This is a genomic window from Candidatus Acidulodesulfobacterium ferriphilum (assembly GCA_004195035.1).
In the GTDB taxonomy this organism is placed as follows: domain Bacteria; phylum SZUA-79; class SZUA-79; order Acidulodesulfobacterales; family Acidulodesulfobacteraceae; genus Acidulodesulfobacterium; species Acidulodesulfobacterium ferriphilum.
The window spans coordinates 115,343-230,685 of the sequence record SGBD01000002.1; the positions used below are offsets into that span (position 1 = coordinate 115,343).

114 protein-coding genes, 3 tRNA genes, 1 pseudogene and 1 riboswitch (2 of these 119 running past the window's edge) are annotated in these 115,343 nt (G+C 36.9%); of the genes and pseudogenes, 50 read left to right on the forward strand and 68 right to left on the reverse strand.

Annotated elements, in window-relative coordinates; genetic code table 11:
- The 14 genes in view from EVJ47_04950 to EVJ47_05015 are tightly spaced (at most 46 nt apart) and all read left to right on the forward strand, a layout consistent with a single transcriptional unit that may run on beyond the window.
- Nucleotides 1-529, forward strand: the 3' portion of a protein-coding gene (locus EVJ47_04950) for a MinD/ParA family protein (protein ID RZD14519.1). Its footprint begins 320 nt before the window's first position; the window shows 529 of its 849 coding nt (coding positions 321-849); its start codon lies off the left edge, out of view; its stop codon occupies nucleotides 527-529.
- A gap of 10 nt (nucleotides 530-539) precedes the next feature.
- The gene (locus EVJ47_04955; GenBank protein RZD14520.1) at nucleotides 540-1,250 is read left to right on the forward strand and encodes a FliA/WhiG family RNA polymerase sigma factor; all 711 of its coding nucleotides are present in this window, start codon (nucleotides 540-542) and stop codon (nucleotides 1,248-1,250) included.
- The gene (locus tag EVJ47_04960; GenBank protein ID RZD14521.1) at nucleotides 1,243-3,255 is read left to right on the forward strand and encodes a HEAT repeat domain-containing protein; all 2,013 of its coding nucleotides are present in this window, start codon (nucleotides 1,243-1,245) and stop codon (nucleotides 3,253-3,255) included. Before EVJ47_04955 ends, EVJ47_04960 begins: the two co-directional genes overlap by 8 nt.
- Nucleotides 3,256-3,292: 37 nt before the next feature.
- Nucleotides 3,293-4,135, forward strand: a complete 843-nt coding sequence (locus EVJ47_04965) for a protein-glutamate O-methyltransferase CheR (protein ID RZD14522.1) — start codon at nucleotides 3,293-3,295, stop codon at nucleotides 4,133-4,135.
- The gene (locus tag EVJ47_04970; protein ID RZD14523.1) at nucleotides 4,136-4,510 is read left to right on the forward strand and encodes a response regulator; all 375 of its coding nucleotides are present in this window, start codon (nucleotides 4,136-4,138) and stop codon (nucleotides 4,508-4,510) included.
- A 46-nt stretch (nucleotides 4,511-4,556) separates the two neighbouring features.
- Nucleotides 4,557-4,940, forward strand: coding sequence for a response regulator (locus tag EVJ47_04975; protein ID RZD14524.1), 384 nt, complete (start codon nucleotides 4,557-4,559; stop codon nucleotides 4,938-4,940).
- Nucleotides 4,941-4,968: 28 nt separating this feature from the next.
- Nucleotides 4,969-6,987, forward strand: coding sequence for a chemotaxis protein CheA (locus EVJ47_04980; GenBank protein ID RZD14525.1), 2,019 nt, complete (start codon nucleotides 4,969-4,971; stop codon nucleotides 6,985-6,987).
- A 23-nt stretch (nucleotides 6,988-7,010) separates the two neighbouring features.
- Nucleotides 7,011-8,066 (forward strand): chemotaxis response regulator protein-glutamate methylesterase, encoded by a 1,056-nt coding sequence (locus tag EVJ47_04985; GenBank protein RZD14526.1) that lies wholly within the window; start codon nucleotides 7,011-7,013, stop codon nucleotides 8,064-8,066.
- A 39-nt stretch (nucleotides 8,067-8,105) separates the two neighbouring features.
- Complete coding sequence (locus tag EVJ47_04990) at nucleotides 8,106-8,630, forward strand: chemotaxis protein CheW (GenBank protein RZD14527.1); 525 nt, start codon at nucleotides 8,106-8,108, stop codon at nucleotides 8,628-8,630.
- 3 nt (nucleotides 8,631-8,633) lie between these two features.
- A complete protein-coding gene (locus tag EVJ47_04995) occupies nucleotides 8,634-9,443 on the forward strand; it encodes a ParA family protein (GenBank protein ID RZD14528.1) in 810 nt (269 codons plus the stop codon).
- Nucleotides 9,436-10,146, forward strand: a complete 711-nt coding sequence (locus tag EVJ47_05000) for a chemotaxis protein CheW (GenBank protein RZD14529.1) — start codon at nucleotides 9,436-9,438, stop codon at nucleotides 10,144-10,146. Before EVJ47_04995 ends, EVJ47_05000 begins: the two co-directional genes overlap by 8 nt.
- Entirely contained in the window at nucleotides 10,143-10,433 is a 291-nt protein-coding gene (locus EVJ47_05005; protein RZD14530.1) for a hypothetical protein, read from the forward strand. Before EVJ47_05000 ends, EVJ47_05005 begins: the two co-directional genes overlap by 4 nt.
- Before the next feature lie 7 nt (nucleotides 10,434-10,440).
- Nucleotides 10,441-11,313 carry a hypothetical protein gene (locus tag EVJ47_05010; protein RZD14531.1) on the forward strand — a complete coding sequence of 291 codons (873 nt, stop codon included), beginning with the start codon at nucleotides 10,441-10,443 and terminating at the stop codon, nucleotides 11,311-11,313.
- A complete protein-coding gene (locus tag EVJ47_05015; GenBank protein RZD14532.1) occupies nucleotides 11,300-11,605 on the forward strand; it encodes a flagellar biosynthesis protein FlhB in 306 nt (101 codons plus the stop codon). The genes EVJ47_05010 and EVJ47_05015 overlap by 14 nt, the downstream gene beginning before the upstream one ends.
- Here EVJ47_05015 and EVJ47_05020 read toward each other — a convergent pair.
- Nucleotides 11,589-12,347 carry a hypothetical protein gene (locus EVJ47_05020; GenBank protein ID RZD14533.1) on the reverse strand — a complete coding sequence of 253 codons (759 nt, stop codon included), beginning with the start codon at nucleotides 12,345-12,347 and terminating at the stop codon, nucleotides 11,589-11,591. The genes EVJ47_05015 and EVJ47_05020 overlap by 17 nt on opposite strands.
- Nucleotides 12,348-12,583: 236 nt before the next feature.
- Here EVJ47_05020 and flgF point away from each other — a divergent pair, with 236 nt between their 5' ends.
- From flgF to EVJ47_05075, 11 genes are all read left to right on the forward strand, one after another.
- Nucleotides 12,584-13,360, forward strand: a complete 777-nt coding sequence (gene flgF, locus EVJ47_05025) for a flagellar basal-body rod protein FlgF (protein ID RZD14534.1) — start codon at nucleotides 12,584-12,586, stop codon at nucleotides 13,358-13,360.
- A 99-nt stretch (nucleotides 13,361-13,459) separates the two neighbouring features.
- Nucleotides 13,460-14,245, forward strand: a complete 786-nt coding sequence (gene flgG / locus EVJ47_05030) for a flagellar basal-body rod protein FlgG (protein ID RZD14535.1) — start codon at nucleotides 13,460-13,462, stop codon at nucleotides 14,243-14,245.
- A gap of 4 nt (nucleotides 14,246-14,249) precedes the next feature.
- A complete protein-coding gene (gene flgA, locus EVJ47_05035) occupies nucleotides 14,250-14,984 on the forward strand; it encodes a flagellar basal body P-ring formation protein FlgA (GenBank protein RZD14536.1) in 735 nt (244 codons plus the stop codon).
- 6 nt (nucleotides 14,985-14,990) lie between these two features.
- Nucleotides 14,991-15,686: a flagellar basal body L-ring protein FlgH gene (locus EVJ47_05040; GenBank protein RZD14537.1), complete on the forward strand. Its 696-nt coding sequence runs from the start codon at nucleotides 14,991-14,993 to the stop codon at nucleotides 15,684-15,686.
- Between the two features lie 69 nt (nucleotides 15,687-15,755).
- Nucleotides 15,756-16,820, forward strand: a complete 1,065-nt coding sequence (locus EVJ47_05045) for a flagellar basal body P-ring protein FlgI (protein RZD14538.1) — start codon at nucleotides 15,756-15,758, stop codon at nucleotides 16,818-16,820.
- A gap of 115 nt (nucleotides 16,821-16,935) precedes the next feature.
- On the forward strand, nucleotides 16,936-17,226 hold the full coding sequence (gene flgM, locus EVJ47_05050) for a flagellar biosynthesis anti-sigma factor FlgM (protein ID RZD14539.1): 291 nt from the start codon (nucleotides 16,936-16,938) through the stop codon (nucleotides 17,224-17,226).
- A 21-nt stretch (nucleotides 17,227-17,247) separates the two neighbouring features.
- Entirely contained in the window at nucleotides 17,248-17,691 is a 444-nt protein-coding gene (locus EVJ47_05055) for a hypothetical protein (protein RZD14540.1), read from the forward strand.
- Nucleotides 17,692-17,787: 96 nt separating this feature from the next.
- Nucleotides 17,788-19,845 carry a flagellar hook-associated protein FlgK gene (gene flgK, locus EVJ47_05060; GenBank protein RZD14541.1) on the forward strand — a complete coding sequence of 686 codons (2,058 nt, stop codon included), beginning with the start codon at nucleotides 17,788-17,790 and terminating at the stop codon, nucleotides 19,843-19,845.
- A gap of 22 nt (nucleotides 19,846-19,867) precedes the next feature.
- Nucleotides 19,868-20,845: a hypothetical protein gene (locus tag EVJ47_05065; GenBank protein RZD14542.1), complete on the forward strand. Its 978-nt coding sequence runs from the start codon at nucleotides 19,868-19,870 to the stop codon at nucleotides 20,843-20,845.
- A 23-nt stretch (nucleotides 20,846-20,868) separates the two neighbouring features.
- Complete coding sequence (gene csrA, locus EVJ47_05070; protein ID RZD14543.1) at nucleotides 20,869-21,111, forward strand: carbon storage regulator; 243 nt, start codon at nucleotides 20,869-20,871, stop codon at nucleotides 21,109-21,111.
- Between the two features lie 32 nt (nucleotides 21,112-21,143).
- Nucleotides 21,144-21,620 carry a flagellar assembly protein FliW gene (locus EVJ47_05075; protein RZD14544.1) on the forward strand — a complete coding sequence of 159 codons (477 nt, stop codon included), beginning with the start codon at nucleotides 21,144-21,146 and terminating at the stop codon, nucleotides 21,618-21,620.
- On the opposite strand, the gene EVJ47_05080 is transcribed toward EVJ47_05075, so the two are convergent.
- From EVJ47_05080 to EVJ47_05090, 3 genes are read right to left on the reverse strand one after another with little or no spacing between them, the layout of a single operon-like run.
- Nucleotides 21,617-22,642: a GGDEF domain-containing protein gene (locus EVJ47_05080; protein RZD14545.1), complete on the reverse strand. Its 1,026-nt coding sequence runs from the start codon at nucleotides 22,640-22,642 to the stop codon at nucleotides 21,617-21,619. The genes EVJ47_05075 and EVJ47_05080 overlap by 4 nt on opposite strands.
- Before the next feature lie 26 nt (nucleotides 22,643-22,668).
- Nucleotides 22,669-23,562 (reverse strand): HDOD domain-containing protein, encoded by an 894-nt coding sequence (locus EVJ47_05085; GenBank protein ID RZD14546.1) that lies wholly within the window; start codon nucleotides 23,560-23,562, stop codon nucleotides 22,669-22,671.
- 8 nt (nucleotides 23,563-23,570) lie between these two features.
- Nucleotides 23,571-23,933 (reverse strand): hypothetical protein, encoded by a 363-nt coding sequence (locus EVJ47_05090; protein ID RZD14547.1) that lies wholly within the window; start codon nucleotides 23,931-23,933, stop codon nucleotides 23,571-23,573.
- Nucleotides 23,934-24,097: 164 nt separating this feature from the next.
- Here EVJ47_05090 and EVJ47_05095 point away from each other — a divergent pair, with 164 nt between their 5' ends.
- Complete coding sequence (locus tag EVJ47_05095; GenBank protein ID RZD14548.1) at nucleotides 24,098-24,442, forward strand: hypothetical protein; 345 nt, start codon at nucleotides 24,098-24,100, stop codon at nucleotides 24,440-24,442.
- An 8-nt stretch (nucleotides 24,443-24,450) separates the two neighbouring features.
- Complete coding sequence (locus EVJ47_05100) at nucleotides 24,451-25,368, forward strand: hypothetical protein (GenBank protein ID RZD14549.1); 918 nt, start codon at nucleotides 24,451-24,453, stop codon at nucleotides 25,366-25,368.
- Between the two features lie 48 nt (nucleotides 25,369-25,416).
- On the opposite strand, the gene EVJ47_05105 is transcribed toward EVJ47_05100, so the two are convergent.
- Both EVJ47_05105 and EVJ47_05110 read right to left on the reverse strand, forming a co-directional pair.
- The gene (locus EVJ47_05105) at nucleotides 25,417-26,211 is read right to left on the reverse strand and encodes a hypothetical protein (GenBank protein ID RZD14550.1); all 795 of its coding nucleotides are present in this window, start codon (nucleotides 26,209-26,211) and stop codon (nucleotides 25,417-25,419) included.
- 1 nt (nucleotide 26,212) lies between these two features.
- Entirely contained in the window at nucleotides 26,213-26,995 is a 783-nt protein-coding gene (locus tag EVJ47_05110; GenBank protein RZD14551.1) for a flagellar motor protein, read from the reverse strand.
- A gap of 235 nt (nucleotides 26,996-27,230) precedes the next feature.
- Here EVJ47_05110 and EVJ47_05115 point away from each other — a divergent pair, with 235 nt between their 5' ends.
- From EVJ47_05115 to EVJ47_05160, 10 genes are all read left to right on the forward strand, one after another.
- Nucleotides 27,231-28,130 (forward strand): hypothetical protein, encoded by a 900-nt coding sequence (locus tag EVJ47_05115; GenBank protein ID RZD14552.1) that lies wholly within the window; start codon nucleotides 27,231-27,233, stop codon nucleotides 28,128-28,130.
- A gap of 9 nt (nucleotides 28,131-28,139) precedes the next feature.
- Nucleotides 28,140-29,462: a FliI/YscN family ATPase gene (locus EVJ47_05120; GenBank protein ID RZD14553.1), complete on the forward strand. Its 1,323-nt coding sequence runs from the start codon at nucleotides 28,140-28,142 to the stop codon at nucleotides 29,460-29,462.
- 29 nt (nucleotides 29,463-29,491) lie between these two features.
- Nucleotides 29,492-30,556, forward strand: a complete 1,065-nt coding sequence (mqnC, locus tag EVJ47_05125; GenBank protein ID RZD14554.1) for a dehypoxanthine futalosine cyclase — start codon at nucleotides 29,492-29,494, stop codon at nucleotides 30,554-30,556.
- Nucleotides 30,557-30,684: 128 nt separating this feature from the next.
- Nucleotides 30,685-31,050, forward strand: coding sequence for an RNA polymerase-binding protein DksA (gene dksA / locus EVJ47_05130; GenBank protein RZD14555.1), 366 nt, complete (start codon nucleotides 30,685-30,687; stop codon nucleotides 31,048-31,050).
- A 93-nt stretch (nucleotides 31,051-31,143) separates the two neighbouring features.
- Nucleotides 31,144-32,640 (forward strand): glycogen synthase, encoded by a 1,497-nt coding sequence (locus EVJ47_05135; protein ID RZD14556.1) that lies wholly within the window; start codon nucleotides 31,144-31,146, stop codon nucleotides 32,638-32,640.
- Between the two features lie 13 nt (nucleotides 32,641-32,653).
- Complete coding sequence (locus tag EVJ47_05140; GenBank protein ID RZD14557.1) at nucleotides 32,654-33,229, forward strand: response regulator; 576 nt, start codon at nucleotides 32,654-32,656, stop codon at nucleotides 33,227-33,229.
- A gap of 60 nt (nucleotides 33,230-33,289) precedes the next feature.
- Nucleotides 33,290-36,220, forward strand: a complete 2,931-nt coding sequence (locus tag EVJ47_05145) for a response regulator (GenBank protein ID RZD14558.1) — start codon at nucleotides 33,290-33,292, stop codon at nucleotides 36,218-36,220.
- Nucleotides 36,221-36,247: 27 nt separating this feature from the next.
- Complete coding sequence (locus tag EVJ47_05150) at nucleotides 36,248-36,637, forward strand: response regulator (protein ID RZD14559.1); 390 nt, start codon at nucleotides 36,248-36,250, stop codon at nucleotides 36,635-36,637.
- Nucleotides 36,638-36,640: 3 nt separating this feature from the next.
- Entirely contained in the window at nucleotides 36,641-37,093 is a 453-nt protein-coding gene (locus EVJ47_05155; GenBank protein ID RZD14560.1) for an acyl-CoA thioesterase, read from the forward strand.
- An 8-nt stretch (nucleotides 37,094-37,101) separates the two neighbouring features.
- Nucleotides 37,102-37,899, forward strand: a complete 798-nt coding sequence (locus tag EVJ47_05160) for a hypothetical protein (protein RZD14561.1) — start codon at nucleotides 37,102-37,104, stop codon at nucleotides 37,897-37,899.
- 31 nt (nucleotides 37,900-37,930) lie between these two features.
- Here the strand turns inward: EVJ47_05160 and cobD are convergent, their stop codons facing one another.
- Complete coding sequence (gene cobD / locus EVJ47_05165; GenBank protein ID RZD14562.1) at nucleotides 37,931-38,980, reverse strand: cobalamin biosynthesis protein CobD; 1,050 nt, start codon at nucleotides 38,978-38,980, stop codon at nucleotides 37,931-37,933.
- 87 nt (nucleotides 38,981-39,067) lie between these two features.
- Nucleotides 39,068-39,766: a Bax inhibitor-1/YccA family protein gene (locus EVJ47_05170; protein ID RZD14563.1), complete on the reverse strand. Its 699-nt coding sequence runs from the start codon at nucleotides 39,764-39,766 to the stop codon at nucleotides 39,068-39,070.
- Nucleotides 39,767-40,054: 288 nt separating this feature from the next.
- On the opposite strand from EVJ47_05170, the gene EVJ47_05175 reads away from it, so the two are divergent.
- Nucleotides 40,055-41,047, forward strand: coding sequence for a potassium channel protein (locus EVJ47_05175; protein RZD14564.1), 993 nt, complete (start codon nucleotides 40,055-40,057; stop codon nucleotides 41,045-41,047).
- Between the two features lie 105 nt (nucleotides 41,048-41,152).
- Here EVJ47_05175 and EVJ47_05180 read toward each other — a convergent pair whose 3' ends face one another.
- The 9 genes from EVJ47_05180 to EVJ47_05220 form a co-directional block, all read right to left on the reverse strand.
- Complete coding sequence (locus EVJ47_05180; GenBank protein RZD14565.1) at nucleotides 41,153-43,552, reverse strand: hypothetical protein; 2,400 nt, start codon at nucleotides 43,550-43,552, stop codon at nucleotides 41,153-41,155.
- A gap of 10 nt (nucleotides 43,553-43,562) precedes the next feature.
- Nucleotides 43,563-44,198, reverse strand: coding sequence for a tetratricopeptide repeat protein (locus tag EVJ47_05185; GenBank protein RZD14566.1), 636 nt, complete (start codon nucleotides 44,196-44,198; stop codon nucleotides 43,563-43,565).
- A 211-nt stretch (nucleotides 44,199-44,409) separates the two neighbouring features.
- Complete coding sequence (locus tag EVJ47_05190; GenBank protein ID RZD14701.1) at nucleotides 44,410-45,072, reverse strand: histidinol phosphate phosphatase domain-containing protein; 663 nt, start codon at nucleotides 45,070-45,072, stop codon at nucleotides 44,410-44,412.
- 11 nt (nucleotides 45,073-45,083) lie between these two features.
- Nucleotides 45,084-46,556, reverse strand: a complete 1,473-nt coding sequence (gene miaB / locus EVJ47_05195) for a tRNA (N6-isopentenyl adenosine(37)-C2)-methylthiotransferase MiaB (protein ID RZD14567.1) — start codon at nucleotides 46,554-46,556, stop codon at nucleotides 45,084-45,086.
- Nucleotides 46,557-46,606: 50 nt separating this feature from the next.
- Nucleotides 46,607-46,891: an integration host factor subunit beta gene (locus tag EVJ47_05200; GenBank protein ID RZD14568.1), complete on the reverse strand. Its 285-nt coding sequence runs from the start codon at nucleotides 46,889-46,891 to the stop codon at nucleotides 46,607-46,609.
- Between the two features lie 95 nt (nucleotides 46,892-46,986).
- Nucleotides 46,987-49,119 carry a primosomal protein N' gene (gene priA, locus EVJ47_05205; protein ID RZD14569.1) on the reverse strand — a complete coding sequence of 711 codons (2,133 nt, stop codon included), beginning with the start codon at nucleotides 49,117-49,119 and terminating at the stop codon, nucleotides 46,987-46,989.
- A 138-nt stretch (nucleotides 49,120-49,257) separates the two neighbouring features.
- The gene (locus EVJ47_05210) at nucleotides 49,258-50,715 is read right to left on the reverse strand and encodes a radical SAM protein (protein RZD14570.1); all 1,458 of its coding nucleotides are present in this window, start codon (nucleotides 50,713-50,715) and stop codon (nucleotides 49,258-49,260) included.
- A 138-nt stretch (nucleotides 50,716-50,853) separates the two neighbouring features.
- Nucleotides 50,854-51,888, reverse strand: coding sequence for a hypothetical protein (locus EVJ47_05215; GenBank protein RZD14571.1), 1,035 nt, complete (start codon nucleotides 51,886-51,888; stop codon nucleotides 50,854-50,856).
- 23 nt (nucleotides 51,889-51,911) lie between these two features.
- Nucleotides 51,912-53,159 (reverse strand): MFS transporter, encoded by a 1,248-nt coding sequence (locus EVJ47_05220; GenBank protein RZD14572.1) that lies wholly within the window; start codon nucleotides 53,157-53,159, stop codon nucleotides 51,912-51,914.
- Nucleotides 53,160-53,355: 196 nt separating this feature from the next.
- On the opposite strand from EVJ47_05220, the gene EVJ47_05225 reads away from it, so the two are divergent.
- The 3 genes from EVJ47_05225 to EVJ47_05235 all read left to right on the forward strand — a co-directional run bounded on the left by EVJ47_05225 (nucleotide 53,356) and on the right by EVJ47_05235 (nucleotide 54,679).
- Nucleotides 53,356-53,431: transfer RNA gene (locus EVJ47_05225), tRNA-Ala, on the forward strand.
- Nucleotides 53,432-53,503: 72 nt separating this feature from the next.
- Nucleotides 53,504-53,959, forward strand: coding sequence for a DUF3617 family protein (locus EVJ47_05230; protein RZD14573.1), 456 nt, complete (start codon nucleotides 53,504-53,506; stop codon nucleotides 53,957-53,959).
- Nucleotides 53,960-53,998: 39 nt separating this feature from the next.
- Nucleotides 53,999-54,679, forward strand: a complete 681-nt coding sequence (locus EVJ47_05235) for a hypothetical protein (protein RZD14574.1) — start codon at nucleotides 53,999-54,001, stop codon at nucleotides 54,677-54,679.
- 212 nt (nucleotides 54,680-54,891) lie between these two features.
- On the opposite strand, the gene EVJ47_05240 is transcribed toward EVJ47_05235, so the two are convergent.
- Complete coding sequence (locus EVJ47_05240) at nucleotides 54,892-55,671, reverse strand: DUF1311 domain-containing protein (GenBank protein RZD14575.1); 780 nt, start codon at nucleotides 55,669-55,671, stop codon at nucleotides 54,892-54,894.
- Nucleotides 55,672-55,715: 44 nt separating this feature from the next.
- The gene (locus EVJ47_05245) at nucleotides 55,716-56,105 is read right to left on the reverse strand and encodes a DUF1311 domain-containing protein (GenBank protein ID RZD14576.1); all 390 of its coding nucleotides are present in this window, start codon (nucleotides 56,103-56,105) and stop codon (nucleotides 55,716-55,718) included.
- Between the two features lie 603 nt (nucleotides 56,106-56,708).
- On the opposite strand from EVJ47_05245, the gene EVJ47_05250 reads away from it, so the two are divergent.
- Complete coding sequence (locus EVJ47_05250; GenBank protein RZD14577.1) at nucleotides 56,709-57,842, forward strand: hypothetical protein; 1,134 nt, start codon at nucleotides 56,709-56,711, stop codon at nucleotides 57,840-57,842.
- A gap of 242 nt (nucleotides 57,843-58,084) precedes the next feature.
- Here the strand turns inward: EVJ47_05250 and EVJ47_05255 are convergent, their stop codons facing one another.
- The 5 genes from EVJ47_05255 to EVJ47_05275 form a co-directional block, all read right to left on the reverse strand.
- Nucleotides 58,085-59,095, reverse strand: a complete 1,011-nt coding sequence (locus EVJ47_05255) for a sel1 repeat family protein (protein RZD14578.1) — start codon at nucleotides 59,093-59,095, stop codon at nucleotides 58,085-58,087.
- A 52-nt stretch (nucleotides 59,096-59,147) separates the two neighbouring features.
- Nucleotides 59,148-60,452 carry a glutamate-1-semialdehyde-2,1-aminomutase gene (gene hemL, locus EVJ47_05260; protein RZD14579.1) on the reverse strand — a complete coding sequence of 435 codons (1,305 nt, stop codon included), beginning with the start codon at nucleotides 60,450-60,452 and terminating at the stop codon, nucleotides 59,148-59,150.
- A gap of 79 nt (nucleotides 60,453-60,531) precedes the next feature.
- Nucleotides 60,532-61,626: an alpha/beta fold hydrolase gene (locus EVJ47_05265; GenBank protein RZD14580.1), complete on the reverse strand. Its 1,095-nt coding sequence runs from the start codon at nucleotides 61,624-61,626 to the stop codon at nucleotides 60,532-60,534.
- 89 nt (nucleotides 61,627-61,715) lie between these two features.
- On the reverse strand, nucleotides 61,716-62,024 hold the full coding sequence (locus EVJ47_05270) for a c-type cytochrome (GenBank protein RZD14702.1): 309 nt from the start codon (nucleotides 62,022-62,024) through the stop codon (nucleotides 61,716-61,718).
- A gap of 260 nt (nucleotides 62,025-62,284) precedes the next feature.
- Entirely contained in the window at nucleotides 62,285-64,627 is a 2,343-nt protein-coding gene (locus EVJ47_05275; GenBank protein ID RZD14581.1) for a TIGR03960 family B12-binding radical SAM protein, read from the reverse strand.
- Nucleotides 64,628-64,673: 46 nt separating this feature from the next.
- On the opposite strand from EVJ47_05275, the gene EVJ47_05280 reads away from it, so the two are divergent.
- Both EVJ47_05280 and EVJ47_05285 read left to right on the forward strand, forming a co-directional pair.
- Complete coding sequence (locus EVJ47_05280; protein RZD14582.1) at nucleotides 64,674-65,384, forward strand: site-2 protease family protein; 711 nt, start codon at nucleotides 64,674-64,676, stop codon at nucleotides 65,382-65,384.
- A 40-nt stretch (nucleotides 65,385-65,424) separates the two neighbouring features.
- Complete coding sequence (locus tag EVJ47_05285) at nucleotides 65,425-66,276, forward strand: segregation/condensation protein A (GenBank protein RZD14583.1); 852 nt, start codon at nucleotides 65,425-65,427, stop codon at nucleotides 66,274-66,276.
- A 151-nt stretch (nucleotides 66,277-66,427) separates the two neighbouring features.
- On the opposite strand, the gene EVJ47_05290 is transcribed toward EVJ47_05285, so the two are convergent.
- The 19 genes from EVJ47_05290 to EVJ47_05380 form a co-directional block, all read right to left on the reverse strand.
- A complete protein-coding gene (locus EVJ47_05290; protein ID RZD14584.1) occupies nucleotides 66,428-67,210 on the reverse strand; it encodes an rRNA pseudouridine synthase in 783 nt (260 codons plus the stop codon).
- On the reverse strand, nucleotides 67,207-67,986 hold the full coding sequence (locus EVJ47_05295) for a thiazole synthase (protein RZD14703.1): 780 nt from the start codon (nucleotides 67,984-67,986) through the stop codon (nucleotides 67,207-67,209). The genes EVJ47_05290 and EVJ47_05295 overlap by 4 nt, the downstream gene beginning before the upstream one ends.
- Nucleotides 67,987-68,118: 132 nt before the next feature.
- Nucleotides 68,119-68,331 (reverse strand): sulfur carrier protein ThiS, encoded by a 213-nt coding sequence (gene thiS / locus EVJ47_05300; protein ID RZD14585.1) that lies wholly within the window; start codon nucleotides 68,329-68,331, stop codon nucleotides 68,119-68,121.
- Complete coding sequence (gene cofH / locus EVJ47_05305; protein RZD14586.1) at nucleotides 68,303-69,427, reverse strand: 7,8-didemethyl-8-hydroxy-5-deazariboflavin synthase subunit CofH; 1,125 nt, start codon at nucleotides 69,425-69,427, stop codon at nucleotides 68,303-68,305. The genes thiS and cofH overlap by 29 nt, the downstream gene beginning before the upstream one ends.
- 127 nt (nucleotides 69,428-69,554) lie before the next feature.
- Nucleotides 69,555-69,703: riboswitch (TPP riboswitch) on the reverse strand.
- Between the two features lie 55 nt (nucleotides 69,704-69,758).
- Nucleotides 69,759-70,517, reverse strand: a complete 759-nt coding sequence (locus EVJ47_05310) for a DUF4852 domain-containing protein (protein RZD14587.1) — start codon at nucleotides 70,515-70,517, stop codon at nucleotides 69,759-69,761.
- A gap of 195 nt (nucleotides 70,518-70,712) precedes the next feature.
- Nucleotides 70,713-70,871 (reverse strand): hypothetical protein, encoded by a 159-nt coding sequence (locus EVJ47_05315; protein RZD14704.1) that lies wholly within the window; start codon nucleotides 70,869-70,871, stop codon nucleotides 70,713-70,715.
- A 191-nt stretch (nucleotides 70,872-71,062) separates the two neighbouring features.
- Entirely contained in the window at nucleotides 71,063-71,623 is a 561-nt protein-coding gene (locus tag EVJ47_05320) for a lytic transglycosylase domain-containing protein (GenBank protein RZD14588.1), read from the reverse strand.
- 18 nt (nucleotides 71,624-71,641) lie between these two features.
- Nucleotides 71,642-72,331, reverse strand: coding sequence for a hypothetical protein (locus EVJ47_05325; GenBank protein ID RZD14589.1), 690 nt, complete (start codon nucleotides 72,329-72,331; stop codon nucleotides 71,642-71,644).
- A 28-nt stretch (nucleotides 72,332-72,359) separates the two neighbouring features.
- Nucleotides 72,360-73,352, reverse strand: a complete 993-nt coding sequence (locus EVJ47_05330) for a hypothetical protein (GenBank protein ID RZD14590.1) — start codon at nucleotides 73,350-73,352, stop codon at nucleotides 72,360-72,362.
- Between the two features lie 66 nt (nucleotides 73,353-73,418).
- Nucleotides 73,419-73,757, reverse strand: a complete 339-nt coding sequence (locus tag EVJ47_05335) for a hypothetical protein (protein RZD14591.1) — start codon at nucleotides 73,755-73,757, stop codon at nucleotides 73,419-73,421.
- A 30-nt stretch (nucleotides 73,758-73,787) separates the two neighbouring features.
- Nucleotides 73,788-75,638 (reverse strand): hypothetical protein, encoded by a 1,851-nt coding sequence (locus EVJ47_05340; GenBank protein ID RZD14592.1) that lies wholly within the window; start codon nucleotides 75,636-75,638, stop codon nucleotides 73,788-73,790.
- Nucleotides 75,622-76,530 (reverse strand): MoxR family ATPase, encoded by a 909-nt coding sequence (locus EVJ47_05345; GenBank protein RZD14593.1) that lies wholly within the window; start codon nucleotides 76,528-76,530, stop codon nucleotides 75,622-75,624. The genes EVJ47_05340 and EVJ47_05345 overlap by 17 nt, the downstream gene beginning before the upstream one ends.
- Nucleotides 76,531-76,552: 22 nt before the next feature.
- Nucleotides 76,553-77,767, reverse strand: a complete 1,215-nt coding sequence (locus EVJ47_05350; protein ID RZD14594.1) for a hypothetical protein — start codon at nucleotides 77,765-77,767, stop codon at nucleotides 76,553-76,555.
- Nucleotides 77,768-77,773: 6 nt separating this feature from the next.
- Nucleotides 77,774-78,436 (reverse strand): hypothetical protein, encoded by a 663-nt coding sequence (locus tag EVJ47_05355; protein RZD14595.1) that lies wholly within the window; start codon nucleotides 78,434-78,436, stop codon nucleotides 77,774-77,776.
- A gap of 50 nt (nucleotides 78,437-78,486) precedes the next feature.
- Nucleotides 78,487-79,644, reverse strand: a complete 1,158-nt coding sequence (locus EVJ47_05360; protein ID RZD14596.1) for a hypothetical protein — start codon at nucleotides 79,642-79,644, stop codon at nucleotides 78,487-78,489.
- Nucleotides 79,645-79,968: 324 nt separating this feature from the next.
- Nucleotides 79,969-81,078: a hypothetical protein gene (locus tag EVJ47_05365; protein ID RZD14597.1), complete on the reverse strand. Its 1,110-nt coding sequence runs from the start codon at nucleotides 81,076-81,078 to the stop codon at nucleotides 79,969-79,971.
- A gap of 39 nt (nucleotides 81,079-81,117) precedes the next feature.
- A complete protein-coding gene (locus EVJ47_05370; protein RZD14598.1) occupies nucleotides 81,118-83,754 on the reverse strand; it encodes a hypothetical protein in 2,637 nt (878 codons plus the stop codon).
- Nucleotides 83,714-84,085, reverse strand: coding sequence for a hypothetical protein (locus EVJ47_05375; protein RZD14599.1), 372 nt, complete (start codon nucleotides 84,083-84,085; stop codon nucleotides 83,714-83,716). Before EVJ47_05375 ends, EVJ47_05370 begins: the two co-directional genes overlap by 41 nt.
- A 40-nt stretch (nucleotides 84,086-84,125) precedes the next feature.
- Nucleotides 84,126-84,653, reverse strand: a complete 528-nt coding sequence (locus tag EVJ47_05380) for a hypothetical protein (GenBank protein ID RZD14600.1) — start codon at nucleotides 84,651-84,653, stop codon at nucleotides 84,126-84,128.
- A 378-nt stretch (nucleotides 84,654-85,031) separates the two neighbouring features.
- Between EVJ47_05380 and EVJ47_05385 the strand changes: the two genes are divergently transcribed.
- Nucleotides 85,032-85,283 carry a hypothetical protein gene (locus EVJ47_05385; protein ID RZD14601.1) on the forward strand — a complete coding sequence of 84 codons (252 nt, stop codon included), beginning with the start codon at nucleotides 85,032-85,034 and terminating at the stop codon, nucleotides 85,281-85,283.
- Complete coding sequence (locus EVJ47_05390; protein ID RZD14602.1) at nucleotides 85,252-85,647, forward strand: hypothetical protein; 396 nt, start codon at nucleotides 85,252-85,254, stop codon at nucleotides 85,645-85,647. The genes EVJ47_05385 and EVJ47_05390 overlap by 32 nt, the downstream gene beginning before the upstream one ends.
- A gap of 53 nt (nucleotides 85,648-85,700) precedes the next feature.
- On the opposite strand, the gene pyk is transcribed toward EVJ47_05390, so the two are convergent.
- The 3 genes from pyk to rfaE2 all read right to left on the reverse strand — a co-directional run bounded on the left by pyk (nucleotide 85,701) and on the right by rfaE2 (nucleotide 88,546).
- On the reverse strand, nucleotides 85,701-87,263 hold the full coding sequence (pyk, locus tag EVJ47_05395) for a pyruvate kinase (protein ID RZD14603.1): 1,563 nt from the start codon (nucleotides 87,261-87,263) through the stop codon (nucleotides 85,701-85,703).
- Nucleotides 87,264-87,414: 151 nt separating this feature from the next.
- Nucleotides 87,415-87,873, reverse strand: a complete 459-nt coding sequence (locus tag EVJ47_05400) for a DUF4149 domain-containing protein (protein RZD14604.1) — start codon at nucleotides 87,871-87,873, stop codon at nucleotides 87,415-87,417.
- 187 nt (nucleotides 87,874-88,060) lie between these two features.
- Entirely contained in the window at nucleotides 88,061-88,546 is a 486-nt protein-coding gene (gene rfaE2 / locus EVJ47_05405) for a D-glycero-beta-D-manno-heptose 1-phosphate adenylyltransferase (protein RZD14605.1), read from the reverse strand.
- A 418-nt stretch (nucleotides 88,547-88,964) separates the two neighbouring features.
- On the opposite strand from rfaE2, the gene EVJ47_05410 reads away from it, so the two are divergent.
- Nucleotides 88,965-89,054 (forward strand) — tRNA-Ser (locus tag EVJ47_05410).
- 208 nt (nucleotides 89,055-89,262) lie between these two features.
- On the forward strand, nucleotides 89,263-89,526 hold the full coding sequence (gene tatA / locus EVJ47_05415; GenBank protein RZD14606.1) for a twin-arginine translocase TatA/TatE family subunit: 264 nt from the start codon (nucleotides 89,263-89,265) through the stop codon (nucleotides 89,524-89,526).
- A gap of 9 nt (nucleotides 89,527-89,535) precedes the next feature.
- Here the strand turns inward: tatA and EVJ47_05420 are convergent, their stop codons facing one another.
- Complete coding sequence (locus EVJ47_05420) at nucleotides 89,536-90,234, reverse strand: DUF3426 domain-containing protein (protein ID RZD14607.1); 699 nt, start codon at nucleotides 90,232-90,234, stop codon at nucleotides 89,536-89,538.
- A 209-nt stretch (nucleotides 90,235-90,443) separates the two neighbouring features.
- Between EVJ47_05420 and EVJ47_05425 the strand changes: the two genes are divergently transcribed.
- Nucleotides 90,444-90,539 (forward strand) — tRNA-Sec (locus tag EVJ47_05425).
- A gap of 99 nt (nucleotides 90,540-90,638) precedes the next feature.
- On the opposite strand, the gene EVJ47_05430 is transcribed toward EVJ47_05425, so the two are convergent.
- Complete coding sequence (locus EVJ47_05430; protein ID RZD14608.1) at nucleotides 90,639-92,546, reverse strand: sensor domain-containing diguanylate cyclase; 1,908 nt, start codon at nucleotides 92,544-92,546, stop codon at nucleotides 90,639-90,641.
- A gap of 381 nt (nucleotides 92,547-92,927) precedes the next feature.
- On the opposite strand from EVJ47_05430, the gene fba reads away from it, so the two are divergent.
- Nucleotides 92,928-93,854 (forward strand): class II fructose-1,6-bisphosphate aldolase, encoded by a 927-nt coding sequence (fba, locus tag EVJ47_05435; protein RZD14609.1) that lies wholly within the window; start codon nucleotides 92,928-92,930, stop codon nucleotides 93,852-93,854.
- A gap of 57 nt (nucleotides 93,855-93,911) precedes the next feature.
- On the opposite strand, the gene EVJ47_05440 is transcribed toward fba, so the two are convergent.
- The 20 genes and pseudogenes from EVJ47_05440 to EVJ47_05535 all read right to left on the reverse strand — a co-directional run.
- Nucleotides 93,912-94,550, reverse strand: coding sequence for a hypothetical protein (locus tag EVJ47_05440; protein RZD14610.1), 639 nt, complete (start codon nucleotides 94,548-94,550; stop codon nucleotides 93,912-93,914).
- 27 nt (nucleotides 94,551-94,577) lie between these two features.
- The gene (locus EVJ47_05445; GenBank protein ID RZD14611.1) at nucleotides 94,578-96,248 is read right to left on the reverse strand and encodes a citramalate synthase; all 1,671 of its coding nucleotides are present in this window, start codon (nucleotides 96,246-96,248) and stop codon (nucleotides 94,578-94,580) included.
- Nucleotides 96,249-96,263: 15 nt separating this feature from the next.
- Nucleotides 96,264-97,517 carry an aspartate kinase gene (locus EVJ47_05450; GenBank protein ID RZD14612.1) on the reverse strand — a complete coding sequence of 418 codons (1,254 nt, stop codon included), beginning with the start codon at nucleotides 97,515-97,517 and terminating at the stop codon, nucleotides 96,264-96,266.
- Between the two features lie 4 nt (nucleotides 97,518-97,521).
- Nucleotides 97,522-99,003 carry a dihydrolipoyl dehydrogenase gene (lpdA, locus tag EVJ47_05455; protein ID RZD14613.1) on the reverse strand — a complete coding sequence of 494 codons (1,482 nt, stop codon included), beginning with the start codon at nucleotides 99,001-99,003 and terminating at the stop codon, nucleotides 97,522-97,524.
- Nucleotides 99,004-99,021: 18 nt separating this feature from the next.
- Nucleotides 99,022-99,480: a tRNA (adenosine(37)-N6)-threonylcarbamoyltransferase complex ATPase subunit type 1 TsaE gene (gene tsaE, locus EVJ47_05460; protein RZD14614.1), complete on the reverse strand. Its 459-nt coding sequence runs from the start codon at nucleotides 99,478-99,480 to the stop codon at nucleotides 99,022-99,024.
- Between the two features lie 2 nt (nucleotides 99,481-99,482).
- The gene (locus EVJ47_05465) at nucleotides 99,483-99,950 is read right to left on the reverse strand and encodes a CBS domain-containing protein (protein RZD14615.1); all 468 of its coding nucleotides are present in this window, start codon (nucleotides 99,948-99,950) and stop codon (nucleotides 99,483-99,485) included.
- Between the two features lie 39 nt (nucleotides 99,951-99,989).
- Nucleotides 99,990-101,585 (reverse strand): NAD(P)H-hydrate dehydratase, encoded by a 1,596-nt coding sequence (locus tag EVJ47_05470; GenBank protein RZD14616.1) that lies wholly within the window; start codon nucleotides 101,583-101,585, stop codon nucleotides 99,990-99,992.
- Nucleotides 101,586-101,604: 19 nt separating this feature from the next.
- Complete coding sequence (gene acpS, locus EVJ47_05475) at nucleotides 101,605-102,006, reverse strand: holo-[acyl-carrier-protein] synthase (GenBank protein ID RZD14617.1); 402 nt, start codon at nucleotides 102,004-102,006, stop codon at nucleotides 101,605-101,607.
- A gap of 3 nt (nucleotides 102,007-102,009) precedes the next feature.
- Nucleotides 102,010-102,771 (reverse strand): pyridoxine 5'-phosphate synthase, encoded by a 762-nt coding sequence (locus EVJ47_05480; GenBank protein RZD14618.1) that lies wholly within the window; start codon nucleotides 102,769-102,771, stop codon nucleotides 102,010-102,012.
- Nucleotides 102,772-102,991: 220 nt separating this feature from the next.
- The gene (locus EVJ47_05485) at nucleotides 102,992-104,362 is read right to left on the reverse strand and encodes a phosphoglucosamine mutase (GenBank protein RZD14619.1); all 1,371 of its coding nucleotides are present in this window, start codon (nucleotides 104,360-104,362) and stop codon (nucleotides 102,992-102,994) included.
- Between the two features lie 42 nt (nucleotides 104,363-104,404).
- The gene (locus EVJ47_05490) at nucleotides 104,405-105,061 is read right to left on the reverse strand and encodes a YbbR-like domain-containing protein (protein ID RZD14620.1); all 657 of its coding nucleotides are present in this window, start codon (nucleotides 105,059-105,061) and stop codon (nucleotides 104,405-104,407) included.
- 23 nt (nucleotides 105,062-105,084) lie between these two features.
- Complete coding sequence (locus EVJ47_05495) at nucleotides 105,085-105,906, reverse strand: TIGR00159 family protein (GenBank protein RZD14621.1); 822 nt, start codon at nucleotides 105,904-105,906, stop codon at nucleotides 105,085-105,087.
- A gap of 18 nt (nucleotides 105,907-105,924) precedes the next feature.
- Nucleotides 105,925-107,136, reverse strand: coding sequence for a dihydropteroate synthase (gene folP, locus EVJ47_05500; GenBank protein RZD14622.1), 1,212 nt, complete (start codon nucleotides 107,134-107,136; stop codon nucleotides 105,925-105,927).
- Nucleotides 107,137-107,244: 108 nt separating this feature from the next.
- A complete protein-coding gene (locus tag EVJ47_05505; GenBank protein RZD14623.1) occupies nucleotides 107,245-109,116 on the reverse strand; it encodes an ATP-dependent metallopeptidase FtsH/Yme1/Tma family protein in 1,872 nt (623 codons plus the stop codon).
- Between the two features lie 158 nt (nucleotides 109,117-109,274).
- Nucleotides 109,275-110,837, reverse strand: a complete 1,563-nt coding sequence (tilS, locus tag EVJ47_05510) for a tRNA lysidine(34) synthetase TilS (protein ID RZD14624.1) — start codon at nucleotides 110,835-110,837, stop codon at nucleotides 109,275-109,277.
- 40 nt (nucleotides 110,838-110,877) lie between these two features.
- Nucleotides 110,878-111,498 (reverse strand): class I SAM-dependent methyltransferase, encoded by a 621-nt coding sequence (locus EVJ47_05515; GenBank protein RZD14625.1) that lies wholly within the window; start codon nucleotides 111,496-111,498, stop codon nucleotides 110,878-110,880.
- A gap of 51 nt (nucleotides 111,499-111,549) precedes the next feature.
- Nucleotides 111,550-112,020: an OsmC family peroxiredoxin gene (locus EVJ47_05520; GenBank protein ID RZD14626.1), complete on the reverse strand. Its 471-nt coding sequence runs from the start codon at nucleotides 112,018-112,020 to the stop codon at nucleotides 111,550-111,552.
- 52 nt (nucleotides 112,021-112,072) lie between these two features.
- Nucleotides 112,073-113,098: pseudogene (locus tag EVJ47_05525) on the reverse strand (radical SAM protein).
- A gap of 313 nt (nucleotides 113,099-113,411) precedes the next feature.
- On the reverse strand, nucleotides 113,412-114,950 hold the full coding sequence (locus EVJ47_05530) for a DUF116 domain-containing protein (protein ID RZD14627.1): 1,539 nt from the start codon (nucleotides 114,948-114,950) through the stop codon (nucleotides 113,412-113,414).
- 63 nt (nucleotides 114,951-115,013) lie between these two features.
- Nucleotides 115,014-115,343: the end of a radical SAM protein gene (locus EVJ47_05535; protein RZD14628.1), read on the reverse strand. It continues 672 nt past the right edge of the window; 330 of the gene's 1,002 nt are visible here — the last part of the coding sequence; the start codon falls outside the window, past its right edge; it ends in the stop codon at nucleotides 115,014-115,016.

Below are 115,343 nucleotides of genomic sequence, written 5' to 3' on the forward strand. Positions count from 1 at the left end.
AAAAATTGCTTTAATGTCAAGGTTCGATGAATTTGCCGGAGATATGGAGGGTTCGGGAGAGCCTATAGACATTCTTTTAATAGATACCGGAGCGGGAATTTCGTCGAATGTTTTATATTTTAATCTTGCCGCAAGCGAAATATATGTTGTCGTGACCCCGGAACCTACATCGATAACTGATGCTTATGCGCTGATTAAGGTTTTAAGTTTGAAATACGGAGAAAAATATTTTCGGATTATAGTCAATAACGTTAAAAGCGAAAGGGAAGCTAAGGAGGTTTATAAACACTTAAGCCTTGTTTCCGATAAATTTCTTAATGTAACCTTAAATTATTTAGGACATGTTTTGAATGACGAGAATATTCCAAGGTCGGTTATTATGCAGAAACCGGCGTTAAGCCTTTTTCCAGATTCTAAATCGTCCGAATGTATTAAAAAATTGGCTTATAATATACTTTCTCAAAAAGATAATAAAATATCCAACGGCAATATCCAATTTTTTCTGAATAAACTTTTAAGGGCATTTTAATCTTTGTCAAATGGAAAAAATAAATTTTAAATCAAAAAGGCTGATCGAAGAAAATTTTAACCTCGTAAACACGGTTGCAAACTTTATGATGATAAGATTTAACGGAATCATAAACAGAGATGACCTTGTGGAATTTGGCATAGGGGGACTGATAGATGCCGCTATTAAGTTCGATCCGTCAAAAAATGATAACTTTAGGGTATATGCGATAACGAGGATAAAAGGTTCCATTTTAGACGGCATAAGAAAACTTGACTATATGCCGAGAAATGTCCGCGAGCTAGCGGGGAGGATAGAAAAGACATACTCCAAATTGGAACAAAAATTAGGAGAAATGCCCTCAGATGAAGAGGTGGCTCAGGAACTCGGTGTTAATTCGGAAGAATTTAGCGAAATGCTATATAAGATAAGAGGAGCATCATTTCTATCAGATAAAGATTTTATCGGTTTTGACAAAGGACGCGCCGAATCTATAGAAACAATGGAGAGCAAGGAACCGCAGGTTATAGACAACCTTTTGATAAATGAAAGAAAAAATATTTTAAAGACATACATCGATATGCTTAGCGAGGTTGAAAAAAATGTACTGATGATGTATTATTATGACGAATTAACCTTAAAAGAAATCGGAAGACTGCTGGATCTAACCGAATCCAGAATTTGCCAGATCCATTCTAAGGCAATAATAAAATTGAGATCAAAATTAAAATCATATGAATAAACAAGATAAACAAAGGGATCTGCTTTTTGCGGATAATGTCGATGTCGTTAGAAATGCAATAGATAACATAGCAAAATACGGAACCATAAAAGATAAAAAACTCATAGTCGATTTATTGGGATCGAGCAGCCCGGGCATTGTTGAATTTGCCGAAAATACCATTATTAAACTGCAGGAAAAGGGGCTTATAAAAAAGCTGTTCGAAATTTCTGCCTCAAGCGGCAGCGGCATTAAAATCAGGTCTAATTCATTTGATGTTATAAAGCAAATTGCCATGAAGAACGGAAATTTTTTAACCGAATATTTTAATAAAAGCAAAGGTAAATATAACAGGATAATTTCAGAGCTGATAAGATACGGCAATTTTATCCCTAACGATTATCCAAAAAGGATTTTGGTCAAGCTTTCAAAAGATAAAGACGAAATAACAAGGGCTAACGCGGTTGAATCGATAGGAATATTAAAACTTAAGCTTGACGGCGTACTGATAAAGGCGCTGGATGATACATTCTTTGTTTCGTCATCGGCTATTTTTTCCATAGGGGAAATAAGATTAAAAAGAGCGTTTCCAAGATTGAAAGAGTTATTTTTAAAATCCCGCGACAGGGTTGTCAGAAATATAATAGTCGATTCTTTGGCGAAAATAGGCGGAAACGAAATATTAGATTTTTTGTTAAATCTTCTCGGTAAAAATAATAGATATACGATAGATAAGATTTATATACTTAAAAGTTTATATAAAATATATACGGCGGATAATCGCAAAAAAAGCGGGACAAAAGAGTCGCTGCTCCAAAAAATATCCAATTTAAATCTTAGAATTTCTATATCGTCTATAGAAGAGTATGAGGAAAAAGAGGCAATAGATTCTATCCTTTGTTATTTTTCTTTGTTGAATCATAAAAAGTCGGAAAAAATGTTTAAATTTTTATTTGAATATTATGTTAAAACCGAGAATATCGATGAATTAGAATATCTGTACATAAAAAATATTCTTAAAAAGATCGCAAGACCCAAGTACATAATGAATTACATAAAATCGTTAAAACCGTCGTCCGATTTTAATAAATATGATTTACTGATAAATGTTTTATCCGAGATTTCACCAAGGGATATAATAAATCTTTTAGATTTTTTTAAGGATAAAAAATTATTTTTAGAGGCAAAAATATCTTCTTTAATTTACGCGTGTTCGGTATTCTCGGATAAAAATTTTAGTTACAAAACCGCTTTTTACGATATTATTCTTTATTATTTAAGCGATGGAAACGGTAATGTTAGAAAATCCGCAATTAATTTATCGAGATGCTCGAAAAGCGGCATTTACATAGATAAACTTTTTACTTTTCTTCTTAAGGAAAATCTCCCTGATGTAACCTCTGCGTTTATAAATACCATATCTAATCTTTTAAGCTTTAAGCGGAATAAAAAATATTTTTATTTTTTTGCGGATAATCTGTCGTTAAAAAACGATAAAATAATAGAATATTCGTTAAAAATACTTGAAGAGGCGAAATTATCGCTAACCGATAATGATATTTCGGATTTATATTCTAAATTTGCTAATTTTAAATATGTTAAATCCATACCGTTAAAAAGACTGCTGGCGCGCGTTTTAAGAAAATACGACCTGGCAAAATATAAAGAAGCTATGTCTTTTTTACTTGACGAAAGCGATGAAGAGATTAAATTTAATTATCTGAATTCTCTTTTTATATCAGGGGTTAAGGACCTGAAACTATATTTGGATGTTCTTAGCTCCGCCGGAAATTTTTCGGATGAATTTAAATATAAAATAGTGGAATTAATCGAAAAATTAGGCGACCCGAAGAGCTTTGACTTTCTTGTTTTTATGCTTAATAAAGAAAAGAGTAAAATGGTAAAAATCGCCATACTGAGCGCCATTCATATTATCGATAAGGAAAAGGCGGCAAATATAATAAAAAAATATAATTCATCTAAAGATAAAGACTTAAGAAGCTATTCTTTAGAATTAATACAGTAAATAATTAATACGGTAAAAATTTTTAAAATAAAACCGAATGGAATATCCAAACATTAATTTATCTGATGAAATATTCTATAAATTAAAGAACTTAATATATGATATCTCAGGTATTTATTTTAATGAGCAAAAAAAATATCTCCTTGAAACGAGGTTATCCAGAAGGCTTTCTATTTTAGATCTACCCAATTTTGAAGACTATTATAATTATTTAAGATATTCGCCAAAAAGAAAACCGGAAATAAAGGAGCTTTTAAATAGCGTAACGACGAATGAAACCAGTTTTTTCAGGGACTTGCCTCAGCTCGAGGTTTTTATCGATATTTTAAAACAGGTTGTTTCGGAACCGAGCATTAATCCAAACAAAAAGATTAGAATATGGAGCGCTGGATGCTCCACCGGTGAAGAACCATATACTATTGCCATTATGATAAAAGAGAATTTCCCTTTTTCCAATGTAAAGTTTGATATAATCGGCTCCGATATCAGCGAAAAGGTTTTGGATTCGGCAAACAGGGGGGTATATCATAGTTATACTTTGCGCAACGCGAGCGAAACCATTATCGCTAAATATTTTAATAAAATAGACGACGATTCCTTTGCTCTAAAGGACGAAATTAAAAATATGACCGGTTTTCACAATGTCAATCTTGTAGATGCGAAAGAAGTAAAAAACTTAGACATTTTTGATATCGTTCTTTGCAGAAATGTTATAATATACTTCGATAACGAGTCAAAGAAAATGGCCATTACAAACATATACGAAAGTTTAAAAATAGGCGGGTATCTTTTTTTGGGACATTCGGAATCTTTACATTTTATATCTACATCGTTCAAATTGGTCGGTTTCGGAAAAACACCCCTATACAGGAAAGAATAAATGAAAACGCTATATACGGTATTAATTGTCGAGGACTCGTTAGTTGTAGTTAAGTTTTTATCGATTGCCTTTAAAAACGCGGGTTTTAAGGTGAAAACGGCTTCCGACGGTTATGAGGCTCTGGAAAAAGCCATTAAAGACGATATAAACCTGATTGTAACGGATTTAAATATGCCCGAGATGGATGGGATTACTCTGTTAAGCAGTCTTAAGGATAATTTATCGACCAAAAATATACCCGTTATTCTTATGTCCTCAAATATGCCAAGCGAAAACGAAATATCTAAAAGTTATGCTTTTTTGCAAAAGCCGTTTAATGATGAAAAAATAATAAGCATTGCAAAAAAAGCAATAAAAGAGGTTTACGGCGGCTAACCCGTTATTAATGTTGTAATAATTTATAATTTAAAAGGTGCTGAATATGGCTTTGGATCTGTCGATGAAAATTCTTGTGGTAGATGATTTTTCCACGATGCGAAGGATTATTAAGAATATTTTAAAACAGATAGGTTTTGCGAATGTGGACGAAGCCGAAAATGGGCAGGTCGCCCTTTCAAAAATTGCGGACGGAAATTACGATTTTGTCATTTCGGATTGGAATATGCCGGAAATGAACGGAATAGAATTATTAAAGAGCGTCAGGGCAAATGAAACAACAAAAGATTTACCGTTTTTAATGGTTACTGCCGAGGCAAAAAAAGAAAATGTGGTCGAAGCCGTTAAAGCAGGGGTTAACAATTATATCGTAAAGCCTTTTACGGCGGAAACCCTTCAGGAAAAGATTTCAAAAATATTCCCAGATTAGCCTGAACATATTGTGGAGGAAATCGTTAATGATAGATGACTCGATGAAAGAAATAGTCAATGATTTTGTTCAAGAGGCGCTGGAGCTCCTTGAAAGCCTTAATGAAAACTTTGTCGAGCTTGAGAAAGACCCCGGGAATAAAGACCTGTTAAATACTATTTTCAGAGCGGCGCATACAATCAAGGGTTCTGCCGGTTTTTTGGGTTTTCAAAGCATTGTCGAGCTGGCGCATAGCGCGGAAAATATTTTAAATAAGCTCAGACAGGGCGAAATTTTCCTTACCTCAGGCATGATGGATTGTTTACTCGAGGCTATGGACATATTGAAGGCTATGATAATATCCGTATCCAAAACCGGAATTGAAGGGCTTACGCCTGTGGATAACGCGGAACTTATCAAAAGGCTTGATGACATGGCAGAGGGAATAATTGGACTACGGGAAGAAGAGTCAAAACAGCCGGAGGCTAAAGGGACGCAAGCCGTCCGGCAGAACTTGCCTCATAGCGCGGCTGAAAACGGTAAAGTCTTAGCGGAGAAAGAAGAGGCGGCCGGAGAAATTATCAATGAAGAAAAGCATAAAGAAAATCGCGCTAAAACGGATAAAAGAAAGGTAAGAAACCTTGGAGATATCCTTCTGGAAGACAACCTTATTTCCAAAGAGGAACTGGAGCAGATTTATAAAGAGAAAGAGGAAGAGATAAAGCAACCCGAAACCGGAACCTTCGAGCAAAAACAGGAGCGGAACAGGCAGGCTGTGCCGATACAGGAAGTCCCTAAACCTCCGCAGACGGAGGCGGCATTACCCGGTCCAAAACCATCGCCCGCCCGGACACCCGAGATCAAAGAGACTACAATAAGGGTTGATATCGACAGGCTTGATAATGTTATGAATCTCGTAGGCGAACTTGTTCTTGCAAGAAACAGGTTATTTAATATCTCCTCTAAATTAGAGATGAAATATGCAGGCGACGATCTTTCTTCCGCGCTGGCGCAGGTTGTATCCAATTTAAATCTTGTTACCACCGACCTTCAGCTGGCGGTGATGAAGACAAGGATGCAGCCGGTTAAAAAGGTGTTTAGCAAATTCCCCAGAATGGTTAGAGACCTTTCAAGAGAACTCGGCAAAGAGATTGAACTTCAAATATCGGGTGAAGAAACGGAGTTAGATAAATCGGTTATCGAAGAGATAGGAGATCCCCTTGTCCATTTAATAAGAAATAGCGTTGACCACGGGGTAGAAACAAAAGAGATGAGAAAACGTCTGGGCAAACCTGAAATCGGAACTATTAAATTAAGCGCCGAACACGAGGGAAATTACATCGTTATAAGCGTTTCGGACGATGGAAAGGGAATGGATCCCGACATCTTAAAAAAGAAGGCCGTGGAAAAAGGGGTGATAGATGAAAAAACGGCTTTTGGTCTTTCCGATAAGGATGCTTTAAGTTTGATTTTTACGCCGGGATTTAGCACCAAAGAGAAAGCGACCGAAATTTCGGGAAGAGGGGTCGGAATGGATGTCGTTAAAACAAATATACAGAAAATAAACGGCATTATAGATATAGAATCCCAAATCGGGCATGGTTCGAAGATAGTATTAAAACTTCCGCTGACCGTTGCCATAATTCAAACCCTTATTGTCGGGGCGGGAGAAGATATTTTTGCCATTCCTCTTAATTCCGTCGTCGAAACCTTAAGAATATCGGAGTCGTCTATCCAAACAATCGATAAACATGAGGTTATAAATTTAAGAAAATCGGTTTTATCCCTGCTAAGATTAGGAGAAGAATTTGGTATAAAAGAATCAAACATCGTTGACCTTGATATCTCTTTAAAAAAAGAGATTTATGTAGTCGTCGTTGCACTGGCCGAAAAAAAGATTGGTATAGCGGTTGATAATCTGTACGGACAGGAAGAGGTTGTGATTAAGTCTTTGGGAGATTATCAATTAGGATATAAAGGCATATCAGGCGCAACAATCACCGGCGACGGAAAGGTTGTCCTCATTATAGATATAGCCTCTATGATAGAATCTGCCGCAATAAGATAAATTTTACAAGGAGTATTTGATTTATGGGAGAGCCTGTGAGGGTTTTAATTGTCGATGATTCCGCCTTTATGAGGAGGGCGATAGGTTCCCTTTTAGAAGGAGAAAACGATATCAAAGTTGCGGGATTTGCAAAGGATGGAGAGGATGCCGTCAGGCAGATTCAAGATTTCAAACCCGATATCGTAACGATGGACATAGAAATGCCTAAGATGGATGGGCTGACGGCGCTTAAAATTATTATGGAAAAATTTCCGCTGCCCGTAATAATGGTTAGTTCGCTTACGGAGGAAGGGGCAAAGGCTACTTTAGACGCCCTTGATTTAGGGGCGGTCGATTATATTCCCAAAAATCTTTCGAATGTATCATTGAATATATTAAAAATAAAAGACGACCTGCTTTCTAAAATAAGGGCTGTTACGGCAAAAAGATATGTTTTTCACCCGCCCTCCGAAAATATTGCAATTTCTTCAACAAAATTACTTACAAATGGTTCATGGAATAAAAGAATCAATATTGTCGCAATAGGTTCGTCAACAGGCGGTCCAAAAGCGCTTCAAGATGTTATACCTAAAATTCCGGGTAATTTTCCGGTTCCTATAATTTTAGTTCAACATATGCCTAAAGCTTTTACGGGGCCTTTTGCCGAAAGATTGTCGCAGATATCTCATATCAAGGTTATAGAGGCTTCCGGAAGCGAGATTATTAAGCCGGGAACGGCTTATTTGTCACCCGGCGATAAACACCTTACCGTTAAAAAAACAGGAGGGGGCAAAACATTAATATCTCTTTCAAACGAACCGGCTGATTTGATAAATAAACCGTCGGTCAGCGTTATGATGGAATCGGTGGCGAATGAATATCCAGGAAGCGCATTGGGCGTCATATTGACGGGCATGGGTTCGGACGGGCTGTCGGGTATGAAAAGTATTAAGAAGTCAGGCGGAAAAACTATCGCTCAGGATGAAGCTACCTGCGTCGTATATGGCATGCCAAAAGCCGTTGTTGACGCGGGACTTGCCGATGTCGTTCTTCCTATATACAAGATAGGCGATGAAATTATCAAGGAAACTTTATATTGATATTAATCAAATTTAATTTTCATGTTTGGAGGAAAATTTATGGAAGCCGTTAAGGAATCAAATAATCAAATTAATAGAACAGGTAAAGCAGAAAGCGATCCGAGGTTAGAGGAAATAGTTCAACTCGTTACATTTCGTCTCGGGAATGAAGAGTTCGCCCTCGATATTTTAAAGGTTCAGGAGATAAATAGAATTGTCGAAATAACTAAGGTTCCAAAGGCCCCTGATTTTGTCGAAGGCGTTATTAATTTGCGGGGCAGGGTTATTCCGATAGTCGATATCAGGAAAAAATTTCATTTGAAGACAAAAGAAGTTACAAAAGAGACAAGAATTATTGTGGTAAATATAATGAATAAAACCATAGGCCTTATTGTCGATTCCGTTTCAGAAGTTTTAAGGATCGATTCAAGCACTATTCAGCCCCCGCCGCCATTAATTGCAGGTCTCGATTCCGATTACATCGAAGGGGTGGGCAAATTAGACGACAGGCTTATAATATTGTTAGATATCGATAAGATATTTACAACCGGGGAGCACAGGCTTATCGATGGCATGACGAGATAATTTATGAAGACCCCGTATATTTTTGCAACCGCAAATCAAAAAGGGGGCGTAGGAAAAACAACAACGGCGATTACGCTGGGGAGTTCCTTATCGCTTTTCGGACACAGGGTGCTTTTGATAGATCTTGACCCTCAGGCAAGCCTTACCAATCATTTAGCGGTTGAGCCGGAGAAACTTGAATATTCCGTCAGTAATGTTATAATTTCCGAATCTTTTCACCCAGACGAGGTGATTATAAACAAATACAGATTAAAAACAGGCGGATGCATCGATCTGATACCGTCAAATATAAACCTTGCAAGGATTGAAGCGGAGCTTTCGGTTTCAAAGGGCGGGGGGTTAAGACTTAAGGAAAGATTAAAGTTTTTACCGAATAATTACGATTACATAATAATAGATTCATCGCCTGCGTTAAGCGTTCTTCTTATCAGCGCTATCGCGGCAAGCGATGAGGTTATTATTCCAGTTATGTCCGATTTTTTATCGGCAAGGGGCGTTGAATTATTACTCTCAACCATCGGCAAGATCGAAACGGCGATAAATATTAAATGTAATTATAAGCTTTTAATCACCATGTTTGATAGAAGGACAAATTCGTCATGGAAATCTTTGGACTATTTTAAAAATAAGTATCAAAGCTGCCATTTTAATAGTATAATAAATATAGATACAAGATTCAGGGATGCAAGCTTAATAAGAAAGCCTTTAACATATCTCGATGTTAATGCGAGGGGAACCTTAGATTATATTAATGTTGCGAAAGAGATAATAAACCGCCTTCATAACGGGATTAAGGGGGTAAACGATGAATGAGAGCGCAGAATTATACGATATGAATGGTTTTAAATTCAAAGATTCGGATCTGGTGTCTTCATGGATAGGCAGTCTTTTAGATGAAGTTGAAAATCAGCAAAGCTCAAAAAATTCGGACTATCTAAAAGAACCCGCCCGAATTATTGCTTATCCTGTTGAAAGAATATTAACCCCTCGAAACGAAGCGGCAGTTGTTTTAGATCAGGGAGATTTTTATTTAGAAGAGGTCAAAAAGCCGGAAATTTCTCCAAGTGTAAAAATAAATCCCGAAAAAGAGATGCCTTATTTTACCTTTACTTCGGGCAATTCTCTTTACGGCATACCCGCCTTTCATATAAACGAAATAATAAAATACAAAGAACCCGTAAATATCCCTTCAAAAAAGATTGGACTGCTGGGACTGATTCCTTACAGGGCAAAGATAATACCCGTTTATAATTTTTCTTCATTAGTCCTACTTTCGGCGGATGTGAAAACTATTTGCAAATATATCGTCATTTGCGTCTATGAAGGCAAATTATTCGGCCTATGCATAGAAGATATTAAGAATATAATTAAGGTTAAAAATAAAAATCTTATTTCATCCGCCACATTTAGGTTTTGGGGTTCCAATAAAATATGTTCCGATGTTTTTGAAGGTGAAAGCGGAAAATTTTATTCGTCGGTTGACATAAAAAGCATTTATAATTATTTAAAATCATGATAGATTTAGTCGAAATTCAACAAATTATTTCAAACATGCCTTCGGTTGAAAAAATTACCTCCACGCCTCAGGTTCTGGCGGTTAATTCAAGCAACATTATCCAAAAAGAGATGGAAAATGTGAATATGGAAAAACTGAGCACGGTTGTTGAATTAAGCGAGGTTCTGGAGCCTATTAACGATAAAAATAAAAATTCGAAAGAGGAAAAGAAGTTTTCATCCGAATCTGAAGAAGAAGAAAAAGAAACCGATAAAAAGAATACACCCCATATTAACATAATTGCATGAGTATGCAATGACCTTCGATGCCGCCGTTTTTTTTAATAATATTCAATTTCAAGCATTACAGGGTGATATAACCTCTCTTGACAAAAATTTAGCTTCGTTTTTAGAACTTACAAATTCCGGAAAAATTTTAGATGTAAAATTAATAGACACCCTTAATAATTTAACAGGCATATTCAGTTTTAACGGTAAACTGTTTAATGCCCAGATTCCGGAAGATTTATATAATGAGTTTGCCTTAAGTTCGCCTGTCGGCGCTAATGTCGGCATGAAGGTAAAATTACAGCTAAGCAAGATTGATAATAACGAGGTAACTTTTCGGATTGTTAACGATTTAAATAAAGGGAATATCCAAAAAGCCGTAGAATTATACGGCAAGGTATATTCCAATGATATTGCGGGTAATTTTAAAACCGTCTTAAACGAAGAGTTAAACCTTAATACTGGAAATATCGGCGTCTCGGTTAAAGGTAATTTTTTATTTATTCACTTCAATTTTAATTCAGGGTTGGGAAGCGGTACCGTTATCCTGACAACTAATCAGGCTTACGGTAAAGAACTTAACGCTCAAAATGACGGCAAAAAAAAATTAAACAAAATGCCTGCCGGGTATTCGTTTATGCTGGAAATAAACATTGAGCCTCTTGGATACATTAAGGTATTTTCCTACTATTTTAACAGGACATTAACCGTTAATTTTAAAGATTATTCTGAAATTGCGCATAACGCCATAACTAAGAACATGAAGGTATTTAAAGATATGCTGTCATTGGAGGGAATTGCGCTTAAAGAAATCTCGTTTTATAATAAGAATAACGATAAAAATACAGGCATGCCGAATGATGTTTTACTGAATCATAACATTATAAATGAAAGAATATAAAAATTATAAGAATATTAAGGCTTCGGCTCTAAGGTACGATAAAGGAAAGGAAAACGCCCCAATTTTGATTGCTAAGGGTAAGGGTAAAGTCGCAGAAAAAATAATAGAAATTGCAAACAAAGAAAATATCCCGGTGGTAGAAAATAAAGCGCTTGCCGATATCTTAGACAAGCTTGACATATATGACGAGATTCCACCCGAACTTTATAAGGTTGTTGCGCAGCTATTTGCGTTTATTTATAAATTAAACGAAAAAGTCGCAGGTGATTTAAAATTTAAATCCCTTTCATAGCCGCCACAATCTCCCTTTGTCTTTTAAATATGTATTTAAACATTATATCCTGTTCTTTCGGTCCCAGGTTTATCAGTTGCGCGCCGGTTTTATATTTAAGATTGTCAAGCCTCGTTGCCGCCCTTATTTCCATTCTAACGGTTATCGCCGGAATATTTCCCGGGAATTCTATTTTTACCCCCTCCAATACCGTATGCTTTTCTATGGGAAAATCTAATAAGAACGAAATCCCTTCTCCTCCAATGTCGTAAATGTTTGCGTTAAAATACTTATTATTCAGGAAAAAACTTAATCCCACAGGCTCCTTCAAAGACGGTTCTATTCTGAAATATTTTCTTTTTTCTAAAGACAGTATTTCTAGAGGCTTGTAAATATTAAATGTAAAATAATCATTATTTTTCCTGAAGTCGTAAAGCTTCGATACAAAAAAGTGTTCGTTATTTTTAAATTTAAAATTAAGCTTAAGATATGATGACTCCAAAAGGCTTATATTGCCGTTTTGCGGCATGAGGGAGTCTATGGTAATGTAATCCTCGGCTATTTTTATTATGCTGCTCGAATATGAGGTTTGCCCCGCCATGCCTGCCGCCCTGCCGAACTTCGTTTCGTTATTAAACGGAACAGGGGTAACTATAAGGCTTTTTTTTAAGTTGAGAAACCCTTTTAAAATACTGTCTATTTCCGGCCTTCTGGAATAAATATTTACATTAGGGTCTTCTTTTAATTTTTTAATATCGAACATAATAGGCGTATTATATTTTAAATATTCTATAGTATAAATCAAGTTTTTAAATAATATCAATATTTTTTATTTTTGCGGTATATTTTTCCTTTATTTTAAAAAATAGGGAAATTTTTTCCTAAAAACTTTATCATCCTTTTCAAGAAGCGATAATGAAAGGGTAATATTTTTGGCATATTTTTTGCAAACTATTTAATAAATTTTAGAATATTAATAAAATCTAAGAGGTCGTTATTATGAACGGCGGTTCGTATGTTGCCTTAAGCGGAATAATCGCCGAGGGGCAAAAGCTTAATATGATTACGAATAATCTGGCTAACGCAAATACCGTCGGATATAAAAGCAGCGGTTCTCTTTTTGGCGAATTTTTATCGCGTAAAGCTATCCAAACTTTAGATTCGAAAAGCTTTAAACCGTTTGTCGATAAGGCTTATCCTGTAACTCTTAACAGTTATATAAATAACTCTCAGGGACCCCTTAAAAAAACAGGCAACAGGCTTGACCTTGCAATAAACGGGGATGGGTTTTTTGTTTTACAAACGCCGGATGGAATTAAATTTACAAGAAACGGGGTGTTTTCTCTAAACAGCGCGGGAGAGCTTGTAAATCAGAATGGTTTTCCTGTCCTAAACATTCGCAAAAGACCTATTTTTTTAAATGAAAGGGGTTCAAATATTACTATTACAAAGAACGGCATAATAAATCTGACAGACCCCCTGACAAACAATGAAATGTATTACGGACAAATTCTTACGGTAAATTTTAACGGTCCGAAATATTTGTCGAAATACGGCGACACCATGTTTTCGGCAACCAAAAATTCGGGAGCGCCGGCCTTAAATAAAAACCCTGACATCTTGCAGGGTTATGTCGAGGAATCCAATGTAAACGAAATTAGGGACATGGCGGAAATGATAAATGTTTCTCAGGTTCACAACAATATGGTAGAAGTGTTAAAGTCATATTCAAATGTAAATAATACTACGATTAACACTATCGGCGCGGCGGTTTAACATGATTAAATCACCGTTAGATATCCTCTTCCTTTATTGGGAGGAGGGTTGGGGGAGGGTGATTATCCCCTTCAAATTGTAATATATGGAGGTTAATAAATGAGGGCGCTATGGACGGCTTCCACCGGTATGGAGGCGCAGCAATTGGAAATAGACAACATTGCAAACAATCTTGCCAATACCAATACGACAGGCTATAAAGAATCGAGAGTTAACTTCGAGGATCTTTTTTATCAAACCATTAAGTCTCCGGGGGCGTACTCTTCCGAATATACTCAGGTGCCGACGGGCATTCAAATCGGCTTAGGAACCAAGGTGTCTTCTATAGAAAAAGAATTTACGCAGGGCGATCTCCAGCAAACATCCAATCCCTTGGATGTTGCAATATCGGGGCAGGGTTTTTTTCAGATACAGATGCCGGATGGCGAGGCTGCATATACAAGAGACGGTACTTTTCAAACAAATTCCCAGGGTCAGCTTGTCGATGCAAACGGTTATCAACTTGTGCCGCCTATTACTATACCGCCAAACGCTACCTCCGTTACCATTTCGCAAAACGGTACGGTATCGGCGGTTGTTTCCGGTCAGACAAATCCTGCTCAGATTGGTACGATAACGCTTGCTAATTTTATTAATCCCGCAGGCCTTAACAGCATCGGACATAATCTTTATCTCCAAACTTCGGCTTCAGGCGTCCCACAGATTGGAACCCCGGGACAGAACGGCATTGGAACGGTTCAGCAGGGTTTTCTGGAAATGTCCAATGTAAATTTGGTGGGTCAGATGGTATCTATGATAACAGCCCAAAATGCTTATACCATCGATTCAAAAGCGATAACCATCGCAAATCAGATGTTGCAAACGGCGGCTGGATTGATACCGTAAGCTTATGTTAAATAAAAACTTTTATAAAAATACGATTTTTATTTTCATTTTTTTAGGGTTTATTATTGCGTGTCCGTGGAAAAATTCCTATGCGACAGGTTATAGAAGAAACCCAGTAAAATTAAAACAAATTATAATAAATTCTTATTTAAAAGAGATACCGCTAAAATTCAAAAAATATTTTCACTTTAGCCACTTCAGGTTTACAGGCCCGCTTAAAAATGTTTTTAGATATTCTATAAAACCGATAACTTATAATCCAGGATTTGCAGGGTATCATACGGCTATAATCAAATTAACGGATAAGAACAAAGGTTTACTTAGAGGAATTGCCTATGCCGCTTTTAAAGTAAGAATTTATGCGCCTGTTGCGGTTGCCGCCCAAACTATTGGAAAATTTCAAATATTAAAGGCAAACGATGTCGAAATTGATTATAAAAACATTCCTGACATATATTCAGGGTATTATCTAAATAAAAAAGGCATTATCGGCAAAGAAGCCAAATTCGTTATTATTCAAAACTCTATCCTGTCAAAAATAAATACGGAAAGGAAAAGGATAATAAATTTTGGAAATATGGTTTATATTGTTTACAAAAGATACGGATTAAATTTAAAAACTAGGGGAATGGCGCTTCAAGCCGGTCCTTATAATTCTACCATAAGGGTAAAAAATATCGAATCGGGTGTCGTCGTGGATGGGATTGTCAAGTCAAATAAAATAGTGATAGTCAGGTAAGTATGTATGAAAAAATTTAAAAAACTGCTCTTTTTATTAGCTGTATTTTCCTTTTTAGCCTTGTCTTTAAGCGGGTGCGGTACAGGTTTTGTCACTCCGCCAAAATCTATGGTGCCCCCAACTTACGTCAAGCCCACGGCAAAAAACGGCGGAATCAAGAGCAGGCCGATTTTAGGTTCTTTATGGAACGGTTCGCAAAACGGGACGAATCTATATTCGGATAATGTCGCATATCAGCTTAACGACATAGTTACCATAATCGTAAACGATCAGACGCAGGCGCAGGATTCTTCGGGAACAACCCTGTCCAAGAATTCTTCGGGGCAGGGGAGCATTGCCTTCGGCAGCCTTTCGACCGCAAAACCTACCGGTTATCAGGGGTCAAATGTCGAAAGTTTTAACGGGGGGGGCGGGGTGGCCGAAAGCGGGCAAATATCCACCATGATAGAGGCGCAGGTTGTGCGTGTTTTTCCAAACGGAAATTTGGAAGTTAAAGGCGAAAGAGAGGTCTCTATTAACGGTGAAACAAGATATATCTTAATTAAAGGCATCGTCAGGCCCATAGACATTGCTCCGGGCAACACCGTTCTTTCAAGCCAGATTGCCGACCCGAGGATATGGATAAACGGAGAGGGTCCCGTAAAATGGCAGCAAAGACCGGGGTGGCTGTATCATATATTGAACTTTATATGGCCATTTTAATATAACATATATTACCGCTCACCCGTCTTTATTTCGCGGCCGGGTATAGCGAGGATATGAGGATACGAAATGAGTAAGATTAAAAATATATTTTTAACGATGCTGTTATTTTTAGCAGCCGCGATTATTACCGGTATAAACCCTAATTTTTCCTATGCGGCTAAAATCGGCAACATTACATCTATTTACGGCGCAATGAGCAACCCAATCGTCGGTTACGGTCTTGTCGTAGGACTCGACGGAACGGGAGACCAGTGGGGCGTCAATGTTACGCAGCAAAGCATTGTTACTATGCTGTCCAAATTAGGCATTAATACCGACCAGGCTTCTCTTTATGAAATAAGAGACACGGCTGCGGTTATGGTTACAGCGGAGCTTCCGCCGTTTGCTATTCCCGGTCAAAAAATAACCGTTACGGTGGGTTCTATCGGAAACGCGCAAAGCTTACAGGGAGGAGTTTTATTAATGACGCCGTTAAAAGGACCAAACGGCGCTGTTTACGCGCTGGCGCAGGGGAGCGTGTCAACCGGCGGAAATGTCTCGACCGATAATGTGTTGCCGCTCCCGGGTTATATTCCCGTGTCTCAAAATTTTCAAACATCCGGCATAATAGATAACGGCGGGATAATAGAAAAAGGGGTTTCAATAGGGTTAAATTCATTTAATTCCATAAGATTAATTCTTAAAAATCCAAGTTTTACTACGGCGTCAAGGATAGCCTCGGCTATAAACGCGAAATTCGGAAAAGGTATTTCTAAATCGTTAAATTCCACTCAAGTATTGGTTGATGTTCCCGCCTCATACAAAGGCAATGTTGCAGATTATGTTTCCATTATTAATGCCGTTAGCGTGAAAACGCATTCAAGGGCGATTATAGTCATTAATGAACGCTCCGGGACTGTCGTAATGGGGGGCAATATCGAGATAAATCCGGTGGCAATATCTAATAGAAACATAATGCTTAAAATAAATAAAAAAAGAATACCAAACGCATTTTTTTTAAAAAATGGCTTAACGGTGGACCAGCTTGTTAAAGCCTTAAATGCGGTTGGGGCATCGACTTCAAGTATTATATCTATATTAGAATCTATTAAAGCCGCCGGAGCTCTTTCGGCGCAAATTAAGATAATGTAAAGGGGAGCGGAAAATATTAAAGATTTTATTTAAAAATGACGATTGCTATATGCGTAATTAAATCCTCGTTTAATTAATTACCGAATAATACAAAAATAAAAAGAAGGATAAACATATGACAATCCAGATTTCAAATGTTCCGCCTGTTATTAACGAAGTACCCGAAAGTAACGGCAATAAAACAAGGGGGGCAAATTTGCAAACCGGTCAAACGGCCGGGGATGAGGTGAATATATCCGACAGCGCAAGTTTCGCCGGCAATTTGAAAAGCTCCATCGATTCGGCTTCGGCAGCGGGTCCTGCAAAGCTCAACGGCATTAAACAACAAGTAGCTTCCGGGAATTATGCCGATAGCTCTAAAATAGCCGAAGGATTACTTAAGAATTTAGCTATAACTAATGAATAATATAGACTAATTTTATAATTTATGGAAAATTTGACTGAAAATAAAAAACATTTTGGTGAGCTGCTCGAAATTGTTTTAAGATTAAAAAAAGAACTTAACGAATCTTATTTAATCTTAAAGTCCGATTTTAATCCTCTCGAAAATATCGATGCTTTTAACGATAAGAGAAAAATATTAAATGAACTAACCTTAAAGTTAAGAGAATTTGTTTTGGTAGAACAGGATAAAAAAGGTGAAGAATTAGCCGATATTAAAAACAGGATAAGGGCTGAAATCTTTGAAATAATAAATATAAACGGGGCATTTTCGGGATTGATTAAAAAAAACATATATTATAATCAACTTACAATATCTTTCATTACCGATATATTTCATAAAAATTCTATTTATAACAAAGTTGGCGAAACTAATTCAAACTTTTCTCCATTAAAAAACGTTTTAATGGGGTCGGGTCTTAAAATTTAACCTCAACTTGTCATTGGAGATGGCGAAGCGGTAATCCAGTGTTTGAAACAGTTTTAAAAATTTCTATCGGTAACTTTATAATAAAGGTAATTTAAAATGCTTACGATAAATAATATATTCGATATTGCCAATTCGGCTATGACGACCAATCAGGCGGCCATGAATACGGTGAGCCAGAATGTCGCGAATGTCAACACCCCATTTTACAATAATGAAACCCCTATTCTAAGCGAGGCTCCCGCCGTTGTCGGCGCGCCGTACACTTACGGAACGGGAGTTAATTTAACGCAGGTTCAAAGAAGCACAAACGCTTTCGTTCAGTCCGAGGTTAATAACGAAACAACCCAAAATAGCTATTATACTAATCTGTATCAGGGTTTAAATCAGATTCAAAACCTCTTTAATGACCAGTCCGGTTCTGGTTTTAGCTCGGCTATTTCGGCATTTTTCAACGACTTTCAAAATGTCGCCAATAATCCGTCCAATACGGCTCAAAGGACGGCTCTTTTATCCGACGCGAAATCTCTTGCGGGAGATATTAATAATGCCTATACGACCATAATGAATTCCGTGTCCTCGACTAATACATCGATTAACGGAATTATTCCGGAAATAAACAGCCTGTCGTCGCAGATAGCCTCTTTAAATCAGCAGGTTACATACGCGCAAAATACAGGAAGCAATGCCAACGAATTGCGAGACGAGAGGATGAATGCAATAAATCAACTCTCTAAATTAGTCAATATTTCTTATTATGAAAATAATAACGGTAAAATTAACATTTCGATCGGCGGCACGCCCCTTGTTTTAAGCGATTCATCGTTTAATCTTTCAACCAAAATTAATAGCGGAAATGTCAGCTCTTTAGATATAATGTGGAATGGGCCTGCCGGTTCCCAGCAGGATATTACTCAAAATGTTACGGGGGGCAGTCTTGGCGCCTATGTTAATTTCGAACAGGCTGCGGCGCCTTCTTATATAAAGCAGCTCAACTCGCTGTCTGCCGCGATAACCGACAATGTCAACTCTTTGCAATATAACGGCTATGGTCTCGACGGTTCGACGGGCAGCTACTTTTTTAATCCTAATCTTACGACTTCTGCCGGCAGCGGTGTTACGGATGCAACTATCAATACAGGATATGTTGCCGACCCGTCTAAACTTACGGGGGATAAATATACGATTTCGACGACCGGCGGCGGTGTTTTTACGGTTACGGACAATACAACCGGCCAAACTCCTATAAGTAATCAAACAATAACCCCGACAGTAAATAAATACGGCCAAAGTGTATATACGCTTAACTTTGACGGGGTTTCCGTTAATATTACCGGAACGTCCACATCTGGAACCGCTCCGGCAAGCGGCGATACATTTACCGTAAATCAGCTGACGACCAATCCGGCTTTTACTATGGCGGTTAATCCAAATCTTACGGCATCTCAGGTAGCGGCGGCATCCGCCGTTTCCACCGCGGTTAACCCCACAAATACCGGCAATGCGACTATAAGTGCCGGCTCGATTGTAAATCCTTATGGCGATACTAATGCGGGAGGACAATATTCTATAACATACAATACCGGAGGCACCTTTACCGTTACCAACCAAACATCTAATTATTCGGAAACTATTACTCCTACGGTTACGACTAATTCATCCGGACAGAATGTTTACTCTGTTTTTTTTGGGAATAACGGAAGCAGTACTAATTCTGCACCGCCACAATATTTTCATGTTAATATTACGGGAACTCCTTCAAACGGCGATTCCTTTACGGCAAATGTTTTAACATCAGGACTAAGCCTTACGCAGATGAATAATATCGGTCTTAGCGGCAATAATGAAAACGCGTTAAATCTTGCGGCGCTGCAAAACAATAATGTGCCTATTAACGGGACTGACACGACTATTTCAACCTATTATTCGGGTATTGTTTCAAATATCGGCACTCAGGCTCAAAGCGCAAACACCAATTATACAAATTCAAGTTCGGTTCTGACTAATTTGCAAAATCAATTGTCATCATCCGTCGGGGTAAATATGAATCAGCAGATGACCGACCTTGTTAATTACCAAAATTCTTATCAGGCGGCGGCGGCTATAACGCATTCCGCGGAGGCGATTATGACGGCGCTTTTAAGTATTGTTCCGTAAAGCGATAAAGGAGGCACGAAAAATGATACAGATAACGGACAACATGATATACAACAACATTAATAACGAGCTGTTAAATCAGTCGGCGCAGATTTATAACCTTCAGGATCAAATATCCAGCGGCTTGCAAATAAACTATCCGCAGGATAATCCCGCAGGAATGGTTAATGTCCTGTCTTACAAAAATAGCACTTCGCTTATTAACCAGTATAATTCTAATGTTAATCTTGCCAATGAGATTTCGTCTTTAGCCTCATCCACCCTCAATAATGCCATCGGGGTCGTAAATCAGGCTAAAACCCTTGCAATAGAAGTGGCAAACGGCGGAACATCGGCGACTAACCAATCCGGTGCGGCACAGGAGGTTAAACAAATCATAAACGAACTTTTGCAATCCTCCGATACCTCTTATAACGGTCAAAATATTTTTACCGGAGAAAATTTATCGCAAACTCAGGCTTACACATCCTCTCAAGCCTTTTACAATGTTACTTCGCCTAACGGAACCGTAACGCAGGTTAAATATAATGTTTATACTTATGCGGGAACGGATGTCAACCAGAGATACCAAATTACCCAGAACGAAACGATTGCTCCGTCGCTTACTGCCGATGCCGTATTCGGAAATGATCCCGCAAATCAAACTGCTTCATATAATCCGTCCGGATTAATATCGGTTCTTTCGCTTTTCCAATCGGAGCTTTCGTCGGGGGTCTATCAAAGCGATTCGCAAAATATAATAAACGGTATAAGTAACGGTTTAAATCAAATATTATCCGCGCAGTCAACTCTTGGGACAAAAGTGCAAAGATTAAACGAGCAATCTACAAGTTATCAAACGGTATTATCTAATATTTCCCAACTGTTAGGGCAGACGGAAAATGTCAACATTCCTCAAGCTATGACAAGCCTTACACAGGCGCAGGATTCATATCAGGCTACGCTCGAAGCGGCGGCAGGCATTACTCAATTGACCCCTATGCTGCTCAAATATTTATAGTAAATAAATTCCCACATCAATATATGCTTATTTTGTCCCGAAAAGAGGGTGAAAGTATAAAAATCGGCGATAATATTACCGTCGAAATTATTTCTATTAGAGGCGGAACAGTCAAGATAGGAATAAACGCGCCTGAGGATGCCCTGATTTTAAGAAAAGAATTGTATGATTCGATAAAGGAGGAAAATATAAATGCCTCCAATTTAAATTCGGGTATTATATCCAACTTGAACGATATATTTAATAAGGAAAAAAACAAAAAATAATAATTAATAACAAAAATAAGGGGTTTTGATAAGTGGATGACGGAGGAGCAGTTATTTTAGTAAAGAGCATATATTACCCGCAAGGGTTGGCGGTAGAGAAGTCAAAAATCATAGAATTCGTTAAACCCATACTCGGGTTTAACGCTTTTAAAAAGTTCTGTATTTTGAATATCGATAAAGAAAAAAATGTTCCGTTTTTTATTTTGCAAAGCATAGAAAACGAGAATTTATGTTTTATTATCACCGATCCAAACCTGTTTTTTAAAGATTATAGCGTTCAGGTTACGGACGAGGAAAAAAACTTATTAAGCCTTGATAATAAAGCTGATGCAATAATATTCGCAATAGCCACGCTGTCTTCCGATTTTTCCTCTTCGACGGTAAATTTAAAAGGCCCTATCGTTATAAATATAAAAAATAATAAGGCTCTGCAAGCGGTTTTAAGTAATGATATGTATTCCGTGAGGCAGAAACTTCCCATTATAAAAGGTGAAGCAACATCAGGTTAAGGCGTTGTTTCCCTTTTATCGATAACCACTTTAGACCCGATACTTTCTTTGGCGGAAGACTTAAGAGCCGATGTTATTTCGCTGATTTGCCCGTAATGCGTGATCTTTTTGTTTGCATTTGGAATTATTGAAATAGACAGGCTCATTATCGGAAACCGCCTCAATATTTTTTGCCTGTCATAAGCCTCTATATAGCCTCTTTCTTTGTCGGTATTATCATAAAAGGAGAGTATTATCTTATCAAAGTTATATATAATGGTGTTTGCTATATCCAGCGCATCACCCGCATGAGAAACCACGGTAAAGTCGTCTCCGCCGATATGTCCGACAAGCACATATTTTTCGATATCCCTTTTGCGTGTTTTGGATATGTCATAGACTGTTGTCGCAATAAGCCTCGAGGTCATCATAATCACTTCATCGCCCCTGACAAACCCATATTTGTCGTTATACGATTTAAAATTATCGATATCTATATAAGAAAAAGAAAAATCTATATTTTCATCTATTTTATTTTTAATTGACCCCATTATCGACGAGTTTCCGGGCAATTTTGTGAGCGGATTGGCATCGAGGGCAGATTTAGAAGAACACAAAATACTGTTAATTTTATATGAAATTTCACCTGTTGATAATGGTTCTTTAATGTAATCCTTTAAATAATACTTTGAACTTTGCCGGTCTATCTGCCCGTCTTTAATGGTTTCAAAATTAAAATTCGCCGGTAATACAAAAAGTATCGGAATATTGCTAAGCATATTGTCAAGCTGCATATCGTTTATCAATTTAAGCTGGGTCATGCATGAGCCGTTAGACTCTTGAAAGCTGCCATCCCCGCAAGGAAGGTTTTCTATGCCGATTACGATTAACTGCGGCGGCGAAGCATATACGGAATAGTAGGCTTGATTAAAAGACTCGAATATTTTAAAGCTATACTCCTTAAGTTCACCGGGAATAATTTCTTTATATTTAGAGTCTTTGTTTGAAACGAGAAAAATTTTTATGTTTGTCTTTTTCAGCATTATATTTACGGATTAAAAGTTTTTAACTAATCGAAGATATAAAGCTCTTCCTTGAAGGAATATATTTCTTCTATTATGTTTCTTATGAAATCTATATCTATGCCGAGTATTTTGATGACCTCCCCGTTTAACTTTTCAATATAAGGACTTCCAGAAAATCCTATGCCTATCGACTTTGTTAAAAAATCGGCGAGATTTATTATTGCGGTTTCTATCTTAAATTCATCCGCCAATACTAAATTGTGATGATACTTTATCGGAAAATATATGGACGGCGGCAGATGCCATTCTTTAATGAGGACATAACCAAGATAATCGTGAGAGGTATTAAAATTTTTATATTCGATATCTATTAACGGTATATTATTATGTTTGGCGGTTTCTATAATATTTTTAAAATCATTTTTAAATGTGGTCGCTATTATAACCTTTCCAATGTCGTGGAGAAGAGCCGCCGAAAATACCAAATCCTCGTCTATCATATACTTTTTCTTATTTCCGTTTGAAATAAGTCTCTTTTTATCTTTATTTAATGTTCTGGCGACACACTTGGCCGTGAAGGCGCAAAAAAGACTGTGCTCCCACAGCCCTTCCATCGATTCCTTCATTGCGGTAAATACCGATGTGGAAATTACTATGCTTTTTAAAACATTAGCGCCAAGTAAAACGATGGCATGGTTTAAATTGTATATTCTTTGAGAAAATCCATAAAAAGGGGAATTGACTATTTTTAAGATTCGAGCCGAAAGGCTTAAATCCTTTGTCATCAATTCCCCGATATATTTTACGGAAAAAGTGTCGTCATCCATCAAATCCGTAATTTTGTTAATAATCTTCGGTAATGTAGGAATATTATCGGTTTTTTGGATAGTTGACATTAATTCATCTAACCTATCGACATTTTTTCGCCCGTATTCCATATGTATATTTAAAATGTTTGTTTTAGAATAACATCCTTTATGATTTCTTTGATTTCATCCATTAATGCGTCGCCTTTAACCTTTTCGAATCTTTTTTCTAATAAAGCAACCGAGCTTTGCCTGAACTGCATCTCTTTTTTGATATAATCTTTATTTTGCGCAACGGTTTTATCGTTGTTTTCCATGTTTTTTTCTATAAATACAAAGTTTTCCTCGATTTCTTCGGCGGCAAACTTTGTATTTTTAATCTTATTTATAAATTTCTCATTTAAAACCGTTCCCTTTTTAAGTATTAACATGCCGTTGCCTGAGACAATATCTCTCCCTAAAACATCCCCGATTTTTAATTCGGAGGCTAAGACCTTTTCCATGGCAGCCCCTAAACTTTTTATTAAGATTATCGCCCCGCAACCGTTTTCGGACGGGATAAAATTAATTATAATCGATAATTACTTGAATTAAGCAAGTTTTTATTATAATATATAACAAAGAAAAAGTTCAAATCATTTTTTGATAATCTTTGCAGACTTTTTGTATGAAAAATTCTATCGATTTAAAAATTAAAATTGCAAATAAAATTCTTATAATAAATAAATACATACTCATTGCCCTCCTTGAAAAGAGAGAAAAAATTAGCGATATTTCGCAGTTATTTGACAGAAAACTTTTTTTTACTAAGATTTTTTCAAAGACGCCTGCCGTCTCTAACGATAGCAAAATACCTATTCTGAAAAACAAACTTATCGAAATAACGGAGCTTGAAAAGGCTATTTTAGATGTTTTAATGGCAAGGAAAGAGGAAGCGGGCGAGAAAATTAAATTTTTTCAAAAGATTACCGTTGCAATTAAAGCATATAAATTGAACAATATAATAAAATAATAAAATATATGGATAATTTAGAAAACTATTTTTATAACAATCAGGAAATAGTTTTTCGAATACCTCAAAAAACTTATAAAGGATTTGTCTCTAATATCGAAGAAGGTTATTTATATATTATTCTTTACGCATCCTTTACTTCAAGCCGGGTTTACGAGTTTAATGAAGCGGATTACGATATTAATGCCGATATAAATTTAATTAATAGTTCTAAAGATAATACTTTAATATATCAGGACATCGATTCGGCATATTTATTTAAACTTTTGGTTAACAGCGTGATCAAGAGCGCCGGCAATATTGCAGTGAAAGTTCAGATGCCCGAATTATTATCTAAAAGAGAAGGAAGAGAATTTTTAAGAATATCGACGCACCTTCAATTTATTTATGAAGAAATACAGGTTAAAGAGTTTCTTGATATCAAAGATGAGTACATATCTAAACCCTCGTTTTCGACATCCGTTTACGGAATTTATAATTTAGCCGCTCCTAAAGTTTATCAGCTATCCGCCCTTGCGGAGGGCGAAGTACCTGTTAATCCCCGTCTCGAAAAGATTTTAATTGCCATAAACAGCAAATTAGATGTTATATTATCGCTGCTTAACCCTGAGGCATCTATTTTTGCCGATATCAAGGAAAAGAAGGTTTCTATCAGCGGGTCAGGAATTATGTTTAACGAGCCGCAAGACCGGCGCGGTTCAAATGCGGAAGGTTTAAAACAGGGGAGCATTATTAAAATTACGATGTTATTTCCGACCGTTCCCCAGTTTATGATAAAGGCTATAGCTCAGGTTGTGAAGGTTGAGGAAAATGACGGATATAATATCGCCTGCAAATTTATCGCGATAAATGAATCCGACAGGGACGAGATAATAAAATTTACATTAGACAAACAAAGGCAGCAGATTAAAACCCCCGCTCCTTGATTGAAGCCGGCATAAGCCGCCCGTGCGTTTTTCTTGAAAGGAAAAGGTTTACGATTTTGGGAGTTCATTATTCAAAAAGGTGGAGAGAACGACGATGTTAACCCTTCTATTAAGCGCCCTTCCTTGAGCCGTTTTATTCGTTGCCGCAGGCCTGTACTTTCCGTATCCGGCGGCTGAAAGCCTTGTCGGCGGGAAATGTACATTCTTAATAAAAAACCTTAAAACACTGACCGCCCTTGCCGTGGAAAGCATCCAGTTATTAGGGTATTTAACCGTGTGAATAGGGGTCGAATCGGTATAGCCTTCTATGGCAATATTATTTTTTTCTTTCAATAATTCGGATGCGATATGCAATAGAAGAGGGTGAAATTCTTTTAGTATTCGTGCGCTGCCCGACTTAAAAAAGCTTGAACCTTTAAGGGATATAACCAATCCCCTCGTCGATTTATAAATTCTTAAGCTTGATTTGTAGGCGCTGTTGCTGGAAACAAAGGCTTTTATCTTTCCTTCTATACTATTAAAGACTTTAACCTCGTGTCTTTCCGCTTTAATTAATTTTTTGTTGGATTGCGAAACCTTAAAGGTGGAGGGGGCGACTCTGGTAACGATAAGTTTTGGCGTGGATGCTATATTGGGTTTCGATTTTGAAACGGTAATAAATTTATTTGCTCCAAAAGCCTGTTGAATAGATACGGCAAGCTCTTTAAGCCTGACATTGTTAACCTTCGATATGGCAAACATTACTATGAAAAAAGATAAAAGCGTGGTTAAAAAATCCCCGTAACTTATCATCCATCTTTCTTTGTTTGTACCTTCCTCAGACTTTTTCTTTTTTTTTCTCAACTTACTTCCCCTTGCTTCTTTCTTCGTACATCCTTTTTTGACTCTCGTTTAAAAACGATTTCAGCTTTTCTTCTATTAACCTTGGGTTTTCACCGTTTTGAATGGATTCTATACCCATTAGTATCAGTTCGTTTCTCATAACTTTTGCTCTTAAATTAATCTTAAGCTTGCTCGATATGGGAAATAAAATTGTGTTAGCAAAAGCAAGACCGTAAAGGGTTGCGGTAAAAGCCACGGCGATGCCTGCCCCAAGCCTGTTGGGATTATTTAGATGCTGCATAACATGTATAAGTCCGAGGACGGCTCCGATTATACCGAGGGTTGGAGAATATCCCCCCGCCTGTTCGAAAATTTTTACGCTTTCATCCCCGACATCTTCTATATTAGACAGCTCGGTTTCCATAATTTCCGTTACGACATGCGGGTCTATCCCATCCACTACTAATGATAACGCCTTTTTTATAAATAGGTCGGATGAGGCTTCTATATCAGATTCTAAGGCAAGCACGCCGTTTTTTCTTGCTTTTGCAGCATAATTGATTAATTCCGAAATAGTATTTTCATAATCGACTTTTTTAAAAAAAATTACTTCTTTAGCGGATATCATAGCCCGTTTTAAGTTTTCCATAGGATTTCCGGCGATTGTTGCGCCGGCGGTTCCCAATATGACTATGACAAAACCAATCGGATCTATCAGCTGCATTAAATTGGAACCCTGCAGGAAATTCCCGAATATTATGCCGCCAACCCCAAGAATAAAGCCTATGATAGATGCTAAATCCATACTTTATACTTATTTATGTTTTTTTTGAAATATTTTTTTATTATAACACAAGATTTAAATAATTATTATCCTTTTTATATTTTTTTATGTGATGAATTGTATATAATTAACGCAATTATATACTAATTATTCTTTAAAATCATTTATTTTATTCATTAAATATGGAACTAATAATTTGATTATGATATAATTTCACTGTATTAAATTTAGATTAATATCAAACGAAAAAAAGTTTATGAATAATTTTAAAGCCATTACGGATGCCGTTAATTCCAATAATGCCGCCCCCGATAAGGCGGCGCGGCAAAAAGATAAAATAACGCCTTCGGATTTAAATAAAATCAAACTTGTAGCCACAAAATTCGAAGCACTATTTTTGGATATGATTTTTAATTCCATGGCTAAAGAGGTTGATAAAGGTTCTTTTATAAACCGCGGGGAAGGGTATAAAATATTCAATTCGCTTTTTTACGAAGCCATCGCAAATAATGAAACCTATGGAAATGGAATAGGCATAGCAAAAATGATAGTGGATTATTTTAAGGAGCATCCGTCTTTAATAAATAATATCGGGGCAAAAGGCATAACACCCTCTTTAGATAAACTTTCCAACACAAATGATATATTTCAGGCATATAAACTTTTATCCAAACCTTCCAGCGGCTTTAACCCGCCCCCCTTTCAAAATAAAACAGGTAATGCCGCCTATAATGGCAATAATTATCAGAATTACGGGAATGGATATGTTACCGTAAGCGAACTGGCAAAAAAAGCCTCGGAAATTTACGATGTCCCTTGCAATCTTATAAAAGCCGTTATAAAAACGGAATCGGATTTTAATCCTTATGCTGTTTCGAATAAAGGCGCAATAGGACTTATGCAGCTTATGCCGGGGACGGCAAACGACCTTGGAGTTGACCCGTATAACCCTGCTTACAATGTTTTGGGCGGAACATTGTACTTAAAAAAGCTATTAAACCTTTATAATGGAAATGTCGGGTTTGCCCTTGCCGCTTATAACGCGGGGATTGAAAATGTCAACAAATATAACGGGATACCTCCGTTCGAAGAAACCAAAAATTATGTTAAAACCGTTTTAAGTTATTACGACGAATATAATAACTCCAAATCATAATGGCGGCGTATGGGCAAAATTATTAATTTAAAAGAATATAACTGCCTTCTTAAAAGCGTTGACAGGTTTATTATTAAAGGCAAATTAACAAAGGCCGTGGGACTTATTCTCGAAGCCAAACACCCCGCTCTTTCCATAGGAAAGATTTGTAAAATTCAAAGTAAAAATCAGGCTAAAAGAGAATGCGTTCTGGCGGAGGTTATAGGTTTTAATAACGATAAGGCGATACTCATGCCGTACGGGGATATTAGCGGAATAAATTTAGAAAGTGAAGTGATTCTGCTTGACGAAGAAGAGAAATTTCCGGCAGGACCGGAACTTAAGGGCAGGGTTTTGGATCCGTTTGGCAATCCTTTAGATGATAAGGGTAAAATAACCTGCAGGGACTTTGCAAAAATATTCAACGACCCGCCGCCGCCGCTTTCAAGAAAAAGAATACAGGAGGTTATGGATGTTGGGGTGAGGGCGATAAATTCTTTCCTTACAATTTGCAAAGGGCAGAGGATTGGAATTTTTGCAGGCTCAGGCGTGGGCAAAAGCACTCTTCTTGGAATGATTACAAAAAATTCAAACGCTGATATTAATGTAGTCGCTTTAATCGGCGAAAGAGGGAGAGAGGTCAAAGAGTTTGTCGAAAAAAACCTTGGAGAAGAGGGATTAAAAAAATCGGTTGTTATCGTTGCGACATCCGATAAATCTCCCCTGATAAGATTACGGGGGGCGTTTGCCGCTACGGCAATCGCCGAATATTTTAGGGATGCAGGATTAGATGTTTTATTTTTAATGGATTCGATAACAAGGTTTGCAATGGCTTCACGGGAAGTAGGCTTGTCCGCCGGCGAACCGCCGACGGTCAGGGGCTATACCCCGTCGGTTTTTGCTGTTTTGCCGAAGCTTCTAGAACGGGCGGCTAATTCCGATACGGGCAGTATTACAGGTATTTATACGGTTTTAGTGGAAGGCGACGATATGAACGAACCTATTTCCGATACGGCGAGGTCGATATTGGACGGACACATAGTGCTTTCGAGGAAAATTGCGGAAAACGGCATTTTTCCCGCAATAGATATACTTAACAGCATATCCAGAGTGATGCCGGATGTAATTTCGGAAAGCCATTTGCTTAAGACGAGAGAAGTATTAAAAGTGGCGTCGGAATACAGGGTAAATGAGGACCTTATTAATATCGGCGCTTACTCTAAGGGTACGAACGAGAAAATAGATTTTGCAATCGACCATATGGAAAGTATAGAAAATTATATAAGGCAGACGCCGGATGAAACATATTCTTTCGAGGAAAGTTTAGAAGGGCTTAATACCCTGTTAAATTAACAAAAACGGACAAAACAGGATTTTTATTTATGAATAATACTTTAACGGCGGCTTCTTATCCAAGCTCAAGAATAAACAAAGAACAGGCTGTCAATCTTTTCAGGAAGAAAAATATTCTCGAACTTGGAAGGATGGCGAATGAAATAAGAAAAGATAAACATCCGCGAAACATAGTTACTTTTATTATCGACAGGAATATCAACTATACCAATATCTGTACATCCAGGTGTAAATTTTGCGCTTTCTATAAAGAGCCGCAGGATAAGGACGCTTATGTTTTAAACGATGACGATATTTTTAAAAAAATTAAAGAAACGGCGGATTTAGGCGGGACTCAAATTTTACTGCAGGGAGGATTAAATCCGGATATCGGTTTTGATTATTATTTAAATCTTTTATCCGCAATTAAGGAAAAATTTAATATTCACATACATGCCTTTTCTCCGCCCGAAATTTTTTACTTAGCGGATGCAAATAATATTACCGTCAAGGAAACGATTCTTCTTTTAAAAGATGCGGGGCTGGATTCTATTCCCGGCGGCGGAGCGGAAATATTAGTCGATAGAGTGAGAAAAAAAATAAGCCCGAATAAAATAGGCAGCGACAAATGGCTTAAAGTGATGGAAGAAGCTCACAGCGCAGGTTTGCGTTCATCTGCCACAATGATGTTCGGAACTATAGAAACGGATGAAGAGATTATAGAGCATCTTTTTAAACTTCGCAATCTTCAGGATAAAACAGGCGGCTTCAGGGCATTTATCCCGTGGAGTTTTCAAAGCAAACATACAAAATTAAACCCCAAAGGCGTATATGGACACTATTATCTTAAAGTGCTGGCAATTTCCAGGATAGTCCTCGATAATTTTGACAACATTCAATCCTCATGGGTCACGCAGGGAGTAAAAATGGGCCAGGCCGCGTTAAGTTTTGGCGCAAACGATATGGGTTCGACAATGATAGAAGAAAATGTCGTTAAAGCGGCAGGGACTCAAAATGTCATGGCTGACGAAAAAATTATGGTAAAGCTTATTAAAGATGCAGGATTTATTCCCGCCCAGAGATTTAATAGTTATGATATAGTAAAATTTTATTAAATTATATTACTTATTATTGAATAATTTTATAAAAAAGTATGTTATAATAAACGCTTTAATCCATTATTTAAGTTAACTTAAAATTAAACAATTTATTCAATATCCCCAAAAAAAAGGAGTTGTTGCCTTTGAATGAAGAGAAACTATTATATTTTAAAAACATCCTTAGTAAAAAATTAGAGATGCTGCTTGACGAAGCCCTTAAGACCGTGGGTACCATGTCAAAAGAAGATGATAATTTTCCGGATCCGACCGATAGGGCCACTTTAGAATCCGATAGAAATTTTGAACTTCGCATCAGGGATAGGGAAAGGAAACTTATATCAAAAATACAAGAGGCATTAGAAAGAATAGAAAACGGAACTTACGGCATTTGCACGGAATGCGGGGAAGAAATATCGGAAAAAAGATTAGGATCGCGGCCCGAAACCACAATGTGTATTACATGTAAGACAAAAGAAGAAGAACTTGAAAAAAAATCCAATATTTCATAAATGTTGAAGCGGGCTGCCTTTTCAACAGAGTTGCAAAGGACGGTAGTCCGTTTCCATAAACCTTGCTAATTTCTTGAAAGGAGAGAATGATTTATGAATGTCCTGTTTATGAGTTCGGAATTTTTTCCTTTCGCCAAGACAGGCGGTCTTGCCGATGTTTCCGAGGCTATTGCCGTAAATTTAGTTAAAAAGGGGATAAATGTTACTGCATGTCTTCCTTACTATAATCAGGTTCAAAAACAAAATTTAAGAATGACGGGGAAAATTCTTAAAATGGAAATAGAAATTTCCCGTGAGTGCGTTAAAATATTTGAAGATAAAAAGAATATAGCAAAGGAATTAAAATTTTTTGACATCATTCCTTACAAATATAAAGGCGTAAATATATATTTCTTAAAAAACGATTATCTTTTTAATAGAGAATTTATATATGGATTTGCAGGTAAAGATTACGAGGATAATCTTTTAAGATTTTCCCTGTTTTGCCATGTCAGCCTTGCCTTTTTTAAAGATAATAACATAAAATTCGATATTATCCATGCTAATGACTGGCAAACCTCTTTAATCCCGATTTTTTCAAAATTTAAATTTAAATTTCCTTCTAAAATTTTACTCACAATCCATAATCTTGGCTATCAGGGAATATTTCCAAAAGAACAATTTCCTTGCACGGGCATTAATAGTATCTTATTTAATCCCGAAGGCATGGAATATTTCGACAAGATTAACCTGCTTAAAGGCGGCATAGAATTCAGCGATACGGTTAACACCGTAAGCAAAAAATATTCTGCGGAAATTCAAACGGAAGAGTTTGGTTTCGGTTTATCGGGGGTTCTTAAAAATAAAGGGAATATATACGGGATATTAAACGGTATAGATTATGACGAATGGAACCCTGAAACGGATAAATATATTAATAAAAACTATAGCGCCGAAAATTTTAAAACAGGTAAAAAGTCGTGTAAAAGGGATTTGCTTAATTTGTTTTTCGGCAAAGAAAAGTCAAAGCCGCTTCTTGACAGACCTTTATTGGGCGTAGTTTCAAGGCTGGAAGACCAAAAAGGCCTTGATATTTTTATAAAAATCATCGGCCGTTTGGTTGAAAAAGGGTGTATAATTGCCGTTCTTGGAGAGGGGGAAAGGGAGATTGAGGGTGAATTTAAAAAAATTGCGGAAACATATCCTGGAAATGTTTCCGTTAAAATTATTTACGACAATCCAACAGCCCACAAAATGGAAGCCGGGAGCGATTTTTTAATTATGCCTTCAAAATACGAACCTTGCGGCCAGAGCCAGATGTACGGCATGAAATACGGAACTATTCCGATAGTCCGCGCTACAGGCGGTTTAGATGATACTATAATAAGCTATGACGGTTCAAACATTAATATTGCGACGGGATTTAAGTTTTATAAATTTGACGCGTCCGAACTGGAAAAAACTATTTTAAACGCGGTCGATATTTATTATAATGATAAAAAAACATTACGCAACATTATAGCAAACGCTATGAATTTAAATCTTTCATGGGATAAAAGAATCGGCGATTATATATCCCTTTATAATGATATGCTGAACATTAAACATTAAATACAGGATATATATGCTATTAAGTTCTATTTTAAAAAACGGCGACATGCCCCTTTTAACCGATACGGGCAATAACGCCGGTCAAGGCGTTAACCCGCCCGTGACCGTGAGCTTTGTCGTTAGCGGCGCGGTTTCCTATTCTAATATACTTATTGCGGATGATAACTCGGTAAATGCCAATCTAATGAAAGCAATTTTGGAATCTACGGGAGAAAGGTACAATATTACCATTGTAAACGACGGCAAAGAGGCGCTCGACATGATTTCGTCAAATATAAATTTTGATTTAATTATACTGGATATTATGATGCCGAAGGTTAACGGTCTTGAAGTTCTAAAAGAATTGCGCAGGGAAGATAACAACATAGAGCCTGCGCAAACCCGCCTTTGTTGCAATTTTCCCGTTATGATTGTGAGCGCTTTAACGGATCCCCTGACGGTTGCCAGGGGAATTGAAATGGGAGCGAACGATTATATGGTAAAACCGATTTCCAAAGATGTCTTTAAAGCTAAAGTTGTTTTTTTGATAAATCAAAAAAAGATGTACGACGCACTAATTAACCTAAACCCGCAGAATAACGGCGAATAAAAATTTTAATATTAAAGGAGATTTTGTTTTCTGAAGAAAAATAATTTTATAAATGGTGTCATGGCAAAAATCCTGATTTACGGCGGGGGGAATGCCGCCAAGACAATGATCGACATGTTTGAAGGCGATAAAAATATCGATATTACCGCCTTGGTTGCCAGGGATTTAAATAAAGAGGGCGCAGTTTTTGCGAAGGAAAGGGGTATTAAATGCTTTTCAAGCATTAAAGAGGCGCTTAACGGCGGGCTTGACTTTAATATCATATTTAATTTAACAGGAAACCCGCGGTCATCTCTTCCAGAGCTTAAAGAGCTTGCGGACAACGGCGTAGAGATTATAAATTCCGTCAGCTCTAAGTTAATTTACGACCTTCTTTACGATAGACATAAAAGCCACATCGATAAAGAAATCATAATTAAGCAGTTAAGGGAGCAAAAAGCATATTTTCAAAATATTCTCGACGATTCTTTCGATATGATTATCGTTACCGATAAACACGGCAAGATTACCGAGTTTAATAAAGGCGGCGAAAAGATACTTGGATACTCCAAAAAGGAGATAATAGGCGGGAAGGCGAAGGATTTATATGTAAATCCGGAAGAAAGGGACGATATTCTTTCAAAGCTAAAAAAAGACCATTTCGTTGCAAATTATGAAACCGTCTTGCAAAGAAAAGATAAAAGTCTTGCGGATATATCCCTTACAATATCGCGCATTTTAAATAAAGACGGCGATATAATCGGAACAATCGGCATTTCTAAAGATATTACGGAAAAAAAGCTATACGAAGGGGAGCTTAAAGAACTTAACGAAAGCCTTGAAAACAAGGTTATGGAGAGGACAAAACAGATTGAGGAGAGCAATAAGGAGCTTGCCAGGGCAAACGAGCTTAAATCAAAATTTATCGCAAATATGTCGCACGAACTCAGAACCCCGCTCAATGCTATCATAGGCTATTCCGACCTTCTGGTGGAGTCGAAAGAGATTACCGATAAACATAAGCAATATATAAATAATATTCTTATTTCGGGAAAACATTTGCTTCAGCTTATAAACAACATATTAGATATAGCAAAAATCGAGGCGGGAAGATTTTCGTTGGAATACTCCATATTTTCATTAAAGAATGCGCTTGATGAAGTTATATCTGTTTTAAAATCCCTTGCAGACAAAAAGAGCATATCTCTTAATGTGAATTATGACTGTAGTTATGATTATAAAATATATGCCGATAGAATAAAATTCAAACAAATAATTTATAACTTATTAAGTAATGCAATCAAATTTTCTTTTGAAAATACCGAAATTAATGTTGCCTGCAAGAATATTCCGGGGACTTTCGACATTGATGCAGCCGCCAATTTTAAGCCTCGCAACAATAGCGGGTCAGCCGGAGATAAAATATTCGAATATTTCCAGATGGATGTTATAAATCACGGTATCGGCATTCCCGACAGCTTTAGAAAAAATATTTTTGAGGAATTTATTCAGGCCGACAACAATTATTCAAGGCAATATGAAGGCACCGGCCTCGGGCTTTCTTTGACAAAAAAAATAATTGAACTTCACGGCGGACATATACATTTTGAATCCACCCCGAATGAAACCACTAATTTTACATTTATAATTCCAAATATATTCGATGTTGAAGTAATACCGCTAAAACCTGCCGAACAGGAAGAAGCTCTAATAACAATAGATTCTAAGTCCTTTTTTAGGGATAACAATATTAAAAGAAACAAACCGCTGGTTCTTGTTGTGGAAGACGACAGGGCAACTTCGGAACTGTTCACAATCAATCTTGTAAATTCGGGGTATTCCGTTGCACATGCGTATGACGGCGTCGAGGCTGTCGAAAAAACTAAATCTTTAAAGCCGTTTGCCGTCCTTCTCGATATAATGATACCGAAAAAAGATGGGTGGGAGATTCTAAGCGAATTAAAATCGGATAGGGATACAAAAAACATACCTGTAATTATAACAAGCGTAATCGACAATAAAGATCTCGGATTTGCTCTGGGAGCTACCGACTACCTCATAAAGCCTATCGACAAAGAAACCTTGATTTATACGCTATCCCAGTTTACTCTTACTTCGAAAAGAAAAAGAAGGCAGGTAAATATTTTATTGATAGACGATGACCCCATCGTCCATAAAATGATAGAAAAAATCCTTGTCCCCGAAGGCTTTAATTTGCTTCACGCTTACAACGGCGAAGAGGGGCTTAAAATGGCGATAGAACTTAAACCGGATTTAATCCTCTTAGATTTAATTATGCCGGATATTGACGGATTTGAAGTTGCCGAGAACATTAAAAAGCACCCTATCTCTGCTCAAATTCCTATTTTTATTATAACTTCAAAGGATCTGTCCGTCGAGGAAAGATTAAGGCTTTCCGGCAACATCGAAAGAATAATCGGCAAAAAAGCCTTTTCAGCCGAGGAACTCAGCCGTTCGATAAGGGAACTGGAACTTATATATCCGCAAAAGGCGGGACTTTTTGATGAAATTACGGGACTGTTAGACCGTAACTACTTTAATATAAGGCTTGCTCAGGAGATTAGCAGGGCTAAAAGGTATAATATAGCATTCAGCGTGGTCTTTTTCGATATCGATAATTTTAAAGAGTATGCGGGGATAGTCGGTAATTTTCATTCCGATATAGCCCTTAAAAAGATTGCGGACACTCTAAAAAAATATTTAAGGGGTTCCGATGTAGTGGCGAGATTCGGATATGATGAATTTGCCCTTATACTTAACAATACTTTGAAAGAACCGGCAGCTTATGTTGCAAATCGATTTTGCTCCATTATCAGAGACTACCCGTTTTATAAAGAAGAGGAACTTAAGTCGAAAAAATTGACGGCTTCGTTTGTTGTTGCCTCGTTTCCGAAAGACGGAGATTCTCCTGAGGAACTTATTTCTAAAATCTACAATAGATTGTGCGATGTTAAAAATTCCGGCGGCGGCGCGGTAATCGAGGTAAGCTAATTTAAATAGTTTTACTAATTATGAATTATGGCTTCAAAAAATAACAGGCAACGCAACAAGATTCTTATTGTCGAAGACAATAGGATTAATATGGATCTTTTAATAGCGCTTCTTGAGCCTTTTAATTTTAACATAATAACGGCGCTCGATGGATACGAGGCTATAAAAAAAGCCGATGAAAATCCCGGACTGTCTTTAATTTTACTTGACATAGGTCTTCCGGGAATAGACGGCATCGAAGTATTTAAAAGGCTTAAATGTACGGACGCAGCGAAAAATGTGCCGGTTATTGCCGTTACGGCGCACGCTATGGCAGGCAACCGGGAACACCTTTTGTCGTTAGGTTTTAACGATTTTGTCGAAAAACCGATCGACAAAAACATACTTTATGAAAAAATTAGAGGTTATATAAAATAAAATTTGACTGACGATTTTAAATTTTACACAGAATTAGTAGTCCGATATGAAGAAACGGATGCGATGTCGGTTGTCTATTACGGCAATTACTTCATTTTCTTTGAAGTGGCGAGAACGGAATATCTTAAAAATATCGGCTATAACTATGTAAGCATAGAAAAGGACGGATTTTATTTTGTCGTTGCGGAATCTAACTGCAAATATTTTAGTCCGGCAAGATACGACGACGATTTAAAAGTTTTTGCAAAAATAGAATATGTTAAAAATTCGAGCTTTAATTTTTTATATAATATTGTTAAAAAAGGTAAAAATGAAAATGAAAATTCAAGCGAACAGGATGTAAATATAGCAAAAGGCAATACCGTTTTGGTCTGCGTGGACAATGTCGATTTCAGGCCGCGCAGAATTCCCGATTATCTTAGAAAAGCGATACAAAACTTTGAGGGTTTTGAATAGGGTTTTATATGAAGGACTACTATTCGATTTTAGAAATTCAGGAAAATGCCGGCGAAACATTAATTAAAAGCCAGTATAAAAGACTTGCATCCGTGTATCATCCGGATAAAAACCCAAATAACGCCGATAAATTTTTGGATTTGAACGAGGCTTACAGGACATTGATGAACCGTGCGCTCAGAGAATCCTACGATAAGGATTTTAAAGAATTTAATAATTTAAAAAAATACCGATCAGGGGATAAAATTATTCCTTATAGGACAAGGTTAAGGGATGGCGGAAATGTCAATATAGAGATAGATTTCACGGGCGATGTTATAAACTCAAAGGATGTGCAATTTATTACTAAAACTATACAATTGCAAAGGTATGTAAAATGTCCCGACTGCGGCGGAGAAGGCAGGGAAAGAGGCACGCTGAAGGCGGTATGTCCCCAATGTAACGGTTCCGGTACCGCTAAAAACCATAGTACAAAGATTAACGAGGTTTGTCAAAATTGCAATGGATACGGCGATATATTTTTATATAAATGCAAAATATGCAACGGTATGGGCAGAATAAAGGCATCCGAAGAAATTACGCTGGAATTTAAAAAGGATGATATATTAAATAGCGGCGCCGCGAACGGTAACGATAACGGCAATAAAATTATAATATTTAGCGGCAGGGGAGACGACGGAGTTTTTGGCGGAAAAAACGGGGACATGACGGTTTCGGTTAAGATTGACGATGATATTTTAAATAAGATAAATAACCGCGGTAATGGTTTTTTTATCAAGAGGTTATTTTCAAAAAAAATTAAATAATGTGCACAAATATTATCTATAGCATAAAATTCTAATGCAAGATTAATAACGACGCAGATGTCGAAATGTAAAAGATGAGAATAATAAGCGAAGCAAGTTCCATAATCCTTATCCCCCTTAAAATATCTTCCTTGCCCGCCCTGCCGTAATATTCGAATCCGATAACGGGTCTTTTGCTTATTTTTCCGCCGTAATAATTTATGCCGCCTAATTTTATCCTTAAAGAGCCTGCCATAACAGATTCAAGCTGGCCTGCATTTGGGCTTGGGTGTAAATTTTTAAATTTTTTCCACGACTTTAACGCATTTTTAATGTCATAATTTTTGCTAAAAACTCTCAAAATAACAACGGATAAAATCATAAAAAACGCCGTCAATCGAAACGGAATATAATTTAACATATCGTCAAGTTTAGCAGAAAACTTCCCAAACCGCATATACCTTTCATTTTTATAACCGACCAGCGAGTCCATAAGATTGGCAGTCTTATAAATTACCGCAGAGGTCAACGCAAAAACTAACGGGAAGCTCGCGCTCCAATTTCCTTCGCCGCTTTTAATCCACTGCCCAATCAAAAATCCGGCTGCTATATAAAAAAACACCGATCCGATGCCGTCCCCTGTATTTTCGGCAATGGATTCTATGGCAGCCCTTGAAATTTCGGACACATCGAGTGTCTCGCCGTCCCTTCCCGCAAGCGATATTAAATTTTTCCTTGCATCCGTTATGTTATTATCTTTCAGCTTATTATACACTTCCATAGCAGCGTGTTTTAAGCCACCGGTCGAGATAAAAGACGAAACGGCATAGATGAAAAAAGCATAAAACAGGTATATCGAGATTTTTACGATTATAAAACTTAAAATCATAAAAATGCCGGAAATTATTAAAAGAGTGGAAACATTAAAAATGAGTCCGGATAAAAAGTTCCCCGAAATTCCGTAAAAAACCCTTTCCGTTAAGCCGCTAATATATCCCATTAAGTTTACTATATGATAACGGTATTGTATTCCGCCGACAATTAAATATTCTAACAAAAAGGCGATAACGGGAAGCGATATAAAGATATAATAATTATACATAAATAACCTTTTTTAGTTTTAACGGAGGAGAACTTCGGGCAGGGGAGCATCTTAATAATAATGAATAATAATGAAGAGGATAAGAGGTTAATCCCTTCTTTGGCCGAACAGATTTAAAAGCATTAAAAAAAGGTTAATAAAGTCTAAATATAAAGTTAAAGCGCCCATAACGGTTTCCTTTCTTTCATCGAAAGAGCCGCTTAAATATAGCTGTTTAAGTTTTTGCATATCGTAGGCGGTTAAACCTAAAAATATAACAACTCCAAGTATTGATATAACATACATTAACATGGAACTATGAAGGAAAAAATTTACGAACATTGCGATTATAATTGCAAATAATCCCACCATCATAAAATTGCCCATTTCGGTTAAGTCTCTTTTGGTAGTATAACCTAAAAACGCCAGTAAGCCGAATGATGCGGCCGCAATAAAAAATACCTCGCCTATAGATTGATTTGTGTAAACCAAGAAAATAAAAGAAAATGTAATGCCGGTTAAGGCGGAATATAATAAAAATATTGCCTCGCTGACGGCGGCGGGAAGCTTGTTTATTCCAAACGATAATCCTAATACGGCGGCAAGTTGAAGCCCGATTAATAAATAAAACACTAAAACATGGGTATAAAGATAAAGGACTACGGGCTTGTCCATAGCAATAAGGTAAGAAATTACGCCTGTTATTGCAAGCCCTGAAGTCATCCATGTAAAAACGCCCCTGAAAAAATCGGACAAGCCTTCGGCCGCGTTTTCCCGCGTTCCCGTAATATCGTAATCGTAATTCATTTATTTTCTTTCCCCTTATTTATTATTTTATATGGTTATATTTTTCGCACATTTTTGTTTTAAAACGGCTTTAGTATAAATATTGTAAAATAAAAATGCGTCAAAATCAAGAAAATTTAATGTCATGTCATGCCGGCGGTCAGTCTGAAATGAAACTCGTTATGTGGTATAATAAATTGCATAATAATATATAAATTGTGCTTACCGCTTCTTGCAAATTAAATTAAACTGAATTAAATTAATGCAGATTAACTTTTTAAATTTAAAGAATGGTCCGGGTCTACAAGAATGTTTAATGTCCTTTTAAATTTTTTTCGTAAATTTAATATAATAACCTCAAAACATAAATCCGACATCTTGCGAATTCTTTTTATACTTGCAATTATTCTTTTAGCATTTGCATATCTTTTTAGTTACTATGAAAAGATTTCGTTTTTTAAATCCTTTTATTGGGCAGTCACCACTGCCACAACGGTAGGTTATGGAGATGTAACGCCGACTAATAATGCAGGCAGGGTTATTGCCATGGGGCTTATGATTGCGGGGATTGGCACTTTAGGACTGTTTTTAGCTACAATTTCGTCGATTATGTTTGATTTTAAAATCGGGAGGATATTTGGAACAATGGAAAGCCACTTTTTTAAAAATCATATAGTAATTCTGGGGTACAGCGATTTAATTAAATCCTCGTTAGACGGTATATTAAAAGAAGGCGAGAATGTAACATTAGTTGCAGAGATTGAAAAAGCCCCTACCGACAATACTAATTTAGTATTTATTAAAGGGAATATTACCGATGAAAATATTATAAAAAAAGCAAACCTTAAAAATGCAAAGATATGTATTATTTCCGATGAAGACGATTCAAAATCGTTAATAGCAGGGGTAGCGGTCAGGGCAGATGCCGGCTATAAAGATTTATATATAATCGCCCTGATTCATAAAAAAGAAATTGCAAAGGCACTAAAAGAAATAGGCGTAAACGAGGTGTTCGCATCCGGTTCATTTTCAAGTAAAGTCCTTACAAAGTCTATTAAATTTAGGGGCGCTTCTAAGTTCTTCGATCAGCTTCTGGATGAAAATTTTAAAGAAGGATTATTAGAAAGACCAGTCCCGCAAAATATTGCAGGCAAAGGTTTTTATGAAGCCATAAAATATTTTAAGGAAAAAAAGGGTGAAATAATCGTAGGGATAAAAAGAGAAAATAATATAATCATTAACCCTGACAACGCTTTTAGCCTTAAAATAGATGATAAAATTATTTTAATAGGTAAAAAATAAAAAACTTTCGTTTCATTCATCATTTTCAGTTTACATAATGTTCCTTATGGGACATAAACTAAAATAAACATAGTGCCAGAATTCAATTCTGGCACTATCACAAAATTACACGAGCCAGTTTATAATTTCGAAGTTTTTATCGGGAACCGTTGCCTCAAAATAACCGTTGACGGGAAAACGTTCTATTTCCTCGAGAAGATTGTTTTTATAAGTTAGAGTTACATAAAAATCGATTGGATTAAGCGGACTTACATTAAGGACCGAGATTGGGACCGACATCTCGAGAATGTTTTTAAAAACGGCCTTTATTCCATATTTTTGTTTCTGTAATAACTTATTGCTATTGTTATTAGTACCACCCTGCGTTCTTGCCGATACCGATAAAGCCGCCCCCGAATCTTTCTTATAAAATTCCAGATTTATTCCAAACTTTGCAGGGTTTATAAATTCTATTTTTAATATCTTATCCTGTAAATCCAAATCTTCCTTTTTTAAGAAATCGAATCTCATAAAAAAGGTAGTCTCATTAAATCCGTAAAAAAGTTTTCTTATAAATCTATCCGTATGAGCCATTGTCTTTCCTGCCAAAACACTCGGAAAATAAACTGCGCTCCCGAGCCACTCGAAATAATTGCCTATAAAGCCGTCTATTTTTGGATTTATAAAAGATACCATATCCAATCTCGGCCTGATCACCCTCTTTTCTTCGATTATAGGTATATAATAATCATCGGGGGGATTATCGTTTAAAAACTTATAAACATTTATAAGGTGTGTTCTGTACAACAGATCGTATTCTTCATCTATTCCCGATGTCCTGTCTTCTCCGTACCACCAGTTATAATCGCTGCCCTCGGCGATATAAATTTGCTCCCATGCCATTCTTAAACCACTGTCGTCAAATATTTTGTCCTGCTTTTGCTTCGGGTCATGTCCCTGAGCGTATGATTTCGACTTATCAATCAGATAATCTCTTGTTTTTGATAATAAATCCCATGCCTTATTGTCTTCGCTATCCCCGATCCATATTCTAAAGTTATGGTTAATCCATGAACCTGGATAAATGGTCGGGATATTATAAATCTTCGAGAAATCGAAATCTTGCGGGGATTTCCATTTAACATCGAGAAATTCACGAGTCTTGCCGCCGGCGTTTCCCTTTAGAGCATCCTCAGTATTTAGCGTTTTTTCCAGCTTTCTTAAATATCCGCTTACCGTCGCGGTATTTATTATCTGGGCGTTTTCTTCGCTTGATAACCCCTCGTAAAGATAATTAAAAAAGTCATAACCGTTATTTTTATAATATTCCCATGCATTTTCACCGTCTAATATTATCGGAATAACTGCTAAACCATTTTCATTATAATTTTGAAGACTTACTGCTATATTCTTAATGTTATTGATTAAGTCGTTGGCCGCTGTTTCGGGTTCATAGCTTGAGTATTTAAATCCAATTAAGTCGGAAAGTCCTTTATCCCTAAAAAACATATATAAATACTTGTTATCTCTTTTAACCGCGTACGGCCTATAAAGCAGTTTCCTGTTATTAAAATCGGCAAAGTTAAGTCCTATGGAGTTTGAAAGTATATCTTCATCGGTTGCTATCCACTTTATATTATTATCTATAAAAAGTTTTAAGGTTTTTTCGCTGACGCTTCCTTCGGACGGCCACATCCCATTTACTTTATAATTTAATTTTTCGCCGAAGTAATTTATCGCGCTTTTAATCTGGTAATCGGCGTCTTCGGGATGCCTGAACGGCTGCGGAAGTTTCAAATTTCCATGGAAGCCCGCAATACCGGTATCGCATAACAGGGGTAATATAGGGTGATAATAAGGGCTTGCGGAAAGCTCTATTTGACCTCCGTCCGCAAGTTCCGTTAATAAGGGAAATATCCTGCTTAATATCTCTGGTATCTTTTCGTTTATTAATTTATCCTTTTCTAATTCCGTAAAGTTTTTATCCTTATTTTTAAGTCCGGTAAGAAATTCATCCGAATTTATCGAAACAGGGTCTATCCACAGCATATTAAACAAAATGATTATATCTATATAATCCTGAGAGCTAAATAATTCTATTTTTTCTTCATCGCCAAGGGTTCCTCTTGCGCATGCATCTTTTAATGCATAATAAAGCTGCTTAAATCTTTTGCTTTTTTCTAAAAAGTTATTGCTCGATGCGCAAGCCGGAAAAAATTTTTCTATAATAAATAGTTTATCTTCTTCGGATAATTCGTATAATTTTTTGTTTGATATATTTAAGAATCTCTCTTTTTCGAGCGCATCCTTATAACCTTTATCATATTCATCCAATTGACCGATTAATGAAGGGGAATAATTAAATGTGGCGTGAACTTTTGGAAAATTTTTTAGGACAGCCCCCATAAAATAATAGTCTTTGGTTGCATGAAGCCTTGCCCACGGCATCAGTATCTCGCCTGTGAAATTATCTTTATAATAAGGCTGGTGAAAATGCCATAAAAATAATACATTTATAGGGTTCATCTATTCTATTTTATGAGTTGAGTTGAATAAGATTTTCTATGTATCCCCTATCCCCGGTTACGGCATCGTTTGTCAGCATTGTTTTATAAATTGCCACAGCCTTTTTGGGCTCTTTGATTTGAGTATAAAGAGATGCCTCCTCCAGCAGGGCATATTCCTGTAATTTAATATTATCGACCTTCGCCATATCGGAAAAATAAGTTATAGCATTATCGTAATTTTTTTGAAGCATGGAGGCAGCAGCCATGTTGCTGTAAGCTAAATAGGATAAGTTATTTGAATCAGGTTTGGGATAAATTTTAGTGTATTCGGTCAGATAAGATATTGCCCTTTTAAGGTTTCCGATTCTCATATAACTAAGTCCCAGATAAAACTTAGAAATCTTATATGCGTGTGTTCCGTTATATTTATTTTTAAGTCTTTTAAAATAGGAAACAGACCTGTTCAGAACTTTTTGGTTTTTACCGTTAAAAGACATATAAAGCCTTACGCCTTTCCATAGTAATTTATTGGCGTTCTCATTTCTTTTGTAATTATAATATCTGAAACCGAATATTCCTCCCGCTATTAAGACTATGATTACAAGACCTGCTATAAGCAATAGTTTGTTTCTAATAAAAAAGCCCTCGAAATCTATTCCATCCATAATAAAACCTTTTAACCCCTTTTTATTAAATAAATTAATTTAAAAATATATACGTATACGGCATAGATTCCTGCTTCCGCAGGAATGACTTTGCAGGTTTTTAAGTTTTCGCCCAACGGGCGTCATTCCCGCGAAAGCGGGAATCCAGTATTTATTATATGTTGAAACAGTTTTACCTGTTTCTATCGGCAATTTTGAGTATATACAGCCGTTATATTTTATATTTTTTTAACAAAGTCATTGCATTTTCTTTTAATTTGTCGAGTTCTTCCTTAGTCAATCCCGCTCCCAGTCCGACATTATTATATTTTGTTTCGTCTAAAATATCCGAAGGCGAATGGGCATCGCTCGAGATAATAAGTCCTGCCCCCAACTTTTTAGCTATATTGCTAATATGCCCGTTTGCGAGACAGTGCCCCTTTCTATACGAAAGTTCTAAATAAATGCCGTTTTTCTTTGCCAGTTTTACCTCGTCTTCCGTAATTAAACCTGGATGGGACAGTATATCGATATCCTCATTTAGCGCCGCTAAATTTGTTCCTTTTTCCACAGGTTCGCTGAGTGTTTCGCCGTGAACGACAACAATCGACGCGCCGGATTTTCTTGCGAGATTAACGGCGTCTTTTATAAGCGCGGGCGGAACATGGGTTATCTCTACGCCCGGCAGGACACTGAATTTATTATTATTCCGGTATAGCGAATTTATTTTTTCACAAATCTTTTTAATATTCGATAAATTAAGCTCTATATTAGAAAAATCGGCATGGTCGGTAATTGCAAGAGCGTATGCCCCTGAATATATAGCCCTTCTAATTAATTCGGCAGGAATAAGTTCCCCATCCGAGAAAATGGTGTGCGTGTGAAAATCCGCTATCATTATTTTATTTAAATAACCTCTCCGTAAAGCCTGTTATTTTCAATATATGTAATATCCGCAATTCTCTTGTCCCCTATCCGTAAATTTTTATATTTGTCTTTATTAACGATATATACCGTTCTATCGTTTAACCCTTCTCCTTTAAATAATATGCCGTTTTTAAATTCAGCTGAATTTTTTTCTTTATCTACGGCCAGAATCGTAACATCGAGCCGTTTACCCTTTAAATTATTTAAAATAGAACTAAAAACCTTCTTTTGCTTTTCGAAAACCATCCCAAGCCTTTCTTTTTTTTCCTTCAATGAGACATCGTCTTTAATTTTAAAAGCTTTAGTAAAAGGCCTCGGAGAATATTTAAATCCGAAAAGAAAATCGAACCCCGCCTCATCTATGAGGGAGAGCGTCATATTAAAGTCTTCTTTAGTTTCCGTTGGAAAACCGACTATTATATCGGTGGAGAAGGCGGCATCGGGGCATTTTTTTCTAAGTTTTTCTATAAGATTTAAATAATCCCGCCTGATATAACCCCTGTTCATAGCGGAAAGTATCCTATCCGAACCTGCTTGAACGGGAAGATGAATATTTTTTGAAATCTTATCGTTTGAAGCAATTAATTCTATTAATTTATCATTAAAATCCTTAGGATGGGATGTTAAAAATTTTATCTTTTTAATGCCGTCTATTTTTGTCAACGACTCAAGCATGTAGGAAAAATCTTTTTTATCGTCTTCGGGAGATAAATAAGAGTTCACATTTTGACCTAAAAGAAGAAGTTCTCTTACCCCTTTGTCCGCATATCTTTTTGCGCTGTTATATATTATTTCAAAAGGTATCGACCTTTCTTTTCCTCTTACAAACGGGACTATGCAATAGGAGCAAAAATTGTTGCACCCCTCGATAATCTTGATTGTTGCGAAGCCGCTATCTACCTTTTTATTATAAAAATATTCTTCGACTAAATTAAAATTTTGATAGTCGTCTTTTGCCGTTGCCTTAAATTCTTCCTTAAACCCTTTATCGTTTATATCGCCGTTATAATTCTTTTCGAAATTACCGGCAAGAATCTCCGGAATGGATAATATTTCATCGGGAGCAAAACAGTAATCTACTGGTATATCGGCATTATTAACGCTAACTCCGTTCTCTCTTTTTAGTTTAATCTGCCTTGCAAAGCAGCCGGTAAGAACTATTTTTTTATCGCCTTTTAATCTGCCAATCTCCGAGACGATTTTATGGTCGGCATTTTCTCTGACGCTGCAGGTATTAAGAATAACAATGTCGGCATCCCTAAGAGAGCCTGCTTTATCGAACCCGTTTTTTAAAAGACCGTCTTCGATTAAGCCTGAGTCATGAAAATTCATCTGGCAGCCGTAAGTTTTTATAAGAATCCTGTTTTTTTTAACGCCTTCCATAAAGTCCCAGCCCGCTTCGGCGATATTTTTGTCCACGAGCTCATCGAAGCATGCCTTTGATGTGGACAAAAATGCTATATAATAAATTTTTATATTCCATATTTTTATTTTTAAGAGGGCTAATCATTCTCATTAATAAGGTTGTTTTTGTAAATCTTGCTCATCTTAAAAAAGGGGGCTAATTTATTTTGAACTCCGATACTTTCTCCTGTTTTTGGGTTTCTCCCCGTATATGAATCGTACTCCTTGACGCTAAAGCTCCCGAAACCCCTGATTTCGACCCTTTTTTTCTGAATCAAAGCCTCTTTTATCGTATCGAGTATTGTATTTACAACAGCCCCTGATATTTTAACGGAGATATTATTTTCTTTTGCAAATTTTTCAATGAAATCAGCCTTATTCATTAAAACCCTCTCTAAAATTACCCTACTAAATTATTATATTAGATTATTATATAAATTACATAAGTTTATTTTTTCGACTAGGAGATTTTAGTCTATCACATAAGAACATCGGGGTCAACATCTATGATGATTTTTTGGGATGAAAAATATTTGGATAAGCGCGGATTTTGCTTTAAAATATTTATTAATTTATGCAGATTGGACATTCCGCCGGACGACTTTAATATCGATTGATACCTGAAATTATTTTCTATTTTTTCGATTGGGCAGGGAGACGGCCCCAGTACCGATATATTTGCAAATCCGTTTAATTTAATTATTTCATCGAGGATTTTCCTTAAGCTTTGCGCTTTTTCTTTAAGTTCATCGAGATTTTTATCGAAGAGCCTTATTGCCGCTATTTTTGAATATGGCGGATAGCCGTATTCTCTTCTTATCTCAAGCTCTTTTTCGTAAAAACCGACTACATCGTGCATAGCCGCATAATTTAATACATAGTTGTCCGCTATAAAAGTCTGAATTACGATGCTCCCCCGATGGCCGCCCCTTCCCGCTCTTCCCGAAACCTGCGTTAATACTTGAAATGCCTTCTCGGCGCTTCTAAAATCTGGAATATTTAACAAACTGTCCGCTAAAATCACAACGACAAGCCCGACATCCGGAAAATCATGTCCTTTAGTAATAATTTGAGTTCCTATAAGTATATCTATTTCTTTTCCCCGCATTTTTTTAAATATGTCTAAACCCTTTTTTTGGCTTTTTACGATATCTGAGTCAATCCGCTCAACTTTAATATTACCGCTAAATACCTGTTTTATATTATCTTCCAATTTTTGGACACCCGCGCCGTATGGTTCGATATTATCGCTTCCGCACTCAGGGCATAATTTTGGAACACCTTCTTGATAGTTGCAGTAGTGGCATTTTAAAACCCCGTTTTCTTCCGTAATTTTATTGCGTTCTTTATGGTAAACAAGCGATATAGCGCAATTTTTACAAAAAAATTGATGCCCACATGATGTGCAAATTAAAAATGTAGAAAATCCCCTCCTGTTTAAAAAAAGTATTACCTGCCTCTTTTTATCTATATTGTCTTTTATAAACAAGGTGGACTGATTGGATATAATTTTATCTTTAAATTCTCTTTTCCCTGAATTTTTAAATTCATTTTTTAAATCTACTATATGTACTTCAGGCATAGATTTTCCATTTATCCTGTTTTTTATATAAATGTATTCATATTTTTTAAGTTCCTTTGCATTGTAATAAGATTCAAGGGCAGGGGTTGCCGAACCCAAGACGCAAACAGCGGGAGCCTTTTTAGAAACCATAACGGCAACATCCCTTGCGTTATATAAGAGTCCTGCTTGTTGCTTATAAGAGCTGTCGTGTTCCTCATCCACTATTATAAGCCCGGAATTTTTTAATGGTGCGAAAATAGCCGATCTTGCCCCCAGAATCAATTTAATATCGCCGTTTATTATCTTAAACCAGTTGACCAATTTTTCTTTTTTGGAAACCTTGCTATGAAATACCGCAAATCTATTTTCTTCAACCAGCTTTTTAAATCTATTTTTTATCAGATATATAAATTGATTAGTGATGAATATTTCTGGAACAATTATAATAACTTGCTTATTTAAATTTAAAGCAAATTCTAATAAATTGAAATAAATCTCGGTTTTACCGCTTGCGGTAACGCCGTGCAGTAAAAATGTTTTGTAAATACCGCCCTCCATAGCCTCTTTAATTATATTGATCGAATTTATCTGGTCTTTTGTAAGCCTGTAAGGAATATCGGTAATATCGGTTGAGCCTTCGCTATCATAATTTTCTTTATCGTTATCTTTACCGCCGCTTGCCTCTTTATAATATTTATCTAAGAGGTCAAAGTGCTTTATATCTATGGACGGCAATGCCGTTTCAAAAACTCTCGATATATTTTCATGATAATATGAGGATAGAAAATTATATATATCTTTGTGAGGTTCTTTAAAAAAAGAGGCTTCCGAAAGTTGATGGATTTCTTTTAATTTTATATTTTTTAATTCGACTGGGTCGATTTGGGTTTTGGTTTTAAGATTATAAATATAACCGTAAGCCGTTTTGTTTCTTAAAGGCGCTAAAACAGCTTTACCCACTTCTGCACTGTTTTTAAATTCGTCAGGTATTAGATAACTAAATTTAATATCGGTTCCGCTTTTTGGAATAACTATGTCGGCTATCATATTTTTATATTATAACCTGCCCCAAAGCAAATAAAAACAAAAAAAGCGCCTCTCAAACAAACAGGGCGTCAAGTCTCGATATTCCGAACATGACACCCTGTTTGTATTTATACATATAAGTATAATGTTTCCCTATTTTTATTGAGCTTTCGTTTCGTTCTTTACGGTTTTTCCGCCCTCCAAAGGATAAAAACTCCTTCTGTAATAATCATCTTCATTTAATTTAATCTTTTCCCCGTCATAGTTGTAGAAAAACTTACCATTGTCAAATTCTTCTTCCCAAGCCGCGTCGGCAATCTTTCCATAGCTCTGTGAATATGTATCCATCTTATCCTTTAGTTCCGATATGATGGAATCACCCCCTTCCTGCGTCGCTTTCGCACCCCCTTCGGCGACAACCTTTCGCAATATATCGGGATGGTCTATTATCATGCAGGGGCGAAGCCTGTTTTTAATACCCATTTGTTCTTTTCTAATGGATTTAAAGTACATGGAATTAAGAATATCCTCCATTGATTTATCAAATATGTTATCTGCGGCAAATTGGGCAAAGACGCATGGTTCTACGCCGCCGTTCGCGTTTATATGAAGATACACGCGGCCGCCGGAAAGGCATCCGTGCGAAAGAATCCCGTCATTCCAAAAATCCGCAACAACTATGGGTTTAGTTTCCCTTATTTCGACCACTCTCTTTCTTCGATAATTTCGCTGTTCCGGCGTCGGCATAAGGTTCATATCGGGTTCGCGGCCGATAGGTATATAGTTAAAATACCAGCCTAAGAAACATCCCTGTTTAACATAAAAGTCTATAAATTCGTCGCTTACTATTACATTGTTATTAAACCTCGTGGCTGTCGCCGAAAATCCAAAAAGCATTCCGTTGTCTTTAAGATTTTTCATCGCGGAAACGACCTTTTTAAAATGCCCCTTTCCCCTTCTTTCATCGGTTTCGTCTTCAAAACCCTCAACGCTGATGCATGGAAAAACATTTCCCATGTCGGCAAGCTTTTTGGCCATTTTACCATCGATTAACGAACCGTTCGTATATATCTGAAAATAGCAATCGCTGTTTTTTTCGATTATATCCAGAATATCTTTTCTTACAAACGGCTCTCCGCCGGAGAAGGTATAGAAAAATATCCCGAAACTTTTACCTTCCTCGATAATTTGGTTGATTTTTTCGTATGAAAGCATATCTTTTCTTTCGTAGTTCGCCGAATAGCACCCGTAGCATTTTAAATTGCAGTGCATCGTCGGGCTTATTACATAAAAAAGAGGCGGATAAAACCCGTTCTTTTCAATAAATTCTTTCCTTTTTTCGCCGCTTAACAGTAAAAAATTAGAAATAAAATTATTCAAAATCCCCTTTTTAACATTTTTAGAAAGATACGGGAGTTTTCTCTTTAAGTTTACAAAAATATGGTCAAAAAATATTTTACCCGCAGGAGCTTTAAAATTATTTAGCTTATCGGAAATCTTGATTATCGTTTCGTCGGTTAGTTTTGGAATTATGTAATTGCTTGCGAGATAAAGGGTGTTTCTTACGACCGCGCTCTTAACCCTTTTTCTCAGCGGTGACAGCGATAGCTCTACCATATGGACCCCCTACACTAATTAATATTACACCTAAATTTAATGTTATATTTTAAGTATTATATTTTTTACAATCCATTTTTTGCCCGCTAAATAAAGTTTACCACGATAATATAAAAAGTCAAAATATCCAAATTTGGCCTAAATTTGATTAAGCGTATATTTTTCTAAAAATTTATATATGCCTTCCGCATAATTAAAGGCTTTTTCATTTTTAATATCTGTTTTAATGTTATTAACCGTTATATCGCCTAAAACCAAGCTGAACGCGGATGACCATGCGCATGAAGTAAATTTATTATTGTAGCCTCCACCGCCAAGCCATATCTTATTTACATTTTTTTCATTAATATTTTTTATTGTATTTAAATACCCTTTTAACGATAGATTAATATGGGACAATAAATCAAATTTCGATGTATCCGCCCCTATTTGCGCCACTATTACATCGGGCTTAAATCCTTGAAAAACTTCGTCGAATACTTTTATAAAATTAATTATATAAGTATAGTCGTCCGTGCCTGGATAAAGAGGAAAATTAACCGAACCTTTTTCTTCGGCATAACCCTCCGCGGGAAATAAAAAATCGCCGCTTTCATGAAAAGACAATATTAATAAATCTTTTTTGTTTCTTGGATCATTTTTAAAAGCATCCGTGACGCCGTCGCAAAAATGTGCGTCGATATCGACATATAAAACCCTTTTTCCGTATTCCAGCAATCTTAATATGGCGTAAACAGGGTCATTTACATAACAAAATCCCCATGCGTAATTTTTTTTTGCGTGATGCAGTCCTCCCGGAAAATAAAACACATCCGAATAATTTTCCTTAACAATTAAATCGGCGGCTAAATTAACTGCCCCTATATGAATGCTTGAGGCGGTAAAAATTCCTTTGAAATAAGGATTATCAGTGGTTCCTATCCCGTATTTTTTTGGGGCATATTCTGTTTCATCTTTTTCTGTATCGTAAAGATACCGGATATAATCAATGTCATGGTATAAACTCATGTCGGATATGGCGGCAGGCTGGACGGTAAAACTGTCGTAAACGCCTTTGGAGTATTTTTTTATTCTTTGCATCGTATAAATGATTCTTTCCCTCTTTAAAGGATGGTAAGAGGCATATTTATATTTTTCTAATTCTTTATTGTATAAAAGCGCTATTTTTTTCATTTTCCATTCTTTTCTCTATGATTTTAAAGGTTGGATTTTGAAGAAAAAATAATTAAAGAGGCGATTAGACTTAATATTGCGGCATATAAATATGAATAATTAGCTCCGATATAATAAAGAAGCCCCATAAGAACATTGCCGCCAAATAACCCCAAGCTTCTTGCGGCGGTGAGCGACCCCATTCCTCTTCCTATTGTTTCGTTTTTGACGATTAAACTAATTGCAGTAGGCTCTATAGTTTCTATAATGCCTAAAGATATTCCAAGAATGGCAACGCAAATATAATATAATAAAGGATTTAAAGAAAATGTAAATATCAATGCCATACCAAGAGAACCTGCAAAAGTAAGAAAATAACCAAAACCAAGTTTATTAATAGTTTTAGCTATTGTTTTTCCTGCAATTAAACCTGTCAGCGCCGTGCAGATAAAGAATAAAACATATGAAAGAATACCTAAAGCATCATTTTTAGAGGATTCGGCTATAGTTAAAATTGGAAATCCAAAGCTGAAAGAACTAAAGCCGTATAAGGAAGTTGCAATTAAAATCCTTTTAAACAAGTTTTCATTCAAATCGCTATTTTTCTTATTTAAACCCGCGCTGTTATTTGCGTTATTATTGTTATCGGTATTAATAGCGGCATTCTTTTTAGGATTATTATTTATATTACCGTTTGCGCTATTATCAGGGTTATTAATTAATTTTTTCTTTGAAATCAATGTCAAAAAAAGAGTTGAAATCAATAAGGGTCCGATAGTTGTTAATAAAATATATTTTAAAGGAACATGATAAGTAAATAGAATTAACGCATAAATACCCGCAAAGAATCCTCCTCCTTGATCAAGCGCATGCAAAAAACCAAAAGCCTTTCCGTAAAATTCTTTTAGAACCGACCGTGAAAGCAAGACCCTTCTTGAAGGAGACCTGAAATTTCTTGCCCACCACCCCGTTGAAAAAAATGCGACCGCTTCCGCGGGATAAAGGCTGAATCCTGTAAAGGATAGAAGCGGTATTAAAAGATTGCCTATGATTGCAATTTTTTTATGTCCGAATTTATCTCCCGCCCTTCCGCCGAAATAACCAAAGAAAGCCCCTATTCCATAACTTATTGCAGAAGCTATGCCAAAATAGATAACGGAACTGTGGAGGTCTAAAACCAGGAATATTGGAAATATCACCAGAACAGCCTGATAACCTAAATCGGCAAAAAAAGCCGATAACGATATAAAAAAAACATTGCTGTTTAACCATTTTTTTTTAGAACCTTCCATATCCCCTCTTATTTTTATAATTATCGTATTTCCACATTAACACAATTATGTTGTTATTTACTGCGTATATATTAATATTTTCATGCCCAAAACTCAAGGATGGGATTGAATTAATTTTTGGTAATTGCTTTTTTAAGGATTTTTTGCGATAATAATGTTGAATTAAGTGTAACTTAATTCTAATTTTTAATAAAGTGGGGGGTTAGCCCAGTTGGTAGAGCGACGCCTTCGCATGGCGTAGGCCGCGGGTTCGAGTCCCGTGCCCTCCACCACTTAAAATAAATATTTAAAACAGCGCAGGTAACTTTTTGTATAAATTTTTTTATAAAAAACGAGGAGTTAACATGAAAAAGATATTTTTATTAATAAGTATATTTATAAGCATAGCTTTTGCTAACAGTGCATTTGCAAGCAGGCTGTTTTTGCCGGGATTATGGCAATATACCTCTACAACAACTGTTTCGGGACTCCCGTACGCTATGCCTCCTGTAACCTCGACTTATTCATCTTGCATGGGTAATAAACTTAAACCGCCTATGCAGAAAAATCCCGATATACCGGCTAACTGTCCAAAGCCTATCGTAACTGTTAACGGAAATACTGTCGTTACACGCTTTGAATGTTCTACTGGAGTCGGCATGGAGATAAAAGAACTTATGTTTGAATATTTTCCTAACGATACAACAATGCATATGCATGGACATGTTAATACTATCAACACATATCAAGGCAGGACTATGAATGTTAATTCAAACATCGAACTTACCGGAAAAAGAATCGGCGCATGCAGTGTGAAATAAACAAAAACCGTGGGAAAATAAAAAATAAGGTTATCAAATATGAAAATCAACCGCTTTTTTATTTTTTTATTGTTGATTTCTGTTGCCGCAACTGTAATTTCAGGCTGCTCTAAAACGCCGTCAAAGATTTCAGCCGATAAATCCGTCGCATCACAGAGCAATAGCGGTATAACCATGGCTAAGCTGACCTCGCTGAAAAATTACGAATCAATCACACGGGCGATGTTTGTAACTACCATAGACAAAATTTATAATTTAAATAACTGGCAGGAAGAAATAATCGAAGGTACTAAAGCAAAGCCAGCCTATACATTTACCAGAAACATAAATGGAGTTTTTTACGCAATTATAACATTTCATTCTTCGCCGCATGGTTTAAAATGGTTTAAAGAGCCTTCAAGTTTTAGAGAAAGACCTAAGGGTCAGCTGCGTTTATTCTCCGGATTTGTAGTAAGAGACACAGCCCCTCCTATGAAACTCGTATTTGTAAAATATGCCGTAGTAGCAAACAGGCAGTCTATTGAATACCGTGGAATAAATCCTTACAATGAATACTCCGGAACTTTCTGGATAGACAAAAAAACGGATGCGCTCTTAAAATACATCAATCCGTCTGTTAATATAGGATCTAATGGATTAAATTCAGGCATGAAATTCATAGTTAAAAAAATAGGAAAAATCCATGCTTTTAAAACACCTTTAATCAGTTCAATTCCTTAATAGATTATCTATTATATAGCCGCAATAAAAATTAAAAAGTTTTTTACTGGTATAAATCAGCGGCGAAACAGGGATTTTTTGTCCGCACTCAGAACAACACAGGCGATGTTTCATTATTTTTGCAGAAAAACTGTTTCTCCGTTATTTTTGCCTTTTAATGCTTCGTGCGCAATATTTGGGATATAGACGAATCGCAAAATGGCGGCGGGTGTTTAATATTTTTTGCAGCGCCCTTCTTTAAGGTTATATGTTCCGTACTCATCAAGATCGTTAGATCCATACAATTTGTTTATTTTGACCGGCTTTAACGACAGAATGTATCCATTTGAGCGCCTTGCTATGCTGCCGTCTCCCGTGTTTCCCCACCCGTCTATAAATCGAAAATAAATATCACCCTCAGATTTTTTCTTAAAAGGTACTTTTCCTGTGTCCAAAAGATGTCCCGTCCATGAAAATTCAACCTGAACATTCACATATTTAAACCTTTTATTTACTTTGGCGCAAATTTGAAGATTGCCTATGGGGAAATTTTTTCCGTTTCCTGTATCTCCCATAATCTGATTATTATTAAAGTACTCAACTGTTTTGGAATCTGCCGCCCCTTCAACATTATCAGAAAGCTTCTTTAACCACCTAACGCGATCTATTAGCATACTTCTTAAGCACGCCCCTATTTCTAAACCTTCTAAGGCTCCGCCGCCGTACATCATCTGGCCGTCGGCATCACAATTATACCTGCGGTAAAGCATCCAACTGATTTCCGATTTTTTTAGATATTTCCCGTATTTGGACGGTAGTTTTTTCATTAGGCCAAAATACTCTTTATTAAGCTCCAAGTTCCATTTTTCCACGCTTTTATAATAACAACTGGCCCAACCTGCATTAGATTCATGCTTGCTCATACATAACCTGTATTCTTGACCTGCCGCCGCCGTCAAAGGAACACCTATCATTAGTAATAACGCTATTATAAATATTATAATTTTTAGCATTTATCCGCAACTATTAAGAATTCGATTCACATCGCTATTAATGATTAGTGCTGCCTGTTTGCCGGCAGGAACGGTTCTAAGTCTTTAACCCTATCTATTAGCATGGCCCTGAGGCAAGATTCTCTCTGTATAATATTACCGCTGCTGCTGCCGAACATAATATCTCCTGCGGCAATGCAATTATACCTGCGGTAAAGAATCCAACTGATTTCCGATTTTTTTAGATAACTGCGGGATTTTGGGCCATCAGCTTTCATTATATCATAATAAACAGCGTTAAGCTTCATATTCCACCTCTTAATGCTTTGCACATAACACTCGTTTATCCCTGCGGTAGATTTGTTTCGCCTAATGCACGATTTAAATTCCTGCCTAGCGACAGCTGTTGATGAAAAGCTTGCTATCAGGATAATTGCCAATATGTATTTCATCATAAAAATCTATAAACGCAAGTTGGAGATTGAAAGTTTAATATTATTTGTATAGCTTACGTTATCTGACGCTGGTCAACTGCCCATGAAATAAGTTATATCGGTTTAAAAAATATTTGTCAACTATTTTTCCGCTCCTGGCTGGACATGCTATAAATTAATAAACACACGGTTAAGACTATTTTAAAATAATTAGAAGTTTAATTAGACCCAAAATTGCCGATAGAAATTTCTTTTTCCGGATTAACGCTTCGCTCTCGCACCTTGTGCTCGTGAAGTTTCAATAAAACTTTCACGCTTTCGCGGGAATGACTTTGAGGGAATTTTACAATTCACCCGACGGGTGTCATTCCTGCGAAAGCAGGAATCCAGTATGTGTAATATGTTGAAACAGTTTCATAGATTTCTATCAGCAATTTTGTGTTAGAAGTTTGCGTTGACAATACGATATATAAAATTATAATATTGTAACTATTATAAAAGATTTAAGATATAAATAATATTATAAATATATGTCAAATATTAAACTGCGAAAGGCTAAAGCAAGTCTGTCAGTATAAAACACACCCTTATTCTAAAATTATATTAAAGGATATACATATATAAATGATTAAAACCAAAATAAAAATAATATCGGTTTTATTATTTTCTATTATTTTTTTATATCTGTCGCCGGCCTATGCGGCACAATCTTATGCCGTCATGATAAAAAAAGTTAATAATGACTTTGCAAAGCATCATTATGAAAAAGCGTTTTTGATTCTTAGAATGTTAGCGGACAAAGGAAATATGAAAGCTCAAAGAAAACTTGGGTTTATGTATGATAACGGTTATGACGGGTTTCCTAAAAACTTTAAAAAGGCAAACCGCTGGTTCAAATTAGCCGCAGAGCAAGGAGATGCTGAATCTCAGCTTAATGTAGGCAATGCTTTCTTTTGTGGATTTGGGGTTCCTAAAAACTTTAAAAAAGCTCTTTACTGGTATAAATTAGCGGTAAAACAAGGAAATTCCGCAGATGTTGAGGGCGAAGGCAACGTGGGATCCAATCTGTATCTTTATGAAACGCATAAATACGCAAGTTATCCAACAACCTACGACGGCGAAACTAACATAGGGGTTATTTATTATATGGGAGGATACGGCATCCGCAAAAACTTGAAAAAAGCGATATACTGGTCAAAATTAGCGGCAAAACAGGGAAACGAATATGGGGAATATAATATTGGTTTTCTGTATTATAACGGCGAAGTAATTCCAAAGAAATGGGCAGAAGCAAACTTCTGGTATAGATTTGCCGCAAAACAGGGAAATCAAGTTATTAAAATGGAATTAAATAAAGCATATCGTTATGATTATATTCAAGAAGACTTTAAAAAAGCGGCCTACTGGTATAAATTAGCGGCAGAACAGGGGGATATAGATGCGCAAACCGATTTAGGCCATATCTATTATCACGGAAAAGGAGTGCCTCAAAATTACAAATTAGCGGTCTATTGGTATAAATCAGTGGCAGCAGGGGGAGTCTCAACAGGGCAGGCAACCTTAGGCTATTGTTATTACAAAGGGTACGGGGTTGCTAAAAACTATATTAAAGCCCTTAAATGGTTCATCATAGCAAAAACTAACGGTTGTAAATGTATTAATAAATATATTAACGATATTAAACATCGCCTGACCGCAAGCCAGATTGCCGAAGCCAAGCGGGAAGCTCAAGAGTGGCGGTTAAAACATCGTGAATAATATTCATCGGCAGGTTAATAAGTCAGCGGGTATAAAGCAGTCATGCAGTTTTAATTTATCGTATATCATTTATTTATTGCCTGTATTAAAAAAACATTTACTGATAAAGTTCCTTTGCCGAAGTTAGTAACATATGTACTGCAGTACTGCAGCTGTTTGGAGCAAAAGCCATAGTCATGGTTCAATAGTAGCGCTATTAATCAATATAAAATTAAAACATTCTTAAAATTCAAATTCAAATTTCATTTTTTTTGTGTTAAATTAAGTAAACGGCGGTAGAATAATTTAAATTTTCGCACCCACTCTTGAGCTCCCAGTCTGGCTTCGGCAATCTGGCTTGCGGTCAGGCGATGCTTAATATCGTTTAAAAATTTATTTTTATAGACAAAGCCGTAATGTCTCGCTATAAAAGACAATTCAAGGGCCTCAGTATAATTTTTAGCAACCCCGTACCCTTTGTAAAAGCAATAGCCTAAGGCTACCTGCCCAATTACATCTCCCTGCTCTGCGGTCTTATTCCACCAGTAAACTGCTTTTTTAAAGTCTTCTTGTATATAATTATAACGATAGGCTTTATTTAATTCTGTTTTGACAGTTTTATTTCCTTGTTTCGAGGCAAATTTATACCAATAGTTTGCTTCTATCCATTTTTTTGGAATTAAAACGCCGTCATAATACATATATCCAATATTATCTTGCGCTGCGATATTTCCATGAGCGGTCGCTTTTTTCCACCAGTAAACTGCCTTAGAATAGTTTTTCGGCATGCCTTGACCTTGTTCGTAAGCATAGCCCAACTTATTTTCGACCATGCCCAAATGATATTTGGCTGCGATATATCCCTTAGCGATGGCTTTTTTAAGCAAATAGAAGGCTTTGAAATAGTTTTTAGGAACGCCGTGGCCTGCATAATAGGCATAAGCTAAATGATCTTCAGCCTCGGCATATCCCTGCGCGGCAGATTTTTTAAGCCAGTAAACTGACTTGGAATAATTTTGTTTTACCCCTAGACCGTGTTCATAAGCATAAGCTAAATTGCTTTCTGCAGCTGCGTTTCCCTGAGCTGCGGCTATTCTGTACCAGTAGAACGCATTATGATAGCTATGCTTTACACCGCCAAGACCGGAATAATAACCATTGCCCAGCTTATTTTCTGCTTTTGGGTTGAGGGTTTTGCCGCAGCTTAAAGAAGGCATTATAAATATTAAAAGCAAAAGTAAAAATGCAACAATTATGCTGTGTTTGATTTTCATTGCTTTTTTCCTGTTTTAATTGAAGTAGAAGCGGACAAAATTATCCGCAATTTTATAAATTTTTATAATTGCTAAAATATTTTTTTATCGCTTCCGAAATAATAGCAACGGTTTTGTCTAAGTCGGATTTAGTATGTTTGGAACTTACAAACATTGCTTCATACTGGGACGGAGCAATAAATAATCCTCCGTTTAATACAGAGGAGAAAAAATCTTTAAATCTGTTTGTATCGGATTTCATAACGTCGTTAAAATTAAGAACCCCTCCACCCTTAAAAAATATAGTCAGTATCGAAGAAATAGAATTAACGGTTATTTTATCGTTAAAATTTTTAAGTTCGTTTTTTAAACCGTCTATTAAATAATTAGCGGAAGAATTAGCCTTAGATACGGCATCGTCGCTTTCTATAGCTTTTAAAGTCGCAATGCCGGCGGCTACGCATATGGGATTACCCGATAAAGTGCCAGCCTGATAAACAGGCCCAAGCGGGGAAAGAAATTTCATTATATCTTTTCTGCCGCCGAAAGCCCCTATTGGAAGTCCGCCGCCTATTATTTTGCCGAGGCACGTAATATCGGGTTTTAAACCGAATAACCCCTGCGCTCCGCCGTTAGAAAGCCTGAAGCCCGTTATAACTTCGTCGAAAATGATTAGAGAACCGTTATCGTGGGCTAAATTTATTAATTCGTTTAAAAAACCTTCCTTCGGCAAAACGACGCCCATATTTGCCGCAACCGGTTCTATTATAACAGCCGCTATCTCTTTTTTGTTCGCGGAAAAAAGTTCTTTAACCGATGATATATCGTTGTAAACAGCGACTAAAGTATCCTTTGAAAGGCTTTCCGTTATGCCGGCGCTTGAAGGAACGGACGTAGTCAGCGCTCCGGAGCCTGCTTTAACAAGCATAGAATCTGAATGTCCGTGATAGCATCCTTCAAATTTTATAATTTTGCTTCTTCCGGTAAAACCTCTTGCAAGCCTAAGCGCGCTCATCACGGCTTCCGTTCCGGAATTTACGAGCCTGACGGACTCTATGGAAGGAAAATGCTTATTGATTAAACCGGCAAGTTCGATTTCGGCTTCCGTCGTAGCGCCGAAGCTGAAACCTTCCGACGCGGCGGACCAGACGGACTTGACTACTCTTTCGTCTGCGTGTCCAAGGAGCATCGGGCCGTAAGACATTACGTAATCAATATATTCGTTTCCGTCTATATCGTAAATTTTATCGTCTTTAGCCTTTTTTACGATTATCGGCGATAACCCGACGGATTTAAATGCCCTGACCGGACTGTTAACGCCTCCGGGCATAAGCGATTCGGCATGTTTTACGGCGTCTAAGCTTTTATCCAGTTTCATAAAATTCCCTTTAAAATTTTTTTATATAATAAATACGGCGGCATAATTGAATTCTGTCACCGTATTAAGATTGATATTATTATAAAAATTTCCTTCCGTTTTTATTGCTTTTTATATTTTTTTTAACGGCGTTTTTATCGTATTTCGGCAGATAAGGAGCAAAAAATTTAAAAACTTCCATATTCCAGCCCGGAAGCACGACGTGACCGCTGTTTTTTGCGACAAAAAGCTTTTTCTTCGATTTAATCATTTTATAAACTACCAAAGTGCCTTTAGGCGGACAGTCCTCATCTTTAAGTCCTATGCCTATCATTACCGGAACTTTTATCCATTTTGCAAAGTGTTTAGTATCCACGTAATATAAAGAGCGCATAACTTTAGATTTGTCGCCGGGATGTTTTTTTAGAAAAGCCTTAACTTCCATATAAGGACCCATTTTTGCGAGCGGCATCTGCACCGGAATATCGCTCAAAAAAGGCACATCCGCAGCCGCCGCAACGACATGACTATCTATAGCGGCATCTATTAGAGACAGCCCGCCTCCCATGCTTCCGCCCGTTACGAATATATATTTATGGTTAACACCCTTAAAATGTTCGAGGAATTTTAACGACGCTAATGAATCCATAACTATCTTAACCATCGAAAAAGTTTTTACATGTAGAATTCCGTTTGTCATAAGCCCCGGGAAACCGGGATTATAAACCGCCCTGCTTCTTCCATGCCCCCTTAAATCGATAGAAAGCGCGCCGTAACCCCTTCTTGCAAAAAAGTGCGCCCAGCCCGGCGTTCCGTAAGAACCGTAACCGTGCAGTAATAAAACCCCCGGATATTTTTTGCCTTTAACGCCGTAAGGAATGGCGAAATAACCCTTCAACTTTAAACCGTCATATGAGGTTAAGGTTAAATCGTATGTTTCTATTTTATTTATCCTGTCGTTATAAAGCGGTTTCAGAGTATATAGAACCTTTTCCTTGCGAAGGTTTTTATACATGCCGCGCCAGAACTTTTTAAACTTTTGATATTTAGTAAGCGTCGCCGTTTTAAGATTAGCAGGAATATTTTTAACGGATTTTGGAGATTGATTGGATATGGAGAAGTGTTTATATAAAAAAAATGAAATTGCAAAAATAACTACTACAAACAGTAATATATATAAGCTTTTCTTTTTCATAAAATTCCGCCGTTTATCATAAAAATAGGCATCTTTTTTGATATATTTCAAAAAGATGCCTATAGATATTTATTATTTTCAAATTAAATTTATTTTAACGATTCAAGATACTCAGCCACAGTTTCAAGTTGAGCCGGTTTCAGAGCGTGGTTTGGCATCATTGTATTAGGATTATGAACCTTTGGGGTGTTGATTTGCACTTCAAGCCAGTGAATAGAACGGCCTTTAGTTCCTTCCTTCGATAAATTCGGTCCGATTGAACCGCCTTTGCCGTTTATTATGTGGCAGCCCATGCAACCTTGAGCATTAATAATTTTCATTGCAGCTGCTTCCAAATTTTTGGAACCGGCTTTTTTAGCAGCTTTTGGAACTGAAGGCATTTTCATGCCGGGAGCCATTGTAGTACTTGGGGCAGGTGCTGCCGGCGCAGGGGTTGTTTCTGCTGCAGGTTTTGACGGGGATGGCTTTTGAGCGCATCCGTAAAGCCCTATACCGATAAATAATAAAAATAAAGCAGTAAATAAAACGGTTAATCCTTTTCTTGCTTTCAAGATTTTTCCCTCCCTAAATTTTTAAAATTAAAAATAGAATTAAATAAAATAAAATTTTATAAACACTAATTTTAAATATATTATATTTATTTAATTTTTTGTCAAGTTTAAATTTTAAAGCCGGCTTCTACTTCTGTAATATCCAGAACCTTCAATCCGGCGGGCAAAAAATCATTAATTAAACTTTTTAAATTATCCACCCCGCCAAACGGTTTATTTTTTATTTTAATCGTCAAATATAAATTATCGCTTTCGCTCATAAAAGGCATCGGATTAGAATAACTTATTTTTGGCTTTGGGCTGAACCGCGATTCTTTATAGGCAATGGGAAGTTTTGCGATCCTAAAAACTCTGAGCAGTATTTTGGCAGTTTCTAAATGCCCGATATATTTGACCGCCCCCCTCTTGGAATACCTGATTAGAAGTTTGAAGTCGGCTTTATTTTTATTATCGTTTTCGGTTTTTGGCGTATTAATAACATCCGCGCGGTTATCCATAATATCCATATTATTTTTCTGCCTCTTATGTATTTTGATATTTTCCTTTTTTGACGAATAAACGGGGCTTATCTCTTCAAAGTCGCAGACCCCGCATAAACGGCAGACTTTCCTGCAGTTTTCCGTAGTTAATCTTTCTTCCCCGCTTTGTTCCGCATCGTCGCTGGCTTCGGCGATAACATCCGAACTAACATCATCATAAATTGAAATCGTATTCTGTTTACCGGCTTTTTCAAACTCGGACTTAAGATAATCCTTTTTAACCAATATATCTATAAAATCCCACGGCAAAGCGTCATTTAAATCTTTTTCATCATAAAGATGCCGGTTTATTATCCCATCGCGGCTTATATTATCGAATGAATTTAACGCCTTAATCCATGCGTCGAAATTAAACAACTTCATTTCGCTGTCGTAAACCGCTCCAAATTTATAAGCCTTATAAATAATTTTCGAAGTAAACTCGTCGCCTCTCGAAATCAGCCCCTCTATAAAGCTGACCTTTGGGTCTTGATACCTTAGATTTACATTTATGGGCCGTAACAACTTTTTTAAATAATTAATCTTAAAGTTAAGTTCGGATGCCTTATTCATGGGATGCCATTGAAAAGGGGTATGCGGTTTAGGAACGAAGTTATTGACATTAACTGTTATATTTAAGCCTTTCGAAACCCGTTTTATCTTTAAAACCAAATCCTTAATGCCGTCGATATCGGAAATCCTTTCGTAAGGCAGTCCGATCATAAAATATAATTTAAGGCTTTTAAATCCCCGTTTCGATAAATTTTCAACCTCTTTGAGCAAGTCGTATTCCGATATATTTTTATTTATAATATCCCTGAGTCTTTGGGTTCCCGCCTCGGGGGCGAGGGTGAAATTAGTCTTTTTTACTTCGGCGGTTTTTTGTAAAATTTTTTCGCTAAGGGAGCCTATCCTCATTGATGGAAAAGACATAGATACCTGTTTGTCTTCGCTCAAATACGATAATTCGTCCAATAAACCGTTAATGTCGGAATAGTCGCCCGTCGATAAAGACGATAACGAAATTTCGCCGAGTCCCGTATCGCCTATGCCTTTTTTAATTATTTCGACAACCGTCTCCTTTTTCCGTTCCCTTACCGGTCTATAAATATAGCCGGCCTGGCAAAACCTGCATCCGGACGAACAACCCCTTGCTATCTCGACCGAAAGCCTGTTATGCACGGTTTCTATCAACGGAACGATATTTTTTTTAACATAACCCATTAAATTTAAGTCATAACATATCGCTTTTTTTACATTTTTTGAATAACCTGGAACATAAACTCCGCGTATTTTCACAAGCCCTGCTTTTACATAGTCTCTGTAATCTTTTTCGGCGATAAGTCCGTTTTTAAGGTCATTTTTGGCCTTTAAAACCGCATCGCAAACCGAAACCGCCGCAGTCTCGCCGTCTCCTATTATAAAGAAGTCTATGAAATCGTTTAACGGCAATGGATTAAAAGCGCATGGTCCGCCCGCCCCGACCAACGGATGGCTGAAATCCCTGTCTTTCGAGAAAACCGGAATACAGGACGACTCCAGCATAGACAATATATTTGTATAGGAAAGTTCGTATTGAAGGGAAAACCCCACAATATCGAACTCCTTTATATCTTCAAACGATTCCAATGAAAAAAGGGGTATTTTATTTTCTTTCAGTTTTGAGCTCATATCGGGATAAGGCAGATAAACCCTCTCGCACGCTATATAATCTTTAGAGTTTAATATATCGTAAATAATTCCCATTCCGATATGGCTCATCCCCAATTCATAAAAATCTGGAAATGCAAGCGCATACTTAACGGGCATTTTTTTAATATCCTTTTTCGAAATACCCTGTTCGATACCTAAATATCTGGTCGGCTTTTGGACAAATGGAAAGATATTATTATTTAATTTGTCGAATAATCTTGATTTATTCATCTTAATCATTATATAATAAAAAAGATTATTTTAAAAATAATAACATTTAAATACAATGAACAACACCATCCAACTTATCGTAATTGCAATAATTCCAGTTTTATTTGCAATAATATTGCACGAAGTCTCACACGGCTATGTAGCCCATATCTTCGGCGACGACACCGCAAAGAATGCCGGCAGGTTAACTCTTAATCCCATAAAACATATAGACCCTTTCGGAACAATTCTACTTCCTTTGCTTTTAATTCTTTTGGGTTCGCCCTTTCTCTTCGGTTATGCAAAACCTGTTCCGGTGAATTTTAACGGACTTAAAAATCCTAAAAGGGATACAGGATTTGTTGCGGCCGCAGGTCCGGTTACCAACTTTTTACTTGCGCTAATCTCATTTATATTCTTAAAAATAATTCTCGCAAATTTCCCTATAATGAATATTTACCTCGCTTATTTTATAAGCCACCTTAAATTTCAGGCAGTAACCGGAGGGGTATTTTTTAAATTTTTCATCTATCCGGTAACATTTATGCTTTTCATCGGTATAATGATAAACCTTGTCCTGGGCGTATTTAACCTAATACCGATTCCGCCACTGGACGGCGGAAGAGTTGCGGTCAGCATCCTGCCCGCGCCGTTTTCGGATTATTTAAGCAGGCTCGAACCCTTCGGAATATTTATAATCCTTATATTATTGCTGATAAATCCAGGGAACTTTTTGGGTGCTTTATTTAATTTTATCGTAAATAATATAGTTTTAAGAAATTTATAATATATATAACATAATATAAATTAAAAAATTAAAGCCGCATATGTCATCACCGGGTACCTCCCCCGCAACCCAAAGCAGTAATGTTAATTTAAATAATGTAAGTCTTCAGGCTTACGACGGCCCGCTAGATTTGCTGTTATCCCTTATAAAAAAAAATAAAATAAACATTTACGACATTCCTATCGCCTCCATTACCGATCAATATCTAAATACGATAGGGCTCGACGAGGATATGCTGTCCACTTCTTTGTTAAGTTTTAATCTGGATTCAAGTGGAGATTTTATCGTTATGGCAGCCCAGCTTATATATATTAAATCACTAATGCTTTTACCGTCTTATTACGATAAAGAGAAAAATATGACGGGCGATGAAGATATAGACCCAAGAACCGAACTTGCCAATATGCTTATAGAGTATCAAAAGGTTAAAGAAGTTGCCTCCTTTCTGGATAACAGGCCTATTTTGGGCCGCGATGTGTTTGAAATTAATATATTTCGCACAGACAAGCCATCTGAACCAGAACAGGAAAAATCAAAAGAAATCCTTTTTGAAGCAAACATTTTCATTCTTTCCGAATATTTCTATTATAAAATGACCGAGGCTAAAAAAAGGATAAATACATACGAGGTAGCAAAAGAACGCTTTTCCATTAAAGATAAAATTATCGAGATAATGGAAAAATTCAACATAGCCGAAAGAATTATATTTTCGGGGCTTATGAAAGAAGCCGCCTCCAAGGATGAGCTATTTACCTATTTTCTGGCTCTCCTCGAAATGTCGAGATTGATTTTAATAAATTTAGACCAGATGCGGCCGTTTGGCGAAATATATATATCTCCCGTTGCGGGCGGCGTTTTAAATTATAAGCCGAAAATTATTAACATAATGTAGTCGGTATCCATAATATAATTACTCATCCTTAAAACTGGATTCCCGCATACGCGGGAATGACACCTAACGGGTGAAATTATAAATTTCCTTAAAGTCATTCCCGCGTATGCGGGAATCCAGAATATAAAATCCTAAATCGGGATTTGGGTAATTACTCGTTAATTTTCTTTTTAAATATCAGCTCGGCAACCTTTTTATTTAATATCCTGTACTGGCCCGACGGTAAATCCCCGATATAAAGTCCTCCGATAGCAACCCTTTTAAGCGTTATGATTTTAAGGTTGAAAAACTCTAAAAGTCTCCTTATCTCCCTATTCTTCCCATGATTTAAATCTATGGATAAAATAAATTTTACAGGTTTTTTACTTATAACTCTGACATTTTGAGGCTTCATTAAGCCTGTTTCTTCAAGATTTATTCCCTTTTTTATCTTTTTTAGAAGTTCATCCGTAAGTTCGCCCTTTACCTCGACTATATAAGATTTAACGACATTAAATTTGGGATGGGTTGCCTTGTATGTAAAATCACCGTCGTTGGTTAGTAAAAGTAAGCCTTCGCTCATAAAATCAAGCCTGCCTACAGGGAATATATGTTTATGGCTTAAAGTCTCCTTTTTAATCAATTCCATTACCGTTTTAAAACCTGACTCGGATTTTACGGCAGTAATATAGCCTTGGGGCTTGTTTAACATTATGTAAACAGGGGGTTCCATTTTATAAACGATTTTTTTTCCGTCAAAGTTTACCTCGTCGCCGGGATTTACAAATGTTGCGAGATTTTTAACGCTTTTACCGTTTATAATAACCCTGCCTTCTTTTATTATACCGTCCGCTTCCCTTCTTGAAACACCTGTTCTTGCGGCAAGAAATTTATTTAATCTTAAATCTTGCGTCAAATCGGATTTTTTTGCGGTTTTAGGCTTTTTTTCTATCAAAATACGATTCCCTCCATTTGCGTTGAGGCTTGCGCATAAAGTTTCATAGGAATGCGGCCGGATAAATACGCAAGCCTGCCCGCTTCTACCCCTTGCTTCATTGCAAGCGCCATTTTTACGGGATTATTCGCCCCGGCTATTGCTGTATTAATAAGAATCCCGTCAACGCCGAGTTCCATCGTCTTGCAGGCATCGGACGCCGTCCCTACCCCCGCATCTACTATGACAGGCACGGAAACCGTTTCTTTTATTATTTTGATATTATAAGGGTTTCTAATTCCTAAACCGGAACCGATAGGCGAAGCAAGCGGCATAACGACCGGACACCCCGCATCCTCGAGTTTTTTAGCCAAAACAGGATCGTCCATCATATACGGCATAACCGTAAAACCCTCTTTTACCAATATTTTTGCGGCCTTAATTAACTCCTCGTTATCGGGATAAAGAGTTTTTGCATCGCCGATGACTTCAAGTTTTACCATGTCTGTCTTAAAAACATCGAGTTCTCTCGTAAGCCTGAGTGTGTTAACGGCATCCTCTGCGGTATAACACCCTGCCGTGTTCGGCAAAAGCGTAAACCTGTCCAGGTCGATATACGACAGCATATTGTCTTTTGCGTTGAAATCAATCCTCCTGACCGCCACCGTTATAATCTCGGCGCCGGAGGCAATCGCGGAGTCTTTCATGGTTTGAAAATCCGGATACTTTCCCGTTCCGACTATGAGCCGCGATTTAAATGTATATTTTCCAATTTTTAAACCGTCATCCTGCGGCATTTCATCATCCTCTTTTATTGCGCTATTCATTTATATACCTCCGTTCTTAATTAAATTGCCGGTATTAACCCGGCATTAGCTTATGCAAATTTAATTTGTTATGTATTCCGATATTTTTTAATATTTTGTATTCTAACCGCCGGGCGCAATAGTTACCAAATCGACTTTATCGTTTTCGTTTAAAAGGAATTCCCTATAACCGCTCTTCGAAACTATTGTTTTGTTTACGGCGACAGCAGTACTTTTTATGTCTAATTTAAGTTCGTCTATCAAATTTTGAACTGTTATGCCGTCCGAAACATCAAATTCTTTACCGTTAATATCTATTTTCATAAGTTTTTTCATAAATGCGATTATATAATGTATCTCTCCTGACGGGAAACTTGCCGGATTTTTTTATCAAACTTATGATTTCGTCTTCAGGTAAATATTCGCCGAATTCCCCTCCTGCGCTTTTGGTGATATTTTCTTCCATTAAAGTCCCGCCAAAATCGTTAACGCCGCATTCAAGAGATTTTAAAGCGGCGAGAATGCCGATTTTAGGCCAGCTTGTCTGAATATTTTTGAAATTATCTAAGTAAAGCCTTAAAATTGCATAAAACCTGAATACTTTATCCTGCATCAGCGCCGAATCTACCCTTTTTCTAAGAGATGTTTTGTATGAAATAAACGGCAATGCAATAAACTCCGTAAACCCGTTTGTTTCGTCCTGAATTTGCCTTATCAAACTCAAATGATAAACTATATCGGGGTTTGACTCGATATGGCCGAAAAGAATAGTAGCTGAGGTTTTAACGCCGCTTTTATGCGCCGCTTTTATAATTTCGACCCAGATATCCGTGTTTATCTTTTCGGGGCAGATCTTGCTTCTTGTTTCTTTCGCCAGAATCTCTGCCGCAGTCCCGGGCATTGAATTAAGCCCCGTATCGGCTAATTTTAAAATAACATCCTCGTAAGATTTATTTGTCGCCTTCGAAAGCTCGTAAATTTCCTGCGGCGAAAATGCGTGAATATGCAAATCGGGAAAATTATCCCTGACGGTCTTAATCAGGCTAAAATAATAATCGGGCTTTAATTCCGGATTTATTCCGCCCGTTACGCATATTTCATCTATGCCTATCTTTTTGCCTTCCGAAATTTTTTCGAGTATTTTATCATAATCGAGCAAAAACGAGTCTTTTGATTTTTTCGTCCTTTTATAGCCGCAAAACCTGCAGTTTAAACCGCATATATTTGTAAAATTTATATTTCTGTTAACGACATAAGAAACCCTATCAAAATTAATTTTTTGGTTTTTTATGCCGGCGATGCGGATAATATCCTGTCCCTTCTCTTTTTCTTCCAATAGGCAAAGAAGTTCCTCGTCATTGATTCTTTCAAAAGATAAAGCCTTTTCAAGTACGGAATTTAATTCAGTCATACATTTATAGCGCATGGTCAAAGACTACGCTTTATTATCAAATTGTTTAATAAAATATTTTAGGAGAATAGCTTAGCGGCAAAGGAAAGAGAAAAACGGCAGTCTTAAACTCCGCCAATGGCGGTTTATACGCTAATAATATCTTAATTTTAACGCTTTCTTGCTTCCCTACGCCGGCATTATCCGTATTCAGGTTCAAAGGGTTGCGAGTTAAAGGCTTGTATGTTATTTAATCTAATCAAACCTGCCGCAACTCGACTCTCAGCCAAATTATTAAAGGCACCCCTATTTAAACATCGGTTAAATCTGTTTGTTTATATCTTACTTATATTTTTTATATATATAGTATAACTTATTTAATAACCCCAATCAAGAAATTCTTATGTTTGTTATTATATACTTTTACGCATGCAACCTTTACGGTTAAAATATCATTTTTCGCCGTTAAAGGAACAAAGTAGTATTCCAAAAAGACAGATTTTTTAATATGCCCAAATGTACCGGTTCTTTTATTGATGAAACTTTCGGCATCATTTTCGGGCATAATTAAAAAATTAAAATCTCCCGCATTTTTATGGACAATGGTTAAATTGTGAAACAGGTAATAGATGTTGCCGTGCTTGATTTTGATAAAATTAATATTCCTGCGGGTTTTCATTCTATTTTCTATAGTCCTGTCAGACCTGTAATATGACAGATAAAACCCGTGCTTTTTAAAATTATAACTGCTGATGTCCGCCCTGATATATTCCTTAAAATATTTTACCGAACTTACAAACTTCATTAACTTTTCTAATTTTTGTTTATCCTCATAAAAAAGTTTTTTCCATAAAAACGGATTGTACCTGTCATGCATATATTGAGCGGGATTGACAATCTTTATGTATGTCGTAATATCGTCTTTATTAACCGGCCGGTTTGCCGCTTTTAGATATAGCGCGTAAATAACCGGATCGGAGGCGTAAACGCCATGGCAGATCCCATTAACGGAACCGGCAAAAGCCCTGCTGCCGAACGCCGTATTCAGAATAGAAATATTCAAAACAACCGTCAAGAATAAAAAAACCGTCCAAAATATCCTTTCCCTCGTTCTGCCGATTTTTTCTTTCATACCCTCATCCCCCTCTTATAATATAATTTAAAAGTATCGTTATCGTAAGGCATAAATTAATTATTTTTAGTTAATTTTAATAAAATAGTCAAACCTTGTCAAATTTCAAATAATTCATGCCCTGCTCCTGCTCTTTCGCCGATAATTTCTCGGGCGGCATATTGCTGCTTTGCAAACTTAAATTGAAAGGTTAAATCATGAAATAAATAATGAATTTTGATTGTTTAAAAACTGTGAAATTCTTTTTTCCGCAAGGTCGATATACTCCTTATTTATATCATAGCCTACATACTTTCTCCCAGACTTTAACGCCGCCAACGCCGCCGTTCCGCTTCCTCTCCTTTTAGAACATATGCGTAATAACCGCTTTGTAAGTTATAAAAAAGTTGTTCTGGCGAGGCAAAGTTTTTCAAAGCCTCCTTGAAAAATTTAATTTCGGCATCATTATTCCATAGCGTCATTATATAAAACCTTTAATGCTATATTAATATAATTTTACGACATTATAACATATTTTTTAAGCAATTTTATTTGTTCTTCATTCTTTAATGTTTCAATAATTTTCTGTAATAATCGTAATATTTATAAACCCGCATTATATATATTTCCGTTTGCCTGTAAGGCGGAATAATAAATTCTCTGCGGTTTTTTGCATATATTATTTTAACAGAGCCTGGACCTGCATTATAGCATGCTAAAGCCGGAACCGGTTTATAGTCGAACATCGTCAGACAATAGCGCAGGTATTTGGCGCCGGCAATTATATTTATCAAAGGATTAAAGGCATTTAAATTCATGGTTTTTGCCGTATTCGGCATAACCTGCATAAGTCCTACAGCCCCTTCAGGGCTTACCGCGTTGATGTTAAAATTGCTTTCCGCCCTTATCACCGCAATAAGAAATAGAGCGGGTATTTTGTATTTATTCGATGCAAACATTATTGTTTTGTCAAATAACTTATAAGAAAATTTATATCCTTTTCGATGAAACCCAAACCCAAAGGAAACATAAGCCCGCGATATACAGTTTAAAAAAATAGTAAACCAAAGCAATGCCGTAAATATCGATTTTTTTTCTAAAAAAAATCTAATTTTAAAATTTTCCATCGGGCGTTTAACGCAGGGTTAAAATTTATAAACTAATTTATCAAGTTTATTATTGCTGCCGTCGTAATAATTTATGTAAGCGGCAAGCCTTATTTTCGATAAGTCCTCCCGCGCCAAAAATATCGTTTCGCAGGTAATTTTCTTTAAACCGCTCAAGGGCGTTTTATATTTCAGATTTGATTTAAAAGGCAATCCTCTGACCCCGCTTTTGGATTTTTTAAATAATTCTATCCGGCAGTTAACCGTTTTATCCGATAAATTTATTATGGAAAAATTTATTAATTCAAAAATTCCTTCTATTTGAACCGATTGAATCGTTAATTCAAATTTTCCATTTTGACTTTTAATTATTTTACCGATGCTTATTTTGTAAATATTCAACATTTTATATTTTTTTAAAGATATGTTTGAATTTGAAATAAATGCGGGATGAAGCAAAGGTTTTAATTTTATGGAATGTTTATTTTGATTTTTTTTATTCTCCCCGCTTAATATATTTTTGATTTCATTACCCGGTATATTGTTTAATTTCAAAGAATCTCTCAAAACCTTTTTTTTCAATTTATCCGCGCCGTTGTAATGCCTTAAGCCAAAACCAGGAGGATTTTGAGCGCACCCGGACAGCAGGCAAATAATTAATATATTACTTAATGAATATATTACTAAGTATTTATATTTATAAAGTTTATTTAATTTAATATATTTCATAGTTTATAATTTTTCCGCCCGTCAGTTTTTAATTATTTAATATATTATCTATCCTCAACTTAATGAGTTTTCCGTTAAGAATGGTATGGATGGATAATTTGAGATTATCTCCCGTTTTAATGTCAGGTTTTTTGAAAATAATCACATTTTTTACGATTTTATAAGGCATGTACTTAGCATTATGCGGAACATGGTTTACAATATATATCACTTTAAAAACATTTGAGTTATAACCGTTGAAAAAACTTCCGCCCTCTTCCCTGTATAGATATATATTCCTGATAAAAAACGGTTTATTGTTATCATTGGTTATCTGATATTCAAGATAATAAATCGATTTTATATGGCTTATAGATATAACGGTCAATGTTATGCCGTCCTTTCCCGCCGTCTTGTTTATCTTTAATCTATTAACCAAAAGTATTAAATTCATAACATCCTTCTTTTCTTTTTTCAGCTTAAGTCCTTTTTCGTTTAATATTGCAAACTTAGATTTATATTTTTGCAGTAAAGCCGTTTTTAATTTATCGATTTTGCTTTCGATGTAATTAGAGGCAAAGACATTTTTTAATGTATTTGCGAGGTTAAGATTGTATGTAACGAGTTTAGCGTTTTTTATTCTTAAAAGTATATTTATAAGGCCGTATTTGGTAAATATTTCGAGATTGCTTGTCGTGCCGGCATCATATGTTATAGGTTTAATAAATATCTGCCTTCCCACGACCTGCTCCGAAAATGCCCCCGTATTGCCCACGGCAACATCCAACGGAATTGCAGGAAGCGTAATTACGCTGACATACCCTAAAGCCGTGTTAAGTTTATATATAACCCCCGATTTTATCTCTAATTTATGTACTGAAGACCTGTTTTTGAAGCTGTATTTTTTAATATTCGAATAACTTGTGGCGTTTGCAATACCGATGCCGCGGGTAGAATAATTTAAAATAAACAATGGAAAAAGCGTTAACGCCGTTAAAAATAAACCTGTGATTTTAGATTTTTTATTCCTGTTTTTAACCATATTTACCCCTTTTTACTATTTTTTCCTTCCGTGAAATCAATTTTTATTTCAAACGGGTTATTAAAATTAATTCCCGTAAGCCCCGTTTCCGTCTCCATCCTTTTCTTTATATTTTTCTAATTTATTATGCATTTTAAGCTTTGAACCCGTAAGCCTTATCTCGAAAATTCGCACATATAGGCTGTGCGCTCCCGCGAAAAACATAAAAAAATTTGCGGCGTAAAGAATTACTACGACCGGATACCGCTTAAAAGAGTAACCGATAAACAGATAAAAAGAATTAACGAGATATTTAAAATCATGATCGGTAAAATAAAAAAGAACAAACAATCCGCTAAAAACAAGAAAAATTAATTCAAAAATATCGAGTTCATAACCGTATCCCGATCCATGCGTGTTTTTCATTTTTTTACCCCACACCTGTTAATTTTACACTCATTGTTCGAAATAACTTTTTAATTTCGGTTTATAAATCGGATGAAGATAAACAATCCCGGGTCCCTTTATCCCGCCTCCTGAATATATCCTGTAAATAGCCTGATTTAATTTTAAACCGGCAAAATCGTTCGTATCGAAAGAAGGCATTTTTTCATATGTCTTAGTCGTACCCTGCGAAATAGTGTTATCTTCGGACAGGAGTCCGCCGACATACGGGTTGAATCTGGCTCCGTCATCCTGCTCCGTTATATTTTCCGTTATTTTTAACTTATATTCCTTGTCGCATATCTTCGAAGCCTTTTCCCTCGAATAGTCGTCGCTTAATGAAAGCCATACGGAAGACCTTATATTGCCGAGCAGCGAATTAAGCCTTTCTTCCGACCCCAGTTTTAATTTTAAAGAACTGTAGCCCTGCGTAAGAACTATGTTTATCGCCTTCGATTGCCTGCATCTTGCAAAAAATTCCGCATCCGATTCTATATCTCCCGATGTTACATAATTTTGATATTCGTCGCATATAAAAACTACCGGCCTTTTAATGTTAATGGCGCTATCCGCCGCCGAGTTATAAACCCTGTTTAAAACCGTCCTGAAATAGTCAAGTTTAAGCATGATGCCGATTGCCTTTCCCGTTAAACCATATTTGGATTCGGGCATTCTTAAGATGACTATTCTCCCGCTGTTTATCACATCCTGAAAGCCGGGAAAATTGAGTTTTTCTTCCGGCGGGCAGAATGTTTCCTTATACAGCGGTTTTATAAAATCGGAACAAACCCTCATGGATTCGCTTTTTATTATCGCCTTTGTCCTTTCGTCGAGTCCGCGAAAATCTCCGCCCGTAAAATATGCCGCGGCAAGCCTTATTTCGTCTAAGGCGTTATAATCGTCATAATTTTCATAATAACCCCCGGCATTATCTTCGTTATCATCCTTTTCAGCCCTGCCGTTGTTTGAGCGCTTTTCTTTTGCGTTTATCAAATTGCCGGCATATTCGAGCATGTCTTTTAATTTTATTTCGTCCGCAATAATCTCATATATATCGCTCAATGTTACATAACCAAAGCACGATCTTATTAAGCCGATAGAGTTTGCAAGCAGGTTAATAGATTTATCTTTCCAATAGCTGTCCTGTCTTCCGTCGTTTGAATTCATATTTTCTATAACCGAATACAGCCTTTCGGCAATAACTTTAGCGTCCAGCCGCGGATAATGTACAGGATTAAAATAACAGCCGGAACCCGGCTCGATTACAATAATATCCCTTTGCCTGCCGTTCCTTTCGAGAATTCTTACCGCTTCCTTCCAAAAGTCTCCTTTTACATCGAGTATAAGCCCGCCGATTCTTTCGTCTTCCACCCATTTTTTGCAATTTGCCAGCTGGTCGAAATACGGATATGCGCAGGCGGTTGTTTTACCCGTTCCAGTTGCCCCGAAAATAATCAGCCCGGTATAAAGACCGTTTTTATCCATAATAAGCCAGTCGGGCTTTTCTTTTCTGCTTCCGTCTCTATTATGAATTTCCCCTATCACAAGTTTGAAATCACCTTCTTCCGGCCATGCCGGTTCAAATTTTTTTGAAAATTTTTTAACATTTTTATTTCTATTTTCCGGCTTGAGATATAAATATTTGTTATAAAGCATATTCGAAAATGTATAAGCCGAGATAAACCATGTTGTTACCGGCGTTAAAATAAAAAAGAGCCTGACATATTTAAAATAATCAAAATAATAAACTATGCTTTTGTCCGAAAAAAAAATTGAAATTATGAAAATATAAAACAGCTCAAATCCCCATATTAAAAGGGATACGCCAATTTTTACAATCAATCCGCTATTGTTTTTCTTCAAATCGCTGCGCCGTTACCCTTTTAATAATATTTTTTACCGCCCTGATATCCGAATAATATGTCCACAAAGAAGATTCCAGAATCTTAATGTCTTCGGTCTTAACAAAATCTCTCCCGTTTAAAAAGGCATTAACCTTTATTATTCTAACCACTTCTTTCCACCGCCTGTCAGAAACGATAACCTGTTTGTTTTTTAGCTCTTCCCTTATTTCATATAAGACATTAAAAATTTCATCCGAAAAATAGACGCTGCAGGAGGCATGAGTTAAAAGATTTATATCGTCAAGGTTTAACTTTATATTTTGAAAATTGTAATCGCCTTGTATTTCCAGTAATTTCTTAAAATTGCCCTTTTCATTTATCGGCAGTATTTCCTTGCGAAATAAAAACCTGTCATAGAGCGGTAAAAGATTTGAATTTGATGATTTATCGGGCTTTTCGTTCGAGGTTGCAAAAAGGCTTATTAAAGGAATTTTACGCGGTTCGGGCGCATATATTATTCTTTCGTTCATAATGGCAAGAAGCGAGTTTAGCGTGGAATGCGGCCCCTTAAAAAATTCGTCTATCAAGGCTATATCACAGTTGTCGATGCCTCTTTTATTTTTAGTATTTTTAGATAAAAGATCATTTACATCCGCCGCCGGCGTCATCTGAAAATCGAACAGCTTAAGGCCGCGCACATGTTTTGCCAGCGCTTTTAATATCGCGGTTTTGGCAAGCCCCGGCTCCCCTATCAATATCGAATGTTTTTTCGATATAATAGCCGATATAATAATATCTACCGCCTCCTTTCTTTCTAAAAACTGCGAATTAAGGCAGTTTTTAATTCCGTCAAGCTTTTTCATAATTAGTTCTATTTTCCCGTTATTATTGCCCGTCCCGTCCTGTATCAATTGCTCCGCCTCCGCCAATTTTTTATTTTATATATGCAGGCTTAAGAAACATTATCTTTATCGGCGTATCTTTCGGGAGCGTTATACTGATGTTTTGATTTGAATTAGCATAGTTATTTATCCCGTTTTGAGCCTGATTCAGCTCATTTTGAGCCACGTTTTCCCTTATCTGATTTTGAAATGTATAAGGGTTTGAGGAATTTATTCCCGAACCTCCTCCTATAAAAATAGATGCCGCAGAGGCAATACCCTGCGCCGCCGATGCAAGAATATTTCCGGCGTAACGATAATGCACATCCCCCTTTATTCCCCCTGAGCCGTCCGGCATCATTGCAGCGGCATCTATATCGACCCTGTGTCCGCTTTTTTTAATAATTTCATTAAACAAAATATTCAGCCTGTTCAACGAATGTTTAACGCTTACCGTTCCAAAGAATTCATCCCCTTTTTCCAATGCCGCCTTCCCCTGATAATAGAAGGTGTTTGACAATATTGCTATAATCGGAACTTCCGTATTATAGGAAAATACCTTGTATTTTATGTAGGCGCTTACGACCGTTCCCTGCGGGATAACAACGCTTTTATTACGGCTGTTATTATCACTGTTTTGTTTTGACGGCGCGGGCTTATAATCCGCCGCTTTAACGGAATGCCCGCCTTCGTTTATTCCTCTTTCCCTCTCTAAAATGCCTTTACCGTAGCTTGCCTTAATAAAAACAATCATCTTTTTGTTTATTTGAGGCATAGTGCGAAGCGTATTTTGATATGCGCTATTTTGCCTGTAAATGCCGTTATTCTTTGAATTTTTATTGAATTTAATATTCCCGTTTAGCTTTTTCATTTCTTTATTAAATTTAGCATTAAACTTAGCCGGCTTTTCCGGCGTAGCCGTTTTACCGCCCTTTCCTCCGGCATAATTAAAAACGGATGGAGAAAATCTTTTTTCGTCTTTTATCGTTTTATTTTTATAAAGGTTAAGAATCCGTTTCTTATCTTTGCTTATATTTTTGCCTGATTTATGAAAAAATAAAAATTTTAGCGCTAAAATTATAGCTATCAAAAAAACTACGGCAACAAGCGGAAGTTTAAAAAATTTTAAAAAATCTTTATTTGAAAACTTATTCTTTTCCGCTATGCCTGAATTGTAAATATCCGGCGCAGCAGGGTCGGTTTGCTCCAAATCTTCTTCTCTTACGACATGGGGATTATTTTTATCTATTTTATTTATTTTATCCATGCAGGATCAGGCGCCTCCCAGTTTTAAACTGCTGAAATAAACTACTTCCAGTCCAAAAGGATATTGCACGCTTCTTTTTACCCTTTTAAGTATTAATTTATCTTCGTATGCCGCATTGTTTTTAATATTAGAATCGTTATCGGAAATAACCGTCCTGACGATATAAAGTTTTAACTCGTCATGATTAACCGTCTGCCTTATTAGCTTTATCTTTTTAAATTTGATTACGGATGTGATGCCTGCTTTTTCCATTTTTTGAATAAAGCCGTTTTTCACAATCATTTTAAGGGTTTTTTCTCCATAGCCGGGCGACATCTTATTTAACGCTCTCGAAAGTTCGGTTTTTATCATTAATGAATTAAAACCCGTAAATTCCTTTATAAAGCTTTTGGAAAAATATACTATTTCACCCATGCCGACTCTGTTATTAAAGGGTAAATTTCTTAAAACCCTTGCATTTCCGGTGCTGTTAACCCTGATGACTATCGGAACCCTATTTATTTTATATGTGTAAAAAGATGTAAAAAGCGCAGCTATTAAAATTAAAGACATTAGAAGTATTACAACCTTAAGCGCGGCGTTTTGAGATTCCAGATCGCCCCAAATCTCATAGAAAAGCCTGCTATTTCTCTTTTTGATATCGTCTTTTGAATTTAAAAGATTTCCCATATCGCCCTATTTTAATAATTATTTTAAAATTTCTAAATTATCCGGGCTTATCATCTAATTCTAAAATTTCCCGTTTTAACGGCTATACTTTTAAACGGTTTTGATATTGCTTGAATTCTTTCATGCGCGTCATTGCTTATACCCTCGAATAATTTTCCTATAAAATACGGAACGGTAACATTGATAAGAATCATTACGATAAAAATAGTTACGGCCTCGGCAAATGTAAAAACTCCGAGTATATTACCCATTCCGGTTTCGGAAGACGGAATATTAATCGATACGATTTTTCCTAATACGGTAAAAAATATAAGCTGTTCCAATGCAACCATAACTCCCCAAAATGAAATTTCGATAAACATTTTCATCCATTTTCCAAAGATACCTCTTGTGTACGGTATGGTTTCAAACCCGAGAATAATCGGGCATATGGAAAATAATAACCCCAGAAGTATCAGCTGAACGAATGCCATAATCAACTGTATAATTAAATAAAAAAGATTAAATAAAAACCACAATATTCCCATAAGTATAGTTCCAGTTATTGCGTGAACCGCGCCTGCAAACCACGACACCGGGTTTAAATTCCAGCCGCTCTTAGCGGAAGCGGTTCCATTCGACGATACGGTTGGGATCGATACATTGTGAAGACTGCCCGAAATGGAAGAAACGATTTGCGAAACCGATTCGCCTATGTTATATACATTTTGTTTTAAAAGATAAATCTGGAGCCTGTCCGCAAGGGTTAAAATTATCTGGGCAAAGTTTGAAAAACCGGTCTGTTTCCATGACAAAAAGGCTGCGGCGATAAGTCCCGTTCTTAAAAACAAGCCGTAATAACTGAAAGACTTATCCGTTAACTCCGACCTGTAGCCTTCAAAAAAGGACAGCACAATCCCCAGAGCAAACAGAAAATAAAACATGTAAGACATAAAACTGCTCATTGTAGAATTACTGTCAAGCGCCGGCGGGATAGAATCTATCGAAAGTATGTTAAAGTCCTGTCCGTTGCTCAGTTTAGATATGGATAGGGACGATTCATTTATATCCGAACCTGCGCTTGCGGAATTTACGCTGCCCGTTGACGGTGTCGGCACGGGAGCCGGCGCGGCCATCGCAAGCCCTGCCTTGTATAAAACAAAATTAGTAACGATAATTACAGAGATTATAACCGTCAAATATGATAAAATCTTCCCCATTCTATTCATTCTATTCTCCTGCGCATCCCGTGTTTATGTGTTTAATTGGGCATACATTAATTAAAAAAATTCCCGAAAATATCCCTCTAACCCCGCAACCATCGGAACAATATAGCATAAGATAAGAATGGTGAGGCTAAGCCTGATATAACTCTAAATTGCCGATAGAAATTTATTTTTCTGGATTCCCGCTTTCGCGGGAATGACTTTGAGGGATTTTAAAAGTTCACCCGTTGGGTGTCATTCCCGCGAAAGCGGGAATCCAGTGTTCTTAATGCATTGCAATATGTTTAACAATCTCTATCGGCAATTTTTGGATATAAACGGTAATAATCACAGCGTCGTTTTGTTATAAAAATTCATACCGGGAATATTATTGCTTTGAGGTAAAATAATTGCCCCTACATGCTCTTTTTTAATCTCGCTTGCCGATTTGGACAATTCCATCTGTTTTAACTGGCTCTCGATATATCCGAGGTTTTTTAAATTTGCGGCGTCTTCCTCCGCTATTAAGGTTAAAACTGAACTCTGATACGAGTAATAATTACTGCTGTTATTTAATGCCCCGCTTGTTATTTCATTCATGAATCCATCCCCTTCAAGCTCTGCTTTGTGAGCCCTTGCGGCAGAAACGCCCGCATTATAAAGATTTGAAGATGCCGCATCAATCACAAATCCGTTTACCGGATCAGTGCATCCAGCCGTGTAATTTCCTTTACCGTCAAAATAATAGCCGTTGTCGTAGGAAGCGCAATTTACCGCCGGATTAATGTTTCCGCTGTTTCCGTCGGCATTATAAACAGCTCCGCCTGTAAACTGCCGCGATTCGTTTTTAAGACTGCTTCTATTTAATACTCCCGTGCCGGGCATAGAAGCGCCGGAAATAAAATCCTGAGGGCTATAGGAACCGCTTTCGTTATTAAGATTTTGAAATTCCGACTCTTCTATATTAATATCGGAAACCAGATTTTGGGGCGAAGAGGCATAAACATCGCTTTGCGTTAACTCCTGCGGAATCCGGGCAAAAGCATTATTTATTTGATTGTTCAAATTATTAACATTATTTACGGCATTTTCGACCGAATTAACCAAATGCCCCAATTTATCATAATTAATTATGATATTTTGATACTGCTCCTGCATTTTTGACACATCCGCCGTCAACTTATCTGCGGTTGCCATTGCCTCTGACAGGCCGGGCCCCGGATTAAAAAGCGGTCCGCCGGAGGCTCCGGGGGCATAACCGAGCGTTCCCGCAAGACCCTGCAAAGCCGAAAAAGCGCCGCCTGCCGAAGTCTCGACGGACTGAATCTGGGCGGAAACAGCGCCGATGTCCGGCAGCGGAAGCCCTATTCCGTAAGCCACCCCTAAGTATAAGGTCGTAGCCGTTATGAAAGGAATTAAAACTTTTGAATAAAAAACATATTTTTTATTTTTTTGCATAATTTGCTTTTACTGTGTTAACCTTGTTAAATTTGTAAATTATTGCCGAATTTCCGCCTTCTTAGCAGGGGACAGATTTAAATCTGTCCCCTTTGCATTTTTATCGTCAACCCTTATTCCGTAAGGGCCGTTTGGATAACTTTCTGCCAGTATATAAAGTCTTTCTTTTAGGGATTTATCGGGATATGCTGCCATGATTTGCCGTTCTATCTCTTCATCGTCGGAGGATTTACAGCACAGCCAGTATTCGAAAGGATCAGGCTTATTCCTGATTACGGCCGAATCATGCCCGAATTTTAAAAAATATTCGGCATAATGCCCCTTTACGACCTTAAGATTTTTTACAATTTCTATCTCTTTTTCATTGAGTCCGCAAAATTTTAAATCGTTCCCATCCACATCGCCGTCCAATTGGCAAAATATTTTAACGGTGGAATTTTCTATTATACTTTTACCGACATTTCCCGCTTTTAAAATGTCCCCAGGCTCCTGGGTTACGCTCCACACCATAGACCCCCATTTGGCCGATGTCTTATAAAGATGCATTATAAGCTCCGCTATTTTAGGGTCATTCATAAATTCCCAGCATTCGTCGTAAAAGAAAAAAACCTTAGCCGATTTGTCGTACATTTTTTTAAACGAAATATTTTTTATTATCGCAAATACCACTTTTTGCAGGTCTTCATGCCCTTTTAATTTTTGCAAATCGAATATAATTATCTTTTTACCGGCATCTATTCCCCCCTTCCTGTTTAAAATTATGCTGTAGGGCGAAGATATATCTGTCCATTGAAATAGATTTTTCCCCATTTCCATTGCTCTTTTTTTATCCTCTATGTCTCTTCCTTCGTTGTAATCGAATAACACGTTATTAATGTCCGAAATTACCGGCATATCGCCGTCATCGTTTATTCTGTCGTATGACGCCTGAATCGCCCTTGCTATAATAGTTTTATCGTTGGGCGATAAATTTCTCTCAGGTTCGACCATTAAACCGATTATACCCGTTAAAAATATCATAATGTCCGGGTCAAAAACTTCCTCGTTATTTACAATTTTAATTATATGCCGCTTTGGCGGAAATGGATTTAAACAATATGTTCCGTCCAAATCCAGCTCGATGTATTCCCCGTTAAATATTCTGCAAAACTTGCTATATGTTCCTCCTATGTCAACCCCTACAATATGGTAATTTTCTCCCGACATATAAAAGTTAGTTAAAAATCCATTAAGCATAAATCCCTTTCCGCTCCTTGTTTTACCAAAGACGATTCCGTGTTTTGCAGGCAGTGCGTTGTTGCATAAATCGATGCTTACGGCTTCCCCGCTTGTGTTAATTAGCGGTATTGCGCAGGTTTTTGTTCCGCCGAAACTCTTATGCAAGGGGAAAAAGGCGGAAACGGCAGGCGAAATAGATGTTTTAAACCGCCGGTTAAAGCGCGTTTGGGAGGGAAGGAACGATAAAAATAGATTATGGTGTTCCATGTCATCCGTAATTCCTTCCATTCCGTTAAAATCTTTAAATGCTTCCAAAATTTTTATAGCCCTCGAATCCAGATCGGAGGCAGTTTTAGATTTAAGCCTAACACACAAGGATATATTGACAGCCTTCTTTTGCATTTTCGAAACGGATTTAAGAAAATCGTCCAATTGCGCCGTAATGCCGCCGCCTTTATAATCTATATATCCTCCGCCGACGGCCTCGGTCAAGCTTGCTTTAATATTTCTATCGGATTGAATTTTATTAATCGTCTTTTCCTGGTCCGGTATGTTAAAGGCAATCTGGATATCGTACGGAAAAAAGTCAAGGATACCTGAATTTTCGATATTTAACAAAGGGGTTATGCCGTAAGCATCTATTTTACTTGGTAATCTATGCATATTTATAAACTTATAATAATAACCGTCTATATAAAAATAATCCCTTTTTATTTCACCGCAAGAATACATTAATTGGCTCCTGAATGTGAATTCGCGGGACATATTTTCCCATTTTGGGGGACCTACGAAAATAGACCTTTCAGGATTTAATTCTTTATAGTAATAATCGGTTAATTCCTGATTATTCATTCTTTTTAGTCCGATATTCAGCCTCGAAGCCAAAAAACTTAAATTATTTTCCACATTATCCAATTTTTTACGGACGGCATCGAAATCATTTTTAGCGTTAAGCCTTGAATTAGAATTATTAATATCTCCAATCGTTATTTTGAATAAACTTGAATTAAAATTGATAAAATTCGATAAAAACCCGTCTTTTCCCGATAACTCCAAATTTGTATTATTTATTGTGCAAAAAAGATATATTTTAATATTTTTTATGCTTTTCGCCCTGAGAACCTTAAGTTTATTTTCTTTAATATATTCATAATCTTTTGGCGGAATAGAAGATATTTGATAATTCGATATAAATTCATCATTTCTGTCGTCTATTTTATAAATCCACTGCAAGCCGATATTTTCATCCAAAAGATTTAGAAGAAGGTCGTTAACATATGCCGTATCGTTGATTATCTCATCTTTGGAAAGAATATAATCAAACCCTTTAACTATAAAACCGACAGTAAAAGAACCGTCAATACCGATAATGATATTCTCATAAATCGTTAAAAGATTAAGATAATTATTAAACGATTCATTTTGATTCCTTCTTTTTAATACGGATTTGAGCATCATTTTTATCTTTATAAATTAAATAAATTAAATTTAAAAAAGGGGCATCTAATTTATCGCTCCCCGGTTCCAAAATAAATAGCTCCTTTTTAATTAATATAAACGACAAAAGCGAACTTGTATAAAAATCTGGTTTGCCGTTTTTATACTTTCTTAAAAAAATTAAGATAAGCATATCGATTAATATTGCAAGAATAATAAACTCTTTAAATGCAAGAATCAGTATCATCGTAATAAAAATAAATAGTCCCCAATCGTATATTTCCAAGCCAAACCTTGTAACCCTGTCGTGAATTCCCCTGTGAATTTTAAATCTTGTATAACCTGTTTTCATATACCCCTCGCGGCAACATTACTTAAGCGCCTGTCATGAATCATGGCTGGCCTACCGTAGTCGAGCCGTTTCCGCTGCCCATATTGATGCCGTTTGCCGAACCTCCAGCGCTTTGAACGATACCTAATATTGCGCCCGTTATGGTCGGCGCAAGCATCACCCCCGTTCCTGCCGCCGCCGTTATAAACGCCTTCCTTGCCGCATCCGGCTTATGCTGTTTTATATCGTAAAATCCCTTTACAAGGCCGATGGTAAGGGTTGCAGGAGCAAGCCTGTAGCATATCCATGTTGTCGCCTCGTTTAAAATGCCCGATGCCCCGATCCCAAGCGAACCCTGATTTAAATTAATCATTGCTAACGCCCTCGAACTTAAGGATAAAATCGACCCAAAAACAAAAGAAGACAAAAACAAAATACTCTTTGATCTGCCCCTGCCCCATTTCATCCCTAATTTTAGCCTGCCCTTCGTGAATTTTTCTTCATAAATTTCCGATTGGAGACGAGCCATTATCATAATGGAATAATCATTGAAACAATTAATGTAATTAATGACATTTTTAAACCTCATTTTTTTCCCTCCTTTAGTTTAATAATTTAAATTTTGTTTACCGTAAAAATATTTATATCATTTTAATATTTCAGGATTATGAAACATTTGTTAAAAATACATTAATTTAATATTACATTTTGATTACAAAATGCCTTAAAAGTTATAATTTATTTGGATTTAAAATAAAATGGGGTTATTTATTGTTTTTTTAATTTTTTTATTTTTAAAAAAATTTCATCAAATTGAAACAAAATTGTCATAAAACTGTAATATAAATATGATATAAATAAAAACTCGCACTTTTAAAATCGATATTTAAATTGCAAATATGCCCCTAAACATCGGCTAATCGTTCTGTTTAATATATTAAATAATTAATTAAAGGGGAGTCTCATTATGGACGGAAAAAAACGGTCAAAAACAAAAGAAAAAAGGTTAAGAAATCGCGTAAAACACAAAAGCTATCAAGAGTTTATCGATGAAATCGCCGAGAGATTAAAAGAAAAAAAAGAGATTGAAGAGTTGTTTAAACGTGTTATAATATTAAAAGCGGATGATGTATTAAAGGAAATGGAGATAAAGGAAAAAAATAATGAAATTTTAACGGGACTGCATAATGAAAGAAAAGAGGACAAATTTGACGGGTAGCCATAGCCGCCAAAATATACAAAATATAGAAGATATTTTTAATAACCTGAAAGATTACATAGATAAAATAAAAGATAACGCAATTGCTTCAGGCAAAAAAGAAGACGCTTCAAGTTCATTATCGTTTACCGGCATGATATTTGACGAAATATCCAATTCGTTAAAAAAGGGCGGTTTAACCGATATAAACGAGTTAACGGAGGATCTCGACAACAACATTAAAATAATGCTTAACGGCCTTAATTCGTTTAAATCCGAAAAAATAGTCGCGGAAAGGCTTGACGGCCTCGCCGCGTACTGCGATAAAGTGTTTATGGAATTAATGGCGGGTATTTCCTGTGCTATACCCGCAAAAAATAATTAAACTATCTGCCGCCGCCGCCGCCCGCCTCGGCAATAGTTTTTATTTTATTGCGCTTATAGCTTTATAATCCTTACAAAATCCGTAGAACCCGGTTCCCCTAACGGTATGCCGCCGCTCAAAACGGCATATTTAAAATTCTCTTTAAAATATTTCATCTTTTCGCTTTTATTTATAAAATCTATGACATTTTTAATATCGACATTTTCTTTAATAATATCCCGCATAACAAAACTAACTACCCCGAAGTTGAGAGAAAGCCGCCTTTTTACCCCTTCGTCAGGTACGATGGATATAATAGGAACAACGGGGCGCAATGACGATATAATGCCGGCGGTATAACCTGACCTTGTAACCGCCGCTATAAAAGACCCGTCCACGGAATAGGAAGCAAGAACGGCCATTTCTGCAACTATGTTAGAAATATTATATTCATTGGAAATATCATATCTCTCGTCTCCCTCATCCGGATTTATCCTGTAACTGCCCGCATAACCACGGCCGCCTCCGCCTTTGCCGTTAGCCCTTCTTATACCTATATTTCTATAATTGCTTTCAATAAAAATATTGCTGTTTTCCGTCGTTTTTATTATTTTGTTCATATATATAACGGATTCGACAGGGTTATTTCCTATGGCGGTCTCTTCGGAAAGCATTACGGCATCCGTTCCGTCTAATATAGCGTTAGCAATATCGGTAACCTCCGCTCTGGTGGGAGATTCGTTTATGACCATGGACTCTAGCATCTGTGTTGCTGTAATAACCGGCCTTTTATAGATATTTGCAACAGAAATTATCTTTTTTTGCTTCAGGGCAATACTTTCTATCGGAGTTTCAACGCCGAGGTCGCCGCGCGCAACCATAATGCCGTCGGAAACCATTACAATCGCCTCAATATTTTCGACTGCTTCGGATTTTTCTATCTTTGCTATAATGAAAAAATGCTTTTCCGGATAATTCTTTTTTAAAAAATTCCTGACGGTTATAATATCTTCAGGATGTCTCACAAAAGAAATCGCAAACATATCTGCGTTATGTTCCGCCCCAAATTTTAAATACTTAAAATCATTCTTTGTAACGGATGGAACGCTAAGTTTGATATTTGGAAAATTCACCCCTTTTTCTGCCCTCAAAATACCGTCCCGCAATATTTTGCATGAAAGCCCGTTCTTATCACAGGCAATATCGGCAACTTGCAGCTGTATTTTACCGTCATCTATAAAAATTAAGTCATTCCTTTTTACATCTTGAGTTAAAAACCTGTAGTCAATCGATATATTTTTATTATCGGAAGGCTTTTTTCTATTAACGACATTTATATATCTGCCTTTTTTTAAGATAATCCCGGCTTCTTTCTGCTTGCCTGTCCTAATTTTTGGCCCCGGCAGGTCAATAAGTATAGCGGTATCGTTTGAAAGTTCTCTAATAAGCCCGATAAGGCCGTCAAAAAAAATCTCGTTTCCGTGCGAGAAATTCAGCCTGGCGACATCCATGCCTGAATCTATCAGTTTTTTTATAACGGCTTTGCCGGAGCTTGAAGGTCCAAGCGTGCAAACAATCTTTGTCTTTTTATATTTGTTTTTATAATAATCGTCTTCATTTTGTCTTTCGCCGTTCATATAATAATTATATCGTAATATATATTATATATATAAAAAAATTGTAACAAATATATTATGTATCGTAAGGGTTATTAGGATTAATTTTGGTTAATTTTCAAATAAAAATACTGCAAAATTAATTTAAGGCGGAACTTCATTATTTGGTCCATCAACGAAAGATGAAATAAAAAAGCGGAAGTGTCAGGAGCTGGTTTAATACGAAAAGTTTTACCGACCATTTGTGGAGCGAGTTAAACATAACCCTGTTTCTATCTTCTTTGGGGGTATCGTCTATATTTCCCATATTGTCTTTTAATTTTTTCATTCTGGAGCTTACCGCATTATTAGATATAAAATTTATAACGATTATAAACACGGGCAACATGATAACCGCTGCGGGGTAATTAAAATAAAAAAACAGCCCCGCCCCGCTTGCGATTAATATAATTTGCGTTACGTATGTAAGCAAGGTAAATTTTTCAAGCAAAAGCCCGACTAAATTCCCCGCTTCGTTTCTAGTTTTTAATGTTTTAAAAATAACAGGCGCGGCAATAAACCCCGTAAATACACTTGAACCGAAATATACCGCAAGGACGATGTCGTAAATATAAAAAAGTAGAGTCTCCATAACAAAACCTATTTTATATCATCTTTGGTATAAAAATCAAACAACAACTCAAATTTGCCAAAATTTAGTTTTTGGTTTTTTATTTTATAATACAAATTTCATATAGTTTTTACTGTTGGCCAATGAAGACTTTGCATTCGGATAAGCATCAATAAACGCTTTATTTTTTGGGGTACGGTATTTATTATTACCCTTCTTTTATCTTTTTGATTATACCGCTTGTGGATTTTCCTTTGACGAAATCTATTAAAACCACTTTTCCGCCCGAGGTTTCGACAATATCTTTGCCTACGATATCCTTTCCGTCATAATCGCCCCCTTTTACCAGAAAATCGGGGCTTACCTCTTTTATAAGATTATACGGGGTGTCTTCATTAAAAATTACCACATAATCAACCGGTTTTATATTCGCTAAAATATATGCCCTGTCTGTTTCGCCTATTATCGGCCTGTCCTGACCTTTAAGCCGCTTAACCGATTCATCGCTATTTATGCCGACAATCAGCACATCGCCGAGGCTTTTTGCCTCGTTTAAGTAGCTCACATGACCCGCGTGTATAATATCGAAGCATCCGTTGGTAAAAACAATTTTTTTAAAATCCTTCTTAAGTCTCGATATTTCTTTTTTTATATTGTTAAATTCGATTATTTTTCCCATGGTATAGGCGGCCATATTCTTGATTTTAGATGATTTTAGGGGTTAAATTAAAAACCCCCAATATATTCGGCATATATTGGGGGAAAATGGAGAAAAGAATTACAAGTATTATTGTACATAAATTTATATTTTTTTGTCAATAAAAAAAATGAGCCTCGCCATTTAGTTCCGAAAAAATTAGATAAAAATAAAATAGTCGATTTAAAAACCCAAATCCCGATTTAGAAAATATTTATATATTCCAATGCTAAGTAAATCTGGATTACCGCTTTCGCGATAATCCAAAAAATAAATTTCTAAATCGGGATTTGGGTAAAAAATAACCTTTGAATATATTTTAAATAAGTGTTAATCTATATAATAATATATTATTAGTTTTATCGGTTTGCACTAGGTCGTAAAAAGTATTTAATTTTACTTAATTATTAAGTAAGGAGAGATGTCCGAGAGGCCGAAGGAGCATGACTGGAAATCATGTATAGATGTAAGTCTATCGAGGGTTCGACTCCCTCTCTCTCCGCCAGTTATAGAATAAAAGACGGTTATAATAATAATTTTAATTATGGCAGTATAGAGAAGGAGTCGAAGCGCGAAGCGAAAGCGAGGCACGCAAGAGGAAAGTTCGTACGATTTAAAACTTTTCAAAGAAAAGTTCCTCACTCCCTCTCCGCCAGTTAAAAGAAGATAGGAAAGATAGTTTGTAAATAAAAAGACGACAGGAGGTGAATAAAATGTTTGGATTCAGTCCAATTGCCATAGTAATTATACTCGTAATTGTATTTTTAATCTTTGGGGCAGGCAAATTGCCCGATATAGGAAGCGGCGTCGGTAAAGCTTTAAAAAATTTCAAAAATAGTCTTTCAGGAAAGGATGAAATAGATGTTACGCCGGAAGAAGAACCTGCGCAAAAAAAAAGGCAGATAAGCGGCTCAAAAACTGCGGCAGCTTCAAAAGGGAAAAAGCCCGCTAAGTCAAAAACGGCCAAAAGAGCTTAAGCGGCTCGTTTATTTTTTTATCCTGTAAAAATGGCTGATTCTTATAGAGTAATTTTTTGAATTTGAAGCTATATCAAAAAATACAACCATAAATTTAATAGGGTGATCCGGCAGGATTTCCACATTTGACAAATTATCCCCTAATTTATTATTAAGTTTCATATCAATCGCAACATTCGTCATATTTTTAAGTCTTTTTATATCGATAAAATTTCCCGCATACACATGTTTTGTCACAAGAGTAATATTTTTGGCGCTGTAAAGTCTGCAGGCAAGCTTTACATAGCTTATCGGGAAACTATTTTTATTAAGCAAATAACCTGTAACCACAAGGTTATTCTCTGGAAGCACTTTTGATCTAAAAACTTTCGTTTCTAAACCAAAAAGTTTTACATTCAGATTGTCGCCCGGAAAGAATGTTTTAAAAATATAATATGCAGAGATTACGGCGGCTATCCCCAATATTACATAAAATACCTTTTTAAAACTATTTCTTTTATAGAATGACCTGCCGGTATTAGTTCCATCCCTTTTAGGCTTATCGCCTTTCACTTTATTTTTTTTATAAAATGAAAGATCTAAATCCTCTTTAAAATCCTCTTTATCACCGTCCTCATTCTCATTTGATTTTCCAATTGTAAAATCTTTTTCGTTATCGTTATAATTATCATTATAAATGTTGTCGTCGCCTAATTTCCAATTATCCATATCAGATATTTACCGCTTCGCCTATTATACTTTATTTATACTTCTATACTTTTCGAATCATTAAACATCAGCGTTTATCTTTTTATAAAATTATACCACATAAATCTTTGCCTGAAAACATAAAACTAAAGATATTAAAGGAATAATTAGAGGACTTGAATAATAAGTAAAGATGTATTATAATTCAGCTACTATATGTGTGAAGTTAAGGAAGCGGAAGGAGGGCTGGTGCCCCTCTTTGACTTCAAATCAACAGGCGCAAAGGCAATTTGCGCGGTGGGTTCGATTCCCATACGCTTCCGCCATAATATCCCGCCGAAAACCTTAATATCCCGATAAATAAACCGAACCTTAAAACCTTGTATAATAGCATTAAAAAAGAATACATAAAGAATATAGGATGGTCAAGCTTGATACACCTCAACCCTGTTTCTGCCGTCTATCTTTCCCTTATACATTGCCTGGTCCGCGTTGCGGACAAAATCGTCTAAGCCGATTCCCTGCCTGTATTCCGTGGCTCCAAGCGTTAAAGTAACGCGATCCGGCAGGTTGAAGGCATGGGCTTCCGCGGAAGACCTTATTTTTTCGGCAATGTTTTTTGCGGCTGAAACATCGGTTTCTGTGCATATTATCATAAATTCCTCTCCGCCGACCCTTGCAAATGTATCGGAATTTCTAAGAATAGGCTTAACGAGATTGCAAACATCTTTGAGGACTTCGTCCCCCGCCTGATGCCCGTATGTGTCGTTAATTTTCTTAAAATGGTCAATATCGAACATGATAAGGGATAATGGCCTTTCGTACCTTTGAGCCACTTTCATGTAATCCGATAAAGAACTTTCGAACCTTCTTCTGTTGAAAATTCCTGTTAGCGGGTCAATTTCGGAGAGTTCTTTAAACTTGTTTTTTTCATGCTCGAGCTCTTCTTCGAGCTTTTTAATTTCGGTTACATCTATGAAACTGGCAAGGCCGACGGGCTTACCCTTATATATAACGGTCGTCGAATGAATCGATAGCAGCAACCGTCTTTTATCTTTTGGAATGGCTTCCAGCGTATATGAGCCGTCAAATTTATCTCCGTTCAGACGCCTTAATACGGACTGTTTCACCATCTCTTTTGAATCTTCGGAAAACAGGTCCCATATATAAATACCGTATAATTCTTCTCTAGAATAGCCGAGCATGTCAAATACGCACCAGTTTGCGTAAATAATCTTTTCATTATATAAAACAAGGCCTGATAACGATTCTTCCGCAACCGTACTGAAAAGCTCTTCGCTTTCTTCGAGCCTGTCTTCCAGCATCTTTTTATCGGTAATATCATTGATAATTCCCACGATGTGGCTTCTGCCCTTGATCGTAATGGGGGTAAGGAAAAATTCGACATCTTTTATTTCGCCGTTTTTAAGCCTGTGCTTAAATAAAACATATTTTATTTCTCCCTTTATTATCCTCCGTCTGACTTCTTTTTGCTCTTCGGACGGCATAACGGTATTTAATTTTTCGACATTCGCGCCGACAAGCTCGTTATAAGCATATCCGTAAAAGGCTAAAGCGCTTTTACTTACCTCTTTTATTACGCCTGTTTCGGCATCGACTAAAAGAATAGGCGCTGAATTTTCCTTGAACATGCTTCCGTATCTTTCGGCATCGTCTTTTAATATATATTCCCTTGTCAGTATTAAGAATAAAACTCCGGCTAATCCCCCAAAGCCGATAACGGAGCCGATAATATATGCGGCATCATACCTGCGGTAAAGGGAATCCAGAGCGTCAATCTGTTTTTTCTTTTCTTTTATAGCCGAAGGCGAATAATAACCTTTTTCCAATTGTTCCATTTGTTTGACAAGAGGCGTTATTAATATCTTTCCGGCCACTATATTATGATATTCGGTCAGTCTTAGCAAAATAGGCTGTAATATATGAATCCAGTGGAAATACAGCTCTTTTTGCCGCGAATAGATATTTTTTGCCTGCGCGGGATGATTTTCGACAATATCGTTAAGGATTTTATATCTTTTATCCAAAACTGGAATAAGCGCGTTTAATTTCTTTAATGAACCGTCAAACTGCCTTTTGGAACCCATCCGGTGGAACATAACTATATCCCGCGTTTCCGTTATTATAAGACTCATAGTGTTTGAAATCTGTATCGTTCTGAGTTGAACGGCGTTTTCGAATTCGATATTCCTTTCCCTCTTTACCAAAACAAAATGAAATATTAAAACTGAAGCCGAAACAAAACCCACAAGAATTAAGATTAATAAGAAAGGAAGAAAACGTTTTAAGGTAATTAAATTAGACAGTTTCATAATATCGCGAAATGTCCCGATTTTAAATAATATTTATATAATAAATTACATTTTTTATTACTATTTTTATTTTTTTTATTATTACATCTTAATTATACCCCCCCCCCCCCGCCGAATTCAAGAGCAATCTTGCCCCCAAATCCCGATTTAGAAATTTATTTTCTGGATTCCCGCCTACGCGGGAATGACTATGTAAAGATTTAACTTTTAACCCAAAATGTGTCATTCCTGCGAAAGCAGGAATCCAGTGTTATTTAGCATTAAAACTTATAAATATTTTCTAAATCGGGATTTGGCCTGCAAAAAAGTATTGCAAAAAGAGTTTAAAAATTACTAAAAATACGATATACTAAAAGAAATTAAATAATACGGGAGGGCAAAATGTCTTTAATATCCGCAAAAGAAATACTTGACGATGCCGATAAAAACGGGTATGCCGTCGGCGCCTTTAATGTAAATAATATGGAATTTTTGCAGTCGGTATTTTTAGCGGCCGAATCGGAAAAATCTCCCGTAATTATTGCCGCAAGCGAAGGAGCGATAAAATATGCCGGCCCTGATATGCTTTTTTCGATGACTAAAACATTATCGGACGCCTATCCAAACATTCCAGTCGCCCTTCATCTCGACCACGGTTCAAACTTAAATGCCGTTATGATTGCCATAAAGGCTGGGTTTACCTCCGTTATGATCGACGCGTCCCATTTTCCCTTTGAAGAAAACCTTAAAATTACGAAACAGGTCGTAAGCATCTGTCATCCGCTCGGAATATCCGTAGAGGCGGAACTTGGAAGGCTTAAGGGCGTAGAAGACAATGTTTCCGTCGCCGAAAGGGATGCCGTTTTGGTAAATCCGAAAGAAGCAAACGATTTTGTCGCGTCCTCCGGCATCGACTTTTTAGCGCCCGCTATAGGCACTTCCCACGGCGCTTTCAAGTTTAAAGGGGAAGCCAAATTAGACTTTGAGCGGTTAAAGAAAGTAAAGGAACTGACTGGTATTCCTCTTGTCCTTCACGGCGCCTCATCCGTTCCCGAAGCAGCATCAAAAAAATTCGAGGAGTTCGGCGGAGATTTGAAAGGCGCAAAGGGCGTCCCGTTCGATGTCTTAAAAGAGGCTATAAAGTTCGGAATAAATAAGGTAAATACCGATACCGACCTCCGCATTTCGTTTCTGGCAAAGGTCAGGGAAAGCATTGCAAACGATAAATCTCAAATCGACCCGAGGAAAATTTTCGGTCCGGCAAAAGATTATGTTGTCGAAGTTATTAAAGAAAGAATGAGAATTTTAGGTTCGTCAAACAGGATATAACCGGCAACCGGCGTTTTGCCGGCGGATATTAATAACCAACCGTTTTCTTCGTCTTTTTCACCTTGCGATAATAAGTTTTATTAAAAATGTTACCAATATAAGCGAGGCAAAGATAAACGGCAATAATACCGCCAAAATAGACCTCGGCGTTGACAATTCGTTAGTTTCTTTAATTCCTATTACCATTAAAGCCGAAAGCCACGTGGCGGATATATTATATCCGAAAATCGGAAATATCGAGAAAAATCCGACGCCGGCGGTATAACAAATTATCCTGAATGTATTTTTTATACCTTTCTTTCCCCCCATAACCATAATGAATCCATGAATTACAATGGTCAACAATATTAATAATACCGTAAATAAAATTCCTAAAACCAGCAAAAGAAAAATAATCCCGATTACGATAAAAAAATAGATTGTGTTTTTATCGGTAAAAAAAAGGGGTATTTTCGGTAAAATTGCATAATTTTTGTAAAAGCCTATTTTAAAAAAGAATATATCCCAAAAAAAGGAAAATACTAAATTAATATATGTAAATATTATCGCGTAAAAATACGGATGCAAAATTCCGTTATTATTTTCAGTATTATTTAGTTCTTTAAAAAAGGCTTCGGGAGTAAAAAGAGACTTTTTCCATGTCAAAATCAATGCTTTAAAAAAACCGGTTTCTTTTATTCTGTCAAAATCGACCATTATTCATCCCCCTTCCCCTTTTTTATTTTATATTCCTTCTTTAGCGAGTTTATAGGTTATGCTGTCCGCCAAAGCCTGATAAGAAGCCTCGATTATATTTTCGGATACCCCAAGAGTAGTCCATTTATCCTCCTTGTCCGACGATTCTATTAATACCCTGACATAAGATGCCGTTCCAGACTTAGTTTTATTGCTGATAACCCTGACCTTAAAATCGGCTAACTTCATTTCGCTTAATATCGGATAAAATTTCAAAAGGGCTTTTCTTAAAGCATTGTCAAGCGCGTTAACGGGTCCGTCTCCAAGCGCAACCGTATGCTCCCTCTTTCCCTGAACTTCTATTATAACTACGGCTTCGCTAAAAATATTATTTTCTAAAGATAAAGGCGTCGAACCAGCGTTATTAATATTAGAAAGATTTGCGGAATTAAACAGATTTTTTTCCGTATTTACCCTGAACGCAATCAGCTTAAAGTAATTTTTTGCCTTTTTCGATAAATATTTATCCATAAGTATTTTAAATGAACCGTCGGCGCTTTCAAAGTCAAAACCGCCCCATTCAAGCTCTTTTATTTTATTAAGCAGCTCGGCTTCTTCCGAAATCGTAAGTTTGCTTAAATCTATCCCCAGCTCTTTAGCTTTTGCCTCGATATTGCTTTTGCCCGATAAATCGGATATTAAAAATCTTCTGTTGTTGCCGATAGCCGCCGGGTCGATATGCTCATATGACGAAGGATTTTTAAGCACCGCATTGGCATGCATTCCGGCCTTGTGGGCAAATGCGCTCTCCCCCACGTACGGCATATTCTTAACGGGCATATTATTGGATATTTCATCGACTAAACGGCTCACCTTGACGAGACCTTTAAGCTTTTCTTTTCCTATAACATTAAATCCCAATTTTAATTCTAAATTTGGGATTATAGATGAAAGATTGGCGTTTCCCGTTCTTTCCCCGTACCCGTTTATAGTTCCCTGAACATGCTTTATGCCGGACATGACGGCGGCAATAGTGTTTGCAACGGCGCAATCGGTATCGTTATGGGTATGTATTCCCAGTTTGGACAAATCCATTTTATAATAAGATTTGAGCCTTTCGATTGCTTTCGATATTTTATGGGGCAAAAAACCGCCGTTCGTATCGCACAAAATCACCTTATCCGCTCCTGCCTCCAGAGCAATTTTTATCGATTTTACGGCATATTCCTCGTTATGCTCGAAACCGTCAAAAAAATGTTCCGCGTCAAAAAATGTCGTTTTCCCTGATGTTTTCAGGAAATTAACGGAATCCGCTATAATATCTAAGTTCTCGTTTAACGATATTTTTAAAACGCTTTCGACATGTAAGTCCCACGATTTGCCGAAAATAGCGGCGTAATCGACCGGTATATCGCTTAATGTCCGCAGGTTGACATCGTCTTTTGCCGCCGTATTTTTTCTTTTTGTGCTGCCGAACGCCACTAATTTGGAATTTTTAAATCCTTTTTTTGCCGCAAGTTCAAAAAATTTTCTGTCTTTTGGATTTGAAGACGGGAACCCCCCCTCTATAAAGTGCATCCCTAAATCATCCAGTATATCGGCAATCATTAATTTGTCGTCTATCGATAAAGAAAATCCCTCTCCCTGGGTTCCATCCCTTAATGTCGTATCGTAAACCTCGATATGTTCCTTTTTTTTATAATCGTTATTATGTCTCATATAATAAATATTTATTTACTTATTCTTTTCCAGTTTCCCATTATCGGTACTTTTTCCGAGATTAAACGCCTCATGCAATATTCTCGTGGCAAGCTCGGCATATTTTGCATCGATAATACACGATATTTTAATTTCCGATGTTGAAATCATCATTATATTAATATTTTCCTTAGATAAAACCGAAAACATCGTTGAAGCCGTCCCGTAATGGTTTTTCATGCCGACCCCTATAACCGATATTTTGGCAATTTTGTCATCGCTGATAACTTCCTCTGCGTTAAGCTCTTTTGCAACCCTGTTTGTTATATCTATTGCATTTTTTAAATCCTTCTTTGAAACAGTAAATGTTAAATCCGTCAGTCCGTGAACGGATATATTTTGAATAATCATATCGACCACTATATTTGCGTCCGATATTTTCGAAAAAATCTTTGCGGCAATACCGGGCTTATCGGGAATACCCCTTATAGATATTTTTGCTTCATCTTTGTCGCACGCGACGCTCGACACCTGCAATTCTTCCATATTTTCCTCGTCTCCCAAAAATTTGATTTGCGTTCCGGGCCCCTCCGCAAATGTTGATTTTACGAATAGATTTACTTTATATTTCATTGCAAATTCGACGGACCTGATCTGCAATACTTTTGCCCCCAGACTTGACATTTCTATCATTTCATCGAAATAAACCACATCTAATCTTCTGGCATCCGGAACAACCTGCGGATCGGCAGTATAAACGCCGTCAACATCGGTATATATATCGCATCTGTCGGCTTTAATTGCGGCGGCCACGGCAACGGCCGTGGTATCCGAACCGCCCCTTCCTAAAGTAGTAATAAATCCGTTCGAATCTATTCCCTGAAAGCCTGCAATAACGACAATTTTACCGCTTTTAAGTCCCGTCCGTATATTATGGTCGTCGATAGCGGATATTCTTGCCTTTCCGTGAGATTCATCAGTCGTTATCCTTACCTGATGGCCAAGAAGAGGAACGGCGTCATAACCCTCGTTCCTCAAGGCGATAGAAAGCAGCCCCGAACTCACCTGTTCCCCGCTCGATATAATCATGTCCGTTTCTATATCATCGTATTTTCCGCCCATTTTCATTGCTAAATCCAAAAGTCTGTTGGTTTCGCCGCTCATAGCGCTGACCACGACAACCACATCGTTGTTATTTTGTTTTTCCTTTATCACCCGCCCGGCAACCTGTTTTATCCTGTCTATGCTGCCCATCGATGTCCCGCCGAATTTTTGAACGATTAAAGCCATAAATTTATAACTCCCTGCTTTTCTTTGCCGTTCTCGGATTAACCTTATGTATCGCCTCGCCTATGGAATCCAACGCGGACTCCGGAACAATTTCTGAAAGCGTCGGATGAGAGTGAATAGTTGATTCTATGTCAAAAACCGTTCCGCCAAAATGCATATATGACGCAATTTCCGCGATCAGCTCCGGAATATCCGCTCCGCTTCCCGTCGCGCCTAAAATCCTTTTGGATTTCTCTTCCACTATAACCTTTAAAAAACCTTCGCTTTCTTCCATAGCCAGCGCCATCCCGTTTGCCGCGTACGAAAAACGGCCGACATTATAATCTATACCTTCCAGCCCCTTATCTCCTTCTTTTAGTCCAACCGTCCCGATAGGCGGATTTGTATATATCGACCACGGCAGTACCGAATAGTTTTTTTCTTTAACGATACCCGCGATATTATCCGCCGCTATAATCCCGTCATAAGAGGCTTTATGGGCCAGCATCGGCCCGTCTATTATATCGCCGCAGGCGTAAATCCCCTTTACGGCGGTTTCGTTATGGCTGTCAACCTCTATTTTCCCTCTTTTATCCATTTTGACGGCTAACTTTTCCAGCCCCAATCCATCGGTATTTAGTTTTCTTCCGATAGAGACTAAAACTTTATCCGCCGTAAATTTCTCTCCGCTTTTCAAATAAACCGCCGCCCCTTTGTTTTCCTCGATAGGTTCGATACTTCCAACCTCCACGGATGTCATAATATCAATATTGCGGGATTTAAAGTTTTTTTGAACAAATTTAGAAATATCTTTGTCTTCGGTAGACAAGATGGACGGTAAAAGTTCTATCATTTTAATACCTGCGCCGAACTCGCTAAAAATATTGGCAAATTCGCAGCCGATAACCCCCGCCCCGATTATAATCAAAGACTCCGGTATCTCCCTAATCGCGAGAATCTCGTCCGATGTCATTATATTTTTATGGTCTATATTAAAAGACGGAATCATAAGCGGAGACGAACCTGTAGATATAATAACATTATTTGCGTATATTTCGGTTTTTAATCCGTCTTCGGATGTTGAAGTTAATACAAAACCTGAATTATCGTTATTTTTACCGGTAATTTTTCCCGTACCGTTAAAAACCCTGACATTTCTTGCCTTTAAAAGTTTTTCGACTCCTCCGACTAAGGTTGAAACAACCTTTTCTTTATAATCTATTATATCATTATAATTAACGCTAAATCCATCCACCGAAAATCCGTATTCGGGGTTTTTTAACTTGCTTAAATACTTTGCTTTCGAATATATCGCCTTTGTAGGAATGCATCCCCTGTTAAGACATGTACCGCCAAATTTTTCCTTTTCTATAATGGCGGCAGACAGCCCGTTAATGGCGCATTTTAAAGCGCTTACATATCCGGCCGGCCCTCCGCCGACGATACAGACATCAAAATTATCCAACCGATACTCCTCCGATATAAAATGCTCTTTAATTATATTTATATTTTTTTATTATATTTTTTATAAAATTTTTTCTATTTTTATACGCCTTTTGTTTTTTCCTTCCCCTTCTTTTTCTGCCGCGATATTTACCTCATAATAATTGCCTTCTATATATTTTTTATAGTCTATATGGATATTATTCGCCCATTCGGCTATAGTTATTATCCCGCTCGCCAGAGAATCAAAAAAACCGCAATCTTCCAATTCATCCTGCCGTTTTAGGCGGTAAAAATCAAAATGATTGACGGTAACATTACAGTTATAACTATTCATAATAGTATATGTGGGGCTTAAAATATGACCTCCGCCCCTTTTTTTATCCGTACAAAAAAAATCCACTATACCGGATGTAAATTTTGTTTTTCCGGCGCCAAGAGGTCCTATTAACGATACAAAATCAAACGGTTTTAAATTCCCGGCAAATTCTTTAGCTATCATTTTAGTTTTTTGCGGTGAATTTGATTTAAATTCCTGCACTTTTATTGTTTCTCTTTTTTGGAAGACATCGATTTAATAATATCATACCTTGAGACAATGCCTGTAATCTCCATGCCGTTATTTACCACTGGAATGGAATAAAACTTTTTATCGGCCATTACCGTTGCAATATTAAATATATCTTCATCTTCTTTTACGAAAAATACATTTTTATTCATTATATCCTTTATCTTTGTTGCGGTTATTTTCTGCACATCATCTTTGAAATGTTTTGAACTTCCCAAATAAAAAATGCTGTCGAAAATTGTAAAAACCGTGGGTATGTGAAGATTAGTATCCTGATATACAAGATCGGTTTCCGATACTATTCCCGTCAATTTTTTATTCTCGTTAACCACGGGAATCGCGTTTATTTTATATTCTAAAAATATATCGGCCGCCTTTTTTATTTCGTCTTCTTCGCCCACAACAACAACATTTTTCGTCATTATGTCTTTTGCCTTAAGCATGGTTACTCCCCTTATTAATTTTTTTAATTATTATTAAAATCAAAGACTCCTTAATTTTTTCACCGCATAAGGAATATTACCGGCAATTTCTGCGGCTCCAACCCCGAAATCGCCGTATCTTAAGCTTAAATCTCTCGCTGAATAGACAATCAAATAAGAGGCGGCTCTCATCGCATTATATAAAGGTATTCCCTGACAGGCGAAAGAACCTGCAAGACCGCTTAAAACATCGCCGCTTCCGCCGCTCGCCATAACTGAAGAATGTTTAACCTGCACGCTCGCATCTATGCCGTTTTTATCGAAAATATACATGCTCGAACCCTTAAGAATTAAATATACCCCGAACTCCTTTGCGAAATCTAATCCAACTTTCAGTGGATTCTTTGCTATAATTTCCCGGCTTATTCCCGTCAGCCTTTCCATTTCTTTAAAATGCGGGGTCAGTACGATATCGTTTTTACCCTTAATATCCTTTAAAAGTCCTAAATCTTCCGATAAAATGTTTAGAGCATCCGCGTCAAGAAGCGCAGGAACCTTTATAGCGGTTAAAAGCCTGTGTAAAAACAGTTTTGTTTCCGCGTTTAAACCGATACCTGGACCGATTACGACTGCTGTTTTACCTTTTAACGCATTGTCTATTATATCTTCGGCGCTCTTTTCGGTAAAAAATCCTTCGCCGCCGTCAAAAGCCGGATATGTCATAATCTCCGTAGTTTTTATTTCCATAATGTCGTTTAATGCAGACGGAATCGCCGCCGTTACAAGACCTGCTCCCCCCTTAAACCCCGATAAAGACGCCATATATGCCGCCCCACTTTTTCCGTAACTTCCCGCAACGACAAGCAAATGACCATAGTTAAATTTTGTAGCGGCAGGATTTCTCTCGGGCAGATAAGATAAAATATCCTTCCCCGATAATATTTCAAACCCGGAACAATATTCTTCGAGCAGTCTTTGGGGCTGGTTTATATCTATTAAAGTTATCTTTTCATCTAATAAAAGCTTTTCCCCTTCGTTGATATAAAAGCCGACCTTTAAGCCTCCAAAAGTAAAAACCTTTTTTATGTTGTTTTTTATAGCGGCGCCCATAAATTCTCCGCTGTCCGAGTTTAAGCCGCTAGGCACATCGATGCATATAATATCCGCGCCGCCTGCCGCACTTTTTTTATCTATTAAATCTATAATATCCTTAAAAAAGCCGTTTATTTCCCTGTTTAATCCAATGCCGAATATTGCGTCAACGACGATTTCCGCATCTCCAATAATACCGGATAATTTCGATAACTGCCTATTTTCCGAAATTTCTATAATTTCGGCGCCCAAATTCGTTAAAATATCTAAGTTTGTTCCTGCTATCCCTTTATATAAATCTTTCTTTGCAAGAATTACAGTTTTTACATTAAACCCGCCGTTAAAAAAATAACGGGATAGAACCAATCCGTCCCCGCCGTTATTACCCTTGCCGCAAATAACGATTATCTTTGCCTTTTTTAAAAAATTTTCGCCGTATAATTTTAATAGCTCCCTATAGCATCCGCTTCCAGCGTTTTCCATTAATATGTTTTCGGAATATCCAAAAGTTTCGCGGGCGCCTTCGTCTATTTTTTTTAAATTATCGGAAAAATACAGTTTCATTTTATGGCCTTTGACCTTTTTATAACATTTCTATTATCACAAAAGCGCAGGCAAACCCGTTTTCATGGGTTATGCTTAAGTTTACGGCATCTAATCTTTTTTTAAACTTTCTATAAATTAAATCTCTAAGATTTTCGTCAACTTTAATATACGGCTTTCCGGTTTTCTCATTTAAAACCGATATTTTATTAAACGGTATAGAAAAAAGTCCGGCGCCGACCGCCTTTAAAAAAGCCTCCTTTGCCGCAAAAAACCCAGCCGCTTTTCTAATGCTTCTTCCTTCGTTTTTATTTTTTATTTCTCCTAATACTATAAGCTCTTCCTGAGAAAGCATCCTTTTAAAAAATCTTTCTTCCCGAAGGCAAAGTATTTTCTTTAATTTTTCTATCGAAACCAGATCGACCCCTATCCCTTCTATCAATTTTTAATCTCCATAGGTATTTTTTGATGCGGCGTCTTTTAATTTTGAAAATTCGGCAGATTTTATTATTTTTAACATTTCTTTTACGGCGTCGCCGAGTCCGACAAACAATGAATGAGAAATAATGGAAAAACCGATATTGAATTCGAAAATACCGTCAAGAAGGGCAACGCTATATATATTTTTATAATCCAGTCCGTGTCCCGCATTTACTTTTAGTTCAATTTTTGAAGCAAAATCTATAGCCGTTTTTATCCTCTCAAGCTCGGCCGATTTCTCTTTTAGCCTGATTTTATCCGCATAGCTTCCCGTGTGAATCTCGATAAAGTCGAATCCCCCTTTTTTGGAGGCCTCGACCTGCTTTAAATCGGGCTCTATAAAAGCCGATACCGTAATATTTTTAGACTTAAATTCTTTATTTATTTCCTCATATCTTTTTATATCGTTTAAAACATTAAGACCGCCTTCGGTTGTAAGTTCCTGCCTTCTTTCAGGAACGAAGGTAACGCTTCCCGGCATAATTTCCAGAGCTATTTTTATTATATCGTCTTCCGCCGCCATTTCTAAATTAAGCTTTTTTGTTAATGAAGATATTAACCTTACATCCTCATCCTTTATATGCCTTCTATCCTCTCTCAAATGACAGGTTATATTAAACGCGCCTGCTTCCAGCGCTACAAAAGCCGCATGTACGGGGGAGGGGAAAATCCCGCCCCGGGCATTTCTCAGTGTGGCTACATGATCGATATTAACGCCAAGTTCCATTAGTTAAATCCCGTTCTTTCCGTAATAAAAATTTTCCCCGGAGGTTTTGGGTTATACCAAAATCCCGATTTAGAAAAATATTTATATATTCCAATGCTAAGTAAATCTGGATTCCCGCTTTCGCGGGAATGACTTTGAGAGTATTTATCGTTTCACCCGTCGGGTGTCATTCCCGCGAAAGCGGGAATCCAGAAAATAAATTTCTAAATCGGGATTTGGGTTATATGCTATTATTGTTTTTAAAATACTTTTCTATTTCTTCCTTAATCTCAAGTCCGATTTTATTTATCTCGTCATAATCTTCGCCCTCGACAAGAACCCTTAAATAGTTTTGAGTCCCTGAATATCTCACGAAAATTCTTCCTCTGTCTTTTAATATTTCCGTAAAATAAGCAATTTTTTCACTTACTTTTGGCAGTTCCGCTATGTCTTTTTTATACGGCACATCGATATTGAACAGGGTCTGGGGGTAAGGAACAAAAATCTTTCTTAATTGCGAAAGGGGCAATCCCGACTTTACCATAACGGCCAGAAGTTTTAAAGCGGATATTATGCCGTCTCCCGTGTTAATATCGTCTAAAAATATAATATGTCCCGACTGCTCCCCGCCTAAATTATACCCGTTTTTAAGCATTTTTTCCATAATATACCTGTCTCCGACATCCGCATAAATGGTTTTAATCCCGTTCTTTTTTAACAACAGTTCAAGGGCTATGTTAGACATCGGGGTCGTGACAATCCCGTTGCTTTTCAATAAACCCTCTTCCTTCATATATAACGAACATATAGCGAGAAATTCGTCTCCTAAAAGAATATCGCCGTTCTCGTCGCTAAAAATTACCCTGTCGCCGTCTCCGTCAAAAGCTATCCCTATATCCGCGCCGTTTTTTTTGACCAATGAGCTTAAATTTTGCGGATGCATAGAACCGCAATTTTCATTGATATTTAAACCGTCGGGATTAACGCTGTCCAATATTACCGATGCCCCCAGTTCCCCAAAAACCTCCGGCGCAGCCTTGTAGGTCGCTCCGTTAGCGCAATCTATAACCATTTTAAGTCCGCCTAAGGTTAAATTTTTTGGAAAGGATAATTTGGCAAAAATGACATATCTGCCAATCGCATCATCTATTCTATGAGCTTTCCCTATATTTATTCCCGTGGGTCCAGCTTCCTCTAAGCCCTTCATGGATGAAAAAAACAACTCCTCTATTCTCTGCTCTATTTCATCGTCAAATTTACATCCGTTACTGTCAAAAAACTTAATGCCGTTATCATAAAATGGATTATGAGATGCGGAAATAACTACGCCGGCATCGGCTCTCATACTTGAAGTTATAAAAGCAACCCCGGGGGTCGGCATCGGACCCACTAAATAAACATCTGACCCCATGGCGCAGATACCCGACGAAAGAGCGGTTTCCAGCATATAACCTGAAATTCTGGTATCTTTTCCTATAACTATTTTTAGTTTTTTTCCACGGGACTTTAAAACGCTGACTAAAGCCATTCCGAGCTTTAAAGCAACCTCGGATGTTAAAGGATGCCTGTTTGCCTGTCCGCGGACGCCGTCGGTACCAAATAATTTTCTCATACTTCCCTGCACCTTCATTTTCTTTACTATTATTTTATCAATCTATTTTGACCTGACAATTGCAAGGCTGACATTGACCTTTTTATTATACAAAATTTTTACCAATTTTGTAGGTTTTCTTAAGGAGACCATTAGCAATTCACCTTTTTTATAATGACTCAAATCTATACTCTTTGTGGTGATAACCGAAAGATGTCCGACTATATCTTTAGGACCTTTAACCTTAACATATTGAGGAAATACATTGATATTTTGTAAATAATAACCGGTTTGAAGCTTTCCCGTAGTTATCGGCAATACCTTTACATACCTTATAACAACCCTGCTGATCATGACGGGTATTATCTTTGGATGTATGCTTATTACCCTTATACCTGAAGGAAGGTCTAAATAAGACCCGCTTAACACAATGGTATTCTTTTTACTGAGAAGCGAGCTTCCATCAATTTTAAAAGCAATTTCTTTATTTAGTTTTCCCAGAGCAATTTTTGAACCGCGCAATTTAACATGAATATCGTTCGGCAATATATTGCTTATGGCGTAGCCCTTTGGAAGAGGATGAATAACTAATCCCGCGGTATAAATAACATCGTGTTTTTTGCCGCCGATTACATAAGCCCAGATAATAATGGCAATACATAAAGAAAGCAGCTTTAGCCAAAAATTTTTCTTAAATAAATTTTCTATATTTTTATTCATTTTTTATTCATTGCCTGAAACTATTATTTTTCGTCGGTCTTTCCGAATAAAAGTTCATAGATTGTTTTTATCAAAGGTTGTTTGCGCTCATGCTGATAATTTAGATTTTTCAGAAGCAGATTTCTTAAATCATCGCTGTTTTTAATTTTTTCAACCTTTTTGGGCTGTATAACCACAATGTTCCCCGTTTCTTCCGAAATTACGATTGAAAGGGCATCGGTGAGTTCGGAAAGTCCAATTGCGGCCCTGTGTCTTGTGCCAAATTTTTTATTGATATCCTCATCGGTCGATAAAGGCAAATAACAGGAGGCTGCCGCTATTTTTCCTTTTTGAATAATAACTGCGCCGTCATGAAGCGGTGACGGAGGTGTAAAAATGCTTATTAAAAGCTCTTTTGAAACAATAGAATCAAGTTTAGTTCCTATTTTCAAATAGTCGCCCAGAAAAACATTTCTTTCGAAAACTATAATTGCACCGATTCTTTTTGAGGCTAATTCGAAAACGGCTTTTGAAGTTTCCTCTATAAGACCGACCCTTTCTAATTTATTTTGCGCAACGGCAAACGGGTTTTTCCCGACCTCGATTAGACCCCTTCTTATCTCGTTTCTAAAAAGGACGATAATTACTATAATAATCGAACTTAAAAAATTCCCGAATATGTACTCGGTAGTATAAAGTTTAAGACCTACGGCAATCAAAAATACCGCAAAAATTATTATAAGCCCTACTAGTACATGGAACGCGCCCGTCCCTTTAATAAGTATTATTGCCCTATAAATAATAAAGGCGACGATTATTATATCTAAAACATCTCGCCATCCAAAGCTTTGTAAAAGGGAAATCATTTTTTATTTTTTTATTTTTTAACTTAATTCGGTTATTTTATCCAGCGCGGCAAAAGCCTGCGCCGTTTGTTTAACATCGTGAACCCTTACCATATCCACCTTTTTTAGGTTCATATAGGATGCAATGGCGATATTGCCGCTTAAAACATCATTTTTATTCTTTCCTGTTACGGCATTAATGAACGATTTCCTTGAAACGCCGCACAAAAGCGGTAATCCTAAGGATTTAAACGATGTAATGCCCGATAAAATATTATAGTTGTCAACCATTGATTTTGCAAAACCAAAACCGGGATCGATAATTATATTGTCCCTGCTATAGCCCCTTTCTTCCAAATATTCTATTTTTTCATTAAAATATGTTAAAATATCATAGAAAATATCGTCATAAGCTCTTAAATCTCTTTGCATGTCTTCAGGCAATTTTCCCCGAGAATGCATAAGAATATAAGGGGCGCCAGTTGCGGCTAAAACACCTGCCATACCCTCTTTATCATAACTGAGGCCGGACACATCGTTGATAATAGATGCGCCTGTTTTTAAAGCCTCCCCTGCAACACCGGGTTTTCTTGTGTCTATAGAAATCGGCAGATTAATGGTTTTTGACAATTTTTCTATAACGGGACATACCCTGTCTATTTCTACCTGTTCACCGACATTAATCGCTCCCGGCCTTGTGGATTCTCCGCCTATGTCTATTATATCGGCGCCTTCCCGTTCCAAATCCAAACCCCTTTTAACTGCGGCATCTTTATTAAAATAGTCGCCTCCGTCGGAAAAGGAATCCGGTGTTACATTAAGTATCCCCATAATATATGTTTTTCCGTTAAAAATAATATCGCCTTTGCCTGTTTTTAAGATTTTAGCGTCTTTATTGTCTGCCGCGGCTAAAATATTTTCCAGATCTTTGGATAGCTCTTTTAACCCAAATTCCTGTGTCTTTATCTTCTTGATAATGATTCTTAATTGGACAGGCGTCCCAAACAAAATACTGTCGGATTTATCAATTTTTCCTGTAATTACATCCTTATGATTGGCAAGCTCTGCACCTATGCTTAACGCTTCTTGTTTAAGTATATTTAATGCAGTCGAATTTATATTTTTGAGTTTAATGACGATAAATTTGAGCTTATCCCCCATAATAATTCTGCCTGAATTGGACACGCCGATATTTATCAGCTCCTGCGCGGCGTTTGTGCTGTCAAAAATATCTATAAGATATGCTTGCATATTATACTTATTCGGGGTCAGGCCTCAACATCCAAAATTTGTGTTATTTGCGGTTTGCAGGTAATGCGTGAGACTTAACCCCAGTCTCACGCATATTAAAAGCTAAAATTAATCCTCTATATCCAATCCCTCGCCGCCGCCCTCAATCGGGTCAACTTTGCTGCCGCTTTCATCGGGTTTATAATCGGGCTTATGGGTAGTAATAATCTCGTCTATTTCTTTGCCGTTTAAAGATTCTTTTTCGATAAGCTTGCCGGCAAGGTCGTTAAGTATATCGATATTTTGAGTAAGAATCTCCCTGGCCTTTTCATGATTTTTATAAATAATATCCATAACTTCTTCGTCTATAGAGATAGCCGTGGATTCGGAGTAGTCTTTGTGCTGGGCAAATTCTCTGCCCAGAAATATCTGTTCCTCCTTTTTTCCAAAGGTGATGGGTCCCAGTTTTTCACTCATGCCCCACTCGCATATCATTTTTCTTGCAATATCCGTAGCCCTTTCAATATCGTTGGAAGCGCCGGTGGTCATCTGATTAAAAATAATTTCCTCCGCAGTTCTTCCGCCCAATAAAATTGCCACCTCATTTAGCAGATACTCCTTGTCGTAGTTATGTTTTTCGTCGATAGGAAGCTGCTGGGTAAGCCCCATAGCCATACCTCTCGGAATTATAGTAACCTTATGAATAGGGTCGCTTCCGGGAAGCATTTTAGCAACAAGCGTGTGTCCCGCTTCATGATAAGCGGTTACCTTTTTTTCTTTTTCGCTTATAACCATGCTTCTTCTTTCCGTACCCATCATAACCTTATCTTTAGCCTCTTCCAGGTCGTTCATCGTAACGGCCGATTCATTTTTTCTTGCTGCAAGAAGGGCAGCTTCGTTCACCATATTGGCTAAATCGGCTCCGGAAAAACCCGGCGTGCCTCTGGCTATCACCTTCAAATCGGCATCTTTATCTAACGGGACATCCTTGACATGAACCTTTAATATCTCTTCTCTTCCCTTAATGTCAGGTTTTGGAACGACTACCTGCCTGTCGAACCTCCCCGGCCTTAAAAGCGCGGGATCAAGAACATCAGGCCTGTTTGTTGCCGCAATTAAAATAACGCCCTCGTTAGGTTCAAATCCGTCCATTTCTACAAGAAGCTGGTTTAAAGTCTGTTCCCGCTCGTCATGGCCGCCTCCGAGACCTGCGCCTCTGTGTCTTCCGACCGCATCGATTTCGTCGATAAATATTATACACGGCGCGTTTTTCTTTCCCTGAGCAAAAAGGTCTCTTACCCTCGAAGCGCCGACGCCGACAAACATCTCCACAAAATCGGAACCGCTTATGCTAAAAAACGGAACACCCGCTTCACCCGCAATTGCTTTTGCAAGGAGCGTCTTACCTGTCCCTGGAGGACCCACAAGCAATACGCCGTGCGGTATCCTGCCTCCCAATTTAGTGTATTTTTTGGGATCTTTTAAGAAATCTACTATTTCCGAAAGCTCCTGTTTCGATTCTTCTATGCCAGCGACATCTTTAAAGGTTATTTTATTAGTGGTGTCGGTCATAAGCTTTGCCTTAGACCTTCCGAAAGACATAGCCTTTCCTGCTCCGCCCTGCATCTGCCTCCAGAAAAAATACCAGAAAGCAAAAAGAATAATTATCATCGGCAGCCAGTCTATTAAAAAGCTTAAATACCATGGAGAACCGGGTTTCGGTTTGGCGTCTATCGCTACATTATGTTTTTCGAGAAGGCTTATAAGTCCGGGATAGCTTGGAGCATATGTCTCAAATTTCTTGCCGTCTTTATAGACTCCGATTATATTATGGGATTCTATGGTAACACTTTTAACCTTGTCTGATTTTATATCTTGCAATAAAGACGAGAATATAACTTTTTGGGTTTTCGGCGGATGATGATTTAACATCGTAAAGATAAAAATCATCAAAAAAATTATAAAAACCCACAATAAAAGGTTTTTTAGTCTTGAATTCAAATTGGTTTAACCTCCTTAAACTTTCTGCTATTATAACTATGGCATATTTATATAAATTTTTCAATAATTATTTGTGTCCTAAATCGGGATTTGGGTGTATCCTGCGCAATTGAATTTTAAAGCAGGAATCCGTTTTTCGGATAAATTTAAATGAGCGCTTACTTAATAAACATAATGCCCGCATATTTGGTAGATTCGGTTATTTTTATAGTTTCGCTGATCGAATTAAAACTAACCCATGCTATTTCATCTTTAAACAGGATAATCGGGAGAGTTTTCCTCACTTTCATAGGAACTTTTTTATCGATAAAATAACTTTTTACCTTTTTATGCCCGCCGGCGCCCAAAGGTACAAAACTGTCCCCTTCCTTAAATGCCCTTATCGTTACGGGAAATTTAAGCTTTTCAAAATCGAAATAGGCGACATTGGGGGGGACAGAAGTATTTTTTTTAAATTTTAAAATGCCGGCTTTTATTCTGTAAGTTTCCTTCTCTTTTAACTTTTTTATAAAAAAAGACCTGCCTAATTCTTTTATTTCTATATCGGAAACATCCTTATATTTCGTTTTATCTAATTCGTTTAATATGCATTTATATTTAATTTCTTTTCCATTCGTCCCCGTAAAATTAAAATTAAACGACTTAAATGTCAGTTTATTATTTAATAAAATATGTTCGATAAAAATATTATCATATTCTCTTCTAACGGATATTAAGTGTTTTATATTAAAATATGCGTTCGGTTTTTTACTTTTAACTAATTCAACGAATGCTTCAAAATTTGAATAGGAAACTATCGGTTTTTTTGAGAAAATATTTTTATCTACAATGTCTTGAGGCTGCCATAAGGACAAAATAGAAATTTTTAGCAATCTGTACAATAAAGCGCGATGACTGCCTATTAAATCCTTGCGGTTAAAAACAATTTGCGATAATAAAAGCCTGTTGCCCTCCGTTTTAGAGAAAAATAATTTTGAGATATTATCGAATAAATCTTTTGCGGCGGCATTTATAAACTCGTCGTCGCTCCTTAAAACCCCGGATGTATTATAAACCGTTTTTAAAAAAGATTTATTATGTTTTTTAAGCTGCGGAATTATATTTAATCTTACGAAATTTCTAAAAATTTTTTTGTCATAATTCGTATAATCCTCTCTAAACCTAATCGAATTGTCTCCCGCGAAATTTATAATTTCCTGCTTAGTATGCCTTATAAGCGGCCTTATTATAATATTATTTTTTACGGGAATTCCCGCTATGGCGCTACCTCCGCCGCCGACAGTCAGCCTCATGATAAAATTTTCGGCAAAATCGTCCAGATGATGAGCGGCGGCCATTTTTTGGGCGCCGAAATCGATGGCCGATTCCATTAAAAAGTTATATCTTAAAATTCTTGCGGACTCTTCAAGATTTAATTTTAATCTTTTTGCATAATCTTTAGCATCGGCCTGCCCCGTATAAAAAGGAAGAGAAAATTTTTTGCATAAGCCGCCCACAAATAAAATATCCTCATGGGACGACGGTCTTATCTTGTGGTCAAAAGAAGCGCATGCCAGAGTTATTCCAAAATAATGCCTTAACTCATATAAGGAATAAAGCAGGACGGTAGAGTCAACGCCGCCGCTGACGGCAACAAGCACCCTGTCCCCCCATGCCAAAAGGCCTGAATCTTTTACCGTTTTAATTAACTTGCTTAAAAAAAAGGAACTGAATTTATCCACTAAAGATATTATACCCCATACCGCCCTAAAAAAATATTCCTTAATCCCCTTTTCTAGAAACTAAAGTAAAGGATGCAGAATATAGCGGAAGTGATTTGATATCCTTAAAATTAGCTTTTTTAAGTATGTCAACCGCCTCTTCGGTGGAAACTCTTTCCCCCGCTGGAGGCCCCATAACCGGGTTTAAATCCTCTTTTTTCCAATCTACGAGGAAGAAAGTCCCTTCATTCTTTAAAACCCTTTTTATCTCTTGAAGATAATTAGATTTGTCTTCTATTTCATGAAAAACATTTGCCAGCAAAAGAATATTTACAGAATTGTCGGCAAGGGGCAGAAAAGACTCCTCGCACTTAAAAGATTTGACCTTGGAAAAATTTTTCCCGCCGACTTCGTTCCTGAGATTATTATTAAATATGCCGAGCATTTCATCGCTCACATCCAAAGCAAACAGAAGGATGTTTTTATCCTGAAATCTTTTCATTATAGATAATGAAAAAAAGCCGCTTCCGCAGCCGACATCCGCAATAGTCACAGCCTCGCCGCTTTTTAGATTTGCCTCTGCCGTCTTTTCTATTTCATCTATCAGTAGTTCCGGCGGCATTATCCTGTACCGCTCTTCCGAATTTAATCTTTTATGATTTGCCGGATCAAATTTATGCATTCTATTCCTCTATTAAGTTATTTATCCCAAATCGGGATTTGGGTTTATATTTTATGATTTGGCGTTAAGACTGTGGTCGAATGAAACCTCGAAATAGGACCGCTTTTCAATCATATTGTGAACGGGACACCTTTTTGAAACCCTTCGCAGTTCTTCGAGCTGGTCATCATCGAGATTGCCTATGAATTTTATATTTTTTTCTATCTTATGAACATAACCTCTTTCGTTATCAATTTCTATGCCTGCTTCTTTAAGCTCTTCCACCCTGACTCTTTTGTGAATTAAATTTATTTCGACATTCCTTAAGTCGTATTTCATTCTTTTTGCAAACATCATTAAAACGGAGATTGTACATGCGCCCTCTGCGCCTAATAAAAGCTCCACCGGATTGGCGGCCAATTCATCTCCGCCGGATTCTTCGGGTTCATCGGTTATAACGGTATGATTTTTGGTTATAATCTGATTTTGCAAATTACCAAGGTGTTTTACCTTTACTACTATGGTTTCAGCTTCGGACAATATATATCCTCCTTAATATATCCACACCCGCATCCGCGGTAATCAAGTTTTTCCGTTAATCGTATTCCAAAAGTTCTCTTCTCACCCTTGCCGCATCAAGAGCATTTAATTCGAAGGGAAAACTCCTGATATTTCTTGGCGAGGAATCGCCAAACGGACGATTGCAGGACGATATTTCGGTTTTCCCCGGACAACCCGTGGTTTGAAAAGCAGTTCCTCCCTCGATTATTTCAGCCACATTTTTAAAAGGAATGCCAAAATCCACAACCTTGCCGCCTTCTTTAAATGTCATTTCTTCCGCTCTTCCCATATCGTAGTCTATTATATGCCTTGCAACCTGAACGCGCCTGAATTGACCCGCGGGGCATTGGGGATGATTTTCTAATTTTGAACCCTTTTCCTGATAAAAAGAAAAAAGGTGGGATCTTCCGCCCCTATCGCGAACGGATTGAATTCTGTATATCATTTCTTTTTCGGTTTCGCCCAATCCGACAACCAAATGGCATCCCACGCGATTCTTGCCAAAAACGGAAACCGAATAATCTAAAATATCATTATACTTTTCCCACCTGTGAGGACCGCCTACGCCTCTTCCCCTGTACTCGTCAAAAAGTTCCGGCGTTGCGGCATCTAAGGCAACGGTTAACATGTCCGCCCCATATTCTTTAAACTTATCGATATCGTCATGCTTTAATATCGTCGGGGTCATTAATATCGAAACCGGACAGTGAAGCCCGCCCGAAAATCTCTTTAATATGTTAAAAGTATCCACTTTCGCCCTCTCGTGGGTTATCATCGATATGCAAATCCTATGTATTATCTCTTTTTTCTTAAGGGTAAAATCGATAATATCGTCCGTCTTAAAAACCGGCCAATCCACCCTGATAAAACTCTTCTCGTTATATTCGCCTTCCCTCGACTTTTGAAGTCCGCAATATGCGCAATTTGCTCTGCATCCGTCATCATAAGTAAGAAGCACATTTACGCAATGAAGACAGGCATTGCGATAAAACATTCCTGGAACAAAACCAAGGGTCATTGCAGCCGCAAGGCTAACTTTTAAATAATCGGGGGAATTTTCACAAGAAGCCGGAGTCCTGCCCTCACCCCTGTCCGCGTAATCAACCGTATCCGCCGCTAAAGGATTTTTGTTCATAAGACCCATAAAACATTGTCCTCCTTTAAATTTGTGATGGAAAACATTTTTTCCATATTATTTATATTTCTTTAACCCACCGTTAGAAATTTATTTTCTGGATTCCCGCTTTCGCGGGAATGACTTTGAGAGGATTTATTGTTACACCCATTGAATGTCATTCCTGCGAAAGCAGGAATCCAGTATTTATAACTTGTTGAATCATTTTTATAGTTTCTAACGGTGAGTTTAAGGTATTTTATTTATATATTTTTAAACTTTCCAGAATATTAACGCCGAGTTTAGTTTCTTCTTGAAAGATTCCGTTATATGCGTCATCTTCCTTGTTATAATGATAACATAACGGCGAAGATATGTCTATTAACAATGCCTTTATCCCGCTTTCAATAAAGGCTTTATTTCTTTTTATATAAAACTCTTTGCAGCAAAAACCGATATATGATTCGACATTCTTATCTTTAAGCTCGTTTAGTGTTTCGACCAAATTTTCATAATTTATTATTGTCTTTGGATTGATATTGTATTTTTTGGCAAATTTATAGGCTATGCCCGTTTCGCATTCGCCGCAGGAAGCGCAATTATCCACATTTCTATAAACGCAGCCGGCTTTCTTTGCGCAATAAGGCAAAAGAATAAATTTAGCGCCCTTTATATCTTCGGGCTTCATTCCGTTTATAAAAATACATCTCGACAGTTCCGCTTCGTTAATACCCGCATTTTTCGAGAAATTAACCTTGTTTATTATTTGAGCCGCAATATTAAAAAAATCCTCTTTTTTAATATTTTGAAATTCGGGTTTAAATTTTTCGAGGTAATCGTCTATTTTAAATATAATTTCATCAAACGGCGTATCCTTTAAACAGCCTTCCAAATCGGATATTGCCCTTGCCGGAGAAACAAAATAATCGCCGGTAAAATAAATATATTTTAATAAGCTCCTTTTTTGGTCAATCTTGGCATATGTTTTAAAAATTCCGCCTTTACACTTATAAATCTCGGAAACCATTTTCGTTTCCACAGGGTCAAACTCATTTAAATATACCCAGTCTCTCGAGGCATAATATGCGCGGTTTTCTTCCAAAAACTTATGTTCTTCTTCGGATATGCCGCTTCCGTAAAAATCTATATTTAAACTTTCCTCAAACCCTGAAATAATGGCGGATTTAATTGAGTCTAACTCTGGTATATAACCCAGCAGACTTTTAACGGAGGTTACCCTTGAAAGTATAGAATCGAAATTTTTTGAGGTCAGCTTCTCGAGTGGAATTTTTAAAGATTTAACCATATTTTCGGGATTAAAATCCAGAAGCAGCGTTCCCTGAAAAAAATAAACTGATGACTCATAAGTTCCGCCTGTTCCCGAAATCTTCCTGCCATCCACCTCTATATCGTTTCTCGGCCTGAATTTTGCATTTATGCCGAGTCTGTTAATTCCTTTAGTAAAAGCATTGCAAATGGTTTCGGTCAGTTTTTCGAGGTTATTTATCTTTATGCTTTTTGAAGAAAAAACAAGTTCCCAGCCAAGCTGCGTTTCGTCAAAGTATATAGCCCCCCCGCCGGTAATTCGCCTGCCGATTGCAATGCCGTTATCTTTGCAGTAATCATCCCTTATCTCGCTGAACACAGATTGATGATATCCTACAAGAGCGCAGGGCTTAAAACTCAAAAAACGAAAAGTGTCCGGAATCAGCCCTTTTTTCCTTAATTCCACAAGGGCTTTATCCATACATATATTAAACGAAAAATCGTTTACACCAGTATCTATTACCCTGAACATTTTAATTATTCGTCCCAACCCGCTACGGCAGAAATCTAATCTTTTTAAGATTATATTTATAGATTAATTTCCCAACTCTATAGCCTGCAAAGCCATTTCGGAAAAAATTAAAGAACAGCAAACCTCGGATAATTTAGGCTTTAATCCTAATTTCACGCTAAAAGGTATAATGCCTTCGGAAGGATATGCGATGCCGTTTAATCCCGATTTTACGGCTAACTCCTCGATTTTAAATTTATTTAAACCGTAAGGCCTTTCGCATCCCAAAAGGACGGGGATGCTAAGAAATTTTTTGCGGGCATACAGAAAAATATCTCCGATTTCTTCAGGCTCCGGCGGTGCAATATTTTCCATCTTTGTATTATGCATAGGCATAAAACCAACCAGCACAAG

Coding starts and splice junctions, on each gene's coding strand:
- flgM (RZD14539.1), top strand. CDS start 16,936: ATGACAATCCAGATTTCAAATGTTCCGCCTGTTATTAACGAAGTACCC.
- EVJ47_05270 (RZD14702.1), bottom strand. CDS start 62,024: ATGGCTCCCGGCATGAAAATGCCTTCAGTTCCAAAAGCTGCTAAAAAA.
- EVJ47_05005 (RZD14530.1), top strand. CDS start 10,143: ATGATAGATTTAGTCGAAATTCAACAAATTATTTCAAACATGCCTTCG.
- EVJ47_05310 (RZD14587.1), bottom strand. CDS start 70,517: ATGAAAGAAAAAATCGGCAGAACGAGGGAAAGGATATTTTGGACGGTT.
- EVJ47_05275 (RZD14581.1), bottom strand. CDS start 64,627: ATGATTAAGATGAATAAATCAAGATTATTCGACAAATTAAATAATAAT.
- fba (RZD14609.1), top strand. CDS start 92,928: ATGTCTTTAATATCCGCAAAAGAAATACTTGACGATGCCGATAAAAAC.
- flgG (RZD14535.1), top strand. CDS start 13,460: ATGAGGGCGCTATGGACGGCTTCCACCGGTATGGAGGCGCAGCAATTG.
- EVJ47_05380 (RZD14600.1), bottom strand. CDS start 84,653: ATGAGGTTTAAAAATGTCATTAATTACATTAATTGTTTCAATGATTAT.
- EVJ47_05150 (RZD14559.1), top strand. CDS start 36,248: ATGGCTTCAAAAAATAACAGGCAACGCAACAAGATTCTTATTGTCGAA.
- EVJ47_05530 (RZD14627.1), bottom strand. CDS start 114,950: ATGTTCAGGGTAATAGATACTGGTGTAAACGATTTTTCGTTTAATATA.
- EVJ47_05235 (RZD14574.1), top strand. CDS start 53,999: ATGAAAATCAACCGCTTTTTTATTTTTTTATTGTTGATTTCTGTTGCC.
- EVJ47_05230 (RZD14573.1), top strand. CDS start 53,504: ATGAAAAAGATATTTTTATTAATAAGTATATTTATAAGCATAGCTTTT.
- EVJ47_05115 (RZD14552.1), top strand. CDS start 27,231: ATGAATAATTTTAAAGCCATTACGGATGCCGTTAATTCCAATAATGCC.
- EVJ47_05440 (RZD14610.1), bottom strand. CDS start 94,550: ATGGTCGATTTTGACAGAATAAAAGAAACCGGTTTTTTTAAAGCATTG.
- EVJ47_05320 (RZD14588.1), bottom strand. CDS start 71,623: ATGGAAAATTTTAAAATTAGATTTTTTTTAGAAAAAAAATCGATATTT.
- EVJ47_05210 (RZD14570.1), bottom strand. CDS start 50,715: ATGGTAGAGCTATCGCTGTCACCGCTGAGAAAAAGGGTTAAGAGCGCG.
- EVJ47_05335 (RZD14591.1), bottom strand. CDS start 73,757: ATGAAAAACACGCATGGATCGGGATACGGTTATGAACTCGATATTTTT.
- EVJ47_05280 (RZD14582.1), top strand. CDS start 64,674: ATGAACAACACCATCCAACTTATCGTAATTGCAATAATTCCAGTTTTA.
- EVJ47_05360 (RZD14596.1), bottom strand. CDS start 79,644: ATGAATAGAATGGGGAAGATTTTATCATATTTGACGGTTATAATCTCT.
- EVJ47_04970 (RZD14523.1), top strand. CDS start 4,136: ATGAAAACGCTATATACGGTATTAATTGTCGAGGACTCGTTAGTTGTA.
- EVJ47_05215 (RZD14571.1), bottom strand. CDS start 51,888: ATGAAAAAAATAGCGCTTTTATACAATAAAGAATTAGAAAAATATAAA.
- csrA (RZD14543.1), top strand. CDS start 20,869: ATGCTTATTTTGTCCCGAAAAGAGGGTGAAAGTATAAAAATCGGCGAT.
- cobD (RZD14562.1), bottom strand. CDS start 38,980: ATGTATAATTATTATATCTTTATATCGCTTCCCGTTATCGCCTTTTTG.
- EVJ47_05135 (RZD14556.1), top strand. CDS start 31,144: ATGAATGTCCTGTTTATGAGTTCGGAATTTTTTCCTTTCGCCAAGACA.
- EVJ47_05445 (RZD14611.1), bottom strand. CDS start 96,248: ATGAGACATAATAACGATTATAAAAAAAAGGAACATATCGAGGTTTAC.
- flgA (RZD14536.1), top strand. CDS start 14,250: ATGTTAAATAAAAACTTTTATAAAAATACGATTTTTATTTTCATTTTT.
- EVJ47_05325 (RZD14589.1), bottom strand. CDS start 72,331: ATGAAATATATTAAATTAAATAAACTTTATAAATATAAATACTTAGTA.
- EVJ47_05110 (RZD14551.1), bottom strand. CDS start 26,995: ATGGATTTAGCATCTATCATAGGCTTTATTCTTGGGGTTGGCGGCATA.
- EVJ47_05080 (RZD14545.1), bottom strand. CDS start 22,642: ATGCTGAAAAAGACAAACATAAAAATTTTTCTCGTTTCAAACAAAGAC.
- flgF (RZD14534.1), top strand. CDS start 12,584: ATGAACGGCGGTTCGTATGTTGCCTTAAGCGGAATAATCGCCGAGGGG.
- EVJ47_05465 (RZD14615.1), bottom strand. CDS start 99,950: ATGCTTAAGGCAAAAGACATAATGACGAAAAATGTTGTTGTTGTGGGC.
- EVJ47_05020 (RZD14533.1), bottom strand. CDS start 12,347: ATGTTCGATATTAAAAAATTAAAAGAAGACCCTAATGTAAATATTTAT.
- EVJ47_05185 (RZD14566.1), bottom strand. CDS start 44,198: ATGGATGGAATAGATTTCGAGGGCTTTTTTATTAGAAACAAACTATTG.
- EVJ47_05495 (RZD14621.1), bottom strand. CDS start 105,906: ATGATTTCCCTTTTACAAAGCTTTGGATGGCGAGATGTTTTAGATATA.
- EVJ47_05480 (RZD14618.1), bottom strand. CDS start 102,771: ATGGAACTTGGCGTTAATATCGATCATGTAGCCACACTGAGAAATGCC.
- EVJ47_04990 (RZD14527.1), top strand. CDS start 8,106: ATGGAAGCCGTTAAGGAATCAAATAATCAAATTAATAGAACAGGTAAA.
- mqnC (RZD14554.1), top strand. CDS start 29,492: ATGAATAATACTTTAACGGCGGCTTCTTATCCAAGCTCAAGAATAAAC.
- EVJ47_05145 (RZD14558.1), top strand. CDS start 33,290: ATGGCAAAAATCCTGATTTACGGCGGGGGGAATGCCGCCAAGACAATG.
- EVJ47_05285 (RZD14583.1), top strand. CDS start 65,425: ATGTCATCACCGGGTACCTCCCCCGCAACCCAAAGCAGTAATGTTAAT.
- EVJ47_05490 (RZD14620.1), bottom strand. CDS start 105,061: ATGAATAAAAATATAGAAAATTTATTTAAGAAAAATTTTTGGCTAAAG.
- EVJ47_05040 (RZD14537.1), top strand. CDS start 14,991: ATGAAAAAATTTAAAAAACTGCTCTTTTTATTAGCTGTATTTTCCTTT.
- EVJ47_05265 (RZD14580.1), bottom strand. CDS start 61,626: ATGAAAAAGAAAAGCTTATATATATTACTGTTTGTAGTAGTTATTTTT.
- EVJ47_04975 (RZD14524.1), top strand. CDS start 4,557: ATGGCTTTGGATCTGTCGATGAAAATTCTTGTGGTAGATGATTTTTCC.
- priA (RZD14569.1), bottom strand. CDS start 49,119: ATGATAGCCGACATAGTTATTCCAAAAAGCGGAACCGATATTAAATTT.
- EVJ47_05470 (RZD14616.1), bottom strand. CDS start 101,585: ATGAAACTGTATTTTTCCGATAATTTAAAAAAAATAGACGAAGGCGCC.
- EVJ47_04965 (RZD14522.1), top strand. CDS start 3,293: ATGGAATATCCAAACATTAATTTATCTGATGAAATATTCTATAAATTA.
- EVJ47_05055 (RZD14540.1), top strand. CDS start 17,248: ATGGAAAATTTGACTGAAAATAAAAAACATTTTGGTGAGCTGCTCGAA.
- EVJ47_05245 (RZD14576.1), bottom strand. CDS start 56,105: ATGATGAAATACATATTGGCAATTATCCTGATAGCAAGCTTTTCATCA.
- EVJ47_05365 (RZD14597.1), bottom strand. CDS start 81,078: ATGCAAAAAAATAAAAAATATGTTTTTTATTCAAAAGTTTTAATTCCT.
- EVJ47_05220 (RZD14572.1), bottom strand. CDS start 53,159: ATGGAAGGTTCTAAAAAAAAATGGTTAAACAGCAATGTTTTTTTTATA.
- EVJ47_05515 (RZD14625.1), bottom strand. CDS start 111,498: ATGCATAAATTTGATCCGGCAAATCATAAAAGATTAAATTCGGAAGAG.
- EVJ47_05065 (RZD14542.1), top strand. CDS start 19,868: ATGATACAGATAACGGACAACATGATATACAACAACATTAATAACGAG.
- EVJ47_05160 (RZD14561.1), top strand. CDS start 37,102: ATGAAGGACTACTATTCGATTTTAGAAATTCAGGAAAATGCCGGCGAA.
- EVJ47_05390 (RZD14602.1), top strand. CDS start 85,252: ATGAAAGAAAAGAGGACAAATTTGACGGGTAGCCATAGCCGCCAAAAT.
- EVJ47_05180 (RZD14565.1), bottom strand. CDS start 43,552: ATGAACCCTATAAATGTATTATTTTTATGGCATTTTCACCAGCCTTAT.
- EVJ47_05295 (RZD14703.1), bottom strand. CDS start 67,986: ATGCCGCAGGATGACGGTTTAAAAATTGGAAAATATACATTTAAATCG.
- rfaE2 (RZD14605.1), bottom strand. CDS start 88,546: ATGGCCGCCTATACCATGGGAAAAATAATCGAATTTAACAATATAAAA.
- EVJ47_05400 (RZD14604.1), bottom strand. CDS start 87,873: ATGGAGACTCTACTTTTTTATATTTACGACATCGTCCTTGCGGTATAT.
- EVJ47_05010 (RZD14531.1), top strand. CDS start 10,441: ATGACCTTCGATGCCGCCGTTTTTTTTAATAATATTCAATTTCAAGCA.
- EVJ47_05200 (RZD14568.1), bottom strand. CDS start 46,891: ATGAATAAGGCTGATTTCATTGAAAAATTTGCAAAAGAAAATAATATC.
- EVJ47_05420 (RZD14607.1), bottom strand. CDS start 90,234: ATGGATAATTGGAAATTAGGCGACGACAACATTTATAATGATAATTAT.
- tatA (RZD14606.1), top strand. CDS start 89,263: ATGTTTGGATTCAGTCCAATTGCCATAGTAATTATACTCGTAATTGTA.
- EVJ47_05085 (RZD14546.1), bottom strand. CDS start 23,562: ATGGAATACGGGCGAAAAAATGTCGATAGGTTAGATGAATTAATGTCA.
- EVJ47_04995 (RZD14528.1), top strand. CDS start 8,634: ATGAAGACCCCGTATATTTTTGCAACCGCAAATCAAAAAGGGGGCGTA.
- EVJ47_04960 (RZD14521.1), top strand. CDS start 1,243: ATGAATAAACAAGATAAACAAAGGGATCTGCTTTTTGCGGATAATGTC.
- EVJ47_05100 (RZD14549.1), top strand. CDS start 24,451: ATGGATAATTTAGAAAACTATTTTTATAACAATCAGGAAATAGTTTTT.
- EVJ47_05175 (RZD14564.1), top strand. CDS start 40,055: ATGTTTAATGTCCTTTTAAATTTTTTTCGTAAATTTAATATAATAACC.
- EVJ47_05450 (RZD14612.1), bottom strand. CDS start 97,517: ATGGCTTTAATCGTTCAAAAATTCGGCGGGACATCGATGGGCAGCATA.
- EVJ47_05430 (RZD14608.1), bottom strand. CDS start 92,546: ATGAAACTGTCTAATTTAATTACCTTAAAACGTTTTCTTCCTTTCTTA.
- EVJ47_05350 (RZD14594.1), bottom strand. CDS start 77,767: ATGGATAAAATAAATAAAATAGATAAAAATAATCCCCATGTCGTAAGA.
- EVJ47_05375 (RZD14599.1), bottom strand. CDS start 84,085: ATGAAAACAGGTTATACAAGATTTAAAATTCACAGGGGAATTCACGAC.
- EVJ47_04980 (RZD14525.1), top strand. CDS start 4,969: ATGATAGATGACTCGATGAAAGAAATAGTCAATGATTTTGTTCAAGAG.
- pyk (RZD14603.1), bottom strand. CDS start 87,263: ATGAACGGCGAAAGACAAAATGAAGACGATTATTATAAAAACAAATAT.
- EVJ47_05250 (RZD14577.1), top strand. CDS start 56,709: ATGATTAAAACCAAAATAAAAATAATATCGGTTTTATTATTTTCTATT.
- flgK (RZD14541.1), top strand. CDS start 17,788: ATGCTTACGATAAATAATATATTCGATATTGCCAATTCGGCTATGACG.
- thiS (RZD14585.1), bottom strand. CDS start 68,331: ATGAAAAAACTTATGAAAATAGATATTAACGGTAAAGAATTTGATGTT.
- EVJ47_05240 (RZD14575.1), bottom strand. CDS start 55,671: ATGCTAAAAATTATAATATTTATAATAGCGTTATTACTAATGATAGGT.
- EVJ47_05045 (RZD14538.1), top strand. CDS start 15,756: ATGAGTAAGATTAAAAATATATTTTTAACGATGCTGTTATTTTTAGCA.
- EVJ47_05095 (RZD14548.1), top strand. CDS start 24,098: ATGAAAAATTCTATCGATTTAAAAATTAAAATTGCAAATAAAATTCTT.
- EVJ47_05015 (RZD14532.1), top strand. CDS start 11,300: ATGAAAGAATATAAAAATTATAAGAATATTAAGGCTTCGGCTCTAAGG.
- folP (RZD14622.1), bottom strand. CDS start 107,136: ATGCAAGCATATCTTATAGATATTTTTGACAGCACAAACGCCGCGCAG.
- EVJ47_05090 (RZD14547.1), bottom strand. CDS start 23,933: ATGGAAAAGGTCTTAGCCTCCGAATTAAAAATCGGGGATGTTTTAGGG.
- EVJ47_05485 (RZD14619.1), bottom strand. CDS start 104,362: ATGAGAAAATTATTTGGTACCGACGGCGTCCGCGGACAGGCAAACAGG.
- EVJ47_05000 (RZD14529.1), top strand. CDS start 9,436: ATGAATGAGAGCGCAGAATTATACGATATGAATGGTTTTAAATTCAAA.
- hemL (RZD14579.1), bottom strand. CDS start 60,452: ATGAAACTGGATAAAAGCTTAGACGCCGTAAAACATGCCGAATCGCTT.
- EVJ47_05330 (RZD14590.1), bottom strand. CDS start 73,352: ATGGTTAAAAACAGGAATAAAAAATCTAAAATCACAGGTTTATTTTTA.
- EVJ47_04955 (RZD14520.1), top strand. CDS start 540: ATGGAAAAAATAAATTTTAAATCAAAAAGGCTGATCGAAGAAAATTTT.
- EVJ47_05355 (RZD14595.1), bottom strand. CDS start 78,436: ATGGGAAATCTTTTAAATTCAAAAGACGATATCAAAAAGAGAAATAGC.
- EVJ47_05140 (RZD14557.1), top strand. CDS start 32,654: ATGCTATTAAGTTCTATTTTAAAAAACGGCGACATGCCCCTTTTAACC.
- EVJ47_05370 (RZD14598.1), bottom strand. CDS start 83,754: ATGATGCTCAAATCCGTATTAAAAAGAAGGAATCAAAATGAATCGTTT.
- EVJ47_05120 (RZD14553.1), top strand. CDS start 28,140: ATGGGCAAAATTATTAATTTAAAAGAATATAACTGCCTTCTTAAAAGC.
- EVJ47_05170 (RZD14563.1), bottom strand. CDS start 39,766: ATGAATTACGATTACGATATTACGGGAACGCGGGAAAACGCGGCCGAA.
- EVJ47_05255 (RZD14578.1), bottom strand. CDS start 59,095: ATGAAAATCAAACACAGCATAATTGTTGCATTTTTACTTTTGCTTTTA.
- EVJ47_05385 (RZD14601.1), top strand. CDS start 85,032: ATGGACGGAAAAAAACGGTCAAAAACAAAAGAAAAAAGGTTAAGAAAT.
- EVJ47_04985 (RZD14526.1), top strand. CDS start 7,011: ATGGGAGAGCCTGTGAGGGTTTTAATTGTCGATGATTCCGCCTTTATG.